This is a genomic window from Kitasatospora sp. NPDC056446 (assembly GCF_042796115.1).
Classification (GTDB): Bacteria; Actinomycetota; Actinomycetes; order Streptomycetales; family Streptomycetaceae; genus Kitasatospora.
The window spans coordinates 113,703-227,973 of record NZ_JBHTRF010000002.1 but is presented as its reverse complement, the minus strand read 5'-3'; the positions used below and the strand labels follow the sequence as shown (position 1 = coordinate 227,973).

At 74.0% G+C, this 114,271-nt stretch carries 91 protein-coding genes, 3 tRNA genes and 1 other RNA gene (1 of these 95 running past the window's edge); 51 read left to right on the top strand and 44 right to left on the bottom strand.

The window, feature by feature from the left end:
* Window positions 1–170: 170 nt before the first annotated feature.
* The 6 genes from ACFQ6N_RS02565 to ACFQ6N_RS02540 form a co-directional block, all read right to left on the bottom strand.
* Entirely contained in the window at window positions 171–464 is a 294-nt protein-coding gene (locus ACFQ6N_RS02565; RefSeq protein ID WP_380646357.1) for a Dabb family protein, read from the bottom strand.
* Between the two features lie 112 nt (window positions 465–576).
* Window positions 577–741, bottom strand: coding sequence for a hypothetical protein (locus tag ACFQ6N_RS02560; RefSeq protein ID WP_380646355.1), 165 nt, complete (start codon window positions 739–741; stop codon window positions 577–579).
* 449 nt (window positions 742–1,190) lie between these two features.
* Window positions 1,191–1,280: transfer RNA gene (locus ACFQ6N_RS02555), tRNA-Ser, on the bottom strand.
* A 138-nt stretch (window positions 1,281–1,418) separates the two neighbouring features.
* A complete protein-coding gene (tadA, locus tag ACFQ6N_RS02550) occupies window positions 1,419–1,946 on the bottom strand; it encodes a tRNA adenosine(34) deaminase TadA (protein ID WP_380646354.1) in 528 nt (175 codons plus the stop codon).
* 26 nt (window positions 1,947–1,972) lie between these two features.
* Window positions 1,973–2,530, bottom strand: coding sequence for a tRNA adenosine deaminase-associated protein (locus ACFQ6N_RS02545; protein ID WP_380646352.1), 558 nt, complete (start codon window positions 2,528–2,530; stop codon window positions 1,973–1,975).
* A gap of 270 nt (window positions 2,531–2,800) precedes the next feature.
* The gene (locus tag ACFQ6N_RS02540) at window positions 2,801–3,037 is read right to left on the bottom strand and encodes a hypothetical protein (RefSeq protein ID WP_380646350.1); all 237 of its coding nucleotides are present in this window, start codon (window positions 3,035–3,037) and stop codon (window positions 2,801–2,803) included.
* Window positions 3,038–3,200: 163 nt separating this feature from the next.
* Here ACFQ6N_RS02540 and upp point away from each other — a divergent pair, with 163 nt between their 5' ends.
* Window positions 3,201–3,836 (top strand): uracil phosphoribosyltransferase, encoded by a 636-nt coding sequence (gene upp / locus ACFQ6N_RS02535; RefSeq protein ID WP_045698544.1) that lies wholly within the window; start codon window positions 3,201–3,203, stop codon window positions 3,834–3,836.
* A 70-nt stretch (window positions 3,837–3,906) separates the two neighbouring features.
* Here upp and ACFQ6N_RS02530 read toward each other — a convergent pair whose 3' ends face one another.
* Together ACFQ6N_RS02530 and ACFQ6N_RS02525 are read right to left on the bottom strand one after the other, a co-directional pair.
* Window positions 3,907–4,584, bottom strand: a complete 678-nt coding sequence (locus tag ACFQ6N_RS02530) for a LytR C-terminal domain-containing protein (RefSeq protein WP_380646349.1) — start codon at window positions 4,582–4,584, stop codon at window positions 3,907–3,909.
* Window positions 4,585–4,850: 266 nt separating this feature from the next.
* The gene (locus ACFQ6N_RS02525) at window positions 4,851–5,147 is read right to left on the bottom strand and encodes a type II toxin-antitoxin system VapB family antitoxin (protein ID WP_030061387.1); all 297 of its coding nucleotides are present in this window, start codon (window positions 5,145–5,147) and stop codon (window positions 4,851–4,853) included.
* A 214-nt stretch (window positions 5,148–5,361) separates the two neighbouring features.
* Here ACFQ6N_RS02525 and ACFQ6N_RS02520 point away from each other — a divergent pair, with 214 nt between their 5' ends.
* Window positions 5,362–6,948: a helicase HerA-like domain-containing protein gene (locus tag ACFQ6N_RS02520; protein ID WP_380646348.1), complete on the top strand. Its 1,587-nt coding sequence runs from the start codon at window positions 5,362–5,364 to the stop codon at window positions 6,946–6,948.
* 107 nt (window positions 6,949–7,055) lie between these two features.
* Here the strand turns inward: ACFQ6N_RS02520 and ACFQ6N_RS02515 are convergent, their stop codons facing one another.
* Window positions 7,056–8,222 carry a hypothetical protein gene (locus ACFQ6N_RS02515; protein WP_380646346.1) on the bottom strand — a complete coding sequence of 389 codons (1,167 nt, stop codon included), beginning with the start codon at window positions 8,220–8,222 and terminating at the stop codon, window positions 7,056–7,058.
* Window positions 8,223–8,395: 173 nt separating this feature from the next.
* Window positions 8,396–9,067, bottom strand: coding sequence for a rhomboid family intramembrane serine protease (locus ACFQ6N_RS02510; RefSeq protein WP_380646344.1), 672 nt, complete (start codon window positions 9,065–9,067; stop codon window positions 8,396–8,398).
* A gap of 84 nt (window positions 9,068–9,151) precedes the next feature.
* Between ACFQ6N_RS02510 and ACFQ6N_RS02505 the strand changes: the two genes are divergently transcribed.
* Together ACFQ6N_RS02505 and ACFQ6N_RS02500 are read left to right on the top strand one after the other, a co-directional pair.
* Window positions 9,152–9,670, top strand: a complete 519-nt coding sequence (locus ACFQ6N_RS02505) for a YbhB/YbcL family Raf kinase inhibitor-like protein (RefSeq protein WP_380646343.1) — start codon at window positions 9,152–9,154, stop codon at window positions 9,668–9,670.
* Window positions 9,671–9,679: 9 nt separating this feature from the next.
* Window positions 9,680–10,573, top strand: coding sequence for a hypothetical protein (locus tag ACFQ6N_RS02500; RefSeq protein WP_380646341.1), 894 nt, complete (start codon window positions 9,680–9,682; stop codon window positions 10,571–10,573).
* Window positions 10,574–10,674: 101 nt separating this feature from the next.
* On the opposite strand, the gene ACFQ6N_RS02495 is transcribed toward ACFQ6N_RS02500, so the two are convergent.
* Window positions 10,675–11,661: a helix-turn-helix transcriptional regulator gene (locus ACFQ6N_RS02495; RefSeq protein WP_380646340.1), complete on the bottom strand. Its 987-nt coding sequence runs from the start codon at window positions 11,659–11,661 to the stop codon at window positions 10,675–10,677.
* Window positions 11,662–11,749: 88 nt separating this feature from the next.
* On the opposite strand from ACFQ6N_RS02495, the gene ACFQ6N_RS02490 reads away from it, so the two are divergent.
* On the top strand, window positions 11,750–13,240 hold the full coding sequence (locus ACFQ6N_RS02490; protein ID WP_380646378.1) for an MFS transporter: 1,491 nt from the start codon (window positions 11,750–11,752) through the stop codon (window positions 13,238–13,240).
* Between the two features lie 157 nt (window positions 13,241–13,397).
* Here the strand turns inward: ACFQ6N_RS02490 and ACFQ6N_RS02485 are convergent, their stop codons facing one another.
* Window positions 13,398–14,042 carry an HhH-GPD-type base excision DNA repair protein gene (locus ACFQ6N_RS02485; RefSeq protein ID WP_380646338.1) on the bottom strand — a complete coding sequence of 215 codons (645 nt, stop codon included), beginning with the start codon at window positions 14,040–14,042 and terminating at the stop codon, window positions 13,398–13,400.
* Window positions 14,043–14,686: 644 nt separating this feature from the next.
* Here ACFQ6N_RS02485 and ACFQ6N_RS02480 point away from each other — a divergent pair.
* From ACFQ6N_RS02480 to ACFQ6N_RS02470, 3 genes are all read left to right on the top strand, one after another.
* The gene (locus ACFQ6N_RS02480) at window positions 14,687–17,152 is read left to right on the top strand and encodes a germacradienol/geosmin synthase (protein WP_380646337.1); all 2,466 of its coding nucleotides are present in this window, start codon (window positions 14,687–14,689) and stop codon (window positions 17,150–17,152) included.
* 134 nt (window positions 17,153–17,286) lie between these two features.
* A complete protein-coding gene (locus ACFQ6N_RS02475) occupies window positions 17,287–18,084 on the top strand; it encodes a VOC family protein (protein ID WP_380646336.1) in 798 nt (265 codons plus the stop codon).
* 28 nt (window positions 18,085–18,112) lie between these two features.
* Window positions 18,113–18,673, top strand: a complete 561-nt coding sequence (locus tag ACFQ6N_RS02470; protein WP_380646334.1) for a DinB family protein — start codon at window positions 18,113–18,115, stop codon at window positions 18,671–18,673.
* 45 nt (window positions 18,674–18,718) lie between these two features.
* On the opposite strand, the gene ACFQ6N_RS02465 is transcribed toward ACFQ6N_RS02470, so the two are convergent.
* The gene (locus ACFQ6N_RS02465) at window positions 18,719–19,615 is read right to left on the bottom strand and encodes an ArsR/SmtB family transcription factor (RefSeq protein WP_380646332.1); all 897 of its coding nucleotides are present in this window, start codon (window positions 19,613–19,615) and stop codon (window positions 18,719–18,721) included.
* A gap of 64 nt (window positions 19,616–19,679) precedes the next feature.
* Between ACFQ6N_RS02465 and ACFQ6N_RS02460 the strand changes: the two genes are divergently transcribed.
* Both ACFQ6N_RS02460 and ACFQ6N_RS02455 read left to right on the top strand, forming a co-directional pair.
* Window positions 19,680–21,071 (top strand): hypothetical protein, encoded by a 1,392-nt coding sequence (locus ACFQ6N_RS02460; protein ID WP_380646331.1) that lies wholly within the window; start codon window positions 19,680–19,682, stop codon window positions 21,069–21,071.
* The gene (locus tag ACFQ6N_RS02455; protein ID WP_380646330.1) at window positions 21,068–21,910 is read left to right on the top strand and encodes an isocitrate lyase/phosphoenolpyruvate mutase family protein; all 843 of its coding nucleotides are present in this window, start codon (window positions 21,068–21,070) and stop codon (window positions 21,908–21,910) included. Before ACFQ6N_RS02460 ends, ACFQ6N_RS02455 begins: the two co-directional genes overlap by 4 nt.
* Before the next feature lie 11 nt (window positions 21,911–21,921).
* On the opposite strand, the gene ACFQ6N_RS02450 is transcribed toward ACFQ6N_RS02455, so the two are convergent.
* Window positions 21,922–22,734 (bottom strand): TetR/AcrR family transcriptional regulator, encoded by an 813-nt coding sequence (locus ACFQ6N_RS02450; RefSeq protein WP_380646329.1) that lies wholly within the window; start codon window positions 22,732–22,734, stop codon window positions 21,922–21,924.
* A 319-nt stretch (window positions 22,735–23,053) separates the two neighbouring features.
* On the opposite strand from ACFQ6N_RS02450, the gene ACFQ6N_RS02445 reads away from it, so the two are divergent.
* Both ACFQ6N_RS02445 and ACFQ6N_RS02440 read left to right on the top strand, forming a co-directional pair.
* Window positions 23,054–24,607, top strand: a complete 1,554-nt coding sequence (locus ACFQ6N_RS02445) for an MFS transporter (RefSeq protein WP_380646328.1) — start codon at window positions 23,054–23,056, stop codon at window positions 24,605–24,607.
* Window positions 24,608–24,663: 56 nt separating this feature from the next.
* Window positions 24,664–25,365 (top strand): helix-turn-helix domain-containing protein, encoded by a 702-nt coding sequence (locus ACFQ6N_RS02440; protein WP_380646327.1) that lies wholly within the window; start codon window positions 24,664–24,666, stop codon window positions 25,363–25,365.
* A gap of 45 nt (window positions 25,366–25,410) precedes the next feature.
* On the opposite strand, the gene ACFQ6N_RS02435 is transcribed toward ACFQ6N_RS02440, so the two are convergent.
* Both ACFQ6N_RS02435 and ACFQ6N_RS02430 read right to left on the bottom strand, forming a co-directional pair.
* Complete coding sequence (locus tag ACFQ6N_RS02435; protein WP_380646326.1) at window positions 25,411–25,815, bottom strand: VOC family protein; 405 nt, start codon at window positions 25,813–25,815, stop codon at window positions 25,411–25,413.
* Between the two features lie 159 nt (window positions 25,816–25,974).
* A complete protein-coding gene (locus ACFQ6N_RS02430) occupies window positions 25,975–26,487 on the bottom strand; it encodes a helix-turn-helix domain-containing protein (protein ID WP_380646324.1) in 513 nt (170 codons plus the stop codon).
* A gap of 268 nt (window positions 26,488–26,755) precedes the next feature.
* Between ACFQ6N_RS02430 and ACFQ6N_RS02425 the strand changes: the two genes are divergently transcribed.
* The 6 genes from ACFQ6N_RS02425 to ACFQ6N_RS02400 all read left to right on the top strand — a co-directional run bounded on the left by ACFQ6N_RS02425 (window position 26,756) and on the right by ACFQ6N_RS02400 (window position 32,623).
* Window positions 26,756–27,091, top strand: a complete 336-nt coding sequence (locus ACFQ6N_RS02425; protein WP_380646323.1) for a hypothetical protein — start codon at window positions 26,756–26,758, stop codon at window positions 27,089–27,091.
* A gap of 196 nt (window positions 27,092–27,287) precedes the next feature.
* Window positions 27,288–28,202: a hypothetical protein gene (locus ACFQ6N_RS02420; RefSeq protein WP_380646322.1), complete on the top strand. Its 915-nt coding sequence runs from the start codon at window positions 27,288–27,290 to the stop codon at window positions 28,200–28,202.
* On the top strand, window positions 28,202–28,762 hold the full coding sequence (locus ACFQ6N_RS02415) for a hypothetical protein (RefSeq protein ID WP_380646321.1): 561 nt from the start codon (window positions 28,202–28,204) through the stop codon (window positions 28,760–28,762). The genes ACFQ6N_RS02420 and ACFQ6N_RS02415 overlap by 1 nt, the downstream gene beginning before the upstream one ends.
* A gap of 215 nt (window positions 28,763–28,977) precedes the next feature.
* Window positions 28,978–30,582, top strand: a complete 1,605-nt coding sequence (locus ACFQ6N_RS02410) for a peptidoglycan-binding protein (protein WP_380646320.1) — start codon at window positions 28,978–28,980, stop codon at window positions 30,580–30,582.
* Window positions 30,579–31,352 (top strand): ABC transporter ATP-binding protein, encoded by a 774-nt coding sequence (locus tag ACFQ6N_RS02405; RefSeq protein ID WP_380646319.1) that lies wholly within the window; start codon window positions 30,579–30,581, stop codon window positions 31,350–31,352. Before ACFQ6N_RS02410 ends, ACFQ6N_RS02405 begins: the two co-directional genes overlap by 4 nt.
* Entirely contained in the window at window positions 31,352–32,623 is a 1,272-nt protein-coding gene (locus tag ACFQ6N_RS02400) for an ABC transporter permease (protein WP_380646318.1), read from the top strand. Before ACFQ6N_RS02405 ends, ACFQ6N_RS02400 begins: the two co-directional genes overlap by 1 nt.
* 61 nt (window positions 32,624–32,684) lie before the next feature.
* Here the strand turns inward: ACFQ6N_RS02400 and ACFQ6N_RS02395 are convergent, their stop codons facing one another.
* The 3 genes from ACFQ6N_RS02395 to ACFQ6N_RS02385 form a co-directional block, all read right to left on the bottom strand.
* Window positions 32,685–33,815: a metallophosphoesterase gene (locus tag ACFQ6N_RS02395; protein WP_380646317.1), complete on the bottom strand. Its 1,131-nt coding sequence runs from the start codon at window positions 33,813–33,815 to the stop codon at window positions 32,685–32,687.
* A 410-nt stretch (window positions 33,816–34,225) separates the two neighbouring features.
* Entirely contained in the window at window positions 34,226–35,386 is a 1,161-nt protein-coding gene (locus tag ACFQ6N_RS02390; protein ID WP_380646316.1) for a hypothetical protein, read from the bottom strand.
* Window positions 35,387–35,501: 115 nt separating this feature from the next.
* Window positions 35,502–36,407: a LysR family transcriptional regulator gene (locus ACFQ6N_RS02385; RefSeq protein ID WP_380646315.1), complete on the bottom strand. Its 906-nt coding sequence runs from the start codon at window positions 36,405–36,407 to the stop codon at window positions 35,502–35,504.
* A gap of 130 nt (window positions 36,408–36,537) precedes the next feature.
* Here ACFQ6N_RS02385 and ACFQ6N_RS02380 point away from each other — a divergent pair, with 130 nt between their 5' ends.
* From ACFQ6N_RS02380 to ACFQ6N_RS02365, 4 genes are all read left to right on the top strand, one after another.
* Window positions 36,538–37,443, top strand: a complete 906-nt coding sequence (locus tag ACFQ6N_RS02380) for a DMT family transporter (protein WP_380646314.1) — start codon at window positions 36,538–36,540, stop codon at window positions 37,441–37,443.
* Complete coding sequence (locus ACFQ6N_RS02375; protein WP_380646313.1) at window positions 37,440–38,822, top strand: MFS transporter; 1,383 nt, start codon at window positions 37,440–37,442, stop codon at window positions 38,820–38,822. Before ACFQ6N_RS02380 ends, ACFQ6N_RS02375 begins: the two co-directional genes overlap by 4 nt.
* Before the next feature lie 244 nt (window positions 38,823–39,066).
* The gene (locus ACFQ6N_RS02370) at window positions 39,067–39,312 is read left to right on the top strand and encodes a hypothetical protein (RefSeq protein ID WP_380646312.1); all 246 of its coding nucleotides are present in this window, start codon (window positions 39,067–39,069) and stop codon (window positions 39,310–39,312) included.
* Window positions 39,313–39,409: 97 nt separating this feature from the next.
* A complete protein-coding gene (locus tag ACFQ6N_RS02365; RefSeq protein WP_380646311.1) occupies window positions 39,410–39,661 on the top strand; it encodes a hypothetical protein in 252 nt (83 codons plus the stop codon).
* Between the two features lie 175 nt (window positions 39,662–39,836).
* Here ACFQ6N_RS02365 and ACFQ6N_RS02360 read toward each other — a convergent pair whose 3' ends face one another.
* Together ACFQ6N_RS02360 and ACFQ6N_RS02355 are read right to left on the bottom strand one after the other, a co-directional pair.
* Complete coding sequence (locus tag ACFQ6N_RS02360; RefSeq protein ID WP_380646309.1) at window positions 39,837–41,105, bottom strand: ATP-binding protein; 1,269 nt, start codon at window positions 41,103–41,105, stop codon at window positions 39,837–39,839.
* Window positions 41,106–41,222: 117 nt separating this feature from the next.
* A tRNA-Ser gene (locus ACFQ6N_RS02355) sits at window positions 41,223–41,307 on the bottom strand.
* 110 nt (window positions 41,308–41,417) lie between these two features.
* Here ACFQ6N_RS02355 and ffs point away from each other — a divergent pair.
* The 10 genes from ffs (at window position 41,418) to ACFQ6N_RS02305 (ending at window position 51,411) form a co-directional block, all read left to right on the top strand.
* Window positions 41,418–41,508, top strand: an RNA gene (gene ffs / locus ACFQ6N_RS02350) — signal recognition particle sRNA small type.
* Between the two features lie 69 nt (window positions 41,509–41,577).
* A complete protein-coding gene (locus ACFQ6N_RS02345) occupies window positions 41,578–43,770 on the top strand; it encodes a DNA polymerase III subunit gamma and tau (RefSeq protein ID WP_380646308.1) in 2,193 nt (730 codons plus the stop codon).
* An 81-nt stretch (window positions 43,771–43,851) separates the two neighbouring features.
* Entirely contained in the window at window positions 43,852–44,193 is a 342-nt protein-coding gene (locus ACFQ6N_RS02340; protein WP_380646307.1) for a YbaB/EbfC family nucleoid-associated protein, read from the top strand.
* A 257-nt stretch (window positions 44,194–44,450) separates the two neighbouring features.
* Window positions 44,451–45,050 carry a recombination mediator RecR gene (recR, locus tag ACFQ6N_RS02335; RefSeq protein WP_380646306.1) on the top strand — a complete coding sequence of 200 codons (600 nt, stop codon included), beginning with the start codon at window positions 44,451–44,453 and terminating at the stop codon, window positions 45,048–45,050.
* Window positions 45,043–45,705: a DUF5063 domain-containing protein gene (locus tag ACFQ6N_RS02330; protein ID WP_380646305.1), complete on the top strand. Its 663-nt coding sequence runs from the start codon at window positions 45,043–45,045 to the stop codon at window positions 45,703–45,705. The genes recR and ACFQ6N_RS02330 overlap by 8 nt, the downstream gene beginning before the upstream one ends.
* Window positions 45,706–46,006: 301 nt before the next feature.
* Complete coding sequence (locus ACFQ6N_RS02325) at window positions 46,007–47,287, top strand: aspartate kinase (RefSeq protein WP_380646304.1); 1,281 nt, start codon at window positions 46,007–46,009, stop codon at window positions 47,285–47,287.
* Between the two features lie 28 nt (window positions 47,288–47,315).
* The gene (locus tag ACFQ6N_RS02320; RefSeq protein WP_380646302.1) at window positions 47,316–48,371 is read left to right on the top strand and encodes an aspartate-semialdehyde dehydrogenase; all 1,056 of its coding nucleotides are present in this window, start codon (window positions 47,316–47,318) and stop codon (window positions 48,369–48,371) included.
* 334 nt (window positions 48,372–48,705) lie between these two features.
* Window positions 48,706–49,242, top strand: coding sequence for a SigE family RNA polymerase sigma factor (locus tag ACFQ6N_RS02315; RefSeq protein WP_380646301.1), 537 nt, complete (start codon window positions 48,706–48,708; stop codon window positions 49,240–49,242).
* A gap of 1 nt (window position 49,243) precedes the next feature.
* Window positions 49,244–50,557: a hypothetical protein gene (locus ACFQ6N_RS02310; protein WP_380646300.1), complete on the top strand. Its 1,314-nt coding sequence runs from the start codon at window positions 49,244–49,246 to the stop codon at window positions 50,555–50,557.
* A gap of 62 nt (window positions 50,558–50,619) precedes the next feature.
* Window positions 50,620–51,411 carry an SURF1 family protein gene (locus ACFQ6N_RS02305; RefSeq protein ID WP_380646299.1) on the top strand — a complete coding sequence of 264 codons (792 nt, stop codon included), beginning with the start codon at window positions 50,620–50,622 and terminating at the stop codon, window positions 51,409–51,411.
* A 98-nt stretch (window positions 51,412–51,509) separates the two neighbouring features.
* On the opposite strand, the gene ACFQ6N_RS02300 is transcribed toward ACFQ6N_RS02305, so the two are convergent.
* The 3 genes from ACFQ6N_RS02300 to ACFQ6N_RS02290 all read right to left on the bottom strand — a co-directional run bounded on the left by ACFQ6N_RS02300 (window position 51,510) and on the right by ACFQ6N_RS02290 (window position 54,774).
* A complete protein-coding gene (locus ACFQ6N_RS02300; RefSeq protein WP_380646297.1) occupies window positions 51,510–52,214 on the bottom strand; it encodes a hypothetical protein in 705 nt (234 codons plus the stop codon).
* Window positions 52,211–54,157 (bottom strand): S9 family peptidase, encoded by a 1,947-nt coding sequence (locus ACFQ6N_RS02295; protein WP_380646296.1) that lies wholly within the window; start codon window positions 54,155–54,157, stop codon window positions 52,211–52,213. The genes ACFQ6N_RS02300 and ACFQ6N_RS02295 overlap by 4 nt, the downstream gene beginning before the upstream one ends.
* Before the next feature lie 239 nt (window positions 54,158–54,396).
* Window positions 54,397–54,774 (bottom strand): nuclear transport factor 2 family protein, encoded by a 378-nt coding sequence (locus ACFQ6N_RS02290; RefSeq protein ID WP_380646295.1) that lies wholly within the window; start codon window positions 54,772–54,774, stop codon window positions 54,397–54,399.
* A 154-nt stretch (window positions 54,775–54,928) separates the two neighbouring features.
* On the opposite strand from ACFQ6N_RS02290, the gene ACFQ6N_RS02285 reads away from it, so the two are divergent.
* Window positions 54,929–57,793 (top strand): AAA family ATPase, encoded by a 2,865-nt coding sequence (locus tag ACFQ6N_RS02285; RefSeq protein WP_380646293.1) that lies wholly within the window; start codon window positions 54,929–54,931, stop codon window positions 57,791–57,793.
* A 268-nt stretch (window positions 57,794–58,061) separates the two neighbouring features.
* Here the strand turns inward: ACFQ6N_RS02285 and ACFQ6N_RS02280 are convergent.
* From ACFQ6N_RS02280 to ACFQ6N_RS02250, 7 genes are all read right to left on the bottom strand, one after another.
* Window positions 58,062–58,135 (bottom strand) — tRNA-Pro (locus ACFQ6N_RS02280).
* A 100-nt stretch (window positions 58,136–58,235) separates the two neighbouring features.
* Window positions 58,236–59,180 carry a metallophosphoesterase gene (locus ACFQ6N_RS02275; protein ID WP_380646292.1) on the bottom strand — a complete coding sequence of 315 codons (945 nt, stop codon included), beginning with the start codon at window positions 59,178–59,180 and terminating at the stop codon, window positions 58,236–58,238.
* The gene (locus ACFQ6N_RS02270; protein ID WP_380646291.1) at window positions 59,180–59,869 is read right to left on the bottom strand and encodes a CGNR zinc finger domain-containing protein; all 690 of its coding nucleotides are present in this window, start codon (window positions 59,867–59,869) and stop codon (window positions 59,180–59,182) included. Before ACFQ6N_RS02270 ends, ACFQ6N_RS02275 begins: the two co-directional genes overlap by 1 nt.
* Before the next feature lie 144 nt (window positions 59,870–60,013).
* Entirely contained in the window at window positions 60,014–60,385 is a 372-nt protein-coding gene (panD, locus tag ACFQ6N_RS02265) for an aspartate 1-decarboxylase (protein ID WP_380646289.1), read from the bottom strand.
* Window positions 60,386–60,510: 125 nt separating this feature from the next.
* Window positions 60,511–61,770: a beta-ketoacyl-[acyl-carrier-protein] synthase family protein gene (locus ACFQ6N_RS02260; protein ID WP_380646288.1), complete on the bottom strand. Its 1,260-nt coding sequence runs from the start codon at window positions 61,768–61,770 to the stop codon at window positions 60,511–60,513.
* The gene (locus ACFQ6N_RS02255; protein WP_380646287.1) at window positions 61,767–61,985 is read right to left on the bottom strand and encodes an MbtH family protein; all 219 of its coding nucleotides are present in this window, start codon (window positions 61,983–61,985) and stop codon (window positions 61,767–61,769) included. Before ACFQ6N_RS02255 ends, ACFQ6N_RS02260 begins: the two co-directional genes overlap by 4 nt.
* A 91-nt stretch (window positions 61,986–62,076) precedes the next feature.
* Window positions 62,077–68,661 carry an amino acid adenylation domain-containing protein gene (locus ACFQ6N_RS02250; RefSeq protein ID WP_380646286.1) on the bottom strand — a complete coding sequence of 2,195 codons (6,585 nt, stop codon included), beginning with the start codon at window positions 68,659–68,661 and terminating at the stop codon, window positions 62,077–62,079.
* Window positions 68,662–69,227: 566 nt separating this feature from the next.
* On the opposite strand from ACFQ6N_RS02250, the gene ACFQ6N_RS02245 reads away from it, so the two are divergent.
* On the top strand, window positions 69,228–69,620 hold the full coding sequence (locus ACFQ6N_RS02245) for a hypothetical protein (protein WP_380646284.1): 393 nt from the start codon (window positions 69,228–69,230) through the stop codon (window positions 69,618–69,620).
* A gap of 34 nt (window positions 69,621–69,654) precedes the next feature.
* Here the strand turns inward: ACFQ6N_RS02245 and ACFQ6N_RS02240 are convergent, their stop codons facing one another.
* Window positions 69,655–71,274, bottom strand: a complete 1,620-nt coding sequence (locus ACFQ6N_RS02240) for an AMP-binding protein (RefSeq protein ID WP_380646282.1) — start codon at window positions 71,272–71,274, stop codon at window positions 69,655–69,657.
* Window positions 71,275–71,548: 274 nt separating this feature from the next.
* Between ACFQ6N_RS02240 and ACFQ6N_RS02235 the strand changes: the two genes are divergently transcribed.
* From ACFQ6N_RS02235 to ACFQ6N_RS02215, 5 genes are all read left to right on the top strand, one after another.
* The gene (locus ACFQ6N_RS02235; RefSeq protein ID WP_380646281.1) at window positions 71,549–77,971 is read left to right on the top strand and encodes an amino acid adenylation domain-containing protein; all 6,423 of its coding nucleotides are present in this window, start codon (window positions 71,549–71,551) and stop codon (window positions 77,969–77,971) included.
* Window positions 77,968–84,501, top strand: coding sequence for an amino acid adenylation domain-containing protein (locus ACFQ6N_RS02230; RefSeq protein WP_380646280.1), 6,534 nt, complete (start codon window positions 77,968–77,970; stop codon window positions 84,499–84,501). Before ACFQ6N_RS02235 ends, ACFQ6N_RS02230 begins: the two co-directional genes overlap by 4 nt.
* A gap of 141 nt (window positions 84,502–84,642) precedes the next feature.
* The gene (gene gntD, locus ACFQ6N_RS02225; protein WP_380646279.1) at window positions 84,643–85,701 is read left to right on the top strand and encodes a guanitoxin biosynthesis L-enduracididine beta-hydroxylase GntD; all 1,059 of its coding nucleotides are present in this window, start codon (window positions 84,643–84,645) and stop codon (window positions 85,699–85,701) included.
* A gap of 175 nt (window positions 85,702–85,876) precedes the next feature.
* Window positions 85,877–86,677, top strand: coding sequence for an SDR family NAD(P)-dependent oxidoreductase (locus tag ACFQ6N_RS02220; protein WP_380646278.1), 801 nt, complete (start codon window positions 85,877–85,879; stop codon window positions 86,675–86,677).
* A gap of 2 nt (window positions 86,678–86,679) precedes the next feature.
* Window positions 86,680–87,909, top strand: coding sequence for a cytochrome P450 (locus ACFQ6N_RS02215; RefSeq protein ID WP_380646277.1), 1,230 nt, complete (start codon window positions 86,680–86,682; stop codon window positions 87,907–87,909).
* Window positions 87,910–88,006: 97 nt separating this feature from the next.
* Here ACFQ6N_RS02215 and ACFQ6N_RS02210 read toward each other — a convergent pair whose 3' ends face one another.
* Window positions 88,007–89,743 carry an acyl-CoA dehydrogenase family protein gene (locus ACFQ6N_RS02210; protein WP_380646276.1) on the bottom strand — a complete coding sequence of 579 codons (1,737 nt, stop codon included), beginning with the start codon at window positions 89,741–89,743 and terminating at the stop codon, window positions 88,007–88,009.
* Window positions 89,744–89,945: 202 nt separating this feature from the next.
* On the opposite strand from ACFQ6N_RS02210, the gene ACFQ6N_RS02205 reads away from it, so the two are divergent.
* Both ACFQ6N_RS02205 and ACFQ6N_RS02200 read left to right on the top strand, forming a co-directional pair.
* Window positions 89,946–90,962, top strand: coding sequence for a ferritin-like domain-containing protein (locus ACFQ6N_RS02205; protein ID WP_380646275.1), 1,017 nt, complete (start codon window positions 89,946–89,948; stop codon window positions 90,960–90,962).
* Between the two features lie 117 nt (window positions 90,963–91,079).
* Window positions 91,080–92,339: a beta-ketoacyl-[acyl-carrier-protein] synthase family protein gene (locus ACFQ6N_RS02200; protein ID WP_380646274.1), complete on the top strand. Its 1,260-nt coding sequence runs from the start codon at window positions 91,080–91,082 to the stop codon at window positions 92,337–92,339.
* Window positions 92,340–92,451: 112 nt separating this feature from the next.
* Here the strand turns inward: ACFQ6N_RS02200 and ACFQ6N_RS02195 are convergent, their stop codons facing one another.
* On the bottom strand, window positions 92,452–92,787 hold the full coding sequence (locus tag ACFQ6N_RS02195) for an acyl carrier protein (protein WP_380646272.1): 336 nt from the start codon (window positions 92,785–92,787) through the stop codon (window positions 92,452–92,454).
* Window positions 92,788–93,143: 356 nt separating this feature from the next.
* Between ACFQ6N_RS02195 and ACFQ6N_RS02190 the strand changes: the two genes are divergently transcribed.
* Window positions 93,144–93,719: a hypothetical protein gene (locus ACFQ6N_RS02190; protein ID WP_380646271.1), complete on the top strand. Its 576-nt coding sequence runs from the start codon at window positions 93,144–93,146 to the stop codon at window positions 93,717–93,719.
* 72 nt (window positions 93,720–93,791) lie between these two features.
* On the opposite strand, the gene ACFQ6N_RS02185 is transcribed toward ACFQ6N_RS02190, so the two are convergent.
* The 3 genes from ACFQ6N_RS02185 to ACFQ6N_RS02175 all read right to left on the bottom strand — a co-directional run bounded on the left by ACFQ6N_RS02185 (window position 93,792) and on the right by ACFQ6N_RS02175 (window position 97,535).
* Complete coding sequence (locus ACFQ6N_RS02185) at window positions 93,792–94,805, bottom strand: methyltransferase domain-containing protein (RefSeq protein WP_380646270.1); 1,014 nt, start codon at window positions 94,803–94,805, stop codon at window positions 93,792–93,794.
* Between the two features lie 73 nt (window positions 94,806–94,878).
* Complete coding sequence (locus ACFQ6N_RS02180; RefSeq protein ID WP_380646269.1) at window positions 94,879–96,048, bottom strand: class I SAM-dependent methyltransferase; 1,170 nt, start codon at window positions 96,046–96,048, stop codon at window positions 94,879–94,881.
* A gap of 224 nt (window positions 96,049–96,272) precedes the next feature.
* Window positions 96,273–97,535: a helix-turn-helix domain-containing protein gene (locus tag ACFQ6N_RS02175; RefSeq protein WP_380646377.1), complete on the bottom strand. Its 1,263-nt coding sequence runs from the start codon at window positions 97,533–97,535 to the stop codon at window positions 96,273–96,275.
* A 622-nt stretch (window positions 97,536–98,157) separates the two neighbouring features.
* On the opposite strand from ACFQ6N_RS02175, the gene ACFQ6N_RS02170 reads away from it, so the two are divergent.
* Window positions 98,158–98,610 carry a GatB/YqeY domain-containing protein gene (locus ACFQ6N_RS02170; RefSeq protein ID WP_380646268.1) on the top strand — a complete coding sequence of 151 codons (453 nt, stop codon included), beginning with the start codon at window positions 98,158–98,160 and terminating at the stop codon, window positions 98,608–98,610.
* A 182-nt stretch (window positions 98,611–98,792) separates the two neighbouring features.
* On the opposite strand, the gene ACFQ6N_RS02165 is transcribed toward ACFQ6N_RS02170, so the two are convergent.
* Complete coding sequence (locus ACFQ6N_RS02165; RefSeq protein ID WP_380646267.1) at window positions 98,793–101,084, bottom strand: transglycosylase domain-containing protein; 2,292 nt, start codon at window positions 101,082–101,084, stop codon at window positions 98,793–98,795.
* 501 nt (window positions 101,085–101,585) lie between these two features.
* Between ACFQ6N_RS02165 and ACFQ6N_RS02160 the strand changes: the two genes are divergently transcribed.
* The gene (locus ACFQ6N_RS02160; protein WP_033333275.1) at window positions 101,586–101,909 is read left to right on the top strand and encodes a WhiB family transcriptional regulator; all 324 of its coding nucleotides are present in this window, start codon (window positions 101,586–101,588) and stop codon (window positions 101,907–101,909) included.
* A gap of 127 nt (window positions 101,910–102,036) precedes the next feature.
* Here ACFQ6N_RS02160 and ACFQ6N_RS02155 read toward each other — a convergent pair whose 3' ends face one another.
* Window positions 102,037–103,401, bottom strand: coding sequence for an ArsA family ATPase (locus ACFQ6N_RS02155; RefSeq protein WP_380646266.1), 1,365 nt, complete (start codon window positions 103,399–103,401; stop codon window positions 102,037–102,039).
* Window positions 103,398–104,480: an ArsA-related P-loop ATPase gene (locus tag ACFQ6N_RS02150; RefSeq protein ID WP_380646265.1), complete on the bottom strand. Its 1,083-nt coding sequence runs from the start codon at window positions 104,478–104,480 to the stop codon at window positions 103,398–103,400. The genes ACFQ6N_RS02155 and ACFQ6N_RS02150 overlap by 4 nt, the downstream gene beginning before the upstream one ends.
* 214 nt (window positions 104,481–104,694) lie before the next feature.
* On the opposite strand from ACFQ6N_RS02150, the gene ACFQ6N_RS02145 reads away from it, so the two are divergent.
* The 5 genes from ACFQ6N_RS02145 to ACFQ6N_RS02125 all read left to right on the top strand — a co-directional run bounded on the left by ACFQ6N_RS02145 (window position 104,695) and on the right by ACFQ6N_RS02125 (window position 107,351).
* On the top strand, window positions 104,695–104,853 hold the full coding sequence (locus ACFQ6N_RS02145; RefSeq protein ID WP_360205529.1) for a hypothetical protein: 159 nt from the start codon (window positions 104,695–104,697) through the stop codon (window positions 104,851–104,853).
* Window positions 104,850–105,317, top strand: coding sequence for a RidA family protein (locus ACFQ6N_RS02140; RefSeq protein WP_380646264.1), 468 nt, complete (start codon window positions 104,850–104,852; stop codon window positions 105,315–105,317). The genes ACFQ6N_RS02145 and ACFQ6N_RS02140 overlap by 4 nt, the downstream gene beginning before the upstream one ends.
* Before the next feature lie 63 nt (window positions 105,318–105,380).
* On the top strand, window positions 105,381–106,247 hold the full coding sequence (locus ACFQ6N_RS02135; RefSeq protein ID WP_380646263.1) for an NUDIX hydrolase: 867 nt from the start codon (window positions 105,381–105,383) through the stop codon (window positions 106,245–106,247).
* A 100-nt stretch (window positions 106,248–106,347) separates the two neighbouring features.
* Window positions 106,348–106,521: a hypothetical protein gene (locus ACFQ6N_RS02130; protein ID WP_380646262.1), complete on the top strand. Its 174-nt coding sequence runs from the start codon at window positions 106,348–106,350 to the stop codon at window positions 106,519–106,521.
* Window positions 106,518–107,351, top strand: a complete 834-nt coding sequence (locus ACFQ6N_RS02125; RefSeq protein ID WP_380646261.1) for an MBL fold metallo-hydrolase — start codon at window positions 106,518–106,520, stop codon at window positions 107,349–107,351. The genes ACFQ6N_RS02130 and ACFQ6N_RS02125 overlap by 4 nt, the downstream gene beginning before the upstream one ends.
* Before the next feature lie 107 nt (window positions 107,352–107,458).
* Here the strand turns inward: ACFQ6N_RS02125 and ACFQ6N_RS02120 are convergent, their stop codons facing one another.
* A complete protein-coding gene (locus tag ACFQ6N_RS02120) occupies window positions 107,459–108,133 on the bottom strand; it encodes a Crp/Fnr family transcriptional regulator (protein WP_030060009.1) in 675 nt (224 codons plus the stop codon).
* 328 nt (window positions 108,134–108,461) lie between these two features.
* Window positions 108,462–109,079 carry an RraA family protein gene (locus tag ACFQ6N_RS02115; RefSeq protein WP_380646260.1) on the bottom strand — a complete coding sequence of 206 codons (618 nt, stop codon included), beginning with the start codon at window positions 109,077–109,079 and terminating at the stop codon, window positions 108,462–108,464.
* Between the two features lie 307 nt (window positions 109,080–109,386).
* Here ACFQ6N_RS02115 and ACFQ6N_RS02110 point away from each other — a divergent pair, with 307 nt between their 5' ends.
* Complete coding sequence (locus ACFQ6N_RS02110; RefSeq protein WP_380646259.1) at window positions 109,387–110,499, top strand: histidine kinase; 1,113 nt, start codon at window positions 109,387–109,389, stop codon at window positions 110,497–110,499.
* A gap of 46 nt (window positions 110,500–110,545) precedes the next feature.
* Here ACFQ6N_RS02110 and ACFQ6N_RS02105 read toward each other — a convergent pair whose 3' ends face one another.
* Both ACFQ6N_RS02105 and ACFQ6N_RS02100 read right to left on the bottom strand, forming a co-directional pair.
* Complete coding sequence (locus tag ACFQ6N_RS02105; protein WP_380646257.1) at window positions 110,546–113,083, bottom strand: ABC transporter permease; 2,538 nt, start codon at window positions 113,081–113,083, stop codon at window positions 110,546–110,548.
* A gap of 1 nt (window position 113,084) precedes the next feature.
* Window positions 113,085–113,786, bottom strand: a complete 702-nt coding sequence (locus tag ACFQ6N_RS02100; protein ID WP_380646256.1) for an ABC transporter ATP-binding protein — start codon at window positions 113,784–113,786, stop codon at window positions 113,085–113,087.
* Between the two features lie 472 nt (window positions 113,787–114,258).
* Here ACFQ6N_RS02100 and lanKC point away from each other — a divergent pair, with 472 nt between their 5' ends.
* Window positions 114,259–114,271, top strand: partial view of a class III lanthionine synthetase LanKC gene (gene lanKC / locus ACFQ6N_RS02095; RefSeq protein ID WP_380646255.1) — the start only. It continues 2,600 nt past the right edge of the window; the window shows 13 of its 2,613 coding nt (coding positions 1–13); the start codon lies at window positions 114,259–114,261; the stop codon falls past the right edge of the window.

Below are 114,271 nucleotides of genomic sequence, written 5' to 3'. Positions count from 1 at the left end.
GAGGTGTGTTGATGGGCTGTTCGACCGCTCGCGGGCTTGGCGGCGAAGCGCCGCACGGGTCGTTCCCGGACAGAGCAAAGCGCCCCGTCCGGGAGTCGGACGGGGCGCCGCGGTCCGTCCGGGGGAAGGGCCGGGGGCGGACCGGTGACGAGCCGGGGTCGGTCGGGGGCTCAGACCTCGATGTCGGCGATCACCCAGGTCGCGAACTCGCGCCACTGGCCCGCCGCGGCCTGGTGGGCCGGGTGGGTCAGGTAGGCCTGGAGGGTGTCCCGGTCCTCGACCAGGCTGTTGATCGCGTAGTCGTACGCGATGTCCCGCTCGGTGGTGTTCCAGCCGCACTCCCACTCGCGGAGCTCGGGGATGAGGGAGCCGAGCTCGGCGAACGCCTTGGCGCCGGCGAGCGCGCGCTCGTCGTCCTTGCCGACGCCTTCGTTGAGCTTGAACAGGACCAGGTGGCGGATCACGATTGCCGCTCCTCGCGGACGGGGGCTGAGGGTCCCGCCCACCGTAGCCGGTGCGACGGGGCCGGTGGACGGCCGTCCACCCCCCGGGCGCGGGACACCCCGTCGGACCTGCCTACTTGATGAGCCCCGTCATGAAGGTGCCGACCGCCTTGGCCGCGTTCGAGATGCCCTCGAACCCCAGTTGGACGAGTTCGGCGGACCTCGACGGCGACGTGATGATCGAGTAGAGCACGAAGACGAGCACGAGGACGATGCCGATCTTCTTCGCCTGCGCCATCGGGTGTCCTTCCTCCCAGCCGGGGGCCGCCGTCATCCGGTCCCCGGGCGGCCTTGCAGGGGGCAGCTTATCCACCCGGACGGGCTATCAAGTGTGCGACGCGTTCGGCCGCCGGGACGAAGGTCCCCGTGAGTGGGGCCTTTCTCCGGATGCCCGGTCGCGAGCCGGGCGGCAGGATGGAAGACGTACCGAGGATCTGGCAGGAATCCCCGGTGCGTGGATCCGGAGCTCCCCGCTGTGGGACCGGTCGCCGCGACTTCCCCCGACGCGGCGCCGGTTGTGGGACTCCGCCGGGGGAGCGGTCAGTCCCCCCGAGCCGCTCCCCCTCCAGGCTCCGTACGAGCTGGGCGCCGGTGGTCATCGGCCCGGTGTACGGAGCCTTTTCCGCGCCCGAGGGTGCGCGGGAAACGCCGAGGGCCCGTCCGGATCGGACGGGCCCTCGGGCTTTCTGGCGGTAGCGGTGGGATTCGAACCCACGGTGAAGTTGCCCCCACACACGCTTTCGAGGCGTGCTCCTTTGGCCGCTCGGACACGCTACCGAGGGGAACTCTACCGGACGGGTGGCGCGGTCACGAAATCCGTATCGGGGATCCGTACCGGGACGGCCGGCGGCCGGGAGGGCGGCGGGGGATCCGGAGGCGCGGCCGCGGCCGTGCGGGCTCCGGCGTCGCGGGCTGTCAGCGGTGGGTGTCGAAGAACGCCCGCAGCTGTTCGCCGCACTCGCCGGCGAGGACGCCCGGGACCACCTCGGGGCGGTGGTTGAGCCGGCGGTCGCGCATCACGTCGAAGAGCGAGCCGGCCGCGCCGGCCTTCTCGTCGAGGGCGCCGTAGACCACCCGGTCGATCCGGGAGAGCACGATGGCGCCGGCGCACATGGTGCACGGCTCCAGCGTGACGACCAGCGTGCAGCCGGAGAGCCGCCACTCCCCGCGCCGCTCGGCGGCCTGCCGGATCGCGACCACCTCGGCGTGCGCGGTCGGGTCGCCGACCGCCTCGCGCTCGTTGTGGCCGCGTCCGATCACCTCGCCGTCCGGGCCCAGGACGAGCGCCCCGACCGGGACGTCCCCGGTGGCCGGCGCCAGGGCGGCCTCGGCCATGGCGAGGCGCATCGGCGCCGCCCAGCGGTCGCGGACCGGGTCGGGGCGGACGGGGGCGGGCATCGGGGGGACGTACGGGACGGTCTGCGCGGTGGATGCGGGCTGCATGGCATCCAGTGTCGGCTATCCGGCCGTTACCGGACGGCCTCCAGGACCTCACCGCAGCCCAGGGCCTCGGCGATCTCCTCCAGCGCGTCGCCCGGCACCGCGCCCTCGCCGCTGAGGGCGAGCAGTTCGTCGGAGGCCAGGCCGAACTCGGTGAGCAGGTGGGCGTCGCCGAGCGGGCCGACCGGCACGCCGCCGTGCGGCTCGGCGTCCTCGTCGTCCTGGTCCGGCGTCTCCTCGTCCTCGTCCAGCAGGTGGTCGAGGTCGCCGAACTCGCTCTCGCCCGCCTGGTCGACCAGTTCGTCGGTGAGGACGGAGCCGTAGGAGCTGCGGGCGGCGGCGGCGCCGTCCGACACGAAGATCCGCGGGTCGTCCTCACCGTCCACGCGGACGATGGCGAACCAGGAGTCCTCCTGTTCGATGAAGATCAGGACGCTGTCGTCGTCCTGCGCGGAGTCTCGGGCCAGATCGGCGAGATCGGCCAGGGTTTCGACGTTGTCGAGCTCCGTCTCGCTCACATCCCACCCGTCCTCGGAGCGAGCAAGCACTGCAGCGAAGTACGCCACCAGGGACACTCCCAAGATCATCGGTCTCGGCGTCGGCGCGCTCGGGCAACGCGGAAATCTGGCCGCCCCCGCGCCAGAGGCGGCCCGCTTGTTCGGACCGTCCCATCGGAATCGTGACAGAAAGCCCGGCCTCGCGGGGGGTGTTCGGCAGCGCGTCTTTGCAGGTCGTGTCGGAAGGACCGGGTGGCGGAGGGCGGAGTCGGCCCGGGACGGTCCGAGGCCGGTCGAAATTTGCTCCGAACGCCCGTCGGGGCCGGTCGCGGGCCGCCGGGGGCTCCGCCCGGAGGCCCGTCAGATGCGGAAGGTTCGCATCCGCATCGCCTCGCGCATCCGCCGTTCCTTGGTCCGCCGGGGCTGGACCCGCTCCCGGAGTTCGCGGGCCTCGGTGAGCTCGCGCAGGAAGACGGCCCGGCGCCTGCGGCGCTCCGCCTCGGTCTCCGGAGGGTCGTCCGGCGGGCCCGGGTGCCGGCCCGCCCCGCCGCCGGGCTCGTCCGCCGAGCCGTCCCCGGCTTTCGGGTTGCTCGTCATAAGACGTGACATTCCCAGAACGGCCCGGTTGATACCACAGCGGCCGCTTCCGTCCGGACATCCGCGGTGCGTCACGGCGTGTCACCGAGGAGTCACCCGGTCCGCGGCCCGGGCCGGGCACGGCGTGTCGTACGGGCGTCCGGACCCGGGCTAACCTCGGTACATGCGTCTCCACGTCGTCGACCACCCGCTGGTGGCCCACAAGCTCTCCACCCTGCGCGACGAGCGCACCGACTCGCCGACCTTCCGTCGCCTGACCGACGAGCTGGTGACCCTCCTCGCCTACGAGGCCACCCGGGACGTCCGCACCGACGAGGTGGAGATCACCACCCCCGTGGCGGTCACGCTCGGTACCCGCCTCAGCTACCCGCGTCCGCTCGTCGTGCCGATCCTGCGGGCCGGCCTCGGCATGCTGGACGGGATGACCCGCCTGCTGCCGACCGCTGAGGTGGGCTTCCTCGGCATGGTGCGCAACGAGGAGACCCTGGAGGCCTCCACGTACGCCACCCGGATGCCGGACGACCTCTCCGGCCGCCAGGTCTACGTGCTCGACCCGATGCTGGCCACCGGCGGCACCCTGGTCGCCGCGATCAAGATGCTGATCGAGCGGGGCGCCACCGACGTCACCGCCGTGGTGCTGCTGGCCGCCCCCGAGGGCGTCGAGGTGATGCAGCGGGAGCTGGCGGGCCTGCCGGTCACCGTGGTCACCGCCGCCCTGGACGAGCGGCTCAACGAGAACGGCTACATCGTTCCCGGCCTCGGCGACGCGGGCGACCGGCTGTACGGCACCGCGGGCTGAGTCCCGTCCCCCGAACGACCGAGGGCCCTCCGGCAGCGCGCCGGAGGGCCCTTCCGTTCGTCCCGGGGCGTCAGCAGCTGCCGGCGGTGGTCGGGGCGGCGGTGGGCTTGGTGGCGAGGGCGAGGGCGGCGGCGGCCTGGGTCTCGTCCAGCAGAGCGTTGTAGCTGTCGCCGATCACGAAGTCCACGGTGGCGTCGGCGCGGGCGTCGGCGGTGACGGCGGCCCCGGCGATCTGCGAGCCGACCAGGGTGCCGGCCCCGGCGCCGGTCGGGCCGGCGATCACCTGGGCGGTGCCGGGCACCTTCTTGTCCAGCTCGGCCGGGGCGTTGCCCACCTTGCCGATGGTGAAGCCGCGCTTCTTGAACTCCTCGGCCGTCCGACCGGCCAGGCCGGCCTTGGTGGTGGCGTTGTAGATGTTCACGGTGACCGACGCGGGCTGCGGGATGGCGTGCGGGTCGCCCTGGGCGGCGGGCGCGCCGGTGGCGGCCGGGGTCTCGCCCGGGGCCGGGGCGGCCAGCGGCTTGCCGGAGGGGGTGGCGCAGGCCTGGGCGGAGGAGTTCTTGTTCCTGCCCGCGAAGATGTCGTACAGCTGTACGCCGCCGAGGCCGATCAGGGCCAGGGCGAGCAGGCCGGCGAGCGCGGCGACCACCTTGCGGCTCTTCTTCGGGGGCCGGCCCAGCCGGGGGTAGGAGTTGCCGGTGACCCGGTACTGCTTCCCCTTGAGGCCTTGGGGAGTCAGCATGCTCATGGTTTGTCTCCCCCTCGTGCCGGGGCGGGGTCGGGATGACGGGTCGGCCGGGCGGGGGCACCCCGGAAGCGGGCGGATCCCCTGGTCGCGGCCGTAATCAGCAGCGTAGTGCCGTACAGCTGCGAAGGTACTAAACGATCATCATCTGGAGTACCCCGGTACCCGAAAGGGGGTACCGGGGTACGCGTGGACCGCCCTCCGCCTGGTGGCGAGGGGGCGGTCCGGAAGCCTGGGACGGGTGCGACGGGCCCGGTGCCGGCGGCCCGTCACTCCATTTCGAGGACACGGGCGTGCAGCACCTGGCGCTGCTGCAGCGCGGCCCGTACGGCCCGGTGCAGCCCGTCCTCCAGGTAGAGGTCGCCGTGCCACTTCACCACGTGGGCGAAGAGGTCCCCGTAGAAGGTCGAGTCCTCGGCCAGCAGGGTTTCGAGGTCGAGTTGGCCCTTGGTGGTCACCAGCTGGTCGAGCCGCACCGGACGTGGGGCGACGTCAGCCCACTGGCGGGTGCTCGTCCGGCCGTGATCCGGGTACGGCCGCCCATTGCCGATGCGCTTGAAGATCACACGGAAAGCCTACCGTTTGGGCGGCGGATGGCGCAGCAGCCGCGACGCCGCCACGCCTGCCGGTGTGAACTGCGCGTGGACGAATGCGGCTGTTTGATGGGAAATGTCGCGAACATCGCCCCGGCGCCGATCCGGCTCCGGTTCCGGTGCCGACGATTTCCGACGTGTTCAGAAGTGTTCCGAAGCATTCCGATCCGCCCAGGAGTGTGCACCGATGTCCTCCGCCCCCACCCCGCAGGCCGTCCGGGAGATCGCCGACGGGTACGCCTTCACCGGGCCCGCCCTCGACCTGGGGGCGGTGCTGCTGGACGGCACCGCGTACCCGGACGCCCAGGTGCGCATCCCGCTGGGCGCGCTCAACCGGCACGGGCTGGTCGCCGGGGCCACCGGCACCGGCAAGACCAAGACCCTGCAACTGATCGCCGAGCAGCTGTCCGGGCAGGGCGTGCCGGTGTTCCTCGCCGACGTCAAGGGGGACGTCTCCGGCGTCGCCGCGCCCGGCGCGCCGAGCGAGCGCACGAGCGCCCGGGCCGCCGAGGTCGGGCAGCAGTGGACGGCGCGGGGCTGCCCGGCCGAGTTCTACTCGCTCGGCGGACAGGGCGCGGGCATCCCGATCCGGGCCACCGTCACCAGCTTCGGACCGTTGCTGCTGGCCAAGGTGCTCGACCTGAACGAGACCCAGGAGTCCTCGCTCAGCCTGGTGTTCCACTACGCCGACAGCAAGGGCCTGGAGCTCTACGACCTCAAGGACCTCACCGCGGTGATCTCCTTCCTCACCTCGCCCGAGGGCAAGGCCGAGCTGAAGACCATCGGCGGCCTCTCGGCGGCCACCGCCGGGGTGATCCTGCGCGGGCTCACGGTGCTGGAGAACGAGGGCGCCGGGGCGTTCTTCGGCGAACCCGAGTTCGACACCGCCGAACTGCTGCGGACCACACCGGAGGGCGAGGGCGTGGTCTCGGTGCTGGAACTGCCCGCGGTGCAGGACCGGCCGCGGCTGTTCTCCACCTTCCTGATGTGGCTGCTCGCCGACCTCTACCAGGAACTGCCCGAGGTCGGCGACCCGGACAAGCCCAAACTGGTGTTCTTCTTCGACGAGGCGCACCTGCTGTTCAAGGGCGCCTCCAAGGCCTTCCTGGAGGCGATCACCCAGACGGTGCGGCTGATCCGCTCCAAGGGCGTCGGCATCTTCTTCGTCACCCAGACGCCGAGGGACGTCCCGGCCGAGGTGCTGGCGCAGTTGGGCAACCGGGTGCAGCACGCGCTGCGCGCCTTCACCCCGGACGACGCCAAGGCGCTCAAGGCCACCGTCTCGACCTTCCCGCGCTCCTCGTACGACCTCGGCGCGGTACTGACCTCGCTCGGCACCGGCGAGGCCGTGGTGACCGTCCTCTCCGAGAAGGGTGCGCCGACACCCGTCGCGGCGACCCGGCTGCGCGCGCCGCAGTCGCTGATGGGGCCGGTCGAGGAGGCGGCGCTGCTGGCGGCCGTGGCCGGCTCGCCGCTGGTGGCGCGCTACCGGGACGCGATCGACCGGGAGTCGGCGTACGAGAAGCTCGCGGCGCGGGCGGCCCGGCCGGAGGCGGCGCCGACGGAGCCGGAGGCGCGGACGGACCGGGGTGGGGCAGGAGGTTCGTCGGGGGGCGCGTCGGGGGGCGCGTCGCGGGAGAAGGAGGCCGCGGGCGGGCTGCTCGGGTCGCTGCTGAGCAATCCGACGGTGAAGTCCTTCGCCCGCTCGGCCGGGCGGCAGCTCGGCCAGGAGATCTCGCGCAGCCTGTTCGGGACGTCCAAGCGGCGGCGGTGAGCCCCGGGCCGAGCGGTGGCGCCCGGGGCCGGCCCGGTGTCCGCGGGGGCTCGGCCCGGCAGGCGGGGCTCAGCCCGGCAGGCAGGGCTCGGCCCGGCAGGCGGGGCTCAGCCCGACAGGGCGGCGCCGATCCGGTCGAGGGAGGACAGCCGCATCAGGCCGTAGTTGTAGAACTCGACCTCGGGGACGCCGAGCCGGCGCAGGGTGCTGATCTTGGCGGCGAGGTTGGCCGGTCCGTCGCAGTCGGAGGACATCGGGCGCAGGATCACCGCCAGGTCCTGCGGGCGGACGCCGTGCAGGGCGAAGGCGGCGACCTTCTCCCGGACGGTCTCCGGGGTCCTGGCGTAGCCGAGCGTCTCGATCCGGTCGACCGACCCGGCGAGCGCGGGCAGGTCGATGCCGGCGAGCCAGCCCTTCCCGGGGCCGCCGCCGTCCATGAAGGTCAGCCGCATGCCGTGCCGGCGGGCCTGCTCGGACAGGTCGGCGGCCAGCGAGGTGACGGTGGCGGCGGAGGCGTCCACGTACGCGGCGAAGGCGCCGTCGGCGAGGGTGCTCAGATCGGCGGGCTCGGCGGCGGCCGACTCCTCGGCCAGCCGGCGGCGCAGCTCGGTGCGGACGGCCTCGGCCACCTCGTCGGCCGGGACACCGGCCCCGGTGGCGGCGGCGCGGCAGTGCGGGCAGAAGCAGACGCCGAGCAGGGCCTCGGCGGTCGGGCCCAGTTCCTCGAAGTAGCGCTCGTGGTGGTAGCCGTGGCGCAGCCCGTGGAAGTGCAGCGACTCGGCGCGGACGGCGTCCACCCCGTACCGGGCCAGTTCGGCGACCAGGGTCAGCGCGTACTCGCGGACCTCCGGGTGGGCCGGGCAGAGCTCGGTGAGGTGGCGGTCGCCGAAGGCGTTGGCCGGCGCGCAGTCGGGGTGGGCGAAGCCGAGCCGGTCGTTGTGGCAGAACACCGTCCAGGCGTGCAGCTTCAGGCCCCGGCGGCGGGTCTCCTCGGCGGCCTCGGCGAAGGGGTCGCGGTCGCCGATCGCGGTGGACGGCACGGGCGCCAGGCGGCGGCCCCGCCAGGCGGCCGGGTCGGGGCGGAAGTACGCGGCGCCCGGCTCCAGGTAGCGGATCACCCGGCGGGGGTTGTGCGGGAAGACGTCGCGGGCCTCGTGGTAGACCGAGGCGAGGGTGACGCCGCCGACCCCGGCGCGGTCGGTGAGGTTGCCGAAGAAGGTGTCGGCGCCCTCGTCGAGCAGGTCGGTGGCGAAGGCGAGGACGGACGACTCCACGGTGCGGCTCCGGGGCTGGGGGCAGGTGCGCCGTTCACGCTAGCCGCAGGGGTGGGAATGGTCTATACCGGACCGTCCCGGACGCCCCGGACGCCCCCGGATGCCGGCCGGACGCCTCGGGACACCGGGACGCACCCGGATTCCGGGACTCCCGGGTGTCCTGCCGGCGTGGCCTACAGGCCGAGGTCGTCCAGCTGCTTGAGCAGGGCCGAGCCGGGGCTGTCCGGCGCGGAAGCGCGCGGTGCGGCCGGCTGCGGGGCCTGCCGCACGGCGGGCCGTTCGCGGAGCAGGACGGCGGCGGCCAGTCCGCCGACCAGCCCGCCGAGGTGGCCCAGCCAGCTGACGCCCGGGGTGACCGGCAGCACGCCGATCAGGATGGTCGAGTAGACCGCCGCGACGACGATGCCGACCGCCGCGTCCAGCAGGTTGCGGTCCAGCACCCCGCGCAGCACCACGTAGCCGAGGTAGCCGTAGACCATGCCGCTGGCACCGGCCGTCACGGTGTTCGGGCTCTCCAGCAGCCAGACCAGCAGCCCGCCGGACACCAGGATCACCAGGCTGGCCAGCAGGAACTTCCTCATGCCCCGGTAGGCGGACAGGAAGCCGAGCACGAACAGCGGCCAGGAGTTCGCCTCTATGTGGCTCCAACTGAAGTGCAGGAACGGCGAGGTGAACATCTCGGGCAGATCGCCGACCTGCTCCGAGCGCAGGCCGAAGTCCTTGGACAACCCGTAGTCGCCCAGCCAGTTCACCACCTGGACGGACCAGATCACGGCTTGGATGCCGAGCATCGTGAACAGCGCGGTGCGGGAGTCGGAGAGCAGACGGGTCATCCTGGTGGCCATGCCTCCGACTGTAGGGGCGGCCGGATCGGACGTGCACCCCATTACAGTGACCCGTGTCATTCCGTCCGTGAGAGGTGACCACCCATGAACGCTCGCCCGCCGCTGCCGTACGAGTTCCTGCCGCAGGTGCCGTCCTTCGAGCTGAGCAGCCAGGACTTCACCGAAGGCGGCACGCTGGCACCGGAGTTCATCCACTCCGGCGGCAACCTCTCGCCGCAGCTGGCCTGGTCGGGCCTGCCGGAGGGCACCCGGAGCATCGCCGTGACCTGCTACGACCCGGACGCGCCGACCGGCTCCGGCTGGTGGCACTGGCTCGCCCTCGACCTGCCCGCCGACCTCACCGGGCTGCCGCGCGGCGCCGGTTCCTCGGACGGGAGCCTGCCGGGCGAGGCCTCCTTCCACGGCCGCAACGACTTCCCGGGGAACAAGTACGACGGCGCCGCCCCGCCGCCCGGCGCCCCGCACCGCTACGTCTTCGCCGTGCACGCCCTGGACGTGGAGAAGCTGGGCGTCGCCGCCGACGTCCCGCCGGCGCAGGTGGGCTTCCACCTCACCTTCCACACCCTCGGCCGGGCGCTGCTGACCGGCGAGTACGGGGTCTGAGCCACGGTGGTGAACGATCGTCCGGTCGAGGTCTGGCGGCTGCCCGAGGAGGAGTGGCGGGCCGGCTCCAGGGCCGTGACCTGGACGGTCGGCCCGGCCGGTGAACCGGCCGTCCTGCTGGTGCCGGAGCGGTACGCGGCACCAGCCGGGGCGTGGCCGTCCGTCGGACTGCCCTTCGACGGCGAGGTGGTGGTGCACGGCCCGGCCGGGCCGTGGCGGGTGCCGCTCACCGGCGTCGGGGTCGCGCCCGACCTCCTGGCGCTGCTGCCGGGCGGGCGGGTGCTGCTGGCCGACTGCCGGGCCGACGAACTGGCGGACGGGTGGGAGCACAACGGGCAGGTGTTCGGACCGGACGGCAGCCCCACCCGATCGCTGCAACTCGGCGACGACATCCAGGCGTTGACCACCGACCGGGACGGCCGGATCTGGCTGGCCTTCGGGGACGAGGGCAACTACGGCGACAATCCGATCGGCCGCTGCGGCCTGGTCGGGCTGGACACCGCCGGACGGACCGTCTGGCAGCCGGACTTCAAGCAGCTGGGCGACTACCCGCTGGAGGGCCTCGCCGCCGCCACCGAGGGGCGCCGGGCCTGGCTGGCCTGGTACGGGGAGCGCGGCCACCTCACCGGGATCGACCCGGCCGGCGGCGAGCCGCTCACCGTGCCGCTCCCGGGGCGGCAGCCGATGGGCTTCGCGATCGCCGGGGACCGGGCGGTGTTCCTGGAGCGCGGCGGCGACCTGATCCGGTGCGAACGGGAGCCCCGCAAGGGCTGGCGGGAGGTCCGCCGACAGCGGCTGGGTGCCCTCGGTGTGCTCGGGGACCTCGACCGGGTGCGGGCGTACGGCCGGGACGGCGTGCTGTGGTTCCGCTCGGGCAACGGCTGGTACCGGGTCGAGGCGTAGGCAGCGGTCGGGGTCCAGGCTGCGGGGGCGGCGGGTGTGGGGCCCGGGCTGTGGGGCCTGGTCTGTGGAGTCAGCGGGTGCGGGATCGGCGGGTGCGGGCCTCAGGACGGCGGCCCGGCCGCGTGGGCGGCGCGCTCGGCGAGCCGCCGGAGGTGCTCGCGCAGCTGCGGGGGCTCGTGCACCTCGAAGTCGCAGTCCAGTGACAGCAGCCGCATCGCCGTCCACTCCAGGGAGTCGGAGCGGGAGCGCAGCCGGCAGCTGTGCTCGTCGATCGGTTCGATCCCGGAGCCGTCCGGCTCGAAGCCGGAGTCGCCCGGCCGGAAGCGCTGCCGGACCCGCTCGGCCGGGGCGTGCACGGTGGCGACCACGGTGCCGCCGCGCGACGGTCGGCGCAGCTTTCCCGCCACGTACGCGGCGGCGTCCTCGGCGGGGAGCGGGCGCGGGGTGAAGCGGGCGCCGGTGGCGAAGGGCTCGCTCAGCCGGTCGACCCGGAACAGCCGCCAGTCCTCGCGGTCCAGGTCGTAGCCGACCAGGTACCAGCGGCGGCCGACCGAGACCAGCCGCTCGGGTTCGACCAGCCGCCGGGTGGGCGTGCCGTCGTAGGCGCGGTAGGCGAAGCGCAGCCGCTCCCGGGTGGTGACGGCGCCGGCCAGGACGGTCAGGTCCTCCGGGTCGACGGTCGGGCCGTCCCCGGAGAGCAGCGGCACGGTGGCGGAGTTGAGGGTGCCGACCCGGTGGCGCAGCCGGCCGGGTAGCACCTGGAGCAGCTTGCCGAGGGCCCGTACCGAGGCTTCCTCGATGCCGACCACCGCGTGCCCGGCCGCCGCGCGCAGCCCGACGGCGATGGCCACCGCCTCCTCGTCGTCCAGCAGCAGCGGCGGCATCGCGGTCCCCGCGACCAGCCGGTAGCCGCCGTCCGCGCCCATGCTGGCCTGCACCGGGTAGCCGAGTTCGCGCAGCCGGTCGATGTCGCGCCGGATCGTCCGGGCGCTCACGCCGAGCCGTTCGGCGAGCTCGCTGCCGGGCCATTCGCGCGGGGTCTGGAGCAGGGACAGCAGGTTCAGCAGTCGGGCCGGGGTGTCGCTCATGGCGTCCAGCATGCCGGACGAAGTGGGACAGGAACTGACCTACATGCCCCCTACCGTCGGAGGCGTGGAGAAGACCGAGGAGTACGGAATGAACGCGGCGGGAGCCGACCGGCGGAGGTGGATCGCCCTGGCGATCGTGATGGTGGCCTCCTTCATGGACCTGGTGGACGTCACCATCGTCAACATCGCCATCCCCAGCATCCAGGCGGACACCGGCGCGTCCTTCAGCGCCATCCAGTGGGTCACCGGGGGGTACGCGCTGGCCTTCGCGATCGGTCTGATCACCGGCGGGCGGCTGGGCGACATCTACGGCCGCAAGCGGCTGTTCCTGATCGGGATCGGCGGCTTCACCGTCGCGTCCGCGCTCTGCGGGCTGGCCACCGGGCCGGAGATGCTGGTCGCGACCCGGCTGCTGCAGGGCGGGACGGCGGCCCTGATGGTGCCGCAGGTGCTGTCGATCATCCACGCGACCTTCCCGGCGGAGGAGCGCGGCAAGGTGTTCGGCATGTTCGGCGCGGTGGTCGGCCTGGGCGCCGTCTCCGGTCCGATGATCGGCGCGCTGCTCACCGAGTGGGACCTGTTCGGCCTGGCCTGGCGCCCGATCTTCCTGATCAACCTGCCCGTCGGCATCGCCGGCCTGCTGCTCGGCCGCCGCTTCATCGACGAGTCGAAGGCCGACCAGGCACTGAAGCTCGACCTGGTCGGCGTCCTCCTGGCCAGCCTCGGCCTGCTGATGCTGATCTACCCGCTGACCCACGGGCGGGAGGCCGGCTGGCCGCTCTGGGGGTACCTGTCGATGGCCGGGAGCCTGCCGGTGTTCGCGCTGTTCGTGGCGTACGAGAAGGTCAAGACGCGGCGGGACGGCTCGCCGCTGGTGGAACTGGCGCTGTTCCGGGTCAAGTCCTTCGCGGCCGGGATCTGCGTGCAACTGGCCTTCGGCGTGGCGCTCGGCATCTTCTTCCTGGTCTGGACGCTCTACATGCAGGTGGGGCTCGGCTGGAGCCCGCTCAAGGCCGGCGCGACCGGCATCCCGTTCTCGATCGCGGTCTCCCTGGCGGCCGGGCTGTCGGTGCAGAAGCTGGTGCCGAGGTTCGGACGGAAGGTGCTCCAGACCGGCGCGCTGGTCATGGCGGCGGGCGTGCTCACCTACATCTGGGAGGCCGACCGGTACGGCACGGCGATCTCGCCCTGGCAGATGGTGCCGCCGCTGGTGGTGATGGGCCTCGGCATGGGGCTGATCGTCGCGCCGATCACGGACGCGGTGCTGGCGGAGGTGCCGCGCGAGCACGCGGGTTCGGCCTCCGGGCTGATCAACACCGTGCAGCAGGTGGGGAACGCGCTCGGGCTCGGGCTGGTGTCGGTGGCCTTCTTCGGCGCGATGGACGACGTGGTCGCGCCGGAGGCGGTCGGGACGGCGTTCGGCGGGGCCTTCGTGCACGCGCTGTGGTGGGTCGCGGGCGTGCTGCTGGCGGTGTTCCTGCTGATGTTCGCGCTGCCCCGGCGGCGCGCGGTGGCTGGTACCGGTACCGGTGCCGGTTCCGAGGACGCGGTGGCGGACCGGGAGCCGGTCCTGGTCTGACGGTCCTGCCTGGCAGGTCTGTCCTGACGGTGCCGGTTCGTGGAGGCTTCGGTTCTCGGAGGCTTCGGTCGGGCCCCGGCCGCGCTGCGCGGCCGGGGCCCTCGCCGTCCCCGGGCACACCCGGGGGCGCCCGGCCGCTCCGGTCGGCGACCGGTGCTCAGCGCACGCCGGTCGGGGCCGCCACGATGCCCGTACGGGTGGTGGTGCGCGGCTTGGCGGCGGCCTTGGCCTCCTTCGCGACGCGCTTCACCTCCTGCTTGAACTCCCGTACCAGGACGAGGGATTCGGGGCCGGTGATGTCGGCGACCGAACGGTGCGCGCCCTCCTCGCCGTACGCGCCGGCCGCCTCGCGCCAGCCCTCGGGCCGCACCCCGTACTGCTTGCCGAGCAGGGCGAGGAAGATCTGCGACTTCTGCTTGCCGAAGCCGGGCAGGGCGTTGAGACGGCTCAGCAGCTCCTTGCCGGTGCGGACGTTCTTCCACAGCGCGGCGGCCTCGCCGTCGTACTGCGCGACGAGGAACTGGCAGAGCTGCTGGACCCGTTTGGCCATCGCGGCCGGGTAGCGGTGGACGGCGGGCTTCGCGGAGAGGAGCGCGACGAACTCCTCCGGGCTGTACGTGGCGATCTCGTGGGCGTCCAGGTCGTCTCGGCCGAGGCGCTGGGCGATGGTCAGCGGACCGGTGAACGCCCACTCCATCGGCACCTGCTGGTCGAGCAGCATGCCGACGAGCGCGGCGAGCGCACTCCGTCCGAGCAGTTCGTCGGCCTCGGGCTGCTGTGCGAGCCGGACGGTGACGTTCATGGGCTTGCCCTCCTCGGAGTTGACGTCGGGTCGGCGCCCAGTCTGGTGGACGCGCGGTGGGCGGAGGCGGTCAACACGCCCGTATCGCGGGAAGTCTTGGTGTTCCAGGCCTTGCCGTACCTGCTTTGTTCGTTGGCGGAGCGGTTGTTGAACGTTCCGCCAAGGCGGCGCGGAATATTTTTTGCCCGCGTGTCCGCCCGCGCGCGTCGCACCCCTCCGAGCCGCCGACCGGAGGCCCGCCGAACCGAACAGCCCTCGAATGAGCCGCACTTCGACACCCGCCGCCCGCACCGTCCCCGCCCTCCCCGGCGGACCGGCGCGCCGGTCCGGTCCGATCGCGGTTCGCCCCGGCGGAGTTGGGGTGAGGGGTGGTACGCGGTGGTGTGAGGTGGTGCGCGGTGGGGCGGGGTGCGTGCGGGGGTGGGGGTGCGCTCGGCCGGGCGGGTGGTTTCGGTGGGGGTGGACGGGGTGGTGGGGTGGGGCCGGACGTACGATCCAGGGCCGGTCGATCGCTTGGAAGGCGGTTCGAGCGAGGGTTCGAGCCAATGGGTCATTTCATATGACTGTTTCTGTTGTGCCGGTGCGGCGCGCGGGTCGCGGGTCATTCTTGGTCCAAACGACGCGTCCAGAAAGGCTCGCCCGCCGTGACCCAGCCGTTCGAACTGCCGTCCTTCTACGTGCCGCACCCGGCACGGCTCAACCCGCATCTGGATGAGGCGCGGTCCCATTCCACCGTCTGGGCACGGGAGATGGGCATGCTGGAGGGCTCCGGGATCTGGGAACAGGCCGACCTCGACGCCCATGACTACGGCCTGCTCTGCGCCTACACCCACCCCGACGCCTCCGCCGAGGCGCTGTCGCTGGTGACCGACTGGTACGTCTGGGTCTTCTTCTTCGACGACCACTTCCTCGACATGTACAAGCGCACCAACGACCGTGCGGCGGGCAAGGCGCACCTGGACCGGCTGCCGCTGTTCATGCCCGCCGACCCGGCCGCCCCGGTGCCCGAGCCGGAGAACCCGGTCGAGGCCGGCCTGGCCGACCTCTGGCGGCGCACCGTGCCGGCGATGGGCGAGGACTGGCGGATCCGCTTCGCCGAGAGCACCCGCAACCTGCTCGACGAGTCGCTCTGGGAGCTCGCCAACATCGACGCCGGCCGGGTGGCCAACCCGGTCGAGTACATCGAGATGCGCCGCAAGGTCGGCGGTGCGCCGTGGTCCGCCCAACTGGTCGAGTACGCCGCCGGTGCCGAAGTGCCGCGGGAGGTCTCGGGTTCGCGTGCGCTGCGGGTGCTGATGGACGCCTTCTCCGACGGTGTGCACCTGCGCAACGACATCTTCTCGTACCAGCGGGAGGTCGAGGACGAGGGCGAGCTGAGCAACGGCATCCTGGTGCTGGAGAGGTTCCTGGAGTGCACCACCCAGGAAGCCGCCGACGCGGTCAACGACCTGCTCACCTCGCGGCTCCAGCAGTTCGAGAACACCGTGTTCACCGAACTGCCGGTGCTGTTCGCGGAGACCGGACTCGACCCGGTCGGCCGCGCGAGGGTCATGGCGTACGTCAAGGGCCTCCAGGACTGGCAGTCCGGCGGGCACGAGTGGCACATGCGGTCCAGCCGGTACATGAACGGCGGTGGGGCGGCGGCGGGTTCGGCCGCCGAGGTGGCGCCCGGGGCGGGCGGCGGCCTGCCGGGGCTGCCCGGGCAGCCCGGGTCCGGCAACTGGTGGGACCAGTACGCGATCGGCGGCATCGGGACCTCGGCACTGGACATCCTGCGCAGCGGGGCGACCGGGACGGTACCCGGAACGGCGGGGACGTCGGCGGGGGTGGCGGGCGCGGCCGAGCGGCGGGCGCGTACGCACGGACACGTGCCGTCCCAGGCCGTCGGCCCGTCCCGACTGCCCGAGTTCAAGCTGCCGTTCACCCTCTCGCTGAGTCCGCACCTGGACGGCGCCCGGGAGCGGGTGATCGAGTGGGCCGAGCGGATGGGCCTGCTGACGGCGGACCCGGGGGTTCCCGGCTCCGGGGTCTGGGACGCCGAGTCGATGCGCGGCTACGACCTCCCGCTCTGCGCGGCCGGCATCCACCCGGACGCCACCGCCGAGCAACTCGACATCAGCTCGGCCTGGTTGGCCTGGGGCACCTGGGCCGACGACTACTACCCGGCGGCCTTCGGGCGCACCCGCGACCTGGCCGGGGCCAAGCTCGCCAACGCCCGGCTCACCCTGTTCATGCCGCTCGACGGCACCCCCGCGCCCGAGCCGGCCAACGCCCTGGAGCGCGGCCTCGCCGACATCTGGGAGCGCACCGCCGGCCCGATGACCGTCGAGGCCAGGGGCCGGTTCCGGGAGACCGTGGAGTCGATGACCGAGAGCTGGGTCTGGGAGATCGCCAACCGGATCCAGAACCGGATCCCGGACCCGGTCGACTACCTGGAGATGCGCCGCGCCACCTTCGGCTCCGACCTCACCGCGAGCCTGTGCCGGCTCGGCCACGGGCAGGAGGTGCCGCCGGAGGTGTACCGGCACGGCTCCATGCGCGCGCTGGAGAACTCGGCCATGGACTACGGCGCCATGATCAACGACGTGTTCTCGTACCAGAAGGAGGTCGAGTACGAGGGCGAGCTGCACAACGTCGTCCTGGTGGTGCAGAACTTCTTCGACTGCGACTACCCGGCGGCGGTCCGGATCGTCGACGACCTGATGCACTCGCGGCTGAGCCAGTTCCAGCACGTCGCCGCGAAGGAACTCCCGGTCATGTACCAGGACTTCGGGCTGGACACGAAGGCGCGGGAGCTGCTCGACGGGTACGTGAAGGAGCTGGAGAACTGGCTCGCCGGCATCCTGAACTGGCACGAGGGCTGCCGGCGGTACGGCGAGGAGGACCTGCGGCGGAACTTCGGCGCCGCGCGGGACCTCGAGGCGGCGCCGGCGGCCCGGCGGGCATCGGCGGCTCCGGCGGGTTCGCCCGCGGGTTCGCCCGCGGGCTCTCCGGCGGGTTCTCCGGCGGTTCCGGTTCCGTCGGCGGCCGGTGCGGTGCCGCTCGGTCCGACCGGGCTGGGCACGGCCTCGCTGCGGCTGCCGGCGAGCGGGGTGCCGTCGAAGCGGTGAGCGGTCCGGGCCGGCACCCGGCGCACCCGTGCGGGCCATCCCGCGCGGGTGCGCCGCGTCGTGGCTAGGCTGGCGAGTCGGGGGCCGGCGCGCGCCACCGGCGCGCGCTCTTCGCCACACACGAGGGCAGAGAGATGGCTGCGCTACCTGAGGGCACACCCTGTTGGGCCGACGCGATGTTCACCGACGTGGAGGGCGCGAAGGCCTTCTACGGCGATGTGCTGGGCTGGACCTTCGGCGAGAGCTCGTCGGAGTTCGGCAACTACACGCAGGCGTACTCGGACGGCAAGGCGGTCGCCGCCGTCGTCCCGCCGATGCCCGGCGAGCAGGCGCAGTCCGCCTGGTGCCTGTACCTCGCCTCCCCGGACGCCGGTGCCACCGCCGCGCGGATCCGCGCCAACGGCGGCGAGGTGGTCATGGGCCCGATGCAGGTCGGCGACTTCGGCACGATGGTGATCGCCAAGGACCCCGGCGGCGTCGTGTTCGGCGTCTGGCAGGCCGGGCGGCACGAGGGCTTCGAGAAGCAGGGCGAGCCCGGTGCGTACAGCTGGGCCGAAGTGGTGACCCGCGAGCCCGCGAAGGCCGACGCCTTCTTCCCGGCGGTGTTCCCGTACGGCGTGCGGAAGATGGACGCCGGGGACTTCGACTACCGGATGTTCCAGGTCGGCGGTCAGCCGGTGCTGGGCCGGATGTCGGCGGAGGGCGACTTCCTGCCGCCCGAGGCGCCCTCGTACATCAGCGTCTACTTCGCCGTGGACGACACCGACGCCGCGATCGAGCGGCTGACGGCGCGCGGCGGCAAGGTGTACTTCGGGCCGATGGACAGCCCGTTCGGCCGGTTCGCGGCGGTCGGCGACCCGCAGGGCGCGGCCTTCGGCCTGATCGACCTGGGACGGACCGTCGGCGAGCAGCCGACGACGGTGGACGTCTGATGGCGGCGGGCCCGACCGGGTGCGGCCGATGAGCGAGCGCGAGGACCTCGTCGAGACGCTCGACAAGCACCGCGACCTGCTACGGCGCACCGTCCGCGGCCTCACCGACGCGCAGGCGGCCGAACGCACCACGGCCAGCGAGCTGTGCCTGGGCGGGCTGGTCAAGCACGTGGCGGCGGTCGAGGCGCGCTGGGCGCGGTTCATGACCGGCGGCGCGGAGGCGATGCGGGGCGGCGACACGGCCGGGGGCGGGTCCGGCGGCGGCTCCGGGTCCGGCGGTGGGTCTGGGTCCGGGTCCGGGGGCGGTGCCGCCGAGGTGTGGGCGGCCCAGTTCCGGATGGCGGAGGGCGAGACCCTGGCCGGGCTGCTCGCCGAGTACGAGCGGGTGGCGCACGAGACGGACGCACTGGTCCGGACCCTGCCCGACCTCGACCTCGCCCACCCGCTGCCGCCGGCGCCGTGGTTCGAGCCGGGCGCGACCTGGTCGGTCCGGCGGGTGGTGCTGCACCTGATCGCCGAGACCTCGCAGCACGCCGGGCACGCGGACATCATCCGGGAGTCCTTGGACGGGGCGAAGTCGATGGGCTGAGCCCGGCCGGGGCCCACAGTGCGCGGGCCCCACGGCACTTCGGTGTCAGGGCGGCTCCACGCCGAGGAGTTCGCGCAGTGCCCGGGCGCCGTCCGGGGTGACCCGCAGGGCCCGGCCGGTGCCGATCCGTTCCACCCATGCGCGGTCCAGGGCGGCCCGGCAGAGCGCGGCGCCCAGCGCCCCGCCGAGGTGGTTGCGGCGCTCCGTCCAGTCCAGGCAGCCGCGGACCACCGGTCGTCCGCCGTGGTGGCCCGCGCGCGGCGGCAGTTCGATGGCCTGCGCGGCCAGCCAGTCCCGGCCGCGCCCGGTGACGGTGAGCCCGGCCTCGTCGGCGACCAGGCCGCGGGCGAGCAGCGCGTCGGCGACGGCCACGCCGAGGCGGCCGGCCAGGTGGTCGTAGCAGGTCCTGGCGCGGGCCTCGGCGCTCAGCCGGGTGGCCTCGCCCAGGGTGCGCGGGGCGGATCCGGCGGGGCCGCGTGTGCTGCCGGTGCCGGTGCCGGTGCCGGTGCTGCCGGTGCCTGCGGGCTCGGCGGATCCGGAGGTATCGGCGAAGGAGGTCAGGTCCTCGATCAGGGTGGCGACGGCGGGGGTGGCCAGTCGGACGTAGCGGTGCCGCCCCTGCCGTTCCTCGGCGAGCAGGCCGCCCGCGATCAGCCGCGACAGGTGCTCGCTGGCCGTGGACGGCGCGACGCCCGCGTACCGGGCCAGCTCACCGGCCGTCCAGGCGCGGCCGTCGAGCAGCGCCGAGCAGAAGGCGGCGCGGGTGGCGTCGGCGAGCAGGCCTGCGAGGGCGGCGAGCGCCGTACCGCCCCGGCCCGGGTGCCTGGTCGGGCGGGACGGACCGTTCGGGCGGGACAGGCTGGTCGGGTGGTTCGGACCGGTCGGGTGGTTCGGGCGGGGGGCCGGGGGACGGGCGTTGGGCGCGGCCGGTTGCGGGGGCATGCCTCCATGGTCGCTCCGGCACGGTTCGGCGGGGGCCGAAACGACGTGGGGCCACGATGGCGGCATGAGCGACACGACGGTGGCCTCCGGCCCCGACACCATGGCCTTCTCCCGGTACGACGATGTGACGGCAGCCCTGGCCGATCCGGCACTGGTCCCGCTGCCCGCGCCGCCCGCGCCTCCCGTCGGCCCGGGCGCGCCCGCCGGGGTGGCCTGGCTGCGGGCCTCCGTCGCCCGGTTCTGCTCGGGCGGATCCCACGCGAGGCGCCGGGCGCTGGTGCTGGCCGACCTGGAGCGGCTGGACCCGGCCGCGCTGCGGGTGGCGGCGGCGGGCGGCTTCGACCCCGACGTGCGGCTGCGGGTGGTCCGGGTGCTCGCGGCGGCGCTCGGCCTGGCCGACCCGGAGGCCGTGGCGCGGGACGTCGCGACGGTCTCCCGGGCGTACTTCGCGGGCGGGCCCGGCGGGCCCGGCGGGACGGAAGGGACGGACGCGCCGGACACCGCTGCGGCCGACGCGGCGGTGGCGCGGCTGCTGCCCGCGATGGGCGACCCGGACGAGGAGACGGCCGCGAACCGGATCGGCCTGCTCGTCCAGGCCTGCGATGCCACCGCCACCCTGGTCGAGCGCGCCCGTCGGCACGAGGACGGGCTGTCCGGCGCGCTGCGCGAGGATCCGCCGGTGCGGGTGATGCGCCGCCTCGCCGCCCGGACGACCGAGGTCGGCGGGCTCGCCGTACCGGCCGGGACGCACGTCGTGCTGGACATCGCGGCCGCCCAGGCGGAGGCGCCGCACGGCGAGGCGCTCACCTTCGGCGCCCAGCCCCGGATCTGCCCGGGCCGCTCGCACGCCCTCGTCATCGCGGAGGGCATCCTGCTCGGAGCCTCCGATCCGGCGGACACCGATCCGGCGGACACCGACCCGGCGGCCTCCGGTGCTGCGGCCTCCGGTGTCGAGGACACCGGCCCGCCGTCCGGACGTGACCTCGGCAGGGCCGAACTCGCCGCACTGGTACCGGAGATGGTCGACCATGTCCTCGCCCTGGCGGCCACCTGGACGGCCTGGGACGGCCGGCCGGTCGTCAATGCCGACGGCCGAACCTACACACCGCACAAGGCGGTTCGTCGCGTCACCGACCATCTCCTCGACCACTTGGCCGAGTTGGAGGCCCGGCTGGCCGGTGAACCGACCGAGCCCGACCACTGGCACGCCTCCAACGTCACCACCCCGGCCGACCTCGCCCCGTTCACCGCGGCCGATCTGGACGAGGCCCGCAGTCGCCTCACCCGGCTGGCCGGGATCTGGTCCCGCCGGGTGGCCGCGCTGCCGGTCGAGGTCCTGGACGACTCGCCGGGGAGGGGCTGGAGCTTCCGGCGGATCGTCCGCCACGTCTCGGGGTCCGGGTACTACGCGGACTCGGTGGGCGACCTCCGGCACCCGGGGCCCGACGCCACATGAACTCTCTTCAGCAGCAGCCGAATCCGTCCGACCCGTACGAGCACACGACCCCCGGAGGCCACGCCATGACCCCGTTCGCCGCCCTGCACCACCTCCCCGGCCGCCCGCTGCTGCTCCCCAACGCCTGGGACCACGCCTCGGCCGCCGCCCTCGCCGCCGCGGGCCACACCGCGATCGGCACCACCAGCCTGGGCGTGGCAGCCGCCGCCGGGCTGCCCGACGGCGCGGCCGCCACCCGCGCGGAGACCGTACGGCTGGCGCGCAGGCTCGGGCGCGGCGGTTTCCTGCTCAGCGTCGACGCGGAGTCCGGCTTCAGCGACGACCCGGACGAAGTCGCCGAGCTGGCCGTCGAGTTGGCGGCGGCCGGGGCGGTCGGCATCAACCTGGAGGACGGCCGGCCGGACGGCACGCTGGCGCCGGTCGCCGTCCACGCGGCGAAGGTCGCGGCGGTGAAGGCGGCGGTGCCGGAGCTGTTCGTGAACGCCCGTACCGACACCTACTGGTACGGGCAGGACGACCCCGAGCCGGAGACCCTCCGGCGCCTGGACGCGTACCGGCAGGCGGGCGCGGACGGCGTGTTCGTCCCGGGGGCGGCCGAGCCGCCGCTCATCGCCCGACTGGTCGGCGCGCTGGACGCTCCGCTCAACGTCCTCTGGACGCCGACCGGCCCCGGCTTCGCCGAGCTGGCCGCGCTCGGGGTGGCCCGGGTCAGCCTCGGTTCGCTGCTGTACCGGGCCGCGCTGGCGGCGGCGGTGGCCACGGCCGGGGCGGTCGCCGACGGCGGCCCGGTCGGGCCGGTGCCGGGGTACGCGGAGGTGCAGGCGCTCAACGAGCTTTAGGAGGGCGGAGATCAGCCGGTCCGGTCGGTGGTCCGGTCGATGGTCCGGTCGGTGGCCCGTTGGGCGGTCTGGGCCGCCCAGGCGGCCTCGATCCCGTCGAGGATCATGCGGACGCCGTTGCTGAACGCGGTGCCCCGGCCCGCAGCGATCTCCCTGTCCACCTCCGTGGTGTACAGCCGGTGCAGCCGCGGGTGGTCCTTGGTGGCCTCGACGACGGCGGGCAGCAGCTGGTCCATCCACTCCTGCTCGTCCCGGCCGCGCTTGGCCAGCGCGCTCAGCCAGGCGGCTTCCACGGTGGCCGTTCCGATGGTGTAGCCGATGACGACGCCCATCGCCTCGTTGGCCTCGGCGAGGTCGAGCCCGGACGACTCCAGCAGGGCGAGGAAGGCCTCGGACAGCCGCATCCAGCTGGGGCCGAAGTAGACCATGCCGACGTCGCCGATCACCGAGACCATCCACGGGTGGCGCAGGATGACGTCGCGCAGACTCTCGGCGCACTCCTCGATGGCCGCGCGCCAGACCTTCGGGTCGCCCCCGGCGGCGTCCGTCGTGGGCAGCGGGAGTTCGGAGAACACCTGGTCGACGACGAGTGCGAGCAGTTCGTCCTTGTTGGCGACGTGGGTGTACAGCGAGGTGGCGCCGGCGTTGAGCCGGGCGCCGAGCTTGCGCATGCTCAGCGCCTCGATGCCGTCGCTGTCCAGGAGGGCGAGGGCCTCGGCCACGATCTGTTCGCGGCTGAGGGCCGGCTGTTCCCGTCGGGGCCGTTGCGGGCGGGTCCACAGCGACGGGATGCCCGCCGTACCGTCCTCGGACTTGGCCGCCATCGGGCCCTCCTCATTGCTCGTGGTCGCTACCGCTGGTGGTCGTCACCGGCCGGAGCCGCCACCGACCGGAGCCGCCGCCGCTCGTGACCGCTCGTCCCGCTCGTTCGGGCTCCGCCCGGTTCAGCATAAGCGGCACCGCACGGTGTACGGCGTTGCGTACAGTGTTCGGTCTCCGTACAGTGTTCGGTGCGGTGCACACCGGACCCGTGGGGACGGGGGGCGGTGTGCCCGCGTCGAATCCGACGACTCCCGATGCTGCTCGACGCCTCCCGGCGTCAGGGCCGTCCGAGCCGTCCGTGCTGTCCGAAGGGGGAACGCGGTGGAACGCAATCCGCGGCGCTGGCTCATCCTGATCGTGCTCTGCCTCAGCAGCCTGGTGCTGGTGGTCGACAACATGGTGCTCACGGTGTCCATCCCGCCGATCGCGGAGGATCTCGGGGCCGGGGCGCAGGACATCCAGTGGATCATCGACTCGTACATCCTGGTCTTCGCCGGCCTCCTGCTCACCTCGGGCAGCCTCTCCGACCGCTTCGGCCGGCGGAAGGTGATGATCGTCGGGCTGACGCTGTTCGGCGCGGCCTCCCTGGTCGCGGCGTACGCCGGCAGTCCCGGCGAGCTGATCGCCGGACGCGTCCTGATGGGTGTCGGCGGCGCGCTGGTCATGCCGAGCACGCTCTCCATCCTGATCACCGTCTTCGACGACGAGGAGCGCCCGAAGGCGATCGCCGCCTGGAGCGCGGTGGCCATGATCGGCCTGGTCGGCGGACCGGCGCTGGGCGGCGCCCTGATCGCCCACGTCTGGTGGGGCGCGGTCTTCCTCCTCAACGTGCCGGTCGCGGCGGTCGCGATCCTCGCGGCGGTGCTGCTGATGCCGGAGTCCAAGGGGCCGTGGCGCCGGACCGACCTGCCCGGCATGGCGCTGTCGATGGTCGGCATGACCGCGCTGGTCTGGTCGATCATCGTGCTGCCCCGCGACGGCCTCACCAGCGCGGGCACGCTCGGCGCACTCCTCGTCGCGGTGGCCGCGCTGACCGGGTTCGCCGTCCGGCAGGTCCGCACCGACTCGCCGATGGTCCCGGTCGAACTGTTCCGCAACCGGGTCTTCACCGGCGCCTGCTTCTCGCTCGTCCTGCTGACCTTCGCCACCGGCGGCCTGATGCTGGTGCTCACCCAGTACGTCCAGTTCGTGCTGGAGTTCACGCCCACCGACACCGGTCTCGCCTTCATCCCGCTGGCCGTCGCCTCGCTGGTGTTCAACGGGGTGGGCGCCGCGGTCGGCCGGAAGGTCCCGGCGCGGGTGCTCACCGCGGTCGGCATGGTGGTCATCGCGGGCGGGTTCGCGCTGCTGGCCACCCTCTCGGTCGGCGACGGCTTCACCAAGGTCGCCCTGGCCATGCTGGTGCTGGGCGTCGGCTCCGGCCTCGGCATGCCGGCCGCCGCCAACGCGCTGATGAGCTCGATCCCCGGTGAGCACGCGGGCGTCGGCTCCGCGCTCAACGACACCGTCCAGCAGTCCGGTGCCGCCCTCGGCGTGGCCGTCCTCGGCACCGTGCTCTCCGGCACCTACACCGGCGCGATGCCCGCCGGAGCCCCCGAGGCCGCCCGCCACGACATCACCGGGGCGCTCGCCCTGGCCGGCTCCGGCGGGGACGGCGGGCTGGTCACGGCCGCCCGAGAGGCGTTCAACACCGCCACCTCCACCACGTTCACGGTCGGTGGCGTCGCCGTCCTGGCGGCCGCGGCGCTCACCCTGGTGCTGATGCGCGACGGCGGTGGGGCGAAGGCCGCCGGGAGCGGGGCGCCGGTGGAGCCGGCGGCCGGGGCAGCCGGGGCGGCGGAGTCGGCAGCGGAGGCGGTCGGGGCGGGTGGCTGAGCGGCAGCCCGTCCTCGGCCGCGCGCTCCCCGTCGTGGGCGCGTAGCCTTCGCCGCATGTCCCCCGAGTACACGGAGCGCGCGTCGCGGCTGCCCGGTGCGGTCGTGTGGACGAAGCAGGCCGCCGGGCGTCCGGGCGGCGGCGGGCCGGTCCTGCCCGACGGCTGCATGGACCTGCTGTGGACGGCGGGCCGGCTGCTCGTGGCCGGCCCCGACACCCGGGCCTTCCGGCCGGGGCCGGGACTCGGCGGCCCGTGGGCGGGCGTGCGCCTGCGCCCCGGTTTCGCCCCCGCGTTGCTCGGCGTCCCGGCCGACGAGCTGCGGGACCGCCGCGTCGACCTGGCCGATCTGCGGCCCGGCGCCGAGGTACGGCGCCTCACCGAACGGATCGACGCGGCGCCCGACCGGGCCGCCGCGCTGGAGGACCTGGCGCTGCACCTCGCGGCGGCGGCGCGGCCCGAGGACCCGCAGGTCCGGGCGGTGGTCGCCGCGCTCACCGCCGGCCGGTCGGTCGCGGAGACGGCCGAGGCGGTGGGCCTCGGCGCGCGGCAGCTGCACCGCCGCTCGTTGGCCGCCTTCGGCTACGGCCCGAAGACGCTCGCCCGCATCCTGCGGATGCAGCGCGCCCTCGCGCTGGCCCGCTCCGGTGTCCCGCTCGCCGAGACGGCGGCCCGGGCCGGCTATGCGGACCAGGCCCATCTGGCGCGCGATGTACGGGAGTTGGCGGGTGCGCCGGTGACCGTCCTGCTGGACTCCTGAGGCCGCCCGCAGGCGCGTGGTCCCACGCGCCCGCGGGCGCGGCGCTCAGGACAGCGGCGCGAGCAGGTCCACCCCGTTGCCGTCCGGGTCGTGGACCACGGCGTAGCGCTGGCCCCAGAAGGCGTCCCATGGCTTCAGCTCCCCGTGGTACCCGGCGCCGGTCAATTCCTCGTACAGCGCGTCGACTTGTGCGGGGCTCCCGCAGCGGAACGCCAGCGCGGCGCGCCCGCCGCCGGTCGGCGGCTGCCAGTCGGGGTGGAAGGAACGGATGGTGGACTCGGCGTCGAGCACCAGGAGCAGCCCACCGGGCAGCTCGGCCTCGACGTGCGGCTCGTTCTCGGCGCCCTCGGGGAACGCGAGGCCGAGCCGCCGGTAGAAGGCGATCGAGGCGGCCACGTCCGAGACGGCGAGGCCGATGAAGGCGAACTGTGGTGCGGATGTGCTGGTCATGTCTGCCACGCTAGGCGGCCCGCTGGTGCCGGGTCTTGAAGGAATCGGACATGCCGCCGCCCGGGCATGCCGCCGTCCGGACATCCCACGGGCCCCGACGAACCCGCTGCCCGGACGAACCCGCCGCCCGGGCAGCGGGCTGTCCGGGCGGCGGCGAGGTCACCGGGGGAGCAGGGCGCACCGCCGGTCGTCGTGGCAGAGCCGGTCCGCCAGGGCGGCGAGCGGCAGTTCGGGCTGGACGGCCAGGACCGCGCCGAGCAGCCGTACGGCGCTGGGCTGTCCCGAGCAGGCGGCCAGCAGGGTCTCGGTGACCCGCGGTTCCCACCGGGTGGGATCGGTCAGGCTGAGCCGGCGCAGGGTCGAGACGACTTCGGAGTCGGTCAGCAGCCCCGCTTCCTCGTAGGGCAGTTGGAAGTCGTTCCGGTGTCCGTCGCCGTACCGGGTGGACCTGGTCGCCGCGTGCAGGAATCCGGCGGCGTGGTCCTGGTCGAGGTCAAGGGCCTTGATCAGTTCCCGGAGGGTGTTTCCCCTCGGTCGGCTGCAGCCCCGTTCCAGATTGCTGATCGCTCGGGCCGTGATTCCGGACCGTTTTCCGAGTTCCTCCTGGCTGAGTCCTTGGAGGACGCGGGTACGGCGCAGCAGCGCGCCGAAGCTTTCTACCTGCTCTGACAACGAATCCCCCCGTGCTCGGTGGCGAGGCAGGTTTTGGTTCAGGCAGTGCGGTCCCGACAGTATCAGGGCGGCAAAGATCGCGTGATGCGCATCACCCTGCGTTATTCGGAGCACCGTGCTCCGCTCCGCCGCGTGCCGGGAAATCTTCCGGCAATCTTCCGTGGAATTTCGCGTCCAAATTCCTGTTCGTATCTCCGCCCGGCTCTGCAGAATGGCTGCCGCGACCAGCCTTTCGGCTGCTCGTACGTCAACGACACGGGGAGGGTAAATGCGGAAGATCGCGACCACGGTCGCCGCGGCGCTGCTGAGCCTGGGCGCTCTCGGCGCGGGCAGCGGGGTGGCCGAAGCCGGCCAGTGGGGAGGCTACAACACCCGCGACGGCGGTGTGGCCCTGCGCGACTGCGCGTGGACCAGCTGTGCGATGCACGGCCGCGGCTACAGTGACCAGCACGCGTACCTCTACTGCTACGTCGTCGGCCAGAGTGTGAATGGTGACGCCGGCTGGGCGGACCACGAGCACTACCTCGCCGACTGGTCGTACTACGGCCGCTACTACAGCGCCGACACGTACATGACCTGGAGCGGTGGCATTTACAAGTGCTGAACCGGTGCGGTGCGCGCGGGGCGGGACGCCCGCTCCGCGCGCACCGCGCATTCGCGGGGTGTCCGACGTACCGGAAGTTCTCCTGAAATATCGCGGACACGGCGGCACGGGCGGCCCGTGCCTGATTCAATCGGACCGAGAGTCTTCGACGGTGATTGCCGGAATTCGATCACCGTCCGACCGGGGGGTGGAATTCGTGGTGCGAGGCCGCGGGCTGCGACGATTCGGCGCGGCTGTCGTCCTGGCGGGTCTGGTCACCGGGTGCGGGGGGTCCGGCGGGGGCGGCGGTCACGACGCCGCACTGGCCGAGCCCGCCCTTCCCGCCGTGCTGACCGAGCCGCCCGACGGGGCGGCGGTGCCGCTGCCCCTGGACGGGTACGCCGTCAGCGGCGCCGACTCGGCGCTGATCTTCCAGGCGCGGGAGGCCGCCACCCGGACGTGCATGAAGGGCAAGGGGTTCGACTACACGCCCGCCGTGCTCCCGGCCGCGCCCCCGCCGTCGCCGCTCGACCCGGACTTCCTCGGCATCCTCTCGGCCACCGCGGCCCGGCTGACCGGCTACCACCGCCCGCCCCCGCCCGCCGGCCAGGTCACCGCCCAGCAGCAACAGCAGGGCGGCGACGGTCCCGAGTACCGCAAGGCCCTGGAGGGCGCCGGGGGCAAGCCGGGAACGGCGGCGGACCCGACGGCCGACCGGGGCTGCATGGGCGCGTTCGACAAGCAGCTCGGGGGAGCGCTCGCCGCGCCCGCCAAGGACGACGTCGTGGGCGGCCTGCGCGCCCAGGCGTACGACCACGCCACCGGGGACAGCCAGGTCAAGGCCGCGGTCACCAAGTGGGCGGGCTGCATGACCGCCCAGGGGTACCACTACGCCACGCCGGCGGCGGCCGGTTCGGCCGCCTGGCCGGACCCGGTCGCGCAGCAGGAGAAGGACACCGCGGTGGCCGACATGGTGTGCAAGGCCCAGGCCCAGCTGCTGGGCACCTGGTACGCGGTCGAGGCGGGCTACCAGACCGAGCTCATCGGCCGGAACGAGTCCGCCCTGCAAGGGATCAAGGACCGGGTGACCCAGCGGGTCGCCGCGGCCAAGAAGGCACTGGGGGAGGGCTGATGGCGCTCCCGCCCGAGCGTGCTCCGATGCCGGTCCGGCGCAAGCGGGCCCTGCTGCTGCTCGGCCTGCTCGTCGCCGCCGCGTGCGCCGTCGGCTTCCTGGTCGGCTCCCCGGGCCGGGCCCCGGGTCGCAGCGCGGACGCCGTCGCCGACGGGTCCTGGACGCCGCAGCAGGACCAGGTGCGACAGTCTTATTTCGCCTACTGGGAAGCGCTGTTGAAGGCCAACGCATCCGGTGAGTCCGACACCCCGGAGCTGGCGCTCGTCGCGGCGAGCAACCAGCTGAGCCTCGTCCGGCAGAACGTGGCGCACCTGCGCGACCAGGGCGCGGTGGCCATGGGCTCCGTCGGGCACACGGTGCGCGGGATCTCCCTCCAGGACGGGGTCGCCACCCTGGTGGACTGCGTCGACGTCCGGAGCTGGATCCAGTACGACCTCGCCACCGGCGCCCAGCGGTCCGGGCAGCTGATCGACCGTCCCAATCAACTGACAAGCTACACCTTGGCGTTGAAAGATGGTCAGTGGATGGTGACGGACAGCAAATCGGCCGGGACGTGCTGAACCGGCCCAGGGCGCGCCGCCGGGTGCGGCCCCGGGACGGTGAGCGCGGGGTACGGAGGGGGGCCGACGTCGTGTCGGTGGAGACGGACCAGCCGCCCGGCCCGGGGGACGAGCCGATCGGGTCGGGGCAGGTCGGGTCGGAGCACGTCGGGTCGGGGCCTGTCGGGCAGGGGCAGGAACAGGGACCGGAGCCGGTCGCGCCGGGACGGCTGCGGATGGCGCGGCGCCGCCGGGCGCTCCTGGCCGTTGCGGCGGCCGCGGCCGTGGTGGCGGGCGCGGGGCTGGGCGCCGCCTCGCTGATCAAGTCGCCCGCCGAGCGGGCCGCGGACACCGCGCCGCCGCCCGGCACGCTGATGACCGCCCCGGTGACCAGGCAGGCGCTCACCCAGACCACGGTCGTCCGGGGCCAGGTGTACCCGCCGACCCAGTACAACGTCTCGCCGGCGGCGGCCTCGACGGACATCACCCAGCTCTACGTCTCGGCGCTCCCGGTCAAGTCCGGCGACCAGGTCACCGACGGCCGGCTGCTCGCCGAGGTCTCCGGCCAGCCGCTGTTCGTCCTGGAGGGCCCGGTGCCCGCCTACCGCGACCTCAAGCCGGGCTCCAGCGGGCCGGACGTCACAGAGCTCCAGGCCGCGCTGGAGCGGCTCGGCTACGGGCGCGGCGACGACCCGCAGGGGACGTACGGTCCGGGCACCGCCAAGGCGGTCACCGGCTACTACCGCCACCTCGGCTACACCGCGCCGACCACCGGCGCGGCCACCCGGCAGGCCGTCGACGCTGCGCGGAAGGCGGTCGAGGCCGACCGGCAGGCCATCGACGGGCTCAAGGCGCAGGCGGCGGCGGGGACTTCGACGGGTGCGGGTGCGGGCGCGGGTGCCGGTGCGGGGACGCAGGGCGGCACATCGACGCCGACCGGTGCCGGTGCCGGTGCCGCGACCGGGGCCGGAACCGCAGCCGGAACCGGAGCCGGGAGCGCGGCCTCCGGCGGCCAGGCCCAGAGCGCCCCCGTCCCCGCCCCGGCTCCCGCCCCCGGCCTCGACAAGCAACTCGCCAACGCCCGGAAGAAGTTGTCCGAGGACCAGGACGCGCTCGCCCAGGCGGAGGCGGTCGACGGGCCGATGGTGCCGGCCGGCGAGGTGGTCTTCCTGCCGTCGCTGCCCGCCACCGTCACGGCCGTCAACTCCTCGGTGGGAGCGCCGGTGTCCGGTCCGCTGCTGTCGCTCACCAGCGGCGGCCTGGCCGTCACCGGGCAGCTCACCCCGGTCCAGGCGGCCGGGATCACGCCGGGCATGGCCGTCGAGGTGTTCTCCGAGACGAGCGGGACGACGGTCAAGGGCACCGTGGCCGAACTCGGCGCGCCGAGCACGGCCCCGCCGGCCGGCCGGGTGATCGCGATAGGCGGCGCGGCCGGGGCGGGAGCCGGAGCCGGAGCAGGGCCAGGAACGGGAGCCGGGACCGGCGGTACGAGCGGCGGCGGTGCGGGGGCCGGTGCGCCGAACGCACCCGCCGGCCAGCCGGTCGCCGCCTACGTGCCCGTGCAGATCACCCCGGCCGACCCGCTGCCCGCCGCCTTCAGTGGGCAGAACGTCCGGATCACCGTCCTGCGGAGCAGTACCGCGGACCCGGTGATCAGCGTCCCGGTCGCGGCCGTGTTCACCGACGCGGCCGGGCAGACCGCCGTCACCAGGGTCGACCGGGCCGGGCAGCGCACCACCGTCCCGGTGACTACGGGGGTCAACGCCAACGGCTACGTCGGGGTGACACCGGTCGGGGACGCGCGACTCGCCGAGGGCGACCAGGTGGTGGTCGGCCAGTGACGGCGGTCATCGAACTCTCCGGGGTGGGGCGGAGCTTCCCCGGCACCCCGCCCGTCGTCGCCCTGCACCCCTGCGATCTGACCGTCGACCGGAACGACTACGTGGCGATCACCGGCCCGTCCGGATCGGGGAAGTCCACCCTGCTGCACCTGCTCGGCCTGCTCGACACCCCGACCACCGGCAGCTACGCGCTGGACGGCGTCGACACCCGGCGGCTCTCCGACCGCGACCGCTCCACCCTGCGCGGGCGCCGGATCGGCTTCGTCTTCCAGTCCTTCCACCTGCTGCCCAACCGGACGGCGGAGGAGAACGTGCTGCTCGCCCAGGTCTACAACCGCACCCCGCGCGCGGGCCGCCGGGAGGCCGCCCGGGCCGCCCTGCGCCAGGTCGGCCTCGACCACCGGGCCGACGCCCTGCCGACCGTCCTCTCCGGCGGCGAACGGCAGCGGGTCGCGATCGCCCGGGCGCTGGTGAACCGGCCCGCCCTGCTGCTCTGCGACGAACCGACCGGCAACCTGGACTCGGCCAACGCGACGACCGTGATGGACCACTTCGCGCACCTGCACGGGCAGGGCTACACCCTGGTCGTGATCACCCACGACCCGGCCGTGGCCGCCCGCGCCCAGCGGACGGTACGGATCAGCGACGGCCGGATCAGCGAGGGCGGGCACGCCGACGCCCCGTCCGCCGATGCCCCGGCCGCCGCCGCAGCCCCGTCCGTCCCGCTCGGCACCCCGTCCGCCCCGCTCGGCGCCTCGGCGGACGCCTGATGGCGCGCCGCCGGCCGACCCGGCGCGGCGCGCTCGGCGAACCCCCGTCCCGGCTGAGCCTGCGGGACCTGGTCGAGGAGGCCCTGGCCGGAGTGCTGCAACGGCCCGGCCGCTCGGTGCTGACCATGCTGGGCACCGTCCTCGGCATCGGCGCGTTCGTCGCCGTCCTCGGCCTGACCGCGACCGCCTCCGGGCAGATCGGCCACCAGTTCGACCTCACCAAGGCGACCACGGTGACCGTGACCGACAACCCGGCGGACGACGGCACACCCCCCGGCACCAACCCGCCGATGAGCTTCCCCGACGACGCGGACGCCCGGGTGCGGCGGATCGACGGCGTCACCGCGGCCGGCGTCTGGTGGCGCGTCCCGGCCGACCAGCACCGGATCGGCGGCTCGCCGGCCGCCGACGGCTCCGCCGGGCAGGGCCTCTCCCTCTTCGCGGCGACCCCCGGCGCGGTCGCCGCGATGCAGCCGACCCTCGCCGCCGGGGCCACCCTCGACCCGTACGCCCAGCAGGCCCGGCTGCCCGTCGCCCTGCTCAGCCGGACGGCGGCGAACCGGCTGGGCGTCACCCGGCTCGACGCCCAGCCGGCCATCTTCATCGACGGCCTGCCGTACACCGTGATCGGCGTCTACTCGGACGTGCAGCGGCTGCCCGACACCCTGCTCGGGGTGGTCATCCCGGGCAGCACGGCGCTGGACCGCTTCGGCAACCCCGGCAAGGGCGAGGACCAGGGCGCCCACCTGGTGGCCGCGACCAGGGTCGGAGCGGCCCCGGTGGTCGCCCGCCAACTGGCGGTGGCGCTGCGCCCCGACGCGGCGGCCCGGTTCACGGTGACCCCGCCGCCCGATCCGCACAGCCTCCAGGACCACATCACCTCGGACCTCACCGGCCTGTTCCTCGCGCTCGCCGCGATCTGCCTGGTGGTCGGCGCGGTCGGGATCGCCAACACCACCCTGGTCGCCGTCCTGGAACGCACCCAGGAGATCGGCCTGCGCCGCTCACTCGGCGCCCGCACCCACCACATCGCGGCCCAGTTCCTCACCGAGTCCACCGCCCTCGGCACGCTCGGCGGCCTGATCGGCACCAGCCTCGGCATCCTGGTCGTCATCGCCGTGGCCGCGGCCCGCTCCTGGACGGCCGTCCTCCAGCCCGCGGCCACCCTCCCCGCCCCCCTGATCGGCACCGCCGTCGGCCTCCTCGCCGGCCTCTACCCGGCCCTGCGCGCCGCCCGCACCGACCCCCTCAAAGCCCTCCGCACCGGCTGACCCCGTCCCGTTGCCGCCGCCAGCCCGGGCCCGTGCCGCCCGCCCGGGGTGCTCCGGCGCGCTACGCGTCGGCCGGCCCGGTGCCCGAGCGCAGGGTGAGCAGGGTGATCTCGCTCGGTGCGAAGACCCGGAACGGCGGCCCCCAGAAGCCGGTGCCCCGGCTGGTGTAGAGCTGGGTCCGCTCGCCGTGCCGGCTCAGGCCGTGCACCACCGGCTGGTCGATCCGGACGAGGAAGTTGAACGGCCAGATCTGGCCGCCGTGGGTGTGCCCGGAGATCTGCAGGTCGATGCCGGCGGCAGCGGCCCGCGGGACGTACTTGGGCTGGTGGGCGACGAGCAGCACCGGATCCGCCGGGTCCGCCCCCGCCAGCGCGTCGGCCAGGTTCGCGCGGTGCCCGGCCAGGCCGGAGTGCTCCGCGGTCACGTCGTCCACGCCGGCGAGCACGAGGGCGTCCCCACCGCGCTGCACCACGACATGGCGGTTGTGCAGCGGCTCCCAGCCCAGGTCCGCCATCCGGTCCAGCCAGCCCTGGGCCTCCCCGCCGTACTCGTGGTTCCCCGTGACGTAGACCTTCGCCAGCCGCGAGCGGATCGTCCCGAGCGGCGCGGACTGCTCCCGGCGCTGCGTGGGGGTGCCGTCCGCGATGTCGCCGGCGTGGACCACGACGTCCGCGTCGAGCGCGTTGACCGCCTCCGCGACCCGCGCCGACCAGCGCGCCCGGTCGATCGGCCCGTAGTGGGTGTCGGCCAGCACCACGACACGGGTCCCGTCCAGACCCCCGCCGAGCCGTGGGACGTGGACGTCCAGCCGCTTCACCCGGGGCACGCGCATCGCCTCGTGGTGCCCCCAGCCCAGCAGTCCGGCGGAGACCACGGCCACGGCCACCGCCACCGTCCTGGCCCGGTCGGCGCCGCCGACGCCGAACCCGCTCAGCACGAGGTTCACCAGGCCGCCCGCCACGGACCAGGTGAACAGGACCCAGACCACTCCGAGGCTGGTGTCCGCGATGCGGGCGGCCCGGTCGATCCGCCGCGGACCGTGACCCGCGACCATCAGCCAGGGGAAGGAGACCAGCCAGGCGGCGAGGACTGCCGTGCCGGCCACGAAGACCGGGAGCGGCCAGTCGGCGCCGGAAGCGAGGAGCGTCCACCACGGCGGGAGGCACAGGACGACGAGGACGAGGACGATCACGGCCAGCCGCCTGACCAGGGACCGCCGCCGCCCCGCACGCCCGCCCGGGCCCTCGGCATGCGGTACGGGTGCCGCTCCGGGTGCCGCCCCGGGTTCCGCCTCGGGTTCCGCCTCGGCCCCGGGCCGGGCGCCGGACACGGAGGTCCCGGACCTCCCGCCGGCCGCCCGGAGGTCCGACTCCGATCCGGTGGATCCGCTGTCAGTCACTGCGCCGCCCCTCACGTCTGCTGCCCCCATCATCCGGCAGGTGCCGACCGAAGGGGACGCACGGGCTCGGGTGTACGGGGGCGGGTGCACGGGGGCGGCACCGGGGACGGCACCGGGGCCGCGACACGGCGAAGGCCCGGGCCGGGTGGGGCGGTCCGGGCCTTCGGCCGGCCGAGGAAGCGGGAGCGGGGCGGCGGCCGCGGTCAGTGGAGGACGTTCAGGGTGTTGGTGGCGTCGTCGACGAAGTAGACGGCGTCGCGGTCGAGGTCGACCGCGAGCCCGAACAGGGCGCCGGCGCCGGGCGGGGTGCCGCTGCTGTCGAGGGTGCGGACGGCGACCTGGCTGCCGGCGGGGGTGGTCTCGACCAGGTTGCCGTCGCCGGAGTTCACCGTGAGGACGTCGCCGCCGGGGGCGACGGCCAGGCCGAGCGGGCCGTTGAGGTTGCCGCCGGTGCTGACGGTGGTGCCGGTTCCGGCGTCGGTGGTGCGGTGGACGGCGTCGGGGATCGCGGTGATCCGGTTGGCGAGGGTGTCCGCGACGTAGAGGGTGTCGTCGTGGGCCAGACCGACGCCGGTCGGGCCGATCACCAGGGCGGCCGGGTCGGTCCGTTCGCCGAAGCCCGAGCCGATCACGGTGGTCGCGACCCGCTGCGGCGGCTCGTCGCCCTGCCGGCACAGGGTGATCCGCAGGACGGTGCCCTGGTCGACCTCGGCGCCGCCGCCCGCGACCGTGCCGTTCAGCACATTGGTCACGAACAGTTCGTCGCGGTCGCCGGAGCTGACGGCCGTCATGTCCCACGGGCCGTTGATGCCGTCGCCGGCGATGGTCTCGCGGACCGTCCCGTTGCTGTCCAGCACCAGCAGGCAGCCGGCCTGCACGGTCGCGGAGGTGCCGTCCGCGGTGGGCGTGCTGCCGACCACGACCCAGCCGCCCGGCAGAACGGTCAGCGCCGTCGAGAGCCCGACCCCGCCGGGGCAGGGCCCGGGCAGGTTCGCCGGGTCGATCCGGGCGAAGGTGCTGACGGCCCCGTCCGGGCTCACCTGGACCAGGGTGGTCCCGGTGCCCTGCTGGTTCTGGGCGTTGTTGAAGTTGCTGATGAGCACGTTGCCACGGCGCAGCTTGCCCGTGCTGTGCGGGACCACGACGGTGCCGTACGGGTTCAGGTCCCCGTTCGCGGGCACGGTCGAGGCGACCGGTGACACGGTGTTCAGCGGCCCGAGGAACGGCCCCCGGGCGACTGCGCCGCCCGCCGAGGCGCCGCTCGCCGGAGCACCGCCCGCCGCGGTGGCGCCGAGCACCACCACGGCGGCGGCGACCACGGCGGCCCGGCCCCGGAACCCCATGTGCGAAGAGTGAAGTCTCATGACTCGAAGTTATGCCGCGGCCGAACCACCCGGCGCGTGGAGTTCACCCGCCGGTGTCCCGCCGCACCCCGGAGGCCCGCGCCGGAGCGGGACAGGGGCGAAGGCCTGGGCCCGCTCAGTGCTCGGCGGGTCGAGCGGCGGCGCTGCGAAGCGCGTCGAGCAGTCTGTGCAGCGCGGGCCGGACGGGTGACGGCTCCCGTACCGCCGCGTAGATCGCCCGCACCGGCTCCGGATTGCGGACCTCGCGCACGACGACGTCGGGGTGGCGGTTGCCCAGCCCCATCTCCGGAATCAGGCTCACCCCGAGCCCGGCGGCGACGAATCCCTGCGCGGTGGCGTAGTCCCCGCTCTCGACGACGAAGTCCGGGCTGAAGCCGGCCGAGCCGCAGGCGTCGAGGACGGGGTCCAGGCAGGGGCCGGGCTGGTCGCTGCCGACCCACGGTTCGTCGGCGAGGTCGGTGAGGTCAAGCGCCTGCTTCGCGGCCAGCCGGTGTCCCCGGGGCAGTACGGCGAGGTACCTGTCGTCGGCCAGGTGCACGAACCGGATGCCGTCGACGGCCGCCCCGTCCGGTGGCCGGACCACCAGGGCCACGTCCGCCCGGCGCTCCCTCACCTCCGGCAGCGAATCCTCGGGGTCGCTCAGCCTGAGTTCGATCCGGACGCCCGGCTCCTCGCGGCGGAGCGCCGCCACGGCGGGGGCCACCATGGTCGCCCCCGCCGTGGCGAAGTACCGGACCACCACCCGGCCGGTCCGTCCGGCCCGCAGTTCGGCGAGCGCGGTCTCCGCCTCGGCGACGTGCCTGCTGACGACGGCCGCGCACTCGGAGAGCAGCCGCCCGGCCTCCGTCGGCCGCACGCCTCGCCCGGTTCGCTCCAGCAGCCCGATCCCGGCTTCCTTCTCCAGCACCGCCATCTGCTGGCTGACCGCGGAGGGCGTGTACCCGAGGTGTCGCGCCGCCGCGGTGACCGACCCGCTGGTGACCACGGCCCTCAGCACCTGCATACGCCGCATATCAAGCATGTAGACCAGCTTAACTCTCCCTCCAGATCTTTTCGCTTGTCTTACAACGGTCTGCGGGGCACCGTACGGGAAGGAAGAACCCACCAGGAGGCGGACAGTGCTCAGCGGCTCACGCGGAACCCCCATACGCATGGCCGTCCTCGCCCTGCTGTGGGGATCGGGCTTCCTCTGGATCAAACTCGCCCTGGCGGGCGGTCTGTCCCCGCTCCACATCACCGTCATCCGCTGCGCGCTGGGGGCGGCCGTGCTGCTGGTCCTGGCCCGGTCCGGCGGCCAGCGCCTCCCGCGTGACCGCAGGACCTGGAGCCACCTCGTGGTGGCCGCCTTCCTGTGCAACGCCCTGCCGTTCTTCCTCCTCGGCACCGGCGAACAGAGCGTCGACTCAGGCGTGGCGGGCGTCCTGAACGCCACAACTCCCCTGTGGTCCCTGGCCATCGGAGTCGCGCTCGGCACGGAGCGCGGGCTGCGCCCGGTCCGCCTGGCCGGACTCCTGCTCGGCTTCGCCGGCACGGTGGTCATCTTCGCCCCGTGGGAGAAGGCCGGCCAGGTGGGCTGGGGCGTGGCGGCGCTGCTCGCCGCAGCCCTCAGCTACGCGGCGGCCTTCGCCTACATGGCCGGACACCTCATCGGCCGCCGGACCGCCCCGCTCGCCCTCTCGGCGGCCCAACTCCTCGCCGCGACAGGCCTGAGCACCCTCGCCCTTCCCGCGGGCACTGCGCCCCCGTCCGGTCCCACGGTCACCGCGGTGGCCGCCGTCGCCGTCCTGGGCGTCTTCGGCACGGGGGTCACCTTCCACCTCAACTCCCGGCTCATCGCCGACGAGGGGCCCACCGCCGCCGCGACCGTCGGCTATCTGCTGCCGGTGGTCTCGGTGGCGCTGGGTGCGGTCGTCCTCGGCGAACGGGTGGGCCCGCGCGTCATCGCGGGCATGGCCCTGGTGCTCGTCGGCGTCGGACTGACGCGCGGTCAAAAACACGTCCCCGCAGGGTCCGGCGCCACGGCGCCGCAGCACGGCTCCGGTTCGGGCATCGGATGAAAGCGACCACGCAGACCGGATCCCCATGGCGGAAGGCCGACTTCCGTACCCTGTTCGCCGCGACGGCACTCAGCCAGCTCGGCACCAACATCGGCTACGTCGCCATCCCGTTCATCGCCGTGTCCGCCCTCGACGCGAGTCCCGGCCAGGTCGGGGCACTCGCCGCCCTCGGCACCGCCGCCTTCCTCCTCATCGGCCTGCCGGCCGGAGCATGGGTGGACCGGATGCGTCATCGGCGTGTGCTGATCGCCGCCGACCTGACGCGGGCGGCCCTCCTCGCCACCGTCCCGTCGGCCTGGTGGCTCGGCTCCCTCACGCTCGGCCAGCTGTACGTGATTGTTCTGCTGAACGGCTGCGCCACCGTCTTCTTCGACGTCGGCTCACAGAGCGTCCTGCCGCAGCTCGTCGGCCGCGACGGTCTCGTCCGGGCGAACGCCGCCGTGGTGAGCCTGATCGCCATGGGCAACGCGGCGGGGCGGGGCGCGGGCGGGGCACTCGTCCAACTGCTCACCGCCCCGGTGGCCGTCGGCTGCGCGGCCGTGGGCTACTTGGCCTCGGCCCTGCGCCTCACCGCGATCCGCCGCACACCCCCGCCGGCCCCGCCGCTGTCCGGGAGGTCCACGCCGCTGAGGGCGCAGATCGCCGAGGGGCTGCGGCACGTACTCGGCAACCGGGAGCTACGAGCCCTCGCGCTCACCGCGGCCCTGGGCAACCTCGGCTCCCAGATCACCAATACCGTGCTTCCGGTCCTGTTCATCCGAGAACTCCACTTCCCGGCCCAGGTGTTGGGCCTGTTCTGGGCGATGGGCGGAGTCGGCCTCCTGCTCGGGGCGCGCTGCGCCCGGCCCATCGCCCGGCGCCTCGGCTACGGCCGCACCCTGGGCCTGCTGGGCCTGTGGCTGGCGCCCGCCGGACTCCTCGTCCCCCTGGTCGGTCGCGGTCCCTGGCTCTGGCTGGCAGGGACCGGCTGGCTGCTGGCCATGTTCAAGACGGGCATGGACAACGTGCTGGGGGTGAGCCTGCGGCAGCGTGCGACGCCCGATGCGCTCCTCGGCCGGATGAACGCCACCTTCCGCTTCCTCCTCACCGGCGCACTCGCCATCGGCTCCGCCGTGGCCGGCGTGATCGGCGAACTGGCCACCGTCCACACCACGCTCTGGGTGGGCGCCGTCTTCCTGGCGACGGCGTTCCTGCCCGTCTTCCTCTCGCCGGTCCGAACGCGACGCGAACTGCCGGAGCAGCGGGAAGCCCCGCCCGCCAAGATCCCCGCAGCGAAGTCCCAGCCGCCCACCCGCCCGCCTCTCACCGCACCGCGTGGCCACGAGCCGCCGAACTGCCTTGGCGGGCAAAGGCGGAGGGTACGGGATTCGAACCCGTGAGGGCACACCTCAGGCGGGATACCTCAGGCGGGACGCCTCAGGCGGGTCGAACAGCCCCCGGGAGCCTGTCGCGACGGGCGCGGACGTGCCGGCGAACTCGTGCGGGCTCCTCCGACCGGCTGGGTCGGCGCGGTGCGGTGCGGGCGGAGTAGCGTGGGGATATCGCGGCGGCCCTGCTCCGGCCCTGCTCCGGTGGGTCGGGCTACTCGGGCTTCTCGGGCAGACAGGAAGGCGGGACAGCGAGATGTCCGTCTACGTGAAACTCTCGGCCGAAGCCCGGGTGCCGGCGGAGCCCTCGAAGGGGCCGCTGGACATGCAGTACGAGGACGGTGCGGACGGCGTCACCTTCGAGTACGACCTGCATCCGAGCGGTGCGCTGCGCGTCCTGCGGGTCTTCGAGGACACGCCGTACCGGATCGAGGTCTGCTTCGGCCCCGGGGCGTGGCTCCAGGTCGTCGGCAGCTATCTGCGAGGCGGCGCCGAGTGCTGACGGCGGTCGGTCCAGGGCTGGGCCCACCGGTCGCGGCCGGTCCGCCCCACCCATACCGTCGTGACCGGGGGCGGGAACGTCGGCACGGGAGGCCAGGATGCGGCACTACCGATGGGTTCTGGAGACACAGGACGACGACGGCCGCTGGTCCCGGCAGGACGACGCTCCCCAGCAGGATCCGCTGGAGTACGACGGGCCGCCCCAGCGGGCGGCCAACCACCTGCGGGACGTGTTCGTGCGCACGCTCTCCCAACCCGCGCCCGGCCCCCGGGCGATCAGGATCCGCCTCTGGGAGGGGGCCGACATCGACGGCCCGCCCCAGGCCGAGGCCGAATGGTCACGCGAGTGACACACCCGGCTCCGCGGCCGTGGCGGGCCGTACGCCGTCGGGCGTGAGGGAGAGCCGTACGGTGGAATCCGGGGCGGCGGGCGTCGTCGTACGACCGAGCGTCGTGGTCATGATCGAAGACCTGTCCCCGGGTCCGGCCCGCGAGGCCGGGCCCGGCACGGTCGGGGCCGGCCGTTCAGACACGCCCGTAGCGGACCGCCTGGTCGGCGAACTCCCGGGCCATCTCCTCGGAGACGGTCGGACGGGTGCGGTGGATGGCGTCCAGGTAGTCCTGGGTGCCGGGTTGGGTGCGCTCCCCGGTGTCGAGGGTGCGTTCGAAGGTGCTCTGGGCGACCGCCATCGAGACCTGTCTGATGTCGGCGGGGGTGAAGCCCTCGCTGGCTTCGGCGAGGACCGCCGTGTCGGCGGCGGTACCCGTCTTCGCCGTGTAGCCGGCCCACAGCGCGTCGCGGGCAGCGGAGTCGGGCGGCCCGACCGGCAGGACGTAGTCGAACCGGCCGTGGCGCAGGAACGCCGGGTCCAGGGCGGCCACCGAGTTGGTGGCGCAGACGAGGAGCCGGCCGTCGCGGTCCCGGAACCGCACGATCGACTTGAGGAGTTCGTTGACCACGCCGACCGACGCGGGGGCGGCGAGGCTGCGCGCACCGGCGACCTCCTCGACCTCGTCGATGAAGAGCAGCACGTGGTCGAGCTGCGCCACCTCCTCGAAGCGGCGGCCCAGCCCGGTGGCCAGCCCGTCCTCGGACGCGAGCCGGGAGGGGAAGAGCTCGATGAACGGCCAGCCGAGCCGACCGGCCACGGCCTTGGCGAACGTGCTCTTGCCCGTGCCCGGCGGACCGAACAGCACGACCGCGCGGGGCGGTTCAACGCCGTGGGCGTCCGCCAGCTCGGGGTTCGCCAGGGGCAGCACCAGCCGCCGTTCGATGAGCCGCTTCTCGTCGGCCATACCCGTGAGCCGCTCCCAGAGGTGGGCTTCGGGCATGACCGCGCCCAGCATCGCCAGGACCGACGGGCCCTGGGTGCCGGCGGCCTCCGACTTCTCGAAGTACGTGAGCCCGCGGTGCGGGTGGAACCCGGAGTTGACCAGTGCGGTGGCGCCGGTCTCCTCCTCGGGCAGCACCGCTGCGACGATCCTGGCCCCGGCGTCCCGCAGACGGTGCTCCAGTGCGGACAGCAGGGCGGTGCCGATGCCCAGGTTCCGCCAGCCGGGATGCAGGGCGATGCGCAGCACCCACGCCCGGTCCCCGTCCACCCGGCCCACCGCCGCGCCCACGAGGCGTCCGTCGGCCACCACGACCACGCTCGGATCACGCGCCTGCAGCGCGGCGACCACGTCGGAGAGGCGGAACACGGCGGCGCGGTCCGTGGTGGCGCTCTCCGCGTCCAGCCGGACCACCGCTTCGAGATCGTCCGGTGTGAAGTCCCGGACACGCCATACAGCCATGTGCCGCTCTCGAACCTCGCGCGCCCCTGGACTTCCATCATGGGCCGCCCCGGCCGACCGCACCACCACGGGAACGACGAAGGCCCGGACCGCTGAGCGGTCCGGGCCTTCTGCCGGCGGAGGATACGAGATTCGAACTCGTGAGGGATTGCTCCCAACACGCTTTCCAAGCGTGCGCCCTAGGCCTCTAGGCGAATCCTCCGTGGGAGAGCTTAGTACATGTTTCGGGGTGGTCGCGACCACCTGTCCCGCAGGTTGGGGGTGGGGGTGGCCTGTGGATCGTCGGGGCCTGGATCCGGTACTGTGGGGCTCAGCCCCTCGTGTGGCGTCATCTCTCTGAACCCCCCCAGGGCCGGAAGGCAGCAAGGGTAGGAGGGCTCTGGCGGGTGCACGGGGGGTCTTTGCGTTCCCGGGGGCGTGCGGGGACTGCGGGGCGACGCGTTTGTCCGTCCGTCCCGATATCGTCGGGGGTGTGTCCCTAGCCCTGTACCGCCGCTACCGCCCCGAGACCTTCGCGGAGGTCATCGGTCAGGAGCACGTGACCGCTCCGCTCCAGCAGGCCCTGCGTAACAACCGGGTCAACCACGCGTACCTGTTCAGCGGGCCGCGCGGATGTGGGAAGACGACGAGCGCGCGCATCCTGGCCCGCTGTCTCAACTGTGAGCAGGGGCCGACGCCGACGCCCTGCGGGGAGTGCCAGTCCTGCCGTGACCTGGCGACCGGGGGGCCCGGTTCGATCGACGTGATCGAGATCGACGCCGCCTCGCACGGTGGTGTGGACGACGCGCGCGAGCTGCGTGAGCGGGCGTTCTTCGCGCCGGTGCACAGCCGGTACAAGATCTTCATCCTGGACGAGGCGCACATGGTGACCTCGGCCGGCTTCAACGCGCTGCTCAAGGTGGTGGAGGAGCCGCCGGAGCACCTCAAGTTCATCTTCGCGACCACCGAGCCGGAGAAGGTCATCGGGACGATCCGGTCCCGGACGCACCACTACCCGTTCCGGCTGGTCCCGCCCGGCACGCTGCGGGACTACCTGGCGGAGGTCTGCGGCCGCGAGCGCATCCAGGTCGAGGACACGGTGTTCCCGCTGGTGGTCCGGGCCGGGGCGGGTTCGGTGCGTGACTCGATGTCGGTCATGGACCAGCTGCTGGCCGGGGCCGGTGAGGACGGCGTCACCTACCCGATGGCGACCGCGCTGCTCGGGTACACCGACTCCGCGCTGCTGGACGAGGTGGTGGACGCCTTCGCCGCGCACGACGGGGCGACGGTGTTCCAGGTGGTCGACCGGGTGGTCGAGGGCGGGCACGACCCGCGCCGTTTCGTCACCGACCTGCTGGAGCGCCTGCGTGACCTGGTGATCCTGGCCACCGTGCCGGACGCGGGGGAGAAGGGGCTGATCGACGCCCCGGCGGACCGGGTCGCGGTGATGCAGGCGCAGGCGGACGGGTTCGGGGCGGCCGAGCTGAGCCGGGCCGCGGACCTCGTCAACACCGGGTTGACCGAGATGCGCGGCAACGCGGCGCCCCGGTTGCAGCTGGAGCTGATCTGCGCCCGGGTGATGCTGCCCGGCGCGTACAGCGACGAGCTGTCGTTGCAGGCGCGGCTGGACAAGCTGGAGCGGCGGGCCTCGGCCGGCGGGTTCGCCGCGCCGATGGCAGGCGCGCCGATGGCAGGCGTGCCGGTGGCGGCCGCTCCGATGGCCGCTCCGGTGGCCGTCGTGCCGGTGATGGAGAGCCCGGCGCAGGCTCCCGCGCAGCCGGTTCCCGTGCCGCAGGCCCCGGTGGCGGTGGCGCCGGTGCAGGCTCCGCAGCCCCCGGCCGCACCCGCCGGGCCTGCCGCGTCCGCGCCCGGTGCCTGGCCGATCCCCCGTAGCTTCCCCCCGGCCGGCAGCGGCGCGCCCGCCCCGGCGGCGGCCCAGCCGCAGGCCGCCCCGGCCCCTGCCGCGGTTCCGGCCCCCGTACCCGCTCCGGCCCCTGCTCCTGCCCCCGCTCCGGCCGCCCCCGGCGGGCAGCCGTCGGCGTCCGCGCAGCAGGGTGCCGCGCAGGTCCGGCAGCTGTGGCCGCAGATCCTGGAGGCGGTGAAGAACCGCCGTCGCTTCACCTGGATCCTGCTCAGCCAGAACGGCCAGGTGGCCGGGTTCGACGGCAGCGTGCTCCAGGTGTCGTTCATCAACGCCGGTGCCCGGGACAGCTTCGCCGGCAGCAACAGCGACGACGTGCTGCGCGCCGCGCTGGCCGACGCGCTGGGCGTGGACTGGCGGATCGAGTGCATCGTGGACCCGTCCGGCGGCACCGGGGCCGCTCCGTCCGGGGCCGGCCCGGTCGGCGCCGCTCCGGGGGGTGCCGCCCAGGGCGGTGGCGGCTGGGGTGCTCCGGCCCGTCCGGCGGCTCCGGCCCCGGCGCCGGTGGCGGCCGTACCCGCGCCGGTGGCCCCGCCCGTACAGGCAGCCCCGGTGCAGGCCCCGCCCGTACAGGCCGCTCCGGTGCAGGCCCCGCGGCCCGCTGCCGCGCCGCCGGCGGCTCCGGTGCGGTCGGTGGCCCCGGAGGACGACATCCCGGAGGAGGACGACCCGGACCTCCACGAGGAGGCCTTCTCCGGTCAGGAACTGATCATTCGCGAGCTGGGAGCGACGGTGCTGGAGGAGATCCACCACCGGGGTACCTGAGCGGGACGCAGCACGTAGGCTCGGCGGTGTCGGGCGGTGTCGGAGGACCCCGCGGACAGCCATGACAGCAAGGAGAGACCCGTGTTCCCCGGTGGTGGCCAGCCCAACATGCAGCAGCTGCTGAAGCAGGCGCAGAAGATGCAGCAGGATCTCGCGAAGGCCCAGCAGGAGCTGGCCGAGACGAAGGTGACCGGTTCGGCGGGCGGCGGCCTGGTCGAGGCGACGGTGACCGGTGCCGGTGAGCTGGTGGCGCTGACCATCGCCCCGGCCGCGGTCGACCCGGAGGACACCGAGACCCTGGCCGACCTGGTCCTGGCGGCGGTCCGGGACGCGAACCAGACCGCGCAGAAGATGCAGGCCGACCGCATGGGCCCGCTGACCCAGGGCCTGGGCGGCGGCGGCATCCCCGGCCTGCCGTTCTGAGCCTGCGGTTCCGAGCCTGCGGTTCCGGTCTGCCGTTCCGGGCCTGAGTGGTTCCGGGGCCTGCCGCTCCGGGCCTGTGGTTCCGGGGCTGATGTCCGGGCCGGTGGCTCCGGGCGACCGGGGCGGGACGGTCCGGAGTTCAACCGGCCGCCGCGTGTGATTTATGTGGGAGTCGGGCGTCGGGCGCTGTGTCCGACGCCCGATTCGTTGGATGATGGCACCGGAGCACCACCGACCATCCGAGGGAAGGCGCGACGTTGTACGAGGGCGTGGTTCAGGACCTGATCGACGAACTGGGCAGGCTGCCCGGCGTCGGGCCCAAGAGCGCCCAGCGGATCGCCTTCCACGTGTTGCAGGCCGACCCGGTCGACGTGCGCCGGCTGGCGCACACGCTGCTGGAGGTCAAGGACAAGGTCCGCTTCTGCGCGGTCTGCGGCAATGTCGCGGAGGCCGAGCAGTGCCGGGTCTGTCTGGACCCCCGCCGCGACCTCGCGGTCATCTGCGTGGTCGAGGAGTCCAAGGACGTCGTCGCCATCGAGCGCACCCGTGAGTTCCGCGGCCGCTACCACGTGCTGGGCGGCGCGATCAGCCCCATCGAGGGCGTCGGCCCGGACGACCTGCGCATCCGCGAGCTGCTGTCGCGCCTCGCGGACGGCACGGTCACCGAGCTGATCCTGGCCACCGACCCCAACCTGGAGGGGGAGGCGACCGCCACCTACCTGGCCCGGCTCTGCAAGCCGATGGGCCTGAAGGTGACCCGTCTGGCGAGCGGCCTGCCCGTCGGCGGGGATCTGGAGTACGCGGACGAGGTCACCCTCGGCCGCGCCTTCGAAGGGAGACGACTGCTCGATGTCTGACCGGACGATCAACCAGCAGCACACCCACGGGCACGGCTCCGAGCCCGACGACTTCGCCGTGCAGATCGCCGACTCGGTGGAGAGTTTCGTGCTCGCCGTCACCGAGGTCGCCAAGGGCGACGAGCCGGGCAGCGCGGTGTCGCTGCTGCTCCTGGAGGTCTCGCAGCTGCTGCTGGCCGGGGGCCGGCTGGGTGCCATCGAGGACGTCGTCCCGGAGGACCGCTTCGAGCCCGACGCCGGTCCCGAGCCGGACGGCGAGCAGCTGCGCGAGCGGCTGGCCGAGCTGCTGGCGCCGATCGACGTCTACCACGAGGTCTTCGACCCGTACGGTCCGCCGGAGAAGCCCAACGCCTTCCGGATCTCGGACGACCTGGCCGGGGTGGTGAGCGAGCTCCAGCACGGTCTGACGCACTACCGCGAGGGCCGGGTCAGCGAGGCGCTGTGGTGGTGGCAGTTCTCGTACCTCTCGAACTGGGGCACGACCTGCACCGCGGTGCTGCGGGCGCTGCAGTCGCTGATCGCGCACGTCCGGCTGGACAGCCCGATCGGGGCGGTCCCGGACGGTGCCGACACCGATGACGACGGGCTCACCGACGAGCAGCTGGAGCAGCAGGCGGGCGATCTGATGGAGGCCGAGCTCGGGCTGGGCCGGTAGCCGGATCCTTCGTCGGACCGGCTTTGTGACGAATGCCTCAGCGGTCCGTCCGGAAAAGAAATCCGGCCGGATTTCCGTCCGCCGGTCCGCTGTTTCTCCGGGGCCGTACCGAATCGCCCGCAGACCTGCCGGTGCGGCCGCCCGTCCGGCCGATCACCTGCTGAAACAGGTGTCTCATCATATGGAAAGCGCCGGTCGGAGCACCCCTGCTCGGTAGACTGGCGCGGACCGCACACCCCCCTCCCCCGGGGGGTACGGGGGCCAGGCGCCCCCGGAAAACGACACAAGTCGAGGAGCGCACGTGGGCCTTGTCGTGCAGAAGTACGGCGGCTCATCCGTTGCGGATGCCGAGGGCATCAAGCGCGTAGCCCGCCGAATCGTTGACGCCAAGAAGGCCGGCCATGAGGTCGTCGTCGTGGTGTCCGCGATGGGCGACACGACGGACGAGCTCATCGAACTCGCCGAGCAGGTGTCACCGCTGCCTGCCGGTCGTGAGTTCGACATGCTGCTGACCGCTGGAGAGCGCATCTCCATGGCGCTGCTGGCCATGGCGATCAAATCCCTGGGTCACGAGGCCCAGTCCTTCACGGGCAGCCAGGCCGGTGTCATCACCGACTCGGTCCACAACAAGGCGCGCATCATCGACGTGACGCCGGGCCGCATCCGCACCGCCCTGGACGAGGGCAACATCGCGATCGTGGCCGGCTTCCAGGGGGTGTCCCAGAGCAGCAAGGACATCACCACGCTGGGCCGGGGCGGCTCGGACACCACCGCCGTCGCCCTCGCCGCCGCCCTCAAGGCGGAGGTCTGCGAGATCTACACCGACGTGGACGGCGTGTTCACCGCCGACCCGCGCGTGGTGAAGAAGGCCCGCAAGATCGACTGGATCGCCTACGAGGACATGCTGGAACTGGCATCCTCGGGTTCCAAGGTGCTGCTCGACCGCTGTGTGGAGTACGCCCGGCGCTACAACATCCCGATTCACGTACGCTCGTCCTTCTCGGGTCTTCCCGGGACGATCGTCAGCAACGACAACCCGAACCAGCCCGAAGGGGGCGAGATGGAGCAGGCCATCATCTCCGGAGTCGCCCACGACACCTCCGAGGCCAAGGTCACCGTCGTCGGTGTGCCCGACAAGCCGGGTGAGGCGGCCCGGATCTTCCGTGCCATCGCGGACGCCGAGGTCAACATCGACATGGTGGTGCAGAACGTCTCCGCCGCGTCGACCGGACTGACCGACATCTCCTTCACCCTGCCCAAGACCGAGGGCCAGAAGGCCATCGACGCGCTCGGCCGGGTCAAGGAGGGCATCGGCTACGAGTCGCTGCGCTACGACGACGCGATCGGCAAGATCTCGCTGGTCGGCGCCGGTATGCGTTCCAACCCGGGCGTCACCGCGACCTTCTTCGAGGCGCTGTCCGCCGCGGGCGTCAACATCGAGCTGATCTCCACCTCGGAGATCCGGATCTCGGTGGTCACCCGCGCCGACGACGTGCCGGAGGCCGTGCGCGCCGTGCACAGCGCCTTCGGGCTCGACAGCGCGTCGGACGAAGCCGTCGTCTACGGCGGCACCGGGCGATGACCCGGGCGCGGAGCGGGGGCCCCGGGCGATGACCCGGCGGCCGAACCTCGCCGTCGTCGGCGCCACCGGCGCGGTCGGCGAGGTCCTGCTCGGCCTGCTCTCGCTCCGTCAGGACGTCTGGGGCGAGGTCCGACTCGTCGCCTCCCCGCGTTCGGCCGGCCGCAAGCCGGTGGTGCGCGGCGAGGCCGTCGAGGTCGTCCCGCTCGCGGAGGAGGCCTTCGCGGGGATCGACGTCGCCGTGTTCGCCGTCCCCGACGAGGTCTCCGCCCAGTGGGCGCCGATCGCGGCGGCCAAGGGCGTCGTCGTGGTCGACGACTCGGCCGCCTTCCGCACCGTCGAGGACGTGCCGCTGGTCGTCCCGGAGGTCAACGCGGCCGCGCTGCGGATCCGTCCGCGCGGCATCGTCGCCAGCCCGGCCAGCACCACCCTCGCGATGATCGCGGCGGTCGGCGCGCTGCACGCCGAGTACGGGCTGGCGCAACTCGTGGTCGCCTCCTACCAGGCCGCCGGCGGCGAGGGCCGGGACGGCGAGGCGGCGCTGCGCGAGCAGGCCGCGCTGGTCGCGGGCATCGAGGTCGGCCGGCAGACCGGCGACCTGCGCGCGGTGATCGCCGACCACGGGCCCTTCGCCGCCCCGCTCGCCTTCAACGCCGTGCCCTGGACCGGCGGGCTGCGCGAGGGCGGCTGGGCCGCCGAGGAGATGGGCATCCGCGACGAGTCCCGCAAGATCCTCGGCCTGCCCGCGCTGAAGGTCTCCGCGACCTGCGTCCACATCCCCGTCATCCGCACCCACGCGCTGGCCGTGCACGCCCGGTTCGAACGCGAGGTCACCCAGGAGCACGCGCAGGACATCCTGCGGGACGCGCCCGGCGTGGTCCTCTACGACGACCCGGCGGCGGGCGAGTTCCCGACGCCGAACGACGTGGTCGGGACGGACCCGGTCTGGGTCGGGCGGGTGCGCCGGGCCCTGGACGAGCCGGACGCGCTGGACCTGTTCCTGTGCGGGGACAACCTGCGCAAGGGGGCGGCGCTCAACCTGCTGCAGATCGCGGAGCTGGTGGCGGGCGAGCTGACGGTGGAGTAGCCGGCGGCGGAGTAGCTGACGGTGGAGTAGGGGACGGGCTGCTGGTCCCTCTGCCGGGTGATGCCGTCCCGCGGCTTCCGATGTGTCCGCTTGTGTCCATACCTGTGTCCGCTCCTCGACACAATCTGTCCGGAATCCCGTGGGAATCCCCTGGAGGCCGCTTCCGCCCATGCGGAAGAATGGCCCCCGGGCTGGGCAACCATGACAGGGGATCGAGTGTCCAACGGGCGTGGCGAACGTGATGGTGGGGGCAAGGGCGGGCATTCCGGCGAGAGCCGCGGTGCCGTTCCCCTCGCGCGCCCCGAGGCCTGCGAGTAGGCCGGAAGACGACCAGATGACGGCGGCCGCACCCGGTGCGGCGGACTCCGGCGCGGGTACCGACGCAGGTACCAGCGAGGACCTGCTCACCGAGACCTACCAGGCGCACTACCGCTCGCTGCTGCGGCTCGCCGCGCTGCTCCTGGACGACCTCTCCAGTTGCGAGGACGTCGTCCAGGAGGCGTTCATCCGGGTGCACGCCGCCCGGCGCCGGGTGCGCGAGCCCGAGAAGACCCTGGCCTACCTGCGGCAGACGGTCGTCAACCTGTCCCGCTCCACGCTGCGCCGCCGGATCCTCGGGCTGCGACTGCTGCAGAAGCCCATGCCTGACATGGCCAGTGCAGAAGAAGGTGCCTACGATGCCCTGGAGCGCGACCAGTTGAAGGCCGCGCTGCGTGGACTGCAACGCCGTCAGCGGGAGGTTCTGGTGCTGCGTTACTTCCTGGACATGACGGAGGCGCAGGTCGCCGAGACCCTGGGCATCTCGCTCGGCTCGGTGAAGGCCTACGGATCGCGCGGACTCGCGGCCCTCCGCACCCGGATGGAGGCCTGACATGGCTGAGGCCGAGGCCGGCGGTACCGGGGGCGGGCTCTCGTCGGGGCGTCCGGAGCCGGCGCGGTCGGTGGAGCCGGTGCGGTCGGTGGAGGTCGCCGAGCCCGTCGAGCCCGCGGAGCTCTCCGGGGCGTCCGGACTGTCGTCCGAGGAACGGGCGGTGCGGGACCTGATGCACCACGCCGTCTCCGGGGTCCAGCCGTCGACCGGCGGACTGCCCCGGATCCGGCGGGCCGTACCCCGGCGGCGGGCCGCCCGGCGCAGCGCCTGGACCGGGGCCGCCGCACTCGCCGTCGCCGTCGCGATCGCCCTGCCCGTGCTGCACGAGGGGGAGCACTTCGGGCTCTCCGGCGGCCCCGGCGCGGCCGCCGCCAAGAGCCCGGCCGCCACGGCGCCCAGCGGCACCGCCTCCGGCACCGGCGGCACCGGAACGGTCCCGGCCGCCGGTTCGAGCGGCACCGGGGACGCCTCGCCGGCCGCGGGTACGGCCGCCGTCTCGCACCCTCCCGGCACCGGCGCCCCGCGCACCGACGGCGCCGTCCCGCCCACCGGGACCTCCGGCGGCGGAGACGGCCGCATCGTCCCGCTCTGCACCCGCACCGACCTCGGGGACGGCATCGCCCAGGTCGGCCAGGCCGACGCGGCGGGGCGGATCTACGGCTCGTTCACCGTCTACAACGTCTCCGGGCACAGCTGCCGCGTCGGCGGCCCGGGCGCGGTGGCCGTCACCGGCGTCAGCGGCGGCGACCGCAGCCGCATCCGTACCGCCGACCACACCCCCGGGGACCCGGCCACCGGGCTGACCGCGATGGACGCGGAACCGCCGGTGCTCGCCCCGCAATCCGGGTACCGGGTGTCGTTCGCCTGGATCCCCGACCAGGGCTGCGCCGTTCTGGGCGGCTCCGGAGGTTCCGGCGGCTCGGGTGGTTCCGGAGGTTCGGGCGGTTCGGGTGGTTCCATCGGCGCGCCGGCCGGCGTCAACCAGGTGTCCCTGAACTCCCAGGCCCCCGGCGCCTCGGGCGTCCCGGGAACGGGCTCCGGAGCCACCGGCGCCCCCACCTCCAACCCCCAGGCCAGCTCGTCGCCCTCGGCGGGCGCCACCTCGGCGCCCAGCCCCACCGCCACCCCGACCGGCAACCCGACCACCGCACCCCCCACCGCCTCCATCGCCCACACCCCCGCCCCCGGCAGTCCCACCGCCGCCACCGCGACCCTGCCCCTGCCCGTGGCGTGCAGCGGCACCCTCTACCGGGGTGGCGTCCAGGCGGTCGGCGGCTCGGTGCCGCAGCCGTCGGGCTCGCCCTCGGCGGGGTGAGGGGAGCCCCGTACCGGCCCCTGGGGGCGGAGCGGGTGTGAGGAGTGGTTACCGTGGGGGGTGTGTACCGGTTCCTCCTGACTCCCCGATGGCTGGGCGGCACCGCGATGGCCGTGGCGGCCGTGGCGGTGTGCGTGTGGCTGGGCTCCTGGCAGCTCGGCCGCTTCGAGGACCGGGTGTCCACGCACAACGAGACCAAGCAGTCGATCACCGCTTCGGGTGACGCCCGGCCGATCGACGCACTGCTCGACCAGGCGACCCCGCAGGTGACCACGGAGACCGTCGGCAAGTCCGTCACGGTGACCGGCAGCTACGACACCGAGCACCAGCTGCTCGTCCCCAACCGGGTGCTGGACGGCAAGCAGGGCTACTACGTGCTCACCCCGCTGCGCACCGCCGACGGCCACGCCGTCGCCGTGGTGCGCGGCTGGGCTCCCGGGGCGCCGACGGCGGGGACGTCGCCGGGCGGGCCGGTGGCCGACGGACCCGTGACGGTGACCGGGCGCTTGCAGGCCAACGAATCCGTGGGAAGCAACGGCGCGGTGGCCGGCGGGCTCCCGGCCGGGCAGCTGGGCATGATCAACCGGGCCTCGCTGCTGAACGTGCTGGAGTACGACGGCTGGTACGACGGCTGGGTGGCCGTCGACGAGGCGCCCGCCGGGCTGACCCCCGTCCCGACGGTGCAGCCGCAGGGCGGGGACGGGCTCACCCTGCGCGCGTTCCAGAACCTGGGCTACACCCTGGAGTGGTTCGTCTTCGGGGGCTTCGTCGTGTTCATGTGGTTCCGCCTGATCCGCCGGGAGGCGGAGGCGGAACAGGACCGGGCCCTGGGACTGGACCCGGTCCTGGACTGACTTGGTCTGGCTTCGGCTGGCTTGGACTGACCTGGTCTGACCTGGAGGCGCCGGCCGGCTCGTTCGGCCGGCTCGGTCGGTGCTCGGCCGGTACCGGGTCAGCGCTTGGGCGGCTGCGGTGGTGCGGCCGTCGGCTTGGGCGGCGTCGGCAGGGCCGGGGCCGGGGCCGCCGGGGTGGGCGGTGCCGGGGTCGGCGTCAGCCCCAGCGGCTGGGCGGGCGCCGTCGAACCGGTGGGCCCCGGCGTCGGAGTGCCCGCGCAGTTGCCGTGGCCGCCGCTGACCTGGTCGTCCGAGTCGTAGTGGTCGATGTGGTGGTGCACGGTGCGCCCGGTCTTCGTGCCCTTGGACCCGGAGCCCTTCGAGCCCGACGAACCCGATGAACCCGACGAGCCGCCCGACCCCTTGGACCCCTTGGCGAGCTGGACCGTACCGTCCTGGGCGGTCGGCTCGTACGCCGCCAGGGCGACGGTGGTGCCCGTCCCGGTCGCGCCCGTTCCGCCTACGCCCGTCCCGGTCACGCCTGTTCCTGCCACCCCTGTCCCGGCCACCCCTGTCCCGGCCGCGCCGGCCTTGGTCGCGGTGGCGAGCGGTGCGGCCGGGACGGCCGGTGCGGGCGGTGCCGTGGTGTGCGCGGGCGGCGCGGCCGGTACGGGCGGAGCGGTCGGCCTGGCGGCCGAGGGGCTCGGCGCCGGCGGACCGGCCGGTGGCGGGCAGGAGGCCTCGTCGCGCTGCGAACCCGAGCAGCCGGTGAGCGCCAGGGCCCCGGCCACCACCACGCCCGCCAGCATCAGCGTGCGTCTCACACCGTCTCCCCGGCTCCGTCGTGCCCGACCGCGGCCAGGTGCCGGCGGACGAAGTCGATCTCCAGCCGCAGCTGCCTGATCCGCTCCTCGACGACCAGCGACCCGTGCCCGGCGTCGTACCGGTACACCTCGTGCGGCTTGCCGAGCTGCTCCAGCCGCTCGACGTAGTTCTCGATCTGCCGGATCGGGCAGCGCGGGTCGTTCACCCCGGCGCTGATGTACACCGGCACCCGCACCTGCTCGACGTAGCTCAGCGGCGAGGAGGCGGTGAAGCGCTCCGGGACCTCCTCCGGGGTGCCGCCGAAGAGCGTGCGGTCCAGCGACTTGAGCGCCTCCATCTCGTCGGCGTACGCGGCATGGTAGTCCGCGACCGGCACGGCGGCGACGCCGAGCGCCCAGGCGTCGGGCTGGACGCCGAGGCCGAGCAGGGTCAGGTAGCCGCCCCAGCTGCCGCCGGTCAGCACCAGGCGGCGCGGGTCGGCGAGGCCGGCGGCGACCGCCCACTCGCGGACCGCCGCGATGTCCTCCAGCTCGATCAGGCCGACGCGCTCGTGCAGGGCGTCGGTCCAGGCCTGGCCGTAGCCGGTCGAACCCCGGTAGTTGACCCGGACCACCGCGAAGCCGTGGTCCAGCCAGGCGGCCGGGCCGGCGGCGAAGGAGTCGCTGTCGTGGTGGGTCGGGCCGCCGTGGATCTCGAACACGGTGGGGAACGGGCCGTCCTCCGGGCCGGCCCCGGCCGGCCGCTGCACGAGGGCGTGCACCCGCCCGCCGGGCCCGTCCACCCAGACGTCCTCGACCGGCACCGAACCGGGCGGCACCGGGCCGGGCGCCCGCAGCACGACCGTCCCGGCGGTGGAGCGGACGGCGGCGGGCTCGGCGGCGGAGGACCACAGGTACTCGACGGTGCCGTCCGGGCGGGCGGTGGCGCCGCCGACGGTGCCGCGCGGGGTGTCCAGGCGGGTGAGCCGGCCGGGGGCACCGGTCGTGGGGGTGGCGGCCGTGGTGGCACCGGCGGTGGCGGCGTCGGCGGCCGTGGTGGCGTCGGGTGCGGAGGCGTCGGGGAGCGGGTACGAGAACAGTTCGCTGCGCGCCTCGTACTCGTGCTCCACCAGCAGTTCCGCGGCGCCCGGGCGCCACTGCGCGGAGACGTCGCCGGGCAGTTCGCGGCCCTGCTCGTCACGCAGTGGCAGCGCGGTCTCGACGCCGGTGGCGACGTCCCAGATCATCGGCTCCCAGCGGCCGGTGCGCTGGTGCGCGACCAGCAGCCGGGTGTCGCCCTCGACCGGGGCGAAGCCGAGGCAGGCGAGGCCGCGCGGCTCGTCCCGGCCGGTGACCTCGTCCAGTTCGGCGACGGTCTCGACGGTTCCGGACCCGGTGATCCGGACGACCCGGATCGAGGAGTGCATCGCGTCGCCGTGCTCGGTGTGGTCGATGGCGAGCAGCGTGCCGTCGTGGCTGAGGTCGCCGACGCCGCCGTACTCCGCGTGCCGGTAGATCTCCACCGGCTCGGCGTCGCCCGGGCGGCGCAGGTGCAGGGTGGTGCCGTCCTCGTCGGTGGAACGGCCGACGACCACGGTGCCGTCCCGGCCCAGGGCCAGACCGGCCGAGTAGGAGGGGGCGAGGCCGGGCACGGCCTCCTCGTCCGGGCCGCCCGCGAACGGCTGGCGGCGCCAGACGCCGAACTCGTCGCCGTCGTTGTCGTCGAACCACCAGACCCAGGCACCGTCGGGGGACAGCTCGGCGTCGGTGGTGCCGTTCGGGCGGTCGGTGACCCGGCGGTGGGCGCCGGTGGCGCGGTCCCAGGCGTAGACCTCGTAGGTGCCGGTCGCGTTGGACACGTACAGCGCCCGGTCCGGGGCGTCCTCCGCCCAGTCGGGCAGCGACACCCGGGCCGCCCTGAACCGCTGCTCCCACGCCGGTACGGCGCTCTTCTCCTCGCTCATCCGACCATCCAACCCGATCGGGGGGAGGGAATGGAACGGGCGGGTGGGCGCTGGGGCCACCCGCCCGGTCGCCCGGGGGTGTTCACGAAGGGGTCGGGGCCCTTCGTGGCCGTTCGGCTCCGGGGCGGTGGGCGCCGGCGGTGCCGGGTGCGCCGGGCGCCCTCGGGCGGGCGCTCTCGGAAGGGCGCACTCGGGCGGGTGCTCCCGGGCGGGGCGCACTCGGGCGAGCGCTCCCGGGCTCAGGCGCCCGGCACGCGGTCGAGGAAGCCGTACACCGCGCCGATCCGACCGTCCGGCGTCGCCGACAGCACGTCGAAGCCGATCACCACCGGCTCCGCGCCCGCCGGGCCGAGGTTCCAGGTGAAGCGGGCGATGTCGTGGTGCGCGTCCACCGGGCCGAGGGTGAACTCCAGCCCCGGGAACTGGGCCTGGGCCGCGCCGATCAGGGCGTCGATCGCGTCCCGGCCGACGACCGCGGCCAGCGGGTCCGTGTAGCGGCCGTCCACGGCCCACACCTCGTCGACCAGCTTGCGGCGGGCCGCCGGGTCGGTCTCGTTCCACACCGCGAGGTAGCGCTCGGCGAGCTGCTGAAGGGCGGCGGTGGTGATCTCGGTCATCGTCATCTCCCGTGCTGCGGTGGGTGGTCGGCCGGTCGCTCCCGGTGCTCACCAAGGTACGGACGGGCCGTCGGCGGCGAATCCGTCACGTATCGGTAGGGGGTACGTAGGCCGGTCGGGGACCGGTGCCGGGCGACTGGGTAGGGTCGGGGGCATGCTGTACGGGAGGGAAAGCGAACAGGGCGCCGTGGACGGGCTGTTGGACGCGGCCCGGGCGGGTCGCAGCGGCGCTCTGCTGCTCCGGGGCGAGGCCGGCATCGGCAAGACCGCGCTGCTGGACGACGCCGTCAGGCGGGCCGGGCAGTCGTTCCGGGTGATCCGGGCGGCGGGCGTCGAGTACGAGGCCGAACTGCCGTACGCCGGGCTGAGCCTGCTGCTCGCGCCCGGCCTGGACCGGCTGGACGCCCTACCCGGTCCGCAGCGACGGGCGCTGGAGACGGCGTTCGGGCTGGCCGACGGCGCCGAGCCGTCCGGCGGCGCGTCCGGCGGTGTGTCCGGCGGTGTGTCCGACCGGCTGCCCGGCAGCGCGCCCGGCGGCCCTTCCGGCGGTGCGTCCGGTGGTGTGTCCGACCGGCTGTTGGTCGGGTTGGCCACGCTCGCCCTGCTCGCCGAACTCGCCGTCGAGCAGCCGCTGTTGTGCGTCCTGGACGACATCCAGTGGCTGGACCGGGCCTCCCTGGACGCGCTGCTGCTGGCCGCGCGGCGCTTCCAGGCCGAGGGCATCGCCCTGCTGCTCGCCGCCCGTACCGGCGCCGGTACGGGTACCGGTGCCGGTACTGGTGTCGGTACTGCTGTCGGCGGCGGTACGGACGCATCGGCGGGCCGCCGACTGGGCCTCCCCGAACTGGAGGTGACCGCCCTGGCCGAGGCCGACGCCGGCCGCCTGCTGGCCCGGCGGGCCGGCCCCGACCTGCCCGCCGCCGTCCGCGACCGGCTGCTCGCCGAAGCCGCCGGAAACCCGCTCGCACTCACCGAACTCCCGGTCGCCACCGGCCCGCAGGCGCACCCGCCGGGCGCCCTCCCGCTCACCAGCCGCCTGCTGATCGCCTTCCACGGCCAGGTCACCGGACTGCCCGCCGCCACCCAGACGCTGCTCCTGGTCGCGGCCGCCGAGGAGAGCGGCGCACTCGACGTCGTCCTGCCCGCCGCGGCCGCCCTCGGTATCGCCGCCGAACACCTCGCCCCCGCCGAGGAGACCGGCCTGGTGACCGTCACCGCCGACCGCCGGATCGCCTTCCGGCACCCGCTGCTCCGCTCGGCCATCCTCCAACGCGCCCCGCACCACCAGAAGTTGACGGTCCACACCGCCGTGGCCGGCGCACTGCCCGAGGGCGACCGCCGCACCTGGCACCTGGCCCTCGCCGCCACCGCCCCCGACGCAGGCATCGCCGACGCGCTCGAACGCACCGCCGTCCGAGCCGGCCGCCGCGGCGGCCACGGCGGCGCAGCCGCGTACGAACGCGCCGCCCGGCTCACCCCGGACCGCGACGCCGCCACCCGCCGACTCGTCCTGGCCGCCGAATCCGCCACCGAGGAAGGCGAGTTGGACCGCGCCGAAACACTCGCCGACGAGGCCGCCGCCCGCACCGACAGCGTCCTCGCACACGCCCTGCTCGACCAGGTCCGGGCCACCGCGCACTTCTGGCGCGGCTCCTACCCGACCGCCCACCGGCTCCTGCTCGACGCCGCCGGAACCGCCATCGACCCGTCGTACGCCGCCCGGATGCTGTTCCAGGCCTTCCACGCCGCCTGGTACGCCGGAGCGGAACCGGCGGCCGCCGTCCTGGACCGCCTCGCGGCCCTGCCCCTGGCCGACGGAGACCCCCTCGCCCCGCTCGCCCGCCACCTGCCCGCCGCCGTCCTCCCGGCCCTCGGCCGACCCGCCGCCGCACTGCCGCCGGCCCGGGAGACCGCCGACGCCGCCCGCCGCGCCGGCGCCGAAAGCCCGGTCGACCTGGTCCAGTTGTGCGGCGCCACCCTGATCCTCGGCCGCGACGACGAGACCGCCGAACTCGGCGCCGAACTCATCGCCGAAGCCCGGGCCAAGGGCACCATCGGCGTGATGCCCACCCTCCAGTTCTTCCACGCCGAAGCCGAACTCTTCCACGGCCGCCACCGCGACGCCGAACTCACCGCCACCGAGGCCCTCGGCCTCGCCCGCGACACCGGCCAACACCAGTGGGTCAGCCAACTCGCCGCACTGCTCGCCTACACGGCCGCACTCGACGGCCGCGCCGACCACTGCGCCGAACTCGCCGCCACCGCCCTCGCCACCACCGGCCCGCACACCGCCGCCCCCGCCGCCGGCCTCCCCTGGGCCCACTGGGCCCTCGCCCTGCTCGACCTCGACCTCGGCCACGGCCGCGCCGGCGACGCCGCCGACCGCCTCCACACCCTCACCACCGGCCCGCACCGGCACCACGTCAGCGCCACCCGGGCCGTCCCCGACCTGGTCGAAGCCGCCGTCCGCCTCGGCACCCCCGAACGCGCCACCGAACCGTACGAACGCTTCGCCCGCTGGGCAGCCGCCGCCGACCGCCCCTGGGCCGAAGCCCTCCGCCTCCGCTGCCAGGCCCTGCTCGGCCCCGACGAACTCGCCGAATCCGCCTACCGGGCCGCCCTCGCCCTGCACGGAACCGCCCACCGCCCCTTCGAACAGGCCCGCACCGCCCTCCTCTACGGCGAATGGCTGCGCCGCACCCGCCGCCGCACCGACGCCCGCCCCCACCTGCGCGCCGCCCTGGAGACCTTCGACCGCCTCGCCGCCCACCCCTGGGCCGCCCGCGCCCGCACCGAACTCTCCGCCACCGGCACCCCGGCCCCCACCCCGTCGGACACCCCTCAGTCCCCCCTGACCCCCCAGGAACTCCAGATCGCCCGCCTCGCCGCCCGGGGCCTCACCAACCGCGACATCGCCGCCCAGCTCTTCCTCAGCCCCCGCACCGTCGCCCACCACCTCTACAAGGCCTACCCGAAGCTCGCCATCACCTCCCGCACCGAACTCCCCACCACCCTCTGACCCCCACCCCCAGGGCCCCCGCCGGACACGGACACCGGCGGCGAACCGGCCAAGCGGACATCGGGGACGGCGCCGCCGGCCCATGTCGCCCGGCACCCGCCCCGCCCGGCCGAAGGCCCCTGCCGCACCCCCGGCCTCCCCGGACGGCCACCCCGGCGCCCGGGTGACGGGCACCACCGTCGACGCGCCGCACCCCCCGGGGCCGACCGCCTTCGGACACAACGACAGAGGGCCAGTCAGATTACTCTGACTGGCCCTCTGTACTGGGTCGGGGTGGCGGGATTTGAACCCACGGCCTCTTCGTCCCGAACGAAGCGCGCTACCAAGCTGCGCCACACCCCGGTCCTGCGGTTTGTTGCTCTGTTTCCTTCGCAACGAGTAGAACTCTACCGGACGCTCGCCGAGACACGAAATCCGGTTTCGGGCGGGCGTCCGGTGGGGGTCAGCGGGGGGCCGGGGTGAGGGTGAGGAGGGTGGCTTCGGGGGGGCAGGCGAAGCGGACGGGGGTGTAGCGGTTGGTGCCGCAGCCCGCGGAGACGTGGAGGTGGGAGCGGTGGCCGCCGGCGGTGTGGGTGGAGAGGCCCTTGACCCGGCGGGTGTCGATGTCGCAGTTGGTGACGAGGGCGCCGTAGAAGGGGATGCAGAGCTGTCCGCCGTGGGTGTGGCCGGCGAGGATCAGCGGGTAGCGGTCGGCGGTGAAGGCGTCGAGGACGCGCAGGTAGGGGGCGTGGACGACGGCGAGGGAGAGGTCGGCGTCGGGGGAGGGGCCGCCGGTGACCTCGCTGTAGCGGTCGCGGCGGATGTGCGGGTCGTCGAGGCCGGTGAATTCGAGGTCGAGGCCGTTGACGGTGAGGCGGCCGCGGGTGTTGGTGAGGTCGAGCCAGCCGGCCGCGTCGAAGCCGTCCCGGAGCTTCTCCCACGGGTTGTGGACGGCACCGACGACGCCGCGGCGGGCGGTGCCATCGGGGTTGTTCATGCCGTGGGCGCCGCTGCGCATGGCCTGGAGGTAGCGGGCCGGGTTCTTGGGGGCGGGGCCGTAGTAGTCGTTGGAGCCGAAGACGTAGACGCCGGGGAACTCCATCAGCGGCCCGAGGGCGTCGAGGGTGGCCGGGACGCCGAGCGGGTCGGAGAGGTTGTCGCCGGTGTTGACCACGAGGTCGGGGCGCAGGCCGGCCAGGCTCTTCAGCCAGCGCTGCTTCTTGCCCTGGCCGCTCACCATGTGGATGTCGGACACCTGGAGGATCCGGATGGGGCGGGCACCGCGGGGGAGGACGGGGACCTCGACCCGGCGGAGGCGGAAGGCCCGGACCTCGTACCCGACGGAGTAGGCGAGGCAGGCGGCGCCGGCGGCGGCGAAGCCGAGGGGGACGGAGTACAGCGGTCGCATCAGCCCATGGTCTCAGACGGTTGATCAGCCGGCCGACCCGCCGGATCGGCGGGGGTGGGCGGGGCGGGCTGTTCGGACTCGCGGCGGGCGCGCAGGGCGCGGACCTTGTGGCGGTTGCCGCAGCGTTCCATCGAGCACCAGCGCCGTCGGCCGGGGCGCGAGGTGTCGACGAAGATCAGTCGGCAGTTGTGCGCGCCGCATTCGCGGACCCGGTCGGCGTGCGGGCCGGTGAGCAGGGCGATGGCGTCCCGGGCGAGGGTGGAGACCAGTTGGGTGCCGTCGGCGGGCGGCGGGTCGGCGGCGGTGCCGTCGGGGGCGATCCGGGGGACCAGCGGGGGGTGTTCGGCGGCCCGGTTGAGGGCGGCGTAGTCCTCGGGGGCGCCGGTCCGGCCGTGGGCGTGGGCGGCGGCGACGCGCCACAGCGCGTCGCGCAGGGTGCGGGCGTCGGCCAGCTCGGGGGCGGAGACGCGGACGGCGTCGGCGGGCAGGCGCAGGCGGGACCGGGGGATCCAGGCGGTGAGGTCGGCGGGCCGGTGCAGGATCTCGTAGCGGGCGTACTCGCCGGGGCCGCCGGTGGTGAGCAGTTCCAGGCAGAGGGCACCGGGGTCGAAGTGGAAGCGGGCGCCCGCGGGGGTGGTGAGGAGCAGCCCGGGGGGCGCGGCGGTGGTCCGGTGGTCTCCGTCGGTCATGCGACCAGGATAGGTGTAACCGGGTATACGGGTTACACGATGACGGGCCGGTGGCGGACGGGGACGAACCGGGGGCGAACCGGGGGAGGGGACGGCAGGTGCCCGCCGGGGATGGCGGGCGTGGCGGGCACCTGCCGGGGGTGGTCAGGACGCCGGGTCGGTACCGACCTTCACCACCGCGTTGGCCTTGTCGACGAAGACCACGGCGGGCTTCAGGCTCGCGGCCTCCTCGTTGTCGATCGAGGCGTAGGCGATGATGATCACGGTGTCGCCCGGGTGGACCAGACGGGCCGCGGCACCGTTGATGCAGACCACGCCCGAGCCGCGCTCGCCCTCGATGACGTAGGTCTCCAGGCGGGCGCCGTTGTCGACGTCGACGACGTGGACCAGTTCGCCGGGCAGCAGGTCGGCCTCGTCCATCAGGACGGGGTCCAGGGTCAGGGAGCCGACGTAGTGCAGCTCCGCCTGGGTGACGGTGGCGCGGTGGATCTTCGACTTCAGCATGGTGCGTCGCACGGTCTCAACCTCACTGGTGTGGATTTCTACAGGGCAAGGGCAAGGGCAAGGGCTAGGGGAAAGGGCAGGGACAGGGGCAAGAGCGGGGGCAGGGGCAGGGCGGTACGAACGGCGGGCGAAGCGGTTCAGCGGGTGAAGGCGAGCGACACGTTGTGCCCGCCGAAGCCCGAGGCGTTGCAGAGGACGGCGGCGGGGCCGGAGGGCAGCTCGCGCGGGGTGTCGCGGACCACGTCCAGGCCCAGGCCCTCCTCCGGGTCCTCCAGGTTGACGGTCGGCGGGACGACGCCCTCGGCGAGCGACAGCACGGCCGCGACCGCCGCCAGCCCGCCCGCGGCGCCCAGCAGGTGGCCGGTCATCGACTTGATCGCCGAGACCGGGACGGCGCCCGGCCCGAACACCGTGCGCAGCGCCGCGGCCTCGGCCGAGTCGCCCGCCGGGGTGGAGGTGGCGTGCGCCTGGACGTGTCGGATCCCGGCCGGGTCGAGCCGGGCGTCGGCCAGTGCGCGGCGCAGCGCGGCGGCCAGGCCGCCGCCGTCCGGACGCGGGCCGGTGGGGTGGTGCGCCTCGGAGGACAGGCCGGCGCCCGCGAGGGCGCAGTACGGGTGCGCGCCTCGGGCCCGGGCGTGCGGCCCGCTCTCCAGTACCACTACCCCCGCGCCCTCGCCGAGGACGAAGCCGTCCCGGTCCCGGTCGAACGGCCGGGAGGCGCGGTGCGGCTCGTCGTTGCGGCCGGACAGCGCGCGCATGGCGCCGAACGCGGCCGCGACCAGCGGGTGGACGCCCGAGTCCGCGCCGCCCGCCACCACGACGTCGGCGCGGCCGAGCCGGATCAGGTCCAGTGCGGTGGCGATGGCGTCGGCGCCGGCCGCGCAGGCGGTGGCCGGGGCCGACGCCTGTGCCCGGGCGTTGACCTCCAGGGCGGCCAGCGCGGCGGTGTGGTTGCCCATCAGCATCGCGACGGCGTGCGGCGAGACCCGGCGCGCCCCGCGGGTGCGCAGTTCCTCGTGGTTGTGCACGACGGTGTGCACGCCGCCGATGCCGGTGCCCAGCACCACGGCGACCCGCTCCGGGTCCGGGGTGCCGGGGCCGCCGGCCGGGCCGGTGAAGCCCGCGTTCGCCCAGGCCTCGCGGACGGCGGCCAGGCCGAAGGCGCCGACCCGGTCCACCCGGCGGGCGAGCACCCGGTCCAGCAGTTCCCCGGGTTCGGCCGCGGCCCGTGCCGCGATCCGGGTGGGGAGGTCCGCCGCCCAGGGGTCGTCCAGGGCCGCAACGGCTCCGCGCCCGGCGAGCAGCGCCGACCAAGTGTCCTTGACCGTCGCGCCGAGGGGGGTGACCGCGCCGAGTCCGGTCACCACCACGGCTCCTCCGTCGCGGTGGTTCGTCATGCCGACCCGGACTCCATGGCCGCGACCAGGCTCCGGGGCCGGATGTCGGTCCAGTTCCGCTCGATGTAGTCGAGGGACTCCTGACGGCCGGCGGCCTCGTGCGCCACCGTCCAGCCGGCCGGGACCTCGGCGAACGCCGGCCAGAGGGAGTGCTGCCCTTCCTCGTTGCGCAGCACCAGGAACGTGCCGTCCGGGTTGTCGAAGGGGTTCTGCATCAGACTCGTGCCTTTCGTTGCGGTGGTTCTACGGGTCTTGCGGGTTCAGTAGGTTCAGCGGGGTCAGTGGGTTCCAGCAGGGTCAGCGGGGTCAGTGGGATCCGGGGCCGGCGGTGGGCGGGACGCACAGGGCGGCCAGGCGGCGCGGGGTGCGCTGCCGGAAGACGGTGCGGACGTCGACCGGGTGGCCGAACGCGGCCTCGATCAGGCCGGACAGCCGCAGCGCCGCCAGTGAGTCGCCGCCACGGGCGAAGAAGTCGTCGTCCGGGCCCAGGGGTTCGGCGACGGCGGGGCCGGGCGCGGTGCCGTGGGTGGAGGAGGTGCCGTGGGTGGCGGCGATCGCCTCCGCCGCCAGGACCGCCAGGGTCTCCCGGGCGGCCAGCAGGGCGTCGGAGTCCGGCAGCAGTTCGCCGACGTCGGCCGTGGGCCGTTCCGCGATCGCGTGCAGCAGCGTGCCCAGTAGTTCGCCGGCCCGCTCCGCGAGTGCGGTCGGGACCAGCTCCGGCCGGTGGCTGAGTGCGAGGTGCAGCCGCTGTTCCGGGGTGACGGTCAGCCGGACCGGGTAGTGGTACGGGTCCTGGCCGTAGGTGTCGGTGATCCGCAGCCCACCGGAGGCCGAGCCCGACGTCGCATCGGGCGCCGAGGAGGAGGACGCCGCCCCGACCGCCTCGGCCGCCGCGTAGTTCTCGAACACCAGGCAGCTGTCGAAGAGTTCGCGCTGTCCGGCGGCGCGCAGGATCTCGCCGAGTGCCAGGTGCCGGTGCGGGGCGAGTTCGGTCTGTTCTCGGTGGAGGTCCCGCAGCAGGGCGTCCAGCGCGGTGTCCGGGTCCAGCCGGACCCGGACCGGGGTGGTGTTGACGAGCAGGCCGACGAGGTCCTCGTGGCCGGGCAGGTCCGGGGTGCGGATCGACCCGGTGGCGCCGAAGACCGGTTGGCGGGCGCCGGTGAGCCGGTGCAGGGTGAGCGCCCAGGCGGCCTGGACCACCGTGTTGAGGGTGACGCCGTGGGTGCGGGCGGCCCGGCGGAGCGCCTCGGTGGTCTCCTCGGGGAGTTCCGCGGTGCGCCGCAGCGGTTGGGCGTGCACCTGCGCCGGGTCGCCGTCGGGGGCGAGCAGGGTGGGTTCGGCGCCGGACAGCGCCTTCCGCCAGGCGGTGCGCGCGGCCTCGCCGTCCTGGCGTTCCAGCCAGCCGAAGTGGCGGCGGTACGGAACGGTGTCGGGCAGGGCCGCGTCGTCGCCGTGGTGTCGGTAGAGGTGGGCCAGGTCCCGCAGCATGATCGCGCTGGACCGGCCGTCGACCAGGATGTGGTGGAGCGTCAGCACCAGCAGGTGGCGGCGTCGGCCGAGGCGCACCAGCAGGCCGCGGACCAGGGGGGAGCGGGCCGGGTCGAAGGGGGCGCGCCGTTCCTCGGCGAGCGCCTCCTCCTGGCGGGTCTCCCGGCGGGTCTCCTGGTGGGCCTCCCGGCCCTCCCCGGGCTGCTCCTCGTCGGTGCGGCGCAGGTCGAGCTCCCGCCAGGGGGCCTGGACGCGCTCGTCCAGCACCTGGATCGGCTCGCCGGAGGCCGACAGGACGAACCGGGCGCGCAGCGCCTCGTGCCGCTGCACCAGGGCGCGGAAGGCGGTGCGCATCCGGGCCGGGTCCAGTTCGCCGTCCAGCTCCAGCACGGTCTGGACGGTGTGCAGGTCGGGGGCGCCGCGCTGGTAGCGGGCGTGGAACAGCAGGCCCTGCTGGGTGGGGGTGAGCGGGAGGACGTCCGCCACCGGGCCGGGCCGGCCCAGGGCGTCCAGCTCGTCCTGGGTGATCCGGACCAGCGGGACGTCGGAGGGGGTGAGCCCGTGGGCGGCGGGCCGGGTGGCGAAGGCGGCCAGGGCGCGCAGGGCGGCCGTCCACTCGTCGGCCAGGGCCCGTACCTCGGGTTCGGTCAGCAGGCCGGGGGCCCAGGACCAGGTGGCGGTCAGCCGCAGGCCGCTGCCGCCGTCCTCGGCCACCGCGTTGACCTCCAGCGGGTGGGCCATCGGCTGCCCGGGGTGGACGGGCGGGGCCGCGGTCTCGCCGGCCGGGCGCCAGTCCGCTTCGGGGCCGGCGGTGAACCGGCCGAGGTAGTTGAAGGCGAGCTGGGGGTGGGGGAGGCCGCCGAGGGCGGCGCGGCCGTCGTCGTCCAGGTAGCGCAGCAGCCCGTAGCCGAGGCCGTGGTCGGGCACGGCGCGCAGCTGCTCCTTGACCGCCTTGAGGGCGCGGGCGAGCGTGGCGTCGTCCAGGGCGGCGTCGTCCAGGGCGGCGGTGCCGGGAGTGAGCAGGACGGGGTGCAGGGTGGTGAGCCAGCCGACGGTGCGGGTCAGGTCGAGGCCGTCGATGTCCCGGCGGCCGTGGCCCTCCAGGTCGACCAGCAGGCCGTCGGTGCGGCGGGAGCGGGCGGCGGCCAGGGCCAGGGCGGTGAGCAGGACCTCGTCGGGGCCGGCCCGGAAGGCGGTGGGCAGGGTGGTGAGCAGGGCCTCGGTCTCGGCGGGGGTGAGTTCGACGGTGAGGCTCCGGGCGGTGCCGTGCACGTCGCGGGCCGGGTCGGCGGGGCGGTCGGTGAGCTGCGGGCCGGCCTCGGTGAGGGTGCGGCGCCAGTGCTCCAGCTGGGCGGCGACGTGCGGGCGGCCGGCGGCGTCGGCGAGGGCCCGGTACCAGCGCCGCAGCGAGGTGGCGACCGGGTCGAGCTCGGCGGGCCGGCCGGAGCCGGCGGCCTGCCAGGCGGCGTGCAGGTCGGGCAGCAGGACGCGCCAGGAGACGGCGTCCACGGCGAGGTGGTGGACCACCAGGAGCAGGCGGCCGGTGGCGGCGCCGGCGTCGAACCAGACGGCCTGGAGGAGGTTCCCGGCGCGCGGGTCGAGGCGGCGGACGGCTTCGGCGGCGTGTTCGGTGACGGCCGCCGCCAGGGCGTCCGGGCCGAGCCCGGCGACGTCCACCCGGTGCACGCGGTCCCGGGCGGTGGGTGCGGTGGGTGCGGTGGCGCAAGCGTCCCCGCTGTTCCCGGTGCCGTCCCCGCCGTTCCCCGTGTCGGCCCCGATTCCGGCCTCGGGGACGGACAGCGACCAGTCCTCGGCCAGCCGCAGGCGCAGCGCGCCGTGCCGGTCGAGCAGGGCCCGGACCGCTTCGGTGAGCCGTTCCAGGCCGAGCCCGGCCGGTACCGCGAGCAGCGTGGACTGGTTGAACTCGTCGATGGGGCCGCCGAGTTCGCGCAGCCGCTGGACGATGGGCGAGGCCGGGAAGCCGCCGGTGCCGGGGTCGTGCGCCACCGGGGCCGCCGTTCCGGCCGTCGGGCCGGCCAGGGCGGCGAGCGCGGCGGCCGTCCGGTGCTCGAACACCTGCTGGGCGGTCAGTCCGACGCCCGCGGCGCGGGCCTTGGCGACCAGTTGCAGGGAGGTGATCGAGTCGCCGCCGAGCTCGAAGAAGCCGTCGTGGACGGACCGGACGTCGCGGTTCAGCACCTCGCCGAACAGCCTGACCAGCAGTTCCTCGGTCCGGCCGCGGGGCGGACGGCCGGTGGCGCGGCCCCCGGGCTGCTCGGGGACGGGCGGCAGCGCGGCGCGGTCCAGCTTGCCGTTGGGGGTGAGCGGGATCTCCGGCACCGGGACGAAGGCGTCCGGGACCATGGCGGAGGGCAGCCGGGTGGCGACGTGCTCGCGCAGTTCCTCGGCTCCGGGCGCCTCGTCGGCGACCGCGTGGACGAGGTAGGCGACCAGCCGGTCGGCCCGCGGACCGCTCGGGCCGTCCGCACCACTTCGGCCGTCCGCACCGTTCCGGCCGTCCGCACCGCTCCGGCCGTCCGCACCGCTCCGGCCGTCCGCACCGCTCGGGCCGTCCGTACCGCTCTGGACGACGACCACGCAGTGCCGCACCGCAGGGTGCCGGCAGAGCACCGCCTCGATCTCGGCGGGCTCCACCCGCTGGCCCCGGATCTTGACCTGGTCGTCGGCGCGGCCGAGGTAGACGAGTTCGCCGTCGGCGCCCCACCGGGCGATGTCGCCGGTGCGGTACATCCGCTCGCCGGGCGCCCCGAAGGGGTTGGCGACGAAGCGTTCGGCGGTCACGCCGGGGCGGCGGACGTAGCCGCGGGCCAGGCTGGGCCCGGCGATGTACACCTCGCCGGGCACGCCGGCCGGGACGGGGCGCAGCCAGGTGTCGAGGACGTGCATCGCGGCGCCGGGGATCGCCCGGCCGATCGGGACGGCGCCGAGGGTGATCTCGTCGGCGGGCCCGCTGCGGAACTCCATGCAGCCAACGGTGGCCTCGGTCGGGCCGTACTCGTTGACGGCGGTGGCCGTCGGGTTGCCGGCACGCCAGGCGCGCAGCATCGCGCCGGACAGCTGCTCGCCGCCGACCACCAGGTCGCGGGTGGGCGAGAGCCAGGTATGGGTGTCGGCGAGCAGCGGCAGCTGGCTGGGTGTCACCTTGGCGAAGGCGGCCGGGCCGAGGCCGGTCGGCGCGGCCTCGGTGAGTTCGGCCAGGTGCACCCGGCCGCCGGCGGTGAGCCCGCCGAAGACGCCGGTGACGGTGAAGTCGAAGGAGATCGGCGACTGCACGATCGCGGTCCCGGTGAGCCCGGGGTAGGTGGCGCGGGCGAACTCCAGGTAGACGCCGACCGAGCGGTGTTCGACCTGGACGCCCTTGGGGCGGCCGGTGGAGCCGGAGGTGTAGATCAGGTAGGCGGCGTTGCCGGGGGTCAGTGGGCGGACCCGTTCGTCGTCGGTGACGTTGCCGTCCGGGTGCGCTTCGGCCAGCAGGTCGGCGGGCCGCAGGTGGGCGGGCCGCAGGTCGGCGGGCGGCCGGGCCCCCGCCGCAGGGTCGTCGGGCTCGCCCGGTTCGCCCGGTTCGCCGGGGGCGCGGTCGGTGAGCACCGCCGCCGGCCGGGCGTCGGCGAGCATGAAGGCGACCCGCTCGGCCGGGAGCGCAGGGTCGATCGGCAGGTACGCGGCGCCGGACTTCAGCACGCCGAGCAGGGCGACGACCAGGTCGGCGTCGTGCGGCAGCAGGACGGCGACCACCGACTCGGGGCCGATGCCGCGGGCGATCAGGGCGCGGGCGATCCGGTTGGCGGCCGCGTTGGCGTCCCGGTAGCTGAGGGCGCGGTGCCGGTCGGAGAGCGCGAGGGCGTCCGGCACCCGGTCGGCCTGGGCTTCGAACAGCGCGGGCAGGGTGGTCTCGGGCGCGGGCCCGCGGGCCGGGACGCCGGGGACGGGCAGGGCGGCGCGGGCGGCGTCGTCGAGCAGGTCGAGGGCGGCTACCGGGGTGTCCGGGGCGGTGGCCAGGGCGGTGAGGGCGGCCTCCAGCCGGCGCAGCACGCCGCGGGCCCGGTCGGCGTCGAACACCTCGCGGCGGTGGGTGAGTTCGAGGATCAGCCGGTTGCCGGGGACGACCACCAGGCTGAGCGGGTAGTGGGTGGAGCCGCGGGCGCCGCCCGGGTCGGCGGCGACCAGGTCGTCGGCGAGCGGGGAGATCCGCAGGCCGGCCAGCGGGCGGGCGGCCCGGTCGTCACCGCTGCCGGGGTCGGCGAGGGCGAGGAAGGTGTCGAAGAGGGTGCCGTGGCCGGCGGCCCGCTGGATGCCGGGCAGCGGGAGGTGGTGGTGTTCGGTGAGCGTCGACTGCTCGTGCTGGACCCGGTCCAGCAGGGCGTGCAGCGGTTCGGCCGGGTCCAGGCGCACCCGTACCGGGACCGAGTTGATGAGCAGCCCGACCATCTCCTCGACCCGGGGCGCCGCGGCGGAGCGCACCGACACGGTCTGCCCGAACACGACGTCGGTCCGGCCGGTCAGGGAGGCGAGGGCGAGCGCCCAGGCCGTCTGGGCCACGGTGTTGAGGGTCAGGCCGCGGGCCCGGGCGGCGTCCCGGACGGCTGTGCTGAGTTCGGCGGAGAGTTCGGCGGTGACCAGGTCGGGGAGCTCCTCGGCGGCGCCGGCGGGTTCGGGGCCGGTCAGCGTGGGCGCCTCCAGCCCGGCGAGGGCCTGCCGCCAGGCCCGGACGGAGGCCTCGGTGTCCCGCTTGGCCAGCCAGGCCAGGTAGCCGGTGGCGGGGACGGCCTTCGGCAGGGTGGTGTCGTCGCCCCCGGCCGCGTAGACGGCCAGCAGATCGCGCAGCACGGTCGACAACGACCAGCCGTCGAGCAGGATGTGATGATGCGTCAGGATCAGGACGTGCGACTCGGGGGCGGTCCGGACGATCGAGAAGCGGATCAGCGGCGGGGCGCCGAGGTCGAAGCCGCGCAGCCGCTCCTCGGTGAGGTGGCGGGCCAGCGCGGCCTCCGCTGCCCCGTCGAGCGCGGCGTCCGTCCCGCCGCTCGGATCGGCCGCCGTCCCTCCGTCGAGCGAGGCGTCCGTCCTCCCGTCCGGATCGGCCGCCGTCCCGCCGGTCAGGTCGAGTTCGGTGACCGGGGCGGCGGCCTTGCGGTGCACCAGCTGGACGGCCTGCCCGTTCTTCCGCTGCTGGAAGGAGGTGCGCAGCGCGGTGTGCCGGCGGACCACGGCCCGGCAGGCGGCGCGCAGCCGGTCCCGGTCGAGCGGGCCGTCCAGGCGCAGCGCGGCCTGGCTGACGTACTCGTCGATGCCGCCCTGGCCGAGCAGCGAGTGGAAGAACAGCCCCTCCTGGAGGGGTGCGAGCGGAAGGACCGCTTCCAGCGGTGAGTCGTGGGCAGGCACGTGGGTGGTCTCCAACCGGGGCGGGTTGCGGTCGCACGGTCCGCGGGGCGGCGTCCGGCGCGTTCCGGCGGCGTCCGGCCGGGCTTGCCGGGGGACGGCACGGCCCCGGCCGGGTTCGCCGGGGGACGGGTTCGCGGGGCCGGCCCGCGTCGGCCATGCTTCCGGCTGCCGCGCCGCCGGGGCCAGGCAAGTGCCCGGCAATCGAAATTGCATTCCAGCTGCCGATCGGGTGTAACGGTCTCCGCCAGGGGAATTCGGTTCTGCGGAGACATTCGGAACGGGTCCGGAAGGCGCCCGGAACGCGCCCGGAAGCCGTTCGGAACACGTCCGGAAGGCATCCGGAAGAGATCCGGAGAACGTCCGGAAGACGTCCCTATTCCACCGGCGAGGGCTGCGTTAGGGTGCCCCTGCGCCGTTCTGACGAGGCCGCGCCCGTGCTCATGGCACCGGTGCCGACGCGGGCGCCTCACACACGATGGGATTTCCCCGTGAAAGACAACATGGTCGAGATTCTGACCGCAGCCGTTCTGGTGCTGGGACTTATCCGCGAGTTCAGGAGCCAGCGGTTGACGCTTCTCCCGTGGCTGCTCCCGGTTATTCCGATCGTCGTCGGAGCTCTCCAGGACGACCTGATCGACCACGGCAGGAGCGGTGCCTCGATCGGGCTCGGTGCCGCGATCACCGGGGTCGGCGTGGTGCTCGGCGTGGCCTACGGGGCGCTCCTCCCGATGAGCCGGGACAGCGCCGGGCACACCGTGTTCAGGGGCGGCCTGTACGCCCTGCCGGTCTGGGCGGGCCTGCTGGTCTCCCGGACGGCGTTCTTCAAGGTCGGGCAGCACCAGGGCATCGGGACCGGGTTCGGCTTCCTGGCCATCTCCTTCGGCGCGATGCTGCTGGCGCGCACGCTGGTGGTGACCGTGCGGTCCCGGAAGCGCCTCCCGGCCGGCTCGGCGGCCTGACGCGGCGGGGCGGCGCTTCCGGTGGCCGGCCGGGTCAGGCCGGCGTCAGGCTCCGGACGTCGCCGCCCAGTTCGCCGGCGGCCAGTGCCGCCCACATCACCCGGCGGCGCGGTTTGCCGCTGGAGGTGACGGCGAGGCCGCCGCGCGGCACCTCGACCGCGAGCAGGTCGGCCTCGCCGCCGAGGGCTTCGGAGAGCACCGCGTGCGCGGCGGCCTGCCACTGCGGGTCCGGCTTCTCCAGGACGACCACGCCGGTCGCGCGGTCCTCGCGGTGGCCCAGCAGGACGGCCACCCGCCGCTGGGGGATGCCGAGTTCGTGCAGCCGGGCCTCCAGGCTCTCGGCGAACACCATCTTCCCGCGGACCTTGACGCCGTCGCCGAGCCGGCCGACGACGTAGAGCTGGCCCTCGTGCAGGAAGCCCGCGTCGCCGGTGTGCAGCACGCCGCCGTCCAGCACCGTGCCGGAGGCCGTGCCGGCGGCGCCCTGGTAGCGGGTGCCCAGGGTGTTCCCGCTCACCAGCACCTCGCCGACCACGCGGTCCGGCACCTCGCTGCCCTCGTCGTCGACGACCGTGACCTCGACGCCGCGCAGTGGGCGCCCGCAGCCGACGAAGCGCCCGGCCTGGTCGCCCTCCAGGGTGACCTCGCTCCAGCCCTCGCCGATCGGCAGGCCGGTGACCGCCAGGGTGGCCTCCGCGCCGCCGTACGCGGGCAGCAGCGCGCGCCGGTCGAAGCCGTGCGGGCCGAGCAGTGCCTCGAAGCCCTCCAGTACCTGCGGGTCGATCCGTTCCGCGCCGAGGATCAGCGAGCGGAAGGAGGAGAAGTCCAGGCCTTCCAGCTGGGCGGGCTTCACCCGGTGCAGGATGTACGCCAGGCCGAAGTTGGGCATGGCGGTCAGGCCGACCCGGTTGTCGCTGATGCAGCGCAGGTAGCGCAGCGGGGAGCGGATGAAGTCCTCGGGCTGCATCATCCAGCCGTCGCAGCTCATCGTCACGAAGTTGACCATGCAGCCGATCAGGCCCATGTCGTGGTGGACCGGCAGCCAGGAGGCGCCCGAGTACTCGGGGAGCCACTCCAGCCAGCGGTGCATCGCGTTCACGTCGTTGGTCAGCGCCTCGTGGCCGACCAGGACGCCGCGGGAGCGGCCGCTGGAGCCGGAGGTGAACTGGAGCAGCGCGAACTCGGCCGGGGGGTACGGCTTCCGGGCCGGCTCGACGCCGTCGATGAACGCGTCGAAGACGACCGGGTCGGGCAGGTCGAGCCCCTCGGTGACGGTGCGCACGGAGTTCCGCGACTCCTCGTCGCAGACGATCACCCGGGGCTGCGCGGTGTCGAAGAGGGCCCGGGCGTGCTCGGCGTACTCGCCGCCGCGCTGGAAGGCGAACGGCGGCGCGATCGAGCACGGCGTGCAGCCGGCCGCGATGGCGCCGAAGAAGGTGGCGACGAAGCCGGGGCTGCAGCGTTGGACGACCGCGACCACGTCGCCGTCCCGGGCGCCGGCGGTGCGCAGCGCCTCCGCGGTGCGCAGCACCTGGTCGGCCAGCTCGGCGTAGCTGTGGAACTCCCAGGAGTCGCCCGGACCGGCGAAGTGCAGGCCGCGTTCCTCCGAGGCCTCCTCGACCCAGTCCAGCAGGGCCCTGTCGGGGATGCTCATTGACCGATTCCTCCCGGATCCTTGCGTTCTTTCGGAGCAACGTGGCTGCCGCCCAGGCCGCATCCTCCGGTTCGTACGGGCAGGAAGCCAGGAATCGAGCGGGCAACTCCGGTCCGCCGCAAGGCCGTTACCAGCAAGGCCGATTGCCGGTCAGTTTCCTGGTCGGTTCGCCGCGTGCGCGCGAGCATCGGCGGCGGGAACTGTTCAGCGCGGTCCCGGGCCACCGGCCGGACCGCCCGCGCCGTCGGCCGACCGCCGCGGAGAGGAGCCAGGTGTGTACCGGGCAGGCGACCACGAAGGATCCGGTCCGCACTCGTCGACCCGCGAACCGGGCGACCGCACGCCGCTGACCGCCGCGAGCCGGGCGCTGTGGCTCGCCCAGCAGTTCGCGCCGGACTCGCCGAGGTTCAACCTGGTGCGCCGCTTCGAGGTCCGCGGCCCGCTCGACCCGGAGCTGTGGCGCCGGGCGGTCCGGCAGGCCCACGCCGAGAGCCAGGCCTTCGAGGTGCGCCTGGGCGAGGACGCCGACGGCCCGTACCAGGAGTTCCTCGGCCGCTCGAACGCCGGCTGGGACGTGGTCGACCTGTCCGGCCGGGCCGACCCCGAACTGGCCGCCCACCGGTGGATCGCCGACCGGATGGGCACCACGTACGACCTGCGCAGCGGGCCGGTGGGCGAGGACGTGCTGCTCAGGCTCGGGGCCGGCCACTGGTTCTGGTACAGCAGCTACCACCACGTGCTGACCGACATCCAGGGCCTGGCCATCCTCACCGAGCGGATCAGCACGGTCTACAAGGAGCTGGCCGCGGGCACCGGGCCGGTCGGCCGCCCGCTGCCGTCCTCGCTGCTGCTGCCCCTGGAGGAGGCCGACTACCTGGCCTCGGAGCAGTACCGGACGGACCGCGCGTACTGGCTGGAGCGGATGGCCGACCGGCCCGAGCCGGTCACCGTGGCACCCCGCGCCGCCGACCGGACGGGCGACGTGCTGCGCGCCCAGACCCTGCTGGCCCCGGCCTGCGCGACCGCCCTGCGCAGGCTCGCCCGGCGCCGCCGGACCGACTGGACGGCGGTGGTCGCGGCCGGGGTCGCCGCCTACCTCGGCGGGCTGAGCGGCCACCAGGACCTGGTCCTCGGGCTGACCGCCACCGTCCGGCGCACCGACGCGGCCCGCCGCACCCCGGGCATGCTCGCCAACGAACTGCCGCTGCGGATCCGGCTGGACCCGGCGGCCACGGTGGGCGGGCTGATCGACCACGCCTCGGCGCGGCTCGGCGAACTGCTCGCCCACCAGCGCTTCCCGCACGAGCACATCCGCCGCGAGCTGGGCCTGCGCGACGCGGGGGACCGGCTGTTCCACACCGCGCTCAACCTGGTGCCCACCGGCGACCGCACCGAACTCGGCGGCTTCCCGGCGACGGTGACCGGCCTCAACGCCGGGCAGGTCCCCGACCTGGTCCTCACCCTGTTCCCCGATCCGTCCGGCGGGCAGCAGGTCCGCCTGGAGGGCAACGAGGCCCGCTACGACCAGGCGGACCTGGACGCCCACGCCGTCCGGCTGACGGCCTTCCTGCGGCGGCTGGCCGAGGCCGACCCGGACACCCCGTCGGCCCGGCTCCAGCTGGCGACGGAGGTCGAGCAGGACCGGGTGGTGAACGACTTCAACGACACCGAGTGGCCGACCGAACGCGCCACCCTGCCGCAGCTGTTCGAACGGCAGGCGGCCCGCACCCCGGACGCCGACGCGGTGGAGTACGAGGGCCGCACCCTCACGTACGGCCGGCTCGACGCCCGGGTCAACCGGCTGGCGCGGATGCTGGTCGAGCGCGGGGCGCGGCGCGGCGGCTTCGTCGCCGTCGCCCTGCCACGCGGCCTGGACAACCTGGTGGCGCTGCTCGCCGTGATGAAGGCCGGCGCCGTCTACTTCCCGGTGGACCCGGGCTACCCCGCGGACCGGGTGGCCGGGATGCTCGACGACGCCCGGCCCGACCTGATGGTCACCCGGCACGCCGACGGGCTCCCGCCGTACGGGGGCCTGCCCGCCCTCCACCTCGACGACGCCGGGGTGGCGGCCGCGCTGGACGCCGCCGGCCCCGGCGAGCCCGCGCCGCCGACCGCGCCGACCCCGGCCGACATCGCGTACATGATCTACACCTCGGGCTCCACCGGCCGCCCCAAGGGCGTGCTGGTGCCGCACACCGGCCTGGCCGACTTCGCCGAGTCCCAGCCCGGGGTGCTGGCGCTGCGCGAGGGCGAGCGGGTGCTGATGATCAGCTCGCCGAGCTTCGACCCGTCGATGTGGGAGCTGTCCGTCTGGCTGATGAGCGGCGGCTGCGCGGTGATCGCCCCGCCGACGCTGCTGCCGGGACCGCAGCTCGCCGGGTTCATCGCCGAGCACCGGGTCAGCTGTGTGGGCACCGTGCCGTCGGTGCTGGCCGCCTTCCCGCCCGGCTCGCTGCCGGACGACCTGGTCATCGCGGTCGGCGCGGAGGCGCTGCCCGCCGAACTGGTCCGCCGCTGGGGCGGCGCGCACCGGCTGCACAACGTGTACGGCGCCACCGAGAGCACCGTCTTCACCACCATGACCGGGCCGCTGACCGGCCCCGGCACACCGTCGATCGGCACACCGCTGCACAACGCCCGGGTATACGTCCTGGACGCCCTGCTGCGCCCGGTGCCGCCCGGCGTCACCGGCGAGATCCACCTCGCCGGGCCCGGCGTCTCGGTCGGCTACCACCGCCGGCCCGGCCTCACCGCGCAGCGCTTCGTCCCCGACCCGTGGGGCCCGCCCGGCAGCCGGATGTACCGCACCGGCGACAACGGCTCCTGGGGGCCGGACGGCAGGCTGCACTTCGCCGGCCGAGGCGACCACCAGGTGAAGATCCGCGGCTTCCGGGTGGAGCCCGGGGAGGTCGAGTCCAGACTCACCGCGCACCCCTCGGTCGCCCGGGCCGCGGTGGCGGCCCGCGCGGCGCAGGGCGGCGCGCGCCGGCTGATCGCCTATGTGGTGCCCGCGCCCGGCGCCGTCGTCGAGCCCGCCGAACTGCGCGCCTGGGTCGGCCGGACCCTGCCGGAGCACATGGTACCCGCCGCGGTCGTCGCCCTGGACGCCTTCCCGCTCACCTCCAACAACAAGATCGACCGGGACGCGCTGCCCGAGCCCGACATCCGCGGCGGCGCCACCCGCAGGCCGCCGCGCACCCGCACCGAGACCGTGCTGTGCGAGCTGCTGCACGAGGTGCTCGGCGCCGAGGAGATCGGCATCGACGACGGCTTCTTCGACCTCGGCGGCGACTCCATCACCGCCGTGCGGCTGGCCGCCCGGGCGGTCGACTCCGGGCTCGCGATCACCCCGCAGGACGTCCTGACGTACCGCACCGCGGCCGCCCTGGCCGCCGTCGCCGACGGCGGGCAGGCCGCGGACCCGGACCGGTCGCTGCTGACCGACGCCGGCGGCCCGGCCGAGGACCTGCCGCTGACCCCGCTCCAGCAGGGCATGCTGTTCCACTCGCTGTACGCGGACGACGCCGGCGCCGACCCGTACATCGGCCAGATGGTGTTCGAGCTGACCGGCGGGGTGCGGCCGGACCGGCTGCGCGCCGCCTGCGAGGCCCTGGTCGCCCGGCACGACGCGCTGCGCGCCCGCTTCGCGCTGGACGCGCTCGGCGAGGCCCGGCAGGGCATCCCCGCCGAGGTGGCGCTGCCCTGGGCCGAGCACGACCTGCGCGGGCTCGGCGCCGAGGAGCGGCAGCGGCGCACCGACGAGCTGCTGGCCGCCGACAAGGCGACCCGCTTCGACCTGGCCAGGCCGCCGCTGCTGCGGTTCGCGCTGATCGCCACCGCCGACGACCGGCACCTGCTGGTCTTCACCAGCCACCACGTGCTCTTCGACGGCTGGTCCGTCGGGATCATGCTGAAGGACCTGTTCGCGGCCTACTCCGGGACCGACGGGACTGACGGGACTACTGGGACCATCGGAACCACCGGGACCGCCGGGCAGGCCTCCGGAACCGCTGAGCCGGAGGCCGAGCCGGCCGCCGGGACCGCCGGGCCGGCCGCCGGGCGGGTCTCCTTCGCGGCCTACCTGCGCTGGCAGGAGCGCCAGTCGGGGGAGGCCGCCGCGCGGGCCTGGCGGCGGGCGTTGGCCGGGGTCGAGCAGCCCTGCCTGGTCGCCCCCGGGGCGCCGCCGGCCGGCGGGATGCCCGCGCTGCTCCGCCGGGCGCTGTCCGAGGAGCTCACCGCGGACCTGGGCCGCGCCGCCCGGACGGCCGGCCTCACCGTGAACACCGTCTTCCAGGGCGCCTGGGCGGCGCTGCTGGGGCAGCTGACCGGCCGGGACGACGTGGTCTTCGGCACCTCGGTCTCGGCCCGGCCGCCGCGGCTGGCCGGGATGCAGGACCTGGTCGGCCTGGTGATGAACACCGTGCCGGTGCGGGTCCGGCTCGCCGCCGAGCGGTCGCTGTCCGAGTCGCTCACCGAGGTGCAGGCCGGGCAGGCCGCGCTCGGCGCGCACCACCACCTGGGCCTGGCCGAGATCCAGCGCGGCCTCGGGATCGGCGAACTCTTCGACACCACCATGGTGTTCGAGAACGCGCCGGCCGACCGCGAGGCGATCCGCCGCGCCCTGCCGGGGCTGGAGATCGCCGTCGCGGAGTCCGACCGTACGGGTGTCACCCACTACCCGCTCAGCCTGATCGTCCACCCCGGGCCGCGGCTGCGCCTGGAGCTGACCCACCGCGCCGACCTGTACACCGCCGAGCAGGCGCGGGCACTGCTGGAGCGGCTGGAACGCTACCTGCGGGCCTTCGCCGCCGACCCCGGACTGCCGCTGGGACGCGTCGGGCTGGTCGCCGCCGAGGAGCGCCGGGCGCTGCTGGAGGCGTGCAACGGGACCGCCGTGGCACACGAGGGGGGCACCCTGCACGGGCTGTTCACCGCCCAGGCCCGCCGCACCCCGGACGCCGAGGCCGTGGTGTACGGCGAGCGCCGGGTGAGCTACGCCGAACTCGACGCGCTGTCGGGCCGGTTGGCCGCCGCCCTGGCGGCCGGGGGGATCGGCCCGGGCGACGTGGTCGCGGTGGCGCTGCCGCGCGGCGTGGACCTGGTGGTGGCGCTGCTCGCGGTCCTGCGGGCCGGCGCCGCCTACCTGCCGCTGGACCCGGAGTACCCGCCGGAGCGGGTGCGGGCGATGACCGAGGACGCCCGTCCGGCGCTCACCCTGGACGGGCGGAGCTTCGCCGAGCTGTCCGCGCGCGAGAGCGCGGGGCCGGCGCCGGACCGCGTGCTCGACCCGGTCCACACCGCGTACGTGATCTTCACCTCCGGGTCCACCGGCCGCCCGAAGGGCATCGTGGTCGCCCACCGGGGCATCGTGAACTACCTGCGCTGGATGCAGCGCCGCTTCCCGCTGGCACCCGGTGACCGGGTGCTGCAGCGCACCTCGGTCAGCTTCGACCCGTCGGTGTGGGAGATCTTCTGGACCCTGCACGTCGGCGCCACGGTGGTGGTCGCCCTGCCGGAGGCCGACCAGCGCCCCGGCTACCTGCCGGAGCTGATCCGCGCCGAGCGGATCCACACCGCGCAGTTCGTGCCGTCCACCCTGGAGCTGTTCCTGCTGGAGCCCGGTGCCGCCGGGTGCGACAGCCTGCGCCGGGTGTTCTGCGGCGGGGAGAAGATGACCGCCGGTCTGGTGGAACGTTTCGGCAAGGCCAGTGGGGCGAGCCTGCACAACCTGTACGGGCCGACCGAGGTCTCCGTCTACACCACCACCTGGCAGGCCGGCGCGGAGACCGGCACCGCCGACGTCCCGGTCGGCAGCCCGGCCGACAACCTGCGCGTCCACCTGCTGGACGCCGCCCTGCGCCCCGTCCCGGTCGGCATGCCCGGCGAGATCTACATCGCCGGCACCGGCGTCACCGACGGCTACACCCGGCGCCCGCTGCTGACCGCCGAACGGTTCGTCCCCGACCCCTACGGCCCGCCCGGCACCCGGATGTACCGCACCGGCGACCTCGGCGTGCGCCGCCCCGACGGAGCGGTGCGCTACCTCGACCGCGCCGACCACCAGGTGAAGATCCGCGGCCACCGGATCGAACTCGGCGAGATCGACTCGGCGCTGTCCGCCGTCCACGGCATCCGGCAGGTCGCCACGGTGGTCCGCGAGGACGTCCCCGGCAGCCCGCGGATCGTCTCCTACGCGGTCCCCGAGCCCGGCGCCCTGCCCGACCCGGACACCGCCCGCAAACAGCTCGCGGAGCAGCTGCCCGACTACATGGTCCCGTCCGCGATCGTGCCCCTGACCGCCCTGCCGCTCACCCCCAACGGCAAGCTCGACCGGGCCGCCCTGCCCGCCCCGCAGGCCGTCCGGCGCGAGCGCCGCGAACCGCGCACCGACCGCGAGCGGCTGCTCTGCCGCCTCTTCGGCGAGGTGCTCGACGGACAGCAGGTGGGCATCGACGACAACTTCTTCGACCTGGGCGGCGACTCCATCGCCTCCACCCGGCTGGCCGGCCGGGCCCGGATCGCCGGCCTGTCCCTCACCCCGCGGGACGTGTTCCGGCACCGCACCGTGGCCGCCCTGGCGGAGGTCGCCACCGGGATCGAGCCCGAGGCGGCCGTCGCCCCGCCCGCGGCGCCCCGGCTCGAACTCGACGCCGACGAGCTCGCCGAACTCGAAGCGCACTGGAGAAGTGGGAAATGAAGCCGACCTCGTTCGACGCGATCTGGCCGTTGACGCCGCTGCAGGAGGGCATGCTCTTCCACGCCCTGTACGACGGCGGACAGGAGGGCGTCGACCACTACAACATGCAGCTCCCGATCGAGCTGACCGGCCCGCTGGACCGGGCCGCGCTGCGCCGCGCCTGCGAACAGGTCCTGGCCCGGCACCCCGCGCTGCGCGTCGGGTTCCTGCAGCGCCGCTCCGGCGAGCCGTTCCAGGCCGTGGCCTCGCAGGTGGAACTGCCGTGGGCCGAGGTCGACCTCACCGGACACGACCCCGCCGAGCAGCAGGCCCGGCTGCGCCGGACGCTCACCGAGGAGCGCCACCGCCGCTTCGAGACGACCCGGCCGCCGCTGCTGCGCTTCACCCTGGTCGCGCTGGCCGCCGACCGGCACGTCCTTGCCCTCACCAACCACCACATCCTGCTGGACGGCTGGTCGATGCCGGTCGTCGTCGAGGACCTGTTCCGGATCCTGCACCACGGCGACGCCGCCGCCCTGGACCCGGCGGTCTCCGTCGGCGACTACCTCGGCTGGCTCGGCGCCCGCAACCGCGGCGCCACCGAGGCCGCCTGGGGCAAGGCACTGGCCGGCCTGGAGGGCCCGACCCTGCTCGGCCGCGGCGCCGACCCGGCGGGCGGCGGCGTCGCCCAGCGACGGATCCGCCTGGAACTGGACGAGCGGCGCTCCCGCGCGCTGGCCGGGGCCGCCCGCGACCGCAACCTCACCGTCAACACCGTGGTCCAGGGCTCCTGGTCGCTGCTGCTGTCGCTGCTGACCGGCAGCGAGGACGTCGTCTTCGGCTGCACCGTGGCCGACCGCCCGGCCGCCGTCCCCGGCGTGGACCGCATCGTAGGCCTGCTCATCAACACCGTCCCGGCCCGCGTCCGGATCGACCGCGCCGAGCCGTTCGGCGCCCTGCTCGACCGGATCCAGGACGAGCAGGCCGGACTCGCCGAGCACTCCTGGCTCGGCCTCGCCGACATCCACCGGATCAGCGGCCACGACACCCTCTTCGACACCACCGTCGCCTTCGAGAACTTCCCGCTGCCGGCCTCCGCCCGCGGCGTCGACGTCGCCGGTCTGCGGCTCGCCCTCGCCGGCGAGGCCGTCGAGGAGGTGCCGGAGGGCACCCACTACCCGCTCAGCCTCGCCGTCTTCCCCGGCCCGACCACCGTGTTCGAGCTCAACTACCGGGCCGACCTGTACCCGGAGGAGCGGGCCCGGGCCCTGCTGGACCGCCTCGGCCTGCTGGTCGGACACGCCGTCGAGCGGCCGGACACCCCGGTCGGACGGCTGCCGCTGCTGACCGAGGAGGAGCGGGTCCGGATCGACCGGGCCGCCGCCCCGGCCCCGGTCGCCACACCGCCCGGCACCCTGGTCGACCTGTTCGAGGCCCAGGCCGCCCGCACCCCCGACGCGCCCGCGGTCGGCTGCGGCGACGAGCGGCTCACCTTCGCCGAACTCAACACGGCCGCCAACCGGCTGGCCCGGCGGCTGGTCGCCCGCGGCGCCGCCCCCGAGCGGCCCGTGGTGATGGCCCTGCCGCGCACCGCAGGGGCCGTCGTCACCCTGCTGGCGATCCTCAAGTCCGGTGCGGTGTACGCGCCGGTCGACCTGGAACAGCCCGCCGAGCGGATCGCCGCGGTCTTCACCGACCTGCGCCCGCACCTCGTGGTCACCACCGGCGCGGCGGCCGCCCGGCTGCCCGAGGGCACCGAACGGCTGCTGCTGGACGAGCTGCCCCCGTCGGGGAACGGCACCGACCTCGCCGGCACCGACCTCACCGACGCCGACCGGCTCGCCCCGCTGCGCCCGGAGAACCTGGCCTACACCGTCTACACCTCCGGCTCCACCGGCCGCCCCAAAGGCGTCGCCGTCGAGCACCGGTCGCTGGCCAACATGTTCCACAGCCACCGCGTCCACCTGTTCGAGCCGGAACAGGCCGCGGCCGGACGCCCGTTGCGCGCCGCGCTCACCAACTCCCTGGTGTTCGACGCCTCGTGGAGCCAGCTGCTGTGGATGGTCGGCGGCCACGAACTGCACATGATCGAGGAGGAGCTGCGGGCCGACCCGCACGCCCTGCTCGACCACGTCACCCGCCACGGCATCGAGGTGCTCGACACCACGCCGAGCTTCGCCCGCCGGCTGGTCGACGAGGGGCTGCTCGGCCCGGACCGCACGGTCCGCGTCCTCGCCCTCGGCGGCGAGGCCGTCGACGAGGCGCTGTGGCAGCGGCTGCGCGCCGTCGAGGGCCTGTCCGGGTACAACCTGTACGGGCCGGCCGAGTGCACCGTCGACCCGATGTACGCCCGCCTCGCGGCGCACCGGCACCCGGTGATCGGGGGCCCCGCCGACAACCTGCGGGCCCACCTGCTGGACGACGCTCTGCGGCCCGTCCCGCCGGGCGTGACCGGCGAGCTGTACCTCGCCGGGGCCGGGCTGGCGCGCGGCTACCTCGGCCGGCGGGCGCTGACCGCCGAGCGCTTCGTCGCCGACCCGTTCGGCGGCCCGGGCACCAGGATGTACCGCACCGGCGACCGCGCCCAGCGGGACGACGACGGCACCCTGGTGTTCCTCGGCCGCACCGACGACCAGATCAAGATCCGCGGCTTCCGGGTGGAGCCGGGCGAGATCGAGGCCGTGCTCGCCGCCGACCCCGGGGTCCGGCACGCCGTCGCGGTGGCCCGCGAGGACCACCCGGGCTCGCCGGTGCTGGTCGCCTACGTGGTCGCCGCGCCCGGCGCCGCCCCGGACGGCGAGGCGCTGCGCGCCCGGGCCGCCGCCGTCCTGCCCGGCTACATGGTGCCCACCGCCGTGGTCGTCCTGGACGAGCTGCCGACGACCGTCAACGGCAAGGTGGACAAGGCCGCGCTGCCCGCCCCCCGCTTCGAGGGCGGCGCGGGCGGCGAGCCGCGCGACGAGCGGGAGGAACTGCTCCACGGGCTGTTCGCCGAGGTGCTGCGGGTCGAGCGGGTCGGCATCCACGACAACTTCTTCAACCTGGGCGGCGACTCGCTGCTGTCCATGCGCCTCTCCGCGCTGGCCCGTCGCGCCGGGCTCGCGCTGAGCCCCCGGGACGTCTTCCTGCACCGCACGGTGGCCGCCCTGGCCGCCGCGTCCGCCCCAGCCGCCACGTCCGGTGACACGGGCAGCGGGGGCACGGGCAGTGGGGACGCGACCGCCGAGCAGCCGACTGAGGGCCCGTTGCTCGACCTGACCGCCGAGGAGCGCGCCGAGCTCGGGGCCGCCCACCCCGACGCCGTCGAGGTGTGGCCGCTGACCGCGCTCCAGCAGGGCATGAGCTTCCACGCCCTGCTCGCCCCCGACCGGGTCGACCCGTACATCACCCAGCAGGTCTTCGACCTGGACGGGGAGGTGGCGCCCGCCGCCCTGCGGGCCGCCTTCGCCGCGGTGCTCGCCCGGCACGCCAACCTGCGCGCCCGCTTCGTCCGGCTGCGCTCCGGCCGGGCCGTCCAGGTGATCCCCGAGCGGGTCGAACTTCCGTGGCAGGAAGCCGACCTGAGCGGCCTGGCCGCCGAGGAGCAGGCCCGCCGGGTCGAGGAGCTGGTGGCCGGCGAGCACGACCGGCCGTTCCCGCTCGGCACCTCCCCGCTGCTGCGGGCCCTGCTGGTCCGGCTCGCCGACCACCGCCACGTACTGGTCGTGACGGACCACCACATTCTGCTGGACGGCTGGTCGGTGCCGCTGTTCTACCGCGAGGTGTTCACCGCGTACGCCGCGGGCGGCTCGGCCGAGGGGCTGCCGGAGCCGGTGCCGTTCCGCCGGGTGCTGGCCTGGCTGACCGGCCGGGACGGCGCGGCGGCGGAGCGGGCGTGGTCCGGGGCCCTGGCCGGGCTGGACGAGCCGACGCTGGTCGCCCCGCACGCCGACCTGTCCGTGCTGGCCGCGCAGGGCACCGCCCACGCGGTCCTGGACGCCGGTGCCTCCGCCCGGATCACCGCGGCGGCCCGCGCCGCCGGGATCACCGTGAACACCCTGCTGAACGGCGCCTGGGCGATCGCCCTGGAGCGGCTGACCGGCCGCGCCGACGTCGTCTTCGGCGCCTCGGTGTCCGGGCGCGCGCCCGAGCTGCCCGGGATCGAGGACGCGATCGGCCTGGTCATGAACACCGTGCCGTTCCGTGCCGTGCTCGACCCGGCGGAGCCGCTGGCGGACGCCCTGCTGCGGCTGCAGACCGAGCAGTCCGAGCTGATCGCCCACCACCACCTCGGGCTGCCCGCTATCCAGCGGGCCGCCGGACTCGGCGAACTGTTCGACACCATCGTCGGCTTCGAGAACGCGGGGACCGACCACGCCGGGACCGGCCGCACCGGGACCGACCATGCCGGTACCGACCACGCCGGGACCGGCCGCACCGAGGCGCGCCGGCCGGTACCGGGCCTGGGCATCGGACTGCGCGAGCCGTCCGTCCCCGGTTCCGCCCACTACCCGCTGCGGCTGCTGGTGCGCCCGGGCGAGCGGCTGGACGTCAAGCTCCACTACCGCACCGACCTGTACGACGAGGCCGAGGCGGACGACCTGCTGGCCTCGGTGCTGCGGGTGCTGGAGACCTTCGCCGAGGCGCCGCGGACCCCGCTCGCCGCACTGGACCCGCTGTCCGCGGCGACCCGGGAGACCGTCCTGGAGCGCTGGGCCGCCACCGCCCCCGCCGCGCCCGCGGCCACCATCCCGGCGCTGTTCGCCGAGCGGGTCGCCGAGCACCCCGGGGCGCCGGCCGTGCTGACCGGCACCGAGGAGCTGAGCTACGCCGAACTCGACGCCCGCGCCAACCGGTCGGCGCGCGTCCTGCTCGCGCACGGGGCCGGTCCGGAGCGGACCGTGGCGGTGCTGATGCCCCGCACGGCGGAGCTGGTCACCACCATCCTGGCGATCTGGAAGAGCGGCTCCGTCCACATGCCTGTGGACACCGACTACCCGGCCGACCGGATCGGGTTCATGCTCACCGAGGCCCGGCCGGACCTGGTCCTGGCCGCACCCGACGCGGTCGGGAAGGTCCCGGCCGGGCTGCGCGACCGGGTCGTCACCACCGACCTGCTCACCGCCCCGGCGGACACTCCGTCCGGCGAGGTGACCGACGCCGAGCGCGGCCGCCCGCTGCTGCCCGGCTGCGGCGCGTACATCATCTTCACCTCGGGCTCCACCGGCCGCCCCAAGGGCGTCCTGGTCACCCACACGGGCCTGGCGAGCTTCCTGGCCACCCAGCGGCGCCACCTGGACCTCGGCCCCGGCCGCAAGGTGCTGTGGTTCGCCTCGCCGAGCTTCGACGGCGCCATGGGCGAGCTCAACACCGCGCTGCTGAGCGGCTCCTGCGTGGTCGTCGGCAGCTACGAGGAGATGCTGCCCGGGCAGCCGCTGGCCGACTGGGTGGCCCGGACCGGGGTGGGGACCCTGACCGTCCCGCCGTCCTCGCTGGCCGCGATGGCCGACGGCAGCCTGCCCGAGGGGATCACCGTCGTCACCGGCGGCGAGGTCCTGCCGCCCGAGCTGGTGGCCCGCTGGGCCCCGGGCCGGCGGATGCTGAACATCTACGGCCCGACCGAGACGACGATCATCGCGACCGTCGGCGGACCGCTGGAGCCCGGCGTCGCCGTGTCGATCGGCGTCCCGGTGGTCGGCGCCCGGATCCGGGTCCTCGACCACTGCCTGCGCCCGCTGCCGGCCGGGGTGCCCGGCGAGGTGTACATCTCCGGTGCCGGCCTGGCCCGCGGCTACCTGCACCGGCCCGACCTCACCGCGAGCCGCTACGTCGCCGACCCGTTCGGCGAGCCGGGCACCCGGATGTACCGCACCGGCGACCTCGCCCGCTGGCTGCCGGACGGCCGGCTGGACTACGTCCGCCGGGCCGACGACCAGGTGAAGCTGCGCGGCTTCCGGATCGAGCCGGGCGAGGTCGAGGCCGTGCTGGCCGCCGACCCGGCCGTCCGGCACGCCACCGTGCAGCTGCGCGAGGACACCCCCGGGTCGCGGCAGCTGGTCGCGTACGTGGTCCCGGCCGGGCCGGACGGCACCGACCCGGCCGCGCTGCGCGAGCGGGTCGCCGCCCACCTGCCGGAGTACATGGTCCCGGCCGCGGTGGTCGAGATCCCCGAACTGCCCACCACGCCGCACGGCAAGCTGGACCGGGCCGCGCTGCCCGCCCCCCGGTTCGCGGCGGCCGAGGGCAGCCGGGCGCCGCGCACCCCGCGCGAGGAACTGCTGCTGCGGCTGTTCGTCGACGTGCTCCGGGTCGAGCGGATCGGCATCGACGACAGCTTCTTCGCGCTCGGCGGCGACTCGATCATGTCGATCAAGCTGGTCACCGCGGCCCGCGAGGCCGGCCTGGAGATCTCCCCGCGCGACGTCTTCACCCACAAGTCCATCGCCGAACTGGCGGCCGCGGTCACCGAATCGGCGCCGGAGGGCGCCGCCGAGGAGGCCGAGGAGCCGCTCATCGCCCTCGAACAGGACGAACTGGACGAGTTCATCAGCCGGTTCGCCGAAGAGGACTGACCGACCCGGGTGGAGGAGCACCGGGACCCTGCTCGGCCCTCCGCCCGTGACACCGCCCCGTCGCCCGCCCCGCGCGGACGGCACAGGACCATCTGCCCGCCCCCGACCGAATCCGGTCAGAGAACAGCGAGGGAATGCCTGATGATCCGTCAAGAACTGTCCACTGCCACCGCTTTGACCCCGCCCGGGGGCCGGTTGGCCGAGTACTCCCTCAGTGCCGGCGAGGCCGCCGAACTCGCCCGCGCCGCCCACAAGATCGCCGACGACTGCGGCAACCCGCTGGACGAGGAGTTCTACGACCGCGCCTGGCAGTTCGACCGGATGCTGCCGGTCGGCCTCCAGGCCTTCCTCGCCGACTTCCGCCGCCGCGAGCCCTCGGCCGCCTGCCTGGTGCACGGCCTCCCGGTGGACGACGCCCGGATCGGCCCGACCCCGGCGCACTGGCGCGACGCCATCACGGTGGAGAAGGCCCGCACCCAGGAGGCCATGCTCGCCCTGGTCGGCCTCGCCCTGGGCGAGCCCTTCGGCTGGGCCACCCTCCAGGAGGGCAGCATCATCCAGAACATCCTGCCGATCCGCGGCGACGAGGACCGGCAGAGCGGCTACGGCAGCGAGGCCCTGCTGGAGTTCCACACCGAGGACGGCTTCCACCCCAACCGCTGCGACTACCTGGTCCTGCTCGGCCTGCGCAACGCCGACGCGGTGCCGACCATCGTGGCCTCCGTCCGGGACGTCCGGCTCGACGACCGCACCCGGGAGGTGCTGGCCCAGGACCGGTACCACATCCTCCCCGACACCGAGCACATCCGGCAGTTGGAGACCTCGGACCCGGACCACCCGGCGCTCGCCAAGCTCCGCCGGATGGCCGACGACCCCACGCCCACCAGCGCGCTGTTCGGCGACCGCCTCTCCCCGTACCTGCGCATCGACCTGCCGTTCATGCGCTGCGTCGGCGACGACCGGGAGGCCGCCGGGGCCCTGGAGCGGCTGATGGCCGAGCTGACCAGGGTCCAGCAGGAGGTGGTGGTCGGCCCCGGCACCCTGCTGGTGGTGGACAACTACCAGGCGGCGCACGGCCGGCGCTCCTTCAAGGCCCGGTACGACGGCACCGACCGCTGGCTGAAGAAGATCACCGTCAGCCGCAACCTGCGCCGCAACCTGGCCGGCTACGCCCCCGACCGGCACCGGGTCATCGTCTGACCCCCGGGCCCGACCCGGACCCCGCACCCGCACCCCGCACCCGCACCCCGCACCTGCACCCCGCACCCGCACCCCGCACCTGCACCTGCACCCCGCACCCCGCACCCCGCACACCCAGCCGGGACCCGGCCGCTCCGGCGGCCGGGCCCCGGCGCCGTTCGAAAGGCCCCCGCCCATGCGCACAGTCATCGTCTCCGGCGCCTCCAGCGGCATCGGGAAGGCCACCGCCGAGCGGTTCGCCGCCTCCGGCGACCACGTGGTGAACCTCGACGTCGCCAAGCCCGGTGCCCCGGCGGCGGGCCTGGACGGCGGCCCCGGCTCGGTGAGCTTCCTGGAGGTCGACGTCGCCGACTGGCAGGCCGTCAAGGAGGCCGTCGACACCGTGCACGCCGCCCGGGGCGGCCCCGACGTGGTGATCGCCAACGCCGGCGTCAGCATCCGCGCCGGGGTGCTGGAGCTGACCGAGGCCGACGTGCGCCGCGCCGTCGACGTCAACCTGGTCGGCGTGCTGGCCCTGTGGCGCCACTCGGCGCCGTACCTGGTCCAGCAGGGCCACGGCGTGCTGCTCGCCACCGCCTCGGTCAACGGCAGCCGCGGCTACCCGCTCTACGCGCCGTACAACGCCACCAAGGCCGGTGTCGCCTCGCTCTGTCAGACCTTCGCGATGGAGCTCAGCCCGCTGGTGCGCACCGCCTGCGTCACCCCCGGCGCGGTGCTGACGCCGATGCAGCGCGCCGAGTACACCGACGCGATGCTGGACGAGGTCAACGAGCGGATCCCGGCGCGCCGGCACGCCTCCCCGGAGGAGATCGCCGGGGTCTTCCACTTCCTCGCCTCCGACCAGGCCTCGTTCGTCACCGGCCAGGAGTTCGTGGTGGACGGCGGCGAGACGGCCGGCGCCACCACCGCGTTCTTCCCCGGCCCCCTCGCGCCGCAGCCGCGGCCCGACCAGGACGCTCCCGAAGGCGGCCAGTAACCATGGACAACCGTCCCGTCCAGGACCCCGACGAGCTGGACCGGATCGACCTCGTCGACCCGGTCCTGCACGCCACCCGCGACCTCACCGAGGTCTGGCGCCACCTGCGCGACAAGGCCCCGCTGTACCGCCACCGCGAGACCGAGCGCGGCGAGGGCTTCTGGGTCGTCACCCGCAGGGAGGACATGGAGACCCTCTACAAGGACAACGCCTCGTTCACCTCGGCGCACGGCAACATGCTGGAGACGCTGCTGGCGGACAACGACTCGGCGGTCGGCCAGATGCTGACCGTCACCGACGGCCCGGACCACACCGCGCTGCGCGGCATCCTGACCCGGCCGTTCACCCCGCGCGCGCTCACCGCGACCGTGGAGGCGGCCCGCAACGGCGTCCGGCAGCTGATCCTGGAGGCCACCGCGCTGGAGCAGTGCGACTTCGGCCGGGACGTGGCCGCCGACATCCCGCTGGCGGCCATCTGCGACCTGCTCGGCGTTCCCCCGCAGGACCGCCCGAAGCTGATCCCGATGACCTCCGGCGCGCTCGCCGCCACCGACGGCACCCCCACCGCCGAGGGCACCTGGGCGGCCCGCAACGACCTGCTGCTGTACATCTCCGAACTGGCCCGGCTGCGCGCCCGCGAGCCGGGCGAGGACGTGGTCAGCGCGCTGGTCGAGCAGAGCGTCGGCGACCGCAGGCTCACCGTCGAGGAGGTGATCTTCAACTGCTACAGCATCATCATCGGCGGCCTGGAGACCACCCGGCTCGCCATGGTCGGCGGCGTGCACGCGCTGGCGCACCACCCCGAGCAGTGGGAGGCGCTGCGCAGCGGCGCCGTGTCCACCGACGCGGCCGTCGAGGAGATCCTCCGCTGGACCACGCCCACCCTGCACAGCGGCCGGCGGGCCACCACCGACCTGCTGCTGCACGGCGAGTTCATCGAGACCGGCGACATCGTGACGATGTGGAACGGCTCCGCCAACCGGGACGAGCGGGTCTTCGACGCGCCGGACGAGTTCCGGCTGGACCGCGGCAACGCCGGCAAGCACCTGACCTTCGCCCACGGCCCGCACTACTGCATGGGCGCCTACCTGGCGAAGGCCGAACTGGCCGGGATGCTGGACGGGTTGAAGGAGCACGTGGCGCAGATCCGGCCGGCCGGCGAGCCGACCCGGGTCTACTCCAACTTCCTCAGCGGCTACGCCACCCTGCCGGTCACCCTGGTGCCCGCCTGACCTGTCCGACCCGCTCGGCCCGGCTGCCCGGGCGGGGAGGACGGACGAGGGCGGTTCCGACGACACGACGTCGGAACCGCCCTCCGCCGTCCTCCGCTCAGTCCCGCGCGCCGTGCTCCAGCACGGCCTCCAGGCCGAAGTACCGCCGGCTGACCCGGCAGTCCTCCATGACGGCCTCCAGCCCCGGCAGGTACGCCTCCCGCCCGTCCGGCACCACGTCCCGGTCCAGCCGCTGCAGCAGCCGGCGCAGCACCAGGACGAGCCAGCCCGCGTCCGGCGCGGTGCCCCGGTTGTGCAGCCACACCCGTACGCAGGAGGCGGCGGCGTGGAAGACGCAGTGGTCCTCCGCGGTGCGCGAGCCCGCGACCGAGGCGGCGTCGATGCCGTGCTCCGCGACGCGGCCGTACAGCGCGGCCCGGCGGCCGTCCAGCGCGGCGACCGCCTCGGCCAGGTCGTCGGCCTGCCCGGGCGGGCACTCGGCGGCGGCGACCCGGGCCAGCAGGTCCGCGGCGGTGCGCCAGCCCCGGGTGATCTCGTCCTGCCCGTTGGTCGCCAGCGCCAGCCGGTTGCCGTCCGGCTCCCAGACCGGCGCCTCGGCGGAGAGGTCGAACAGCCGCTCCAGGAGCTCCTCGGAGCCCTCGGCGGGCAGGTCGGCGAGCGGGGCCAGCGCGGCCAGCTGGGTGGCGATGTTGAACAGGTTGACGTGGGTGGTGCCCTCGAAGACCGAGGTGATGCAGTGGTCCCGGCGGATCTTCTGGAAGGCGCCGGAGGCGACCAGTTCGCGCAGGTAGCCACGGGCGGCGAGGACCTTCGCCATCTGCTCCAGGGTCTCCTCGCCGATCACCGGCACCAGGTACTTGACCACCGAGGACCACAGCGCGAGCCGGGCCGGGGCGAGGGTGAGCGCCCGGGCGACCGGGACCGCCACGCAGTCGGAGACCAGCAGGTCCAGGTGCGCGTCGACGAGGTGCTGCCGGACCACCGGGATCCGGTAGATCTCGGCGCCGTACAGCCGGCGCTCGTGCGCGTAGTCCAGCCCGATCCGCAGCGCGGCGTCCATGCTGCCCAGGGACATCCCGCCGATCGCGGTGCGGGTGATCTGGAGGGTGCGGACGGTGTCGATCAGGGCGCGGCCGGGCCGTCCGACGACCGCCCCGGCGGCGGGCACCCGGGAGCCGGTGAACCGGATGCCGCTGACGTCGTGGCCGCGCAGGCCGAGGGCGCGGACGACCGGCTTGTGCTCGACGCTGCCGGGGTCCAGGTCCTCCTTGTCGACCAGCAGCAGCATCGGGCCGCGCGGGCCCTGGGCCAGGACCGTGTAGAAGCGGGCCCGGTTGCCGTTGCCGACGGGCCACTTCTCGCCGTCCAGGACGTAGTGCCCGCCGTCCGGTACGGCGGTGGTGGCGCTGGTGGTCAGGTCGCTGCCGACGTCCGCCTCGGAGATGGCGAAGCACAGCTTGTCCCCGGCGGTCACCGCCTCGGCGACCCGCTTCCGCTGCTCGGGCGTCCCCCAGAGCCACACCGGCTGGCAGCCGAGCATGCTGGAGCCGAACATCACCGCCATGGTCAGGTTGCGGCGGGCCAGCGAGCGGGTCACCGCCAGGACCGACTCCAGGTTGAGCATCCGCCCGCCGGCCGCCGCCGGGACGAGCCGCTCCGGCAGGCCCCAGTCCAGGAGCAGCCGCTCCGCGCCGGGCGGGACCTCGTCGAGCTCCTCGTGCTCCACGACCTCGGCGAAGGAGAACGGGCCGGCCGGGTCCAGCGGGTCGCCCAGCAGGCCTTCGAGCTCGGCGGTCAGCCGCCGGGTCGGACGGGGAACGGGAATCGGCTCCATGCCTGGCTCCTGTGCGCGGGAACTCGGAACGCCCGGTGGTGTTCCGGTGCAGTGTCGCCAGGGGGTGCCGGGGCCTTCCAGGCAGGGGCGCAGGCAACTCGTCATGCCTGCAAGTTGCCCAGGGAGTTCCTGGGCTTCCGCGCGGTTCCCGCCCGAGAGTAGCCGGTGTGGCAGGACGTCAATCCGAAGGGGCCCGGCGGCGATGACTACCGAAATCCACGAAGAGCGCGAAACCGTGCTGTTCACCCTGGACCGGACCAGGGAGAGTCTGATGGAGGTCGACGCCGCGTTCAAGGCCAATCTCAACTGGAACTACGGCGAACGGAACAACCGGCTCTGGTCGCTCTACGAGAAGAGCAAGACCGCGCAGTGGAACGCCGCGACCGACATCGACTGGAGCCATGAGGTCCGGTTCGGCTCGCTGCTGAACGAGGGCCAGAGCACGGGACTCCAGAACTTCCGCGGCGAGGGCAGCCCGGTCCCCGAGGAGCTGATCAACCAGTTCCGCTGGGAGTACCTGTCCTGGATGATCAGCCAGTTCCTGCACGGCGAACAGGGCGCCCTGGTGACCACCGCCCGGCTGGTGGAGACCGTTCCCGACATGGAGGCCAAGATCTACGCGGCCGCCCAGGTCGCCGACGAGGCCCGGCACGTCGAGGCGTACGCCAGGTACGTCGACGAGAAGCTGGGCAACTCCTACCCGATCAACCCGGGCCTCAAGTCGCTGCTGCGCGACCTGCTCACCGAGTCCGACTGGGACATCGTCTACCTCGGGATGCAGGTGATCGTCGAGGGCCTCGCCCTGGCGGCGACCCGGCTGGCGGGCACCGGCTTCGGCGAGCCGATCATCACCCAGATCACCCGGATGATCGCCAAGGACGAGGCGCGGCACATCGGCTTCGGCGTGGTCTCGCTCACCGGCATGTACGAGCAGATGAGCGGCAGGGAGCGGGCGGAGCGGGAGGAGTTCCTGCTGGAGTCGGTCTTCCTGATGTCCCGCCGCTTCCTGCTGCGCGAGGTGTGGGAGCGGATGGAGCTGGACGTCGAGCGCGGCATCGCCTTCGCCATGAACGACCCGATGATGTTCGGCTACCGCCAGCTGCTGTTCCAGCAGGTGATCCACATCCTGCGGCAGGTCGGCCTGCTCAGCCCGAAGCTGCGCGACCTCTTCCTGGGCGAGCGGCTCGCCAAGCCGGAGGCCTTCGCGGGCGTCGGCTGACCCGTCGGCTGACCAGTCGGACGGTCCCGCCGGGTGCTCCCCGTCGGCTGACCCGTCGGACGCGCCCGCCGGACCCCGCACCAGACCGCCGTCACGAGAACGAATCGGAGGAGCCGCGTGCCTGCGCAGCGCGACGACGTCGTCATCACCGGGCTCGGCGCCACGACGCCGCTGGGCGGCGACGCCCGGTCCACCTGGAAGGCACTGCTCGACGGGGTCTCGGCGGCGGTGGCGATCGGTGAGCCCTGGGCCGAGGACCTGCCGGTGCGGATCGCCGCACCGGCCGCCGTGGAGCCGGCCCCGCTGATCGACCGGGTCCAGGCCCGGCGGACCGACCGCTCCGCGCAGTTCGCGCTGCTGGCCCAGCGGGAGGCCTGGCGGGACGCGGGCTTCGGCGCCGCCGCGGGCGCCCCGGGGCACCCGGAGTCCGAGCGCCTCGCCGTGGTCATCGGCAGCGGCATCGGCGGCCTGAGCACCCTGCTCCCGGCCCACGACCTGATCCGCGCCGGGGACACCCGCCGGGTCTCCCCGTTCACCCTGCCGATGCTGATGAACAACGCCGCGGCGGCGCTGTGCGCGTTGGAGCTGAACGCCACGGCGGTGGCCCACGCGCCGTCCACGGCCTGTGCGGCGGGCGCCGACGCCATCGCGGCCGGGCTGGACCTGATCCGCCTGGGCCGGGCCGACGTGGTGGTGGCCGGCGGCACGGAGGCGGTCGTCAACCCGATGGCGCTCACCGCCTTCGCCGCGATGAAGGCGCTCTCCCGCAACAACGACGCCCCGGCCTGCGCCTCCCGGCCGTTCGACAAGAAGCGGGACGGCTTCGTCCTGGGCGAGGGCGCGGCGGTGCTGGTCCTGGAGTCCGGTGAGCACGCCCGGCGGCGCGGTGCCCGGATCTACGCGGAGCTCGCCGGGGCCGGGTCGAGCGTCGACGCCCACCACATCACCCGCCCGCACCCGGCCGGGGAGGGGATGGCGCGGGCCATCCGGCGGGCGCTGGCGGACGGCGGGGTCGCGCCGGCCGAGGTCGGCCACGTCAGCGCGCACGCCTCCTCGACCTCGGTGGGCGACGCGGCCGAGGCGCTGGCGATCCGCTCCGCGCTGGACGGCCTGCGGCCGGCCGTGTCGGCCGTCAAGTCGTCGGCCGGACACCTGATCGGTGCCTCCGGCTCGCTGGCCGCCGCGATGACCGTCCTGGCCCTGCACCACCGCACCGCCCCGCCCACCATCAACGTGGACGACCTGGACGACGCGATCGACCTGGACGTGGTGCGGTTCGTCCCCCGGCCGCTGCCCGCCGGGCCGTTGGCGGCGCTCACCCAGAGCGCGGGGTTCGGCGGGCACAACACCGTGCTGGCCTTCCGCACCGGGGCCTGAGCCCGGGCCGGGGACGCCGCCCCCGAGTGGGCCGCCGCCCGAGTACGTCGCCCCCGAGTACGCCGCCGCCCCCGGCCGGGAATCGCTCCGGACCGGGGGCGGCGGCGTGCCGTCAGGCCGCCGGCGGCCACTCGCCGCCGAGCGGGACGACGATGGACTCCAGGTGGTCGACGGTGGGCAGGGCGCCCTCGCCCTCGTCCAGCAGTTCCCGGACGAGCTCGATGATGTCGTGGACGGTCTCCAGCGACGACGCGCGCTCCTGCGGCAGGCTGTCGAACTCGAAGACGTCCTCGATGGTGAGACCCAGCTGGACCATCGCGAGCGAGTGGTAGCTCAGTTCGCTGACGAGCTTGGTGTCCGGGCCGATCCGGTCCTTCTTGGTGGGTGCGATGAGGTGGACCAGCTGACTGATCACGTCAGGGATCTGGTCGGAGGCGATGTCGGTCATACATGGATCGTCGCCGCGCCGGTGCCCGGCCCTCCAGGCAGCGGCTCCGGCAACGACTCGGCAAGATCGAACGTTCGGTGACCGCACCACCCCTACGGGTGACGGATTGCCGTGGGTTTGCCTGGAGATTGTTCAGGTCCGCCCCCTATGCTTCGGGGCATGGACACCGGTGTGTCGTCGGACTCGGCGTCAACTCCCTGGACTGTCATACCTGTTGTGGCCGGTTCACCGCCACGCCCGCCACGTCGGTCACGCCCGCCACGCCTGCCACGTCCGCCACGGCGGGCGCGCTCGACGACCTCCTGCCGCACGCTACTCGGCCCGACCATCACCCTTAACACCACTGAGGTGGCCCAATGACGCTGTTGGCTTCCTGGGGATCCCTGGCTGCTCAGCACTCACCCGCGGACGACACGGTGTTCGCCGTGCTCAACGTGGCGTTCATCGTCCTCATCACGGCGGTCGTCCTCGTCTCCCAGTTCAGCGTCCGCGACGTCAGAGCCCAGACCCTCCTGTGGGTCGCGATGCTGGTGCTGCGCGGCTTCCTGCCGCCGGGCCCGGCGGAGGCGAAGGCGACCAGCGTCGTCTTCCTGGTGATCGGTCTGGCGTTCTCCCTGGCCTTCGGCTACTACCGGGGCCTGACGATGCCCATGTGGCGCGACCAGACCGGCCGGCTGCTGCGCAAGGGCGGCCGGACCACCGCCAAGCTGTGGGTGGCGAACCTGGCCGAGCGCCTGATCGTCGGCGGTGTCGAAGTGGTCTTCTTCCACGGCAAGTTCAACGGCAACGGGGTCTGGCTCGGGGTCGGTGTGACGCTGGCCGTCCAGCAGGCCGTGATGATGCGCCGCGCCCCCGGCATCACCGAGGTGCGGCCGACCGGCCCGGGCCACACCACGCCCAAGGCCGCCGAGAGCGACGCCCGGACGAACTGACTGTACGTCAGAAATACTGCTCACAAAGGGACGTGCTCCGGGGTCGCCAGACCCCGGAGCACGTCCGTGTCATCAGTCGGCGAGCGGTTCGAGCTCGAAGATCACGCTGTCCGCCGGGGTGACCACGAGGTGCGCCTCGACCAGGCGCCAGCCGCCCTCCGCGAACACCCCGTTCCACTCCTCCAGGGTCGGCAGGTAGGCGCCCATCATGCGGTGCGCGACCTCGAAGCCCAGGGTGAAGACCGGGATCTCGGAGTCGGGGATCTCGGTGGTCATCGCGGTGTCGCCGAGCAGGAAGCGCTTGACGTTCGGGAACGCCTTGCGCAGCCCGCGCAGGGAGGTCACGCAGTTCTCCCGCGGCCAGAAGTCGTGGCCCATCAGGAAGGAGGTCAGCAGGTCGACGTCGGCGAACTCCGGGTGCGGCTGGGGGTTGGTGGCGTCGTCCTTGACGAAGGACACCCGGTCCTCGAAGCCGGCCGCCCTGGTCGAGGCCCGGGCCACGCCCAGCGCGCCCTCGGCGATGTCGATGCCGAGGCCGGTCGCGTCCGGGTTCTCGCGCAGCACGCTGATGATGCGCTCGCCGCTGCCGCAGCCGAGGTCGGCGATCTTGCTGAACCCGCCGACCGAGCCCAGGGCCTTCTTGAACACCGGGTCGAAGAAGTTGGCGTTGATGTCGCGGCAGGCGATCGCGATGGCGGCGGCGTCCCGGCGGTAGAAGCTGCCGACCCGGTTCTCGTTCTTCAGCACCGCCGGCATGTCGGCGAAGAGCGCCGCGCAGCCGCGGGACAGCCAGTGGTAGAAGGCCTTGCCGCGGTACACCTCGGTGAAGTTCACGTCGCTGACGACCAGGGCGCCCTGGCGCTGCACGACGCGGACGCTGGCCAGCGCCTGGAACATGCCCTCGACCGCGTACTGGTCGAGGTCGTTGCGTTCCGAGAACTCGGCGACGTCGAGTTTGTCCTGCTCGGCGAGCTCGTCGAGCGCTCCGACCTCCCAGGCGGCGCCGATCGCCGAGGAGGCGACGGTAGCGTTGAAGATGTCGGAGGCGGTCATTCTCGCCGCACCGAGCACGAGGTTGTCGGTCACGTCCTTGTCCCCTCTGAGGAAATGGAATCCGGCAGGCCGAACGGGACGTCCGGCCGGGCTGTGCCGGGTGTGATCACGGGCGCCGGGCGAGCAGGATCCGGTGCATCGGGGTGTCGACCAGCGCCGCCCTCACCAGGCCGGCCCGGTCGAGCCATCCGTCGTAGTCCGCCAGCGAGAAGGAGTCCCCGCCGCCGGTGACGAGCATCGAGGCGGCGAACAGCCGGAAGAAGCGGTTCTGGATCGACTGGGCGTCGGTCTCGTCGTCCACGATGTGGTCGACGATCGCCACCACGCCGCCCGGGCGTACGGCCTGCGCCGCCCGCCGCATGAGCTCCTCGGAGCCCTCCGCGGTCTGGAGGTGGAAGATGTTCACCAGCAGGACGAGGTCCTGGCCGGTGGTCCACTCCTCGGTGAAGAAGTTGCGCTCCACCGGTTCGAACCGGTCCTGCACGCCCAGGCGTTCGGCCTGGCCGCGGGCGATCGGCACGATCCTCGGGTGGTCCAGGCCGGTGGCCCGCAGTCCCCTGAAGCGCTGCAGGAGCAGCTGGCTGTAGATGCCGGTGCCGCAGCCGACGTCCAGCATGGCCCGGTCCGCCTCGCCCTTCCAACCCTCCTCCTCCGCAAGGAGGTTGGCGAGGGACTCGACGATCGGCGGGGCCCAGAAGTTGATGCCTCGGGCGACCTGTTCGTAGTCCTCGGCGGACAGCTGGTTGGCCTGGTAGTCGCCGTCCTCGCCGCGGGCGGGCCGCTTGACGATGTCGGCGAGGTTGCGCCACACGTCCCAGCCGATGGCCCGGTCGTAGCCGATCCGGCCGGCCAGGCTGTAGAGGCCGCCGGGCAGCAGGCACTCGGCCATGCCGTCCACCAGCCGGTAGACGTCCTGACCGTCCTCGGTACGCTCCCGCAGGACGATCTCGTAGCAGTACAGGCCGTCGAGCAGGACCCGCAGGCCGTGCGCGTCGGCGTCCAGCCGTCCGGCCAGATCGGTCGGTGTGGCCGGGCCGTCCGCCAGGGCGACGAATACGCCGAGGTCGAATGCGGCCTCGATCATCCCGGGCGCGAACATTGCGATCAGGTGTTCGTAGACGCGGTGCGAGGCCCGGACTACGGCGCCGTCCCTCGGATCTCCGATCAGTTTCGAACTGTCGACCAGCGGCGCCACGCCGGTTTCCGGTAGCGGAGTGCTCTCGTCCGGCATTTCACCGGTTCTCTTGTCGCGGACGGAGGAGTCTGTCGTCGTCATCGATCCCCATTTGCGCTCAGGGCATTTCGCCGGGCAGTACTGAATGGCCCGCAGAGGCGTTTTCCGAATCGATCGGAGAATCGGGCAGGCCGAACCGGCCCGATGGATGGTTCAGATCGCCCCGACGGCCGGGCCGGCCCGGTGCGGGAACTCCGGGCACGGCAGAGCGGCCGGCGGGGAAGGAATGCGCCCCGACGAGTGGACGGTGTGGGTGCGAATCGGCCTCAGGCCGGAATGGCGTTGACGTACTCGCGCATCATCCGGGGGACCCGGTACGCGTACTGGTGGCCGCGTTTCACCTGGACGACGGAGAAATCGACGAGATCGGCCAGCACGTCGATGTTGCGGGAGGGCTCCCGGCCGCCGTCGACCGGTTCCTGCCGGACGTCGTCGATGGAGAATTCGTCGGGGAAGCGGGAGAGGTGCTTGAGGGCCCGGCGCTGCCGGTCGTCGAGCAGCCCGTAGGCCCAGGCGAGGCTGCGGTGCAGCGAGCGGTGGTGGGACAGCCCGCCGACCTCGTCCTGGCCCAGGATCGGGAGCACCTGGCACTCGTCCACCAGGACGTGCAGGGGCACCGAGCGCATCCGGAAGGCGGCGTTCTCGATGGCGAGCGCGAGGCCGCCCAGCCGCCGGCAGAGCTCGATCACGTGGGGCATCTGGTCGCTCAGGTCCAGCGTGGGAACGACGGAGTGGACCCGGCGGCAGAACAGTTCGGCGGCCGGCGGGCAGCCGTAGCTCCCCTCGGGGTAGTCGACCGACAGCGGCGAGACCTCCCACAGGTCGGCCGGGATGGCGGCCGGCGCCCGCAGCGAGGTGATCAGGATGTGGAGCGCCGGGTGACGGTCCAGCAACATCCTGACCTGCCTGGTCACCGCTCCGATGACGTGCTCGGCGTTGTCGATGACGACCATCATCTGGAGCTCGGGGTTGGTCCTCGGGTCCCGCTCGTAGCCGTGCAGCAGGCTGTCGAGCGAGCGCTGCACCTCCGCCGAGGCGGCGGAGGCGTCCACGCTCTCCGGGGTCACCGAGCCGAGTTCCAGCACCACCACGCCGTCCCGGAAGCGGTCGAGCAGGTGGGCGGCCGAGTCCAGTGCCAGGCGGGTCTTCCCGACGCCGGCCGGCCCGGTGAGCACCAGCGGCCGGCCCGGCCGCAGGGTGGTCACGACGTGCAGCAGGTCGGCCTGGCGGCCGACCGTGATGTCCGTCTTGGGGCGCAGCCCCTGCCACCTGGCGTTGTCCGGGACCTCGACGACATTGGTCAGCAGGCCGGGTTCCAGCCGGGAGGACAGCATCCCGGTGGGGGAGCCGGCATGGGTGACGTGGGATATCAGCCCGTCCTGGCTGGTCGCCGCGGAGAGCAGGGCGCCGACCAGGAGTTCCACGGAGCTGCGTCGTGGATTCTTGATCGCGCCGGTTTCCAGGTTTCGAATGGTCCGCACGCTGACATTGGAATGCTCGGCTAATTGCTCTTGGCTCCAGCCGACCATCTTCCGTTGGGTTACTAACATGGAGCGAAGCTGATTGTTGTCCATTCCCCCGCGCTTCCTGCTGTTGTGAGCAGAATCCAAGTCAGAACTTTACACGCCGCGATGCGGCGCCAATCACTCCAAAACGATCACTGTGGCCTGCGCGATTATGTGCGGAGCACATGCGAGAGCGCTCGCGCCGAGCGCGGGCCGCAATGTGTCAGAACCATGGAAAAATGAGTTGGGGATGTGGTGGTGATTTGTCGCTGCTGCTCGGAAGCGGTCTTTGGCGGTGAGGTGGCCGCTGTCCGTCACGTTACTCAAGCTACGTGCGAACGAGTGTACTACGCGGACTATTTCTGCGAACCTGCCGCTACGTTCGATTTGCCCCTTTTGCGACCGGCAACTCCGCGGTGCTTCCGGCAATATCCGGCTGTTCTGCCGAGAGTATGCGGGCATTGTCGGCCGCGTTGGCCGGATGTGACCGCCGCTTCCCGGCCGTGATCGTCCCCCGCCCCGGAGGGCGGTCGCTCGGCGTCGGGCCGGCCCCGGCACGGCATACTCGTTCACCTGGACAAGCAGCAGTGGATACCCGGTGGAAACCTGGTTGAGACCGCACACAGCCGAAGGATAAGAAGAGGAAATGACAAAGCTCAAGGAGCAGCTGCACGAGGACCTCACGGCTGCCATCAGGGTCCGGGACGAGCTGCGCGCGTCCACCATTCGGCTCACGCTGGCCGCTGTCACCAGCGAGGAGGTGGCGGGCAAGCAGAAGCGCGAGCTGTCCGACGCCGAGGTGCTGAAGGTGATCGGCCGTGAGGCGAAGAAGCGCCGGGAGGCCGCCGAGGCCTTCGACACCGCCGGTCGGACCGACCAGGCGGCCCGGGAGCGGGCCGAGGGCGAGCTGCTGGCGACCTACCTTCCCAAGCCGCTCACCGACGAGGAGCTGGCCGCGATCGTGGCGGCCGCCGTCACCGAGAGCGGGGCCACCGGTCCGCAGGCGATGGGTGCCGTGATGAAGCTGGTGAAGCCCAAGGTCGAGGGCCTGGCCGAGGGCGGCCGGGTCGCCGCCGCCGTGAAGGCCGCCCTGTCCTGAGCGCGGGCGGGCCGGGCCCGCCGGGCCGGGGCGGCTCTGGCCGGAATCGAGTGGGTCTCCAGCAACACCCTTGGGATCAAACGGTCCTGACGAACCGTCACCCGGCAATACGCCGAAGGGGCGTCCTCCGAACCGGAGGACGCCCCTTCGGGCTGTGGTGCGGGTACCGCCCGGGTGGCCGGTCAGCCGTTGCCGTTGCCGCCGCCGTGCTTGCCACCGTTGCCGTTGCCGCCGCCGATCATGCCCGGCGGGAGGGTGAACCCGCCGCCGATCGCGCCACCGGGGGGACCGCCGGGGTTCCCGCCGTTGGCACCGCCCGCGGCGGTGCCGCCCTGCTGCGGCGGCGGGGGGTTGCCGGCGGGCGGCTGCTGGGCGTTCGGGTCGGCCGGCGGGGTGGCGCCGTTCGACGGGTTGGCGTCCGGCTTGGGCATGTCCGGGATGCTCGCGGTGGGCAGCTGCTCCACGGGGGAGCCCTTCAGGGCCTGGTTCATCGCCAGGCGCCAGATCGGGCCGGGGCCGGTGGCGCCGAAGACCTCGGTGAACGGGGTCGGGCCGATCTTGATGTTCTTCATCGGCACGCCACCGGCGGGGCCGCCGAGCCAGACCGAGGTGGCCAGCTGCGGGGTGTAGCCGCTGAACCAGGCGGCCCGCTTCTCGTCCGAGGTACCGGTCTTGCCGGCGATCGGGCGGCCGTCGTCCAGGCCGAGGTCCTTGCCGGTGCCCTTCTCGGTCACGCCGCTCAGCACCGTGTTCATGGCGTCGGCGGTGGTCTCGGAGAAGGCCTGGTTGCACGCGGACTGCGGGACCGGCACGTCCTTGCCGTCCACCGTGCTGATCTTGTTGATCGCGATCGGGGTGCAGTACTTGCCGTGCGCGGCGAAGGTCGCGTAGACGTTCGCCATCGTCAGCGGGGACATCTCCTGCACGCCGAGGCCCATCGCGGGGACCTCCTCGAGCGGCTTGCCGCTCGCCTTGGCGGTGATGCCGAGCTTGTTGGCCATCTGCTTCACCGGGCAGAGGCCCATGTCGGCCTCCATCTCGACGAAGTAGGTGTTGACCGACATGGCCATGGCCGTCTTGAGGTCGTAGGGGCCCTTCTCGCTCTCGGACTCGTTGGGCACGGTCCGGGCCTTGCCCTTCTCCGTGTTCTTCCAGGTGCCCTCGCAGGTCTTCATCGTCGGCCACTCGATGCGGTTCTCCGACTTGTACTGCTGGGTCGCCGGGAGGCCGGACTCCAGTGCGGCGGCGGCCACGATCGGCTTGAAGGTCGAGCCGGGCTGGAAGCCGTTGCCGCCGCCCATCGCCGCGTCCACGTTGAGGTTGACGACGGTCTGGTTCTTGTTCGGGTCCAGGCCGTACGGGCGGGTCTGGGCCATCGCGAGGATCTTGCCGGTGCCCGGCTCCATCATGGTGGCGGCGGCCGACACCGGGTCGGTGACGTACACCAGCTTGGTCACCGCGTTCTGGGCGGCGGCCTGCTTGTCCGGGTCCAGGGTGGTGTAGATGTTCAGGCCGCCGGTGTCCCAGAGCTTCTTGCGCTCGTCGGCGCTCTTGCCGAACGCCGGGTCCTGCTTGACCACGTGCCGGACGTAGTCGCAGAAGAAGCCCATGCCGGCCTGGGCGGTGATGCAGCCGTTCTGCGGGTCCTTGAACTTCAGGCCCAGCGGGGCGGCCTTCGCCTCCTTGGCCTGGTCGGCCGTGATGTGCTTGTTCTCCAGCAGCTTGTCGATCACGACGTTGCGGCGCTTGACCGTGTTCTCGGGGTAGCGCACCGGGTCGTACTGCGAGGGGTTCTGCACCAGCCCGGCCAGCGTGGCGGCCTCGGCGACGGTCAGGTCCTTGTTGCTCTTGCTGAAGTAGCGCTGGGAGGCGGCCTCGACCCCGTAGGCCTGGTGGCCGTAGAAGGTGATGTTGAGGTAGTTGGTGAGGATCTGGTCCTTCGTCAGGTCCTCTTCCAGCTTGATCGCGACCTTGAGCTCCTGGATCTTGCGGCCCAGGGTCTTGCGCTGGGCCTCCAGGACGGCCGCCTGGTCGTCGCCGGCCTTCTCCACGTTGACGTTCTTCACGTACTGCTGGGTCAGCGTCGAGGCGCCCTGGGAGGCGGTGCCGCTCTCCGCGTTCTTGCTGACCGCGCGGAGGACGCCCTTGAGGTCGACGGCGCCGTGCTCGTAGAAGCGCGCGTCCTCGATGTCCACCTGGGCGTGCCGCATGAAAGGCGACATCTGGTCGGCGGTGAGGACGGTGCGGTCGCGCTCGTAGACCTTGGCGATCAGCCCGCCCTTGGCGTCGAAGATCTGCGTCGCCTGGGTGAGCGGCGGCGTCTTGAAGTCGTCCGGGATGTTGTCGAAGCTCTCCGCCGTGTCCTTGGCGGTCAGCCCCATGGCGCCGACGGCGGGCAGGGCGAGGCCTGCCAGCAGGACTCCGGAGAGCACGCTGACGCCCAGGAACTTCACGCCGTTGCCGACGTGTTCCAACGGTGATCCGCCGCTTCCGCCGCGCGGAGCTCCGGTGTTGCCTGGGGGCTGGGATGCCTGGGGGCGCTTCGGTGCCATGGGGAGAACCCTACGTCGCGGATTCCCGCACATCGGGGCAGGCGTTCGCCTAGGCTTGTCACAAGCTTGGTACAGCTTCGGTGCGTCAACATCCTTCACTCTTGTGGGCGAGGAGAGTTGTCCGGATTGCCCATCGATGGCCGGGTTTTGAACCGGCTGTGGGCTGCTGTGTCCGAGTGAACGGTTGCGCTCCGTGACGGCGCCTGTGGCGAGAGTGGGGGCTCCGCGGTTGGCAAGGTGTGTGACCTGCGATCACTCCAACGAGTGAGCTGACCGGTACCCATAGTCCAATTGGGTCATTCGAGATTGAGCCCGAAGGGGCTGTTGCAAGCTGTCGTTCTTCCGTAACGTCCTCAACTGGCAACGGTGAATATGCCGTTGCCGCCGTGGGGGAGCCTCGATACGGGAGAGGACGGCGCCGGCATGGGCTGGGTTGACGACTGGAGTGCGCAGGCCGCCTGCCGCACGAGTGATCCGGACGAACTGTTCGTCCAGGGGGCGGCACAGAACCGCGCGAAGGCGGTGTGCAGCGGCTGCCCCGTCCGGACGGAGTGCCTCGCGGACGCCCTGGACAACAGGGTGGAGTTCGGGGTCTGGGGCGGCATGACGGAGCGCGAGCGCCGGGCGCTGCTGCGCCGACGCCCGACGGTCATGTCGTGGCGGAGGCTGCTGGAGACGGCCCGCACCGAGTACGAGGAGTCCCTCGCTACCGGCGTGATACTGACGGACTACGCCCAGGCGGGCTGAGCCGCCGGGGCAGGTCGAGACCGGCCGTACCGGGGGGTCCGGGCCGGTCTCAGGGCGGGGCGACCACGTCGCACCGCCCTGCGCTGTGCCGTACGGCCCGCGCCGTACGGCCGTGCGCCGCACCGCGCTATGCCGTGCCGCCGTGCGCCGTGTCGTCCCGGGCCGTGCCGCCGCTGAGCCGGTCCCCGATGACCCGCAGTCCGTCCAGGTCGTGCACGTCGCCCGGCAGCGCCGCGACCTCCACGATCGGCACGTCCGGGTAGACCGAGACGAAGCGGTCGCGGGTGCGGCGCTCCCGCGCCATGATCTGCATCCGCTCCGCGTGCAGCCGCAGCAGCCCGGCCGCCAGCAGCTCCGCCTCCGGCGAGGAGTGCTCCGAGCCGTTCTCCTCCAGCGCCTCGGCGGCCGCCAGCGCCCGCTCCGCGGTGAGCTGCGGGGCCCCCGAGCCGTGCACCCGGTTGAGCACCAGCCCGGCCAGCGGCATCCGGTCCGCGGCGAGCCGGTCCACGAAGTACGCCGCCTCGCGCAGCGCGTCCCGCTCCGGCGCGGCCACCACCAGGAACGCCGTGCCCGGGGCCTTGAGCAGCTGGTACGTGCGGTCGGCGCGCTCGCGGAAGCCGCCGAACATCGAGTCCGTCGCGCTGACGAAGGTCTGCACGTCGCTGAGCAGCTGGGCGCCGAAGATCTTGCCCAGGGTGCCGGTGAGCAGGCCCATCCCGGCGTTCAGGAACCGCATCGCGCTGCGTCCGCCGACCTTGGCCGGGGCGGTCAGGATCCGGATCACCCGGCCGTCCAGGAAGGACCCGAGCCGGTTGGGCGCGTCCAGGAAGTCCAGCGCCGAGCGGGAGGGCGGGGTGTCCACGACGATCAGGTCCCACTCCTCGGCGGCGCGCAGCTGCCCGAGCTTCTCCATCGCCATGTACTCCTGCGTGCCCGCGAAGCCGGCCGACAGGGACTGGTAGAACGGGTTCTCCATGATCGCCCGGGCCCGTTCGGGATCCGCGTGGGCCAGCACGACCTCGTCGAAGGTCCGCTTCATGTCCAGCATCATGGCGTGGAGCTCGCCCCCCGCCGCCGGACCGCCGCCCTCCGCGTCGCCGTCCCCGGCATCCGGGCCGCCGAGCGGCGCCCCCGCCGCCGGGGAGACGCCCTTGACCACCCGGGGGGTGTTGTCGAGCTCGGTCAGGCCCATCGACTGGGCGAGCCGGCGGGCCGGGTCGATGGTCAGCACCACGACCTTGCGGCCGCGTTCGGCGGCCCGCAGGCCGATCGCCGCGGCGGTGGTGGTCTTGCCGACGCCGCCGGAGCCGCAGCAGACGATGATCCTGGTCTTCGGGTCGTCGATCAGCTCGTCCACCGCGAGCCGCTTCCCGGTGCTCCGGACGCCGTCGCCGGTCCTGCCGTTGGCGCTGTTGCCGTTCGCGCCGTTCCCGCTGCCGCCGGTCCTGTTGCCGCCGGTCCTGCCGTCGGTGGTCCTGCCGTCGGTGCTCACGCCGCCCCCTGCCGCTTCAGGTCGCCCGCCAGCCGGTACAGCCCGCCGAGGTCCACGCCCTCGCCCAGCAGCGGCAGTTCGTACGTCGGGATCCGCAACTGCTGGAGGTCGGCCCGCTGCGCGCGCTCCAGCTCGACCCGCTCGGCGTGCTCCCTGGCCTGCTCCAGCAGCGGGTCGATCAGCGGCTCCACCGCCGCCCGGACCGTCTCCGGCTTGCGCGACCGGCCGCCGAGCCCGGCCTCGCCGAGCGCCAGGGCGACCTCCTCCCGGTGGTCCCCGTCCACCGCGGCCACGGCCGCCGCGTCCAGGAGTGGCGGCCGGACCATGTTGACCATCACCCCGCCCACCGGGAGCTTCGCCTCGCGCAGCTCCTCGATGCCGTCGACCGTCTCCTGCACCGGCATCTCCTCCAGCAGGGTGACCAGGTGCACCGCCGTCTCCGGCGACTTCAGCACCCGCATCACGGCCTGCGCCTGGGTGTGTATCGGGCCGATCCGGGCCAGCCCGGCGACCTCCGCGTTGACGTTCAGGAACCGGGTCAGCCGCCCGGTCGGCGGGGCGTCCATCACCACCGCGTCGTAGCGGCGCCGGCCGTCCGGGTCCTTGCGCCGGGTCGCCTCGCAGGCCTTGCCGGTGAGCAGCACGTCCCGGACCCCGGGCGCGACGGTGGTCGCGAAGTCGACGAAGCCGACCTTCTGCAGCGCCTTCCCGGCCCGGCCGAGCTTGTAGAACATCTCCAGGTACTCCAGCAGCGCCTGCTCGGTGTCGATCGCCAGCGCGAAGACCTCACCGGCCGGTGCCGCGCCCGCGTCCCCGGCGGGCAGCCCCAGCTGCCGCCGGGAGACCGAGGCGATCCGGCGCTCCTCGTACGGGAGCGCGGCGATCCCGAAGAGCTCGGCGATGCTCTGCCGGCCCTCGACCTCGATCAGCAGCACCCGCCCGCCCTCGGCGGCGAGCGCCAGCGCCAGTGCGGCGGCCAGCGTGGTCTTCCCGGTGCCGCCCTTGCCACTGACCACGTGCAGCCGGACGCCCTCCCAGTCGGGGTCGCGCCGGTCCGCCTGGCCGGGGGTGCGTGCCACGCTCCGTCTCCGTCCGTCTCCGTCCTGTGGGCGTCCCCTCCTTGGCGAGGGTGCCCCTCACCAGGGTGCCCTCCCGCGAGGGTAACCAGGGACCGCGCCGGATGCCGGGAGCACCCGGGGTCGCCAGGCCTGATCATGCCCTCTTTGTGCCCCACCTCACACGCCGCCTCCCGCGCGGCGGCGTCCGCCGGGGCCGCTCGTCTAGAGTCTGGCCATGACCAAGTGGGAATACATGACGGCGCCCCTGCTGGTGCACGCGACCAAGCAGATCCTGGACAACTTCGGCATGGACGGCTGGGAGCTCGTCCAGGTCGTGCCCGGCCCGAACCCGGAGCAGCTGGTGGCCTACTTCAAGCGGGAGAAGAGCGCATGAGCCAGGTCGAGTCGAAGCTCGCCGAGCTGGGCCTGACCCTGCCGCCGGTGGCCGCCCCGGTCGCCGCGTACGTGCCGGCCCTGCAGTCCGGCGAGTTCGTGTTCACCTCCGGCCAGCTCCCGGTGGTCGGCGGCAAGCTGCCCAGCACCGGCAAGGTCGGCGCCGAGGTGTCCCCGGAGGAGGCCAAGGAGCTCGCGCAGATCTGCGCCCTGAACGCCCTGGCCGCCGTGAAGTCCGTGATCGGCGACCTCGACCGGATCGAGCGGGTCGTCAAGGTCGTCGGCTTCGTCGCCTCCGCCCCCGACTTCACCGGGCAGCCGGGCGTCGTCAACGGCGCCAGCGAGCTGCTCGGCAAGGTGCTGGGCGCCGCGGGCGTGCACGCCCGCAGCGCCGTGGGTGTCGCGGTGCTGCCGCTGGACGCCCCGGTCGAGGTCGAGCTCCAGGTGCGCGTCAAGAACGACTGAGTCCGATCACCGAGGCGGGGCCGGCCCTGGCCGTCCCCGCCTTCGTGCGCTTAGCATCCGGGCATGGACCATCGAGCGACGACGCTCCCGATGCCGCCCGGCTGGCCTGCCCGGATCCGGGCGGTCGACTCCGGCGTGCTCACCCCGCCGGTGCCCAGGCGCGCGGCCACCGTCGTGCTGCTGCGCGACGCCGCCGCCGGGCCGGAGGCCTACCTGCTGCGCCGGCGCACCTCGATGGCCTTCGCCGCCGGGATGTACGCCTACCCGGGCGGCGGGGTGGACCCGAGGGACGCCGAGGTCGAGCCGGGCTGGGCCGGGCCGACGCCCGAGGAGTGGGCGGACCGGCTCGGGGTGGACGCCAGGACGGCCCGGGCGGTGGTCTGCGCGGCCGTCCGCGAGACCTTCGAGGAGGCCGGCGTGCTGCTGGCCGGCCCGGACGCGCGGAGCGTCGCCGCGCCGCGCGACTGGACCGCCGAGCGGGCCGCGCTGGAGGCGCACGAGCTGTCCTTCGCCGAGTTCCTCCGCGACCACGGCCTGGTGCTGCGCAGCGACCTGCTGGGCGGCTGGGCCCGCTGGATCACCCCGGAGTTCGAGGAGCGCCGCTACGACACCTGGTTCTTCGTGGCGGCCCTGCCGGCGGGCCAGCGCGCGGCCCTGGAGGTCGGCGAGGCCGACCGGGTCGCCTGGCTGAGCCCGGCCGAGGCGGTCCGGGGCTACCAGGAGGGCCGGTTCGGCATGCTGCCGCCGACCGTGACGGTGCTGCGCGAGCTGTCGCCGGTGCGCACCGCCGCCGAGGCGCTGGCCGCGGCCGCCGGCCGTCCGCTGGCACCCGTCCTGGGCCGGGCCGAGGTCCGCGGGGACCGCATGACGGTCCGCTGGCCCGGCTACGACGAGCTGACCATCGACGGGGAGTTCCCCGAGGACTCCTGACCCCGCGCAGCAGCAGGACCCCGCAGCAGCAGGACCCCGCAGGACCAGGACCCCGCAAGACCCGGATCCCGCAGTACCGCAGAGAAAGGACCGACGCCCGATGACCCACAGTGACGTGGCTCGCCGGACGGCACCCGAGATGCCCGCCCGCCGCCTGATCCCCCGTACCCCGGCCTGTGTCGGCCAGGTCCCGTTCGTCGAGGTGGCGCAGCGCGCCCTCGTCCGGGCACTGCCGCTGCGGGCCCTGCACCGGGACGGAGAGGCCGACCGGTGAGCGGACTCCTGCCGGGCGACCCCGCCGCCGCCGTCGGCGGCGAGGCCACCCCTCGGGCACTGTGCGTGCTGGCACCGAACCCTTCGCCGATGACGCTGGACGGCACCAACACCTGGCTGCTCTCCGAGCCGGGCTCGGACCTCGCCGTGGTGATCGACCCGGGCCCGCTGCACGAGGAGCACCTGCGCCGGGTGATCGGCCTCGCCGAGGAGCGGGGCAAGCGGATCGCGCTGACCCTGCTCACCCACGGCCACGCCGACCATTCCGAGGGCGCGGCCCGCTTCGCCGAGCTCACCGGCAGTGATGTGCGGGCCCTGGACCCGGCGCACCGGCTCGGCTCCGAGGGCCTGGTCGACGGCCAGCGCCTGGACGTCGGCGGCCTGGACCTGCGGGTGGTCGGCACCCCCGGCCACACCTCGGACTCGCTGACCTTCCACCTGCCGCAGGACGGTGCGGTCCTCACCGGCGACACCGTGCTGGGCCGGGGCACCACGATGGTCGCCCACCCCGACGGACGGCTCGGCGACTACCTGGACTCGCTGCGCCGGCTGCACACGATGGCCTCCCGGCACGGCGTGCGGACCGTGCTGCCGGGCCACGGCCCGGTTCTCGCGGACGCGCTCGGCGCCGTCGACTACTACCTCGCCCACCGGGCCAACCGACTCGCCCAGGTGGAGACCGCGGTGGAGGCGGGCTGTCGGACCGTGATCGAGGTGGTGGAGCGGGTCTACGCCGACGTGGACCGGGCGCTCTGGCCGGCCGCGGAGCTGTCCGTCCGGGCCCAGCTGGACTACCTGGAGGAGCACGGGCTGATCCCGGAGCGCGACTGACCGCCCGGCCCGCCGGCCCTTCCGCCCCGCCGTTCCTCCCGCGCCGCCGCGGGAGGAACGCCGAAGGGCCCGTCCGGAAACGGACGGGCCCTTCGGCGTTCGGTGCGTCAGCGCGAGCGGCGGGACAGCCGCTCGACGTCCAGCAGGACCACCGCGCGCGCCTCCAGCTTCAGCCAGCCGCGGCCGGCGAAGTCGGCGAGCGCCTTGTTGACCGTCTCGCGGGAGGCGCCGACCAGCTGGGCCAGCTCCTCCTGGGTGAGGTCGTGGGCGACGTGGATGCCCTCGTCGGACTGCACGCCGAAGCGGCGGGAGAGGTCCAGCAGGGCCTTCGCGACGCGGCCGGGCACGTCGGAGAAGACCAGGTCGGACATCACGTCGTTGGTCCGGCGCAGTCGGCGGGCGATGGCCCGCAGCAGCGCGATGGAGACCTCGGGCCGGGCGTGCAGCCAGGGCTGCAGGTCGCCGTGGCCCAGGCCCAGCAGCTTGACCTCGGTCAGCGCGCTGGCGGTGGCGGTGCGCGGGCCCGGGTCGAAGAGCGACAGTTCGCCGATCATCTCGCTGGGGCCGAGGACGGCCAGCATGTTCTCGCGGCCGTCCGGGGAGGCGCGGTGCAGCTTGACCTTGCCCTCCGCCACGACGTACAGCCGGTCGCCCGGGTCGCCCTCGTGGAACAGCGACTCCCCACGGGCGAGGGTGACCTCGGTCATGGAAGCGCGCAGCTCGCCGGCCTGTTCGTCGTCGAGTGCCGCGAAGAGTGCGGCGCGCCGCAGAACGTCGTCCACGTGCTTCCTCCTTCTCGGCCGTCCGGCGGGTGGGCCGTCCGGCGCAAGTTCCGTTCAGTGTTCTGCATCACCAAGCATGGCGCATGTCGCTCCGATCATATGAGGAGGGGGTGTGCCGAGGTGTGCGGTGCGGGGCCATTCGTACCGGCGGTCATCGGCCGGGGCGGGCGGCGGAAGCCCCGGAAGCCCTGCTGTTCGAACGTCCGGCCGCCCTGGTCGAACGGTGAACCGCCGACCGTCGTACGCACGTGGACCACGGGCGTGTCCCGGTGGACGGGACGGCCGTCCCCGGCGGTCAGCCCCCGAAATCCAGCTCGGTCCCCGGCGGTCAGCCCTCGAAACCCAGCTCGGCGAGGGTCCGGTCGATCCGGGCGCGGTGCTCCGCCTCCCAGGCGTCCAGGGTCTCGGCGGCCTCCTTGGCCGGCTTCGCCCGGGCCGCCTCCAGGATCCGCTCCCGCTCGGCGGCGGGCACCACCACGACGCCCTCCTCGTCGGCCACCACGAGGTCGCCGGCCGCCACCAGGACGCCGCCGCAGCGCACCGGGGCGCCGTGGGTGCCCAGCGCCTTCTTCGTCCCGGGGATCGGGATCACCCCGCGGGCGAAGACCGGGAACCGGGCCTCCCGCACCTCGCCGAGGTCCCGGATCAGGCCGTCGGCCACGAAGGCCGCCACACCGCGGCGCTGCGCCACGGCGCACACGTTGCCCCCGGCCAGCGCGTAGTCCAGGTCGCCGGACTCGACCACGATCACCGAGCCCGGCTCGGCCCGGTGGATCGCGGCGTGCAGCATCAGGTTGTCGCCGGGCGGGCACCGCACGGTGAACGCCGGGCCGGCCACCCGGGGCATGCCCGCCCAGAGCGGGCGCAGCCCGATGTCCATGACCCGGCCGCGGCCCAGGAGGTCGGCCAGGGTGGTGGTGGGGATGTCTTCGAAGTCCGCGTCCATGGTTCTCATTCTCCGGTCCGGACACGGGTCGTCGGCGGTCGAACTCCATCATTTCCGGCCAATAACGGAGTGTTAGCGGAAGATTGCTGACGGGAACTATGCTCTTGGCGGGGCGTGGGGGGTCGCGCCGTGTGCTCACCGGGCCCCGCGCGCGCCCACGGCGGGTCGAATCGTCTACCGGGAGCTCTCCTTGGGACACAGTGCGTACCGAACCGACGACGATCTCCCCTCGGGGTGGCCGGGCCGGCGTAGAACGCCTCAGGGGGCCGGCGACCCCCTGTCACGGCTCACCCAGGGCATCGTCGTCATGGTGGCGGTCGGCTTCTTCACCGCCTCGGTGGTGGCCACGGTCCGCAACCACGACGGTCTGGCCTACCAACTCCCGGCAGTCCTGGTCCTGGTGGTCCTGCTCGGCTTCCAGATCATGCACGCCGGGCCGTGGCGCCTGGAGCGGCTCTGGTGGCCGTGGAGCCTCGTGGCCCACGGGGTGCTCACCTACCTGCCGTTCCTGCTGTTCGACGGCTCGTGGGTGGGCATCCCCGGCTCCTTCGCCGGGTCGGTGCTGCTGACCGTGACCCTGCCCCGCTCCTGGCTCCTCTTCGCCGCCCTGGTGGCGGGCCAGTACCCGCTCTGCGCGGCCCTGGGCGGGAACGTCGGCCAGTGCGTCAACGCCGCCGTCTCCACCGCCGTGGGCGGCATCGTCGTGTACGGGGTGGCCCGACTCGCCGACCTGACGGCCGAGTTGCGGGCCGCCCGGATGGAACTGGCCGAGCGCGCGGTGGACCAGGAGCGGCTGCGCGTCGCGCGCGACCTGCACGACCTGCTCGGCTACAGCCTCTCGGTGGCGGCGCTGAAGTGCCAACTCGCGGAGCGGCTGGCCGTGGAGGACCCGGAGCGGGCCCGCGCGGAGATGGCCGGAGTGCTGGCGATGGTGCGCCAGGCGATGTCGGACACCCGCTGGATCTCCAGCGGCGACCTCCAGATGTCCCTGGCACGGGAGTCGCGTTCGGCCGTCTCGGTACTGCGGGCGGCCGGGATCAGCGCCACCGCCGACCTCGACTGCGGCGTGCTGCGGCCGGAACTGGACGCGGTGCTGGCCACCGTGGTGCGGGAGGCGGTCACCAACATGCTGCGGCACAGCGTGCCCCGGCGCTGCGAGATCCTGGCCGACCGGGACGCCCTCGGCTCCGTGAGCCTGGTGGTGTCCAACGACGGTGTCCCCGCGGACGGCGCGCCGCGGCGGCCGGGAGGCGGCCACGGTATCGAGAACCTCACCGAGCGGCTGCTGGCCGTCGGCGGCCGGCTGACCGTCGAGCAGGACGGGTCCGGGTGGTTCCGCCTCTCGGCGGTCGTCGGAGCCCCGGCCGCCCGGACCGCGGCCCGCGCGGCCGGGCCCGCCAGAGCCCCCGAGGCCGCCTGACCGGTCCCGGGGAGCGCCCGGCCGCCCCCCGCGGTGGGCCGGTCGGCTACTCACGCGCCCCGATCGCCTCGACCGGCTCCCTGCGCAGCGCCAGCCGGGTGGTCAGCAGGACGGTGCCCAGCCCCAGCAGCGCCGCCCCGCCCAGCACCGCGGCCTCCCAACTCGCCGGCAGCGACGGCCAGGCCGTCCCGGTGAGCGCGAGGCTGACCGGGACCAGGACGGCGGCGGTGACCGCCGCGCCGAGGGCCAGCGCCACCGCGACCGTGATCCCGCCCTCCCACGCCATCATCCGCAGCACCTGGCGGCGGGTGGTGCCCACCAGCCGCAGCAGCGCGAACTCGCGCAGCCGCTCGCTGGTGGCCATCACCAGGGTGTTGACGACGGCGATGGCGGTGAACAGGCTGATGATGCCGAGCAGCATCCGGCCGACCGCGGTGGCCGCCTCCTGCTGGTGCTGCCGTGCCGCGTCGTACGCGGCCCGGTCGCTGACCCGGGCCATCGGGTAGGCCGCCGTGAGGCCCTGGAGCTCCCGGCCCACCTGCCGCGGGTCGGCGCCCGGGACGGAGCGGACCAGGACGGTCGTGGCGAGCAGGTGCGGTGTGTGGGCGGCGGCGAGGTCGGTGGGCAGCAGCGCGTCGGCGAACCGAGCGTCGCGGTCGTAGACGGCGGCCACCGTGGCGGTGCCGCCGGTGCCGTCCTTCCACGCGATCCGGACCGTGGCGCCGACGCCGACGCCGAGGCGGGAGGCCGCCCGCTGTCCCAGCGCGATGGTCCCGCCGCGCAGGCGGTCCAGCGAACCGGCCGTCACCCCGGGGTCGACCAACTGCCCCAGCCCCTGCGGGTCGACGACCCGGGCGTCCACCCCCTGCGTGGCGGTGCTGCCGCCGGTGCCCGCGGACACCGTGACCGTGGTGGACGCCAGGCCGCCGGCCGCCCCGACACCGGGCAACTGCCGTACGGCGGAAGCGAACTCCGGCGGCAGACCGATGCCGCCCGCCTGGACCACGTGGTCGGCCGACAGGCGCCGGCCGTCCTCGGCGACGTTGGCCCGCGCCTTGACGACGGGGACGAACAGCACGGTGCCGGTGAACGCCACCGCCAGCACCAGCGGGGTGACGGCGGCCGCGAAGCGGCGCGGCTGCGCCCGCAGGGCGGCGGAGGCGAGGAACCCGGCGACCGGGAAGAGCCGGCCCACCGGACCGCCGATCGCCACGGCGGCGACCCGGCCGATCAGCGGCCCGATCAGAGCCACCCCGAGCAGCAGCACCAGCACCATGCCCTCGGCCGTGCCGGCGCCGCTGCGGCTGTCCGTCGAGCCGGCCAGCACCGCGCCGCAGACGGCGAGCGTGGCGAGTCCGAGTCCGGTCCGGATCCGTCCGACGCCGGGCGGCGGGGCCGAGGAGTCGCGCAGCGCCTGCGTCGGTTCGACCCGGGAGGCCCGGCGCGCGGCCGCCCAGACGGCCAGCTGGGCGGTGACGACGACACCGCCGAGGACGGTCAGCGGGGCGACCGGCCCGACGTGCAGCGGCACGTCCGAGCCGACCATCCCGCGGTCGACCAGTTCGCCCCGCAGCAGCGCGGCCAGGCCGATCCCGAGCGGAAGGCCGACGACCGCTGCCGCGACGGTCAGCACCAGCGTCTCCGTCGCGATCATCCGGCGCACCTGCCCGGTCGTGGCGCCGACCGCCCGCAGCAGGGCCATCTCGCGCAGCCGCTGCCGGACGGAGAGCGCGAGCGCCCCCGCCACCACGAAGACCGAGACGAACAGCGACAGCACGCCCATCGTCCCGGCGAGCGAGGACAGGCCGTCCCCGGGCCCGGGCGCGTCGGCGAACTCGAACTCGCCGCGCTCCTCGCCGGTGTGCACCCTGGGCCCGGACGAGTGCCCGTCGCCGTCCTGCTGCCGGGCCGCGGCGAGCACCTGCCGGGCCTGCTCGGCCAGGGCCCGAAGGTCGGCCCCCTCCTTGGCGGTGATGCCGATCGCGTCCGCGCCGGTGGCCGTCCCGGCCAGCCGGGCGGCCTGCTCGGTGCTGAAGAACAGCGCGCTCTGCCGGGACGACTCCTGCGGTGGCGAGGCCAGTCCGGCCACCGTGTACCCGCGCGGCGCCTCGGTGGTGGCGAGCCGTACGGTGCCGCCGGCCGAGACCCCGGCGCGGGCGGCCGTGGCGGCGTCCAGGACCACCTCGTCGGGCCCGGCCGGGGCACGGCCGGAGACCAGCCGGAACGGGGCCAGGACGGCACTCGCCCAGGAGTGCCCGAGCGAGGGGCCGCCCTGCGGTCCGGACAGGACCTTCCCGTCCGCGGTGACCGCCGCCGCCGGGAAGGAGACCTCCGGGACGGCCGCGGCGGCGCCGGGCAGTTCGGCGAGCCGGTCGGCAAGCGGTCCGGCGTCGGGGACGCGGGTCGAGCCGCCGACCACGACCGGGGCCGCCGCGTAGCGCTCGGCGGGCGTGCCCGTCCGCAGGGCGGACTCCAGCAGGACCCCGCAGGCGGCGGTCAGGACGAGGGCGAAGGCGAGCGCGGTGAAGGCACCGGCGAAGCCGGCCTTCCGTGCCCGCACCGTCTGCCAGGCGAGGAGGAGCATGTCAACGCCTTCCCAGCAGGGTCATCCGTTCGGCGACCCGCTCCGGCGTGGGCCCGTCCAGGACCTCGGCGAAGCTGCCGTCGGCCAGGAAGAAGACCCGGTCCGCGTGGGAGGCGGCCACCGGGTCGTGGGTCACCATGATCACGGTCTGGCCCAGCCCGTCCACCACGTGCCGCAGCAGCCGCAGGACCTCGGCGCCCGTGGTGCTGTCCAGCGCGCCGGTGGGCTCGTCCGCGAAGACCACTTCCGGCCGGGTCACCAGGGCCCGGGCGATCGCCACCCGCTGCTGCTGGCCGCCGGACAGCTGGGAGGGCAGGTGCCGCACCCGCTCGGCCAGACCGGTCCGCTCGACGATCTCCGCCAGCCAGGCCTTGTCCGCCCGGCGCCGGGCCAGCCGCAGCGGCAGGGTGATGTTCTGCTCCACCGTCAGTGCCGGCAGCAGGTTGAAGGCCTGGAAGACGAAACCGATCCGCTGCCGCCGCAGCAGGGTCAGCTCGTTCTGGCCCAGCGTCGCCAGGTCCCGGCCGGCCAGGCGGACCTGCCCGGAGGTCGGCCGGTCGAGCCCGGCAGCGCAGTGCAGGAAAGTGCTCTTCCCGGAGCCGGACGGCCCCATCACCGCGGTGAACCCACCACGCCGGAATTCCATCGACACCCCGCGCAGGGCGTGCACGGCCCCCGCCCCCTGCCCGTACACCTTGCTCACTCCGTCGAGCCGGACCGCCGGGTCCGGTTCGGAAGCGGAATGGACTTGTTCCGGTTCGCCGGAATCCGCGGTCCGCGAGAAAACGGGAATCCCCTCCTCGGTATGACGCCCTGCCCCTTATCGGCGGCCAGCCTAGCCAAATCCGCACGGCGGTGTAACGGTCGCGCCGTCCGTCCCGGGCGGCCGGCCGCCCGGGACGGACACGGGATGGACAATCCACGGCAGGACCCATGCGAATCGCATGGTGCGTTCCATGGAGTACGGCGTGGCCAAACTTCCGTTCGGGTGCAAGGATCGACCTTGTTCGAAATGACCGCATGCGGACAGCGGGAAGTCGGGTCGACACGCAGGACCCGTTCCGTGTCCGACTTTCCATCGGTGGTCCTGCTTTTCTCGCCGACGAATCTCGGTGTATTCGTGGTTGCCGTTCAGGGTAATTCGGAATTTTTCGGATAAGTCACGGGGGTGGCGAATGTCCAAGCACT

Bases quoted from the DNA above. Each gene is read 5' to 3' on its own strand.
- ACFQ6N_RS02465 (WP_380646332.1), bottom strand. From the start codon at position 19,615: ATGCCCCCGCAACCGGCCGCGCCCAACGCCCGTCCCCCGGCCCCCCGC.
- ACFQ6N_RS02210 (WP_380646276.1), bottom strand. From the start codon at position 89,743: ATGGAGCCGATTCCCGTTCCCCGTCCGACCCGGCGGCTGACCGCCGAG.
- ACFQ6N_RS02170 (WP_380646268.1), top strand. From the start codon at position 98,158: ATGACAAAGCTCAAGGAGCAGCTGCACGAGGACCTCACGGCTGCCATC.
- ACFQ6N_RS02510 (WP_380646344.1), bottom strand. From the start codon at position 9,067: ATGGCCACCAGGATGACCCGTCTGCTCTCCGACTCCCGCACCGCGCTG.
- ACFQ6N_RS02195 (WP_380646272.1), bottom strand. From the start codon at position 92,787: ATGACCGACATCGCCTCCGACCAGATCCCTGACGTGATCAGTCAGCTG.
- ACFQ6N_RS02520 (WP_380646348.1), top strand. From the start codon at position 5,362: ATGTCCTCCGCCCCCACCCCGCAGGCCGTCCGGGAGATCGCCGACGGG.
- ACFQ6N_RS02240 (WP_380646282.1), bottom strand. From the start codon at position 71,274: ATGAGCATCCCCGACAGGGCCCTGCTGGACTGGGTCGAGGAGGCCTCG.
- ACFQ6N_RS02390 (WP_380646316.1), bottom strand. From the start codon at position 35,386: ATGAGACTTCACTCTTCGCACATGGGGTTCCGGGGCCGGGCCGCCGTG.
- ACFQ6N_RS02485 (WP_380646338.1), bottom strand. From the start codon at position 14,042: ATGAACGTCACCGTCCGGCTCGCACAGCAGCCCGAGGCCGACGAACTG.
- ACFQ6N_RS02530 (WP_380646349.1), bottom strand. From the start codon at position 4,584: ATGAGCATGCTGACTCCCCAAGGCCTCAAGGGGAAGCAGTACCGGGTC.
- ACFQ6N_RS02385 (WP_380646315.1), bottom strand. From the start codon at position 36,407: ATGCTTGATATGCGGCGTATGCAGGTGCTGAGGGCCGTGGTCACCAGC.
- ACFQ6N_RS02135 (WP_380646263.1), top strand. From the start codon at position 105,381: ATGGACCATCGAGCGACGACGCTCCCGATGCCGCCCGGCTGGCCTGCC.
- ACFQ6N_RS02360 (WP_380646309.1), bottom strand. From the start codon at position 41,105: ATGGCTGTATGGCGTGTCCGGGACTTCACACCGGACGATCTCGAAGCG.
- ACFQ6N_RS02415 (WP_380646321.1), top strand. From the start codon at position 28,202: ATGGCGCTCCCGCCCGAGCGTGCTCCGATGCCGGTCCGGCGCAAGCGG.
- ACFQ6N_RS02290 (WP_380646295.1), bottom strand. From the start codon at position 54,774: ATGACCGAGATCACCACCGCCGCCCTTCAGCAGCTCGCCGAGCGCTAC.
- ACFQ6N_RS02505 (WP_380646343.1), top strand. From the start codon at position 9,152: ATGAACGCTCGCCCGCCGCTGCCGTACGAGTTCCTGCCGCAGGTGCCG.
- upp (WP_045698544.1), top strand. From the start codon at position 3,201: ATGCGTCTCCACGTCGTCGACCACCCGCTGGTGGCCCACAAGCTCTCC.
- ACFQ6N_RS02175 (WP_380646377.1), bottom strand. From the start codon at position 97,535: ATGGTCGGCTGGAGCCAAGAGCAATTAGCCGAGCATTCCAATGTCAGC.
- ACFQ6N_RS02220 (WP_380646278.1), top strand. From the start codon at position 85,877: ATGCGCACAGTCATCGTCTCCGGCGCCTCCAGCGGCATCGGGAAGGCC.
- ACFQ6N_RS02275 (WP_380646292.1), bottom strand. From the start codon at position 59,180: ATGCGACCGCTGTACTCCGTCCCCCTCGGCTTCGCCGCCGCCGGCGCC.
- ACFQ6N_RS02450 (WP_380646329.1), bottom strand. From the start codon at position 22,734: ATGGCGGCCAAGTCCGAGGACGGTACGGCGGGCATCCCGTCGCTGTGG.
- ACFQ6N_RS02330 (WP_380646305.1), top strand. From the start codon at position 45,043: ATGTCTGACCGGACGATCAACCAGCAGCACACCCACGGGCACGGCTCC.
- ACFQ6N_RS02295 (WP_380646296.1), bottom strand. From the start codon at position 54,157: ATGAGCGAGGAGAAGAGCGCCGTACCGGCGTGGGAGCAGCGGTTCAGG.
- ACFQ6N_RS02490 (WP_380646378.1), top strand. From the start codon at position 11,750: ATGAACGCGGCGGGAGCCGACCGGCGGAGGTGGATCGCCCTGGCGATC.
- ACFQ6N_RS02315 (WP_380646301.1), top strand. From the start codon at position 48,706: ATGACGGCGGCCGCACCCGGTGCGGCGGACTCCGGCGCGGGTACCGAC.
- ACFQ6N_RS02455 (WP_380646330.1), top strand. From the start codon at position 21,068: ATGAACTCTCTTCAGCAGCAGCCGAATCCGTCCGACCCGTACGAGCAC.
- ACFQ6N_RS02255 (WP_380646287.1), bottom strand. From the start codon at position 61,985: ATGCAGAACCCCTTCGACAACCCGGACGGCACGTTCCTGGTGCTGCGC.
- ACFQ6N_RS02560 (WP_380646355.1), bottom strand. From the start codon at position 741: ATGGCGCAGGCGAAGAAGATCGGCATCGTCCTCGTGCTCGTCTTCGTG.
- ACFQ6N_RS02320 (WP_380646302.1), top strand. From the start codon at position 47,316: ATGACCCGGCGGCCGAACCTCGCCGTCGTCGGCGCCACCGGCGCGGTC.
- tadA (WP_380646354.1), bottom strand. From the start codon at position 1,946: ATGCAGCCCGCATCCACCGCGCAGACCGTCCCGTACGTCCCCCCGATG.
- ACFQ6N_RS02215 (WP_380646277.1), top strand. From the start codon at position 86,680: ATGGACAACCGTCCCGTCCAGGACCCCGACGAGCTGGACCGGATCGAC.
- ACFQ6N_RS02435 (WP_380646326.1), bottom strand. From the start codon at position 25,815: ATGACCAGCACATCCGCACCACAGTTCGCCTTCATCGGCCTCGCCGTC.
- ACFQ6N_RS02190 (WP_380646271.1), top strand. From the start codon at position 93,144: ATGACGCTGTTGGCTTCCTGGGGATCCCTGGCTGCTCAGCACTCACCC.
- ACFQ6N_RS02470 (WP_380646334.1), top strand. From the start codon at position 18,113: ATGAGCGAGCGCGAGGACCTCGTCGAGACGCTCGACAAGCACCGCGAC.
- ACFQ6N_RS02205 (WP_380646275.1), top strand. From the start codon at position 89,946: ATGACTACCGAAATCCACGAAGAGCGCGAAACCGTGCTGTTCACCCTG.
- ACFQ6N_RS02370 (WP_380646312.1), top strand. From the start codon at position 39,067: ATGTCCGTCTACGTGAAACTCTCGGCCGAAGCCCGGGTGCCGGCGGAG.
- ACFQ6N_RS02375 (WP_380646313.1), top strand. From the start codon at position 37,440: ATGAAAGCGACCACGCAGACCGGATCCCCATGGCGGAAGGCCGACTTC.
- ACFQ6N_RS02365 (WP_380646311.1), top strand. From the start codon at position 39,410: ATGCGGCACTACCGATGGGTTCTGGAGACACAGGACGACGACGGCCGC.
- ACFQ6N_RS02440 (WP_380646327.1), top strand. From the start codon at position 24,664: ATGTCCCCCGAGTACACGGAGCGCGCGTCGCGGCTGCCCGGTGCGGTC.
- ACFQ6N_RS02460 (WP_380646331.1), top strand. From the start codon at position 19,680: ATGAGCGACACGACGGTGGCCTCCGGCCCCGACACCATGGCCTTCTCC.
- ACFQ6N_RS02270 (WP_380646291.1), bottom strand. From the start codon at position 59,869: ATGACCGACGGAGACCACCGGACCACCGCCGCGCCCCCCGGGCTGCTC.
- ACFQ6N_RS02105 (WP_380646257.1), bottom strand. From the start codon at position 113,083: ATGCTCCTCCTCGCCTGGCAGACGGTGCGGGCACGGAAGGCCGGCTTC.
- ACFQ6N_RS02380 (WP_380646314.1), top strand. From the start codon at position 36,538: ATGGCCGTCCTCGCCCTGCTGTGGGGATCGGGCTTCCTCTGGATCAAA.
- ACFQ6N_RS02130 (WP_380646262.1), top strand. From the start codon at position 106,348: ATGACCCACAGTGACGTGGCTCGCCGGACGGCACCCGAGATGCCCGCC.
- ACFQ6N_RS02145 (WP_360205529.1), top strand. From the start codon at position 104,695: ATGACCAAGTGGGAATACATGACGGCGCCCCTGCTGGTGCACGCGACC.
- ACFQ6N_RS02495 (WP_380646340.1), bottom strand. From the start codon at position 11,661: ATGAGCGACACCCCGGCCCGACTGCTGAACCTGCTGTCCCTGCTCCAG.
- ACFQ6N_RS02285 (WP_380646293.1), top strand. From the start codon at position 54,929: ATGCTGTACGGGAGGGAAAGCGAACAGGGCGCCGTGGACGGGCTGTTG.
- ACFQ6N_RS02545 (WP_380646352.1), bottom strand. From the start codon at position 2,530: ATGATCTTGGGAGTGTCCCTGGTGGCGTACTTCGCTGCAGTGCTTGCT.
- ACFQ6N_RS02410 (WP_380646320.1), top strand. From the start codon at position 28,978: ATGGCGCGGCGCCGCCGGGCGCTCCTGGCCGTTGCGGCGGCCGCGGCC.
- ACFQ6N_RS02310 (WP_380646300.1), top strand. From the start codon at position 49,244: ATGGCTGAGGCCGAGGCCGGCGGTACCGGGGGCGGGCTCTCGTCGGGG.
- ACFQ6N_RS02110 (WP_380646259.1), top strand. From the start codon at position 109,387: ATGGTGGCGGTCGGCTTCTTCACCGCCTCGGTGGTGGCCACGGTCCGC.
- ACFQ6N_RS02230 (WP_380646280.1), top strand. From the start codon at position 77,968: ATGAAGCCGACCTCGTTCGACGCGATCTGGCCGTTGACGCCGCTGCAG.
- ACFQ6N_RS02160 (WP_033333275.1), top strand. From the start codon at position 101,586: ATGGGCTGGGTTGACGACTGGAGTGCGCAGGCCGCCTGCCGCACGAGT.
- ACFQ6N_RS02260 (WP_380646288.1), bottom strand. From the start codon at position 61,770: ATGACGAACCACCGCGACGGAGGAGCCGTGGTGGTGACCGGACTCGGC.
- ACFQ6N_RS02115 (WP_380646260.1), bottom strand. From the start codon at position 109,079: ATGGACGCGGACTTCGAAGACATCCCCACCACCACCCTGGCCGACCTC.
- gntD (WP_380646279.1), top strand. From the start codon at position 84,643: ATGATCCGTCAAGAACTGTCCACTGCCACCGCTTTGACCCCGCCCGGG.
- ACFQ6N_RS02425 (WP_380646323.1), top strand. From the start codon at position 26,756: ATGCGGAAGATCGCGACCACGGTCGCCGCGGCGCTGCTGAGCCTGGGC.
- ACFQ6N_RS02180 (WP_380646269.1), bottom strand. From the start codon at position 96,048: ATGACGACGACAGACTCCTCCGTCCGCGACAAGAGAACCGGTGAAATG.
- ACFQ6N_RS02400 (WP_380646318.1), top strand. From the start codon at position 31,352: ATGGCGCGCCGCCGGCCGACCCGGCGCGGCGCGCTCGGCGAACCCCCG.
- ACFQ6N_RS02540 (WP_380646350.1), bottom strand. From the start codon at position 3,037: ATGACGAGCAACCCGAAAGCCGGGGACGGCTCGGCGGACGAGCCCGGC.
- ACFQ6N_RS02140 (WP_380646264.1), top strand. From the start codon at position 104,850: ATGAGCCAGGTCGAGTCGAAGCTCGCCGAGCTGGGCCTGACCCTGCCG.
- ACFQ6N_RS02475 (WP_380646336.1), top strand. From the start codon at position 17,287: ATGGCTGCGCTACCTGAGGGCACACCCTGTTGGGCCGACGCGATGTTC.